This window comes from Xenorhabdus sp. Sc-CR9 (genome assembly GCF_963897815.1).
Lineage (GTDB): Bacteria > Pseudomonadota > Gammaproteobacteria > Enterobacterales > Enterobacteriaceae > Xenorhabdus.
In genome coordinates this window covers 1-86,662 of the sequence record NZ_CAWQTY010000011.1, presented here as the reverse complement: position 1 = coordinate 86,662, position 86,662 = coordinate 1, and the positions used below count along the sequence as shown (strand labels likewise).

64 protein-coding genes, 6 tRNA genes and 2 pseudogenes are annotated in these 86,662 nt (G+C 42.9%); 49 read left to right on the top strand and 23 right to left on the bottom strand.

The genetic code is table 11. From position 1 onward, the window contains the following. Positions 1-64 precede the first annotated feature (64 nt). The 7 genes from AACQ81_RS00795 to rtxH all read right to left on the bottom strand — a co-directional run bounded on the left by AACQ81_RS00795 (position 65) and on the right by rtxH (position 17,567). Positions 65-1,195 (bottom strand): alpha/beta fold hydrolase, encoded by a 1,131-nt coding sequence (locus AACQ81_RS00795; RefSeq protein ID WP_237385981.1) that lies wholly within the window; start codon positions 1,193-1,195, stop codon positions 65-67. A 962-nt stretch (positions 1,196-2,157) separates the two neighbouring features. Next, complete coding sequence (locus AACQ81_RS00790) at positions 2,158-2,490, bottom strand: hypothetical protein (protein ID WP_237385980.1); 333 nt, start codon at positions 2,488-2,490, stop codon at positions 2,158-2,160. A gap of 207 nt (positions 2,491-2,697) precedes the next feature. After that, positions 2,698-3,129 (bottom strand): hypothetical protein, encoded by a 432-nt coding sequence (locus AACQ81_RS00785; protein ID WP_237385979.1) that lies wholly within the window; start codon positions 3,127-3,129, stop codon positions 2,698-2,700. A gap of 21 nt (positions 3,130-3,150) precedes the next feature. Beyond that, positions 3,151-4,152 (bottom strand): hypothetical protein, encoded by a 1,002-nt coding sequence (locus AACQ81_RS00780; RefSeq protein ID WP_237385978.1) that lies wholly within the window; start codon positions 4,150-4,152, stop codon positions 3,151-3,153. 348 nt (positions 4,153-4,500) lie between these two features. After that, a complete protein-coding gene (rtxA, locus tag AACQ81_RS00775) occupies positions 4,501-16,665 on the bottom strand; it encodes an MARTX multifunctional-autoprocessing repeats-in-toxin holotoxin RtxA (protein WP_237385977.1) in 12,165 nt (4,054 codons plus the stop codon). 27 nt (positions 16,666-16,692) lie between these two features. Beyond that, positions 16,693-17,154 (bottom strand): RTX toxin-activating lysine-acyltransferase RtxC, encoded by a 462-nt coding sequence (gene rtxC / locus AACQ81_RS00770; RefSeq protein ID WP_237385976.1) that lies wholly within the window; start codon positions 17,152-17,154, stop codon positions 16,693-16,695. A 35-nt stretch (positions 17,155-17,189) separates the two neighbouring features. Then, the gene (gene rtxH / locus AACQ81_RS00765; protein WP_237385975.1) at positions 17,190-17,567 is read right to left on the bottom strand and encodes a protein RtxH; all 378 of its coding nucleotides are present in this window, start codon (positions 17,565-17,567) and stop codon (positions 17,190-17,192) included. A gap of 498 nt (positions 17,568-18,065) precedes the next feature. Here rtxH and AACQ81_RS00760 point away from each other — a divergent pair, with 498 nt between their 5' ends. The 7 genes from AACQ81_RS00760 to fur all read left to right on the top strand — a co-directional run bounded on the left by AACQ81_RS00760 (position 18,066) and on the right by fur (position 26,669). Beyond that, a complete protein-coding gene (locus AACQ81_RS00760; protein WP_237385974.1) occupies positions 18,066-20,123 on the top strand; it encodes a type I secretion system permease/ATPase in 2,058 nt (685 codons plus the stop codon). After that, positions 20,116-21,543: an HlyD family type I secretion periplasmic adaptor subunit gene (locus AACQ81_RS00755; protein ID WP_237385973.1), complete on the top strand. Its 1,428-nt coding sequence runs from the start codon at positions 20,116-20,118 to the stop codon at positions 21,541-21,543. The genes AACQ81_RS00760 and AACQ81_RS00755 overlap by 8 nt, the downstream gene beginning before the upstream one ends. Before the next feature lie 2 nt (positions 21,544-21,545). Then, positions 21,546-23,705, top strand: a complete 2,160-nt coding sequence (locus tag AACQ81_RS00750) for a type I secretion system permease/ATPase (protein WP_237385972.1) — start codon at positions 21,546-21,548, stop codon at positions 23,703-23,705. Between the two features lie 107 nt (positions 23,706-23,812). After that, entirely contained in the window at positions 23,813-24,835 is a 1,023-nt protein-coding gene (locus tag AACQ81_RS00745; protein ID WP_237385971.1) for a GlxA family transcriptional regulator, read from the top strand. 208 nt (positions 24,836-25,043) lie between these two features. Next, the gene (ybfE, locus tag AACQ81_RS00740) at positions 25,044-25,334 is read left to right on the top strand and encodes a LexA regulated protein (protein ID WP_237385970.1); all 291 of its coding nucleotides are present in this window, start codon (positions 25,044-25,046) and stop codon (positions 25,332-25,334) included. A 175-nt stretch (positions 25,335-25,509) separates the two neighbouring features. Then, entirely contained in the window at positions 25,510-26,043 is a 534-nt protein-coding gene (gene fldA / locus AACQ81_RS00735) for a flavodoxin FldA (protein WP_237385969.1), read from the top strand. A gap of 176 nt (positions 26,044-26,219) precedes the next feature. Beyond that, positions 26,220-26,669: a ferric iron uptake transcriptional regulator gene (gene fur / locus AACQ81_RS00730; protein WP_237385968.1), complete on the top strand. Its 450-nt coding sequence runs from the start codon at positions 26,220-26,222 to the stop codon at positions 26,667-26,669. Between the two features lie 107 nt (positions 26,670-26,776). Here fur and AACQ81_RS00725 read toward each other — a convergent pair whose 3' ends face one another. From AACQ81_RS00725 to AACQ81_RS00705, 5 genes are all read right to left on the bottom strand, one after another. Further along, positions 26,777-29,476, bottom strand: a complete 2,700-nt coding sequence (locus AACQ81_RS00725) for a beta-N-acetylhexosaminidase (protein ID WP_237385967.1) — start codon at positions 29,474-29,476, stop codon at positions 26,777-26,779. A gap of 210 nt (positions 29,477-29,686) precedes the next feature. After that, positions 29,687-31,354 (bottom strand): glutamine--tRNA ligase, encoded by a 1,668-nt coding sequence (gene glnS / locus AACQ81_RS00720; RefSeq protein ID WP_237385966.1) that lies wholly within the window; start codon positions 31,352-31,354, stop codon positions 29,687-29,689. Positions 31,355-31,504: 150 nt separating this feature from the next. Then, positions 31,505-32,734: a DegT/DnrJ/EryC1/StrS family aminotransferase gene (locus AACQ81_RS00715; protein WP_237385965.1), complete on the bottom strand. Its 1,230-nt coding sequence runs from the start codon at positions 32,732-32,734 to the stop codon at positions 31,505-31,507. 78 nt (positions 32,735-32,812) lie between these two features. Next, on the bottom strand, positions 32,813-33,577 hold the full coding sequence (locus AACQ81_RS00710) for a glycosyltransferase (protein ID WP_237385964.1): 765 nt from the start codon (positions 33,575-33,577) through the stop codon (positions 32,813-32,815). 49 nt (positions 33,578-33,626) lie between these two features. Continuing rightward, positions 33,627-34,484, bottom strand: a complete 858-nt coding sequence (locus tag AACQ81_RS00705) for a phytanoyl-CoA dioxygenase family protein (protein ID WP_237385963.1) — start codon at positions 34,482-34,484, stop codon at positions 33,627-33,629. A 569-nt stretch (positions 34,485-35,053) separates the two neighbouring features. Between AACQ81_RS00705 and AACQ81_RS00700 the strand changes: the two genes are divergently transcribed. The 13 genes from AACQ81_RS00700 to AACQ81_RS00640 all read left to right on the top strand — a co-directional run bounded on the left by AACQ81_RS00700 (position 35,054) and on the right by AACQ81_RS00640 (position 43,475). Continuing rightward, a complete protein-coding gene (locus tag AACQ81_RS00700; protein ID WP_237385962.1) occupies positions 35,054-36,355 on the top strand; it encodes a glycosyltransferase in 1,302 nt (433 codons plus the stop codon). 339 nt (positions 36,356-36,694) lie between these two features. After that, positions 36,695-38,209, top strand: coding sequence for an N-acetylglucosamine-specific PTS transporter subunit IIBC (gene nagE / locus AACQ81_RS00695; RefSeq protein ID WP_237385961.1), 1,515 nt, complete (start codon positions 36,695-36,697; stop codon positions 38,207-38,209). 377 nt (positions 38,210-38,586) lie between these two features. Continuing rightward, positions 38,587-39,420: a glucosamine-6-phosphate deaminase gene (gene nagB, locus AACQ81_RS00690; RefSeq protein ID WP_237385960.1), complete on the top strand. Its 834-nt coding sequence runs from the start codon at positions 38,587-38,589 to the stop codon at positions 39,418-39,420. 1 nt (position 39,421) lies between these two features. Then, on the top strand, positions 39,422-40,579 hold the full coding sequence (nagA, locus tag AACQ81_RS00685) for an N-acetylglucosamine-6-phosphate deacetylase (RefSeq protein ID WP_237385958.1): 1,158 nt from the start codon (positions 39,422-39,424) through the stop codon (positions 40,577-40,579). A 12-nt stretch (positions 40,580-40,591) separates the two neighbouring features. Next, on the top strand, positions 40,592-41,815 hold the full coding sequence (gene nagC, locus AACQ81_RS00680; RefSeq protein ID WP_237385957.1) for a DNA-binding transcriptional regulator NagC: 1,224 nt from the start codon (positions 40,592-40,594) through the stop codon (positions 41,813-41,815). A gap of 155 nt (positions 41,816-41,970) precedes the next feature. Then, positions 41,971-42,047: transfer RNA gene (locus AACQ81_RS00675), tRNA-Met, on the top strand. A 5-nt stretch (positions 42,048-42,052) separates the two neighbouring features. Beyond that, positions 42,053-42,137 (top strand) — tRNA-Leu (locus tag AACQ81_RS00670). A gap of 68 nt (positions 42,138-42,205) precedes the next feature. Next, positions 42,206-42,280: transfer RNA gene (locus tag AACQ81_RS00665), tRNA-Gln, on the top strand. An 86-nt stretch (positions 42,281-42,366) separates the two neighbouring features. Next, positions 42,367-42,441 (top strand) — tRNA-Gln (locus tag AACQ81_RS00660). 43 nt (positions 42,442-42,484) lie between these two features. Then, a tRNA-Met gene (locus tag AACQ81_RS00655) sits at positions 42,485-42,561 on the top strand. A 14-nt stretch (positions 42,562-42,575) separates the two neighbouring features. Next, positions 42,576-42,650 (top strand) — tRNA-Gln (locus tag AACQ81_RS00650). A 265-nt stretch (positions 42,651-42,915) separates the two neighbouring features. After that, on the top strand, positions 42,916-43,197 hold the full coding sequence (locus AACQ81_RS00645) for a CopG family ribbon-helix-helix protein (protein WP_237385956.1): 282 nt from the start codon (positions 42,916-42,918) through the stop codon (positions 43,195-43,197). Then, positions 43,185-43,475 (top strand): type II toxin-antitoxin system RelE/ParE family toxin, encoded by a 291-nt coding sequence (locus AACQ81_RS00640; protein WP_237385955.1) that lies wholly within the window; start codon positions 43,185-43,187, stop codon positions 43,473-43,475. The genes AACQ81_RS00645 and AACQ81_RS00640 overlap by 13 nt, the downstream gene beginning before the upstream one ends. Before the next feature lie 65 nt (positions 43,476-43,540). Here the strand turns inward: AACQ81_RS00640 and ubiF are convergent, their stop codons facing one another. Beyond that, entirely contained in the window at positions 43,541-44,728 is a 1,188-nt protein-coding gene (gene ubiF / locus AACQ81_RS00635; protein ID WP_237385954.1) for a 3-demethoxyubiquinol 3-hydroxylase, read from the bottom strand. A gap of 202 nt (positions 44,729-44,930) precedes the next feature. Here ubiF and miaB point away from each other — a divergent pair, with 202 nt between their 5' ends. From miaB to ybeD, 20 genes are all read left to right on the top strand, one after another. After that, complete coding sequence (gene miaB / locus AACQ81_RS00630; protein WP_237385953.1) at positions 44,931-46,352, top strand: tRNA (N6-isopentenyl adenosine(37)-C2)-methylthiotransferase MiaB; 1,422 nt, start codon at positions 44,931-44,933, stop codon at positions 46,350-46,352. A gap of 94 nt (positions 46,353-46,446) precedes the next feature. Further along, on the top strand, positions 46,447-47,424 hold the full coding sequence (locus AACQ81_RS00625; RefSeq protein WP_237385986.1) for a PhoH family protein: 978 nt from the start codon (positions 46,447-46,449) through the stop codon (positions 47,422-47,424). After that, positions 47,421-47,888 (top strand): rRNA maturation RNase YbeY, encoded by a 468-nt coding sequence (gene ybeY, locus AACQ81_RS00620; RefSeq protein WP_237385952.1) that lies wholly within the window; start codon positions 47,421-47,423, stop codon positions 47,886-47,888. The genes AACQ81_RS00625 and ybeY overlap by 4 nt, the downstream gene beginning before the upstream one ends. A 71-nt stretch (positions 47,889-47,959) precedes the next feature. Beyond that, positions 47,960-48,838, top strand: coding sequence for a CNNM family magnesium/cobalt transport protein CorC (gene corC / locus AACQ81_RS00615; protein ID WP_237385951.1), 879 nt, complete (start codon positions 47,960-47,962; stop codon positions 48,836-48,838). Between the two features lie 10 nt (positions 48,839-48,848). After that, the gene (gene lnt / locus AACQ81_RS00610) at positions 48,849-50,378 is read left to right on the top strand and encodes an apolipoprotein N-acyltransferase (protein WP_237385950.1); all 1,530 of its coding nucleotides are present in this window, start codon (positions 48,849-48,851) and stop codon (positions 50,376-50,378) included. Between the two features lie 481 nt (positions 50,379-50,859). After that, on the top strand, positions 50,860-51,747 hold the full coding sequence (locus tag AACQ81_RS00605; RefSeq protein WP_237385949.1) for a glutamate/aspartate ABC transporter substrate-binding protein: 888 nt from the start codon (positions 50,860-50,862) through the stop codon (positions 51,745-51,747). Positions 51,748-51,901: 154 nt separating this feature from the next. Further along, on the top strand, positions 51,902-52,642 hold the full coding sequence (locus AACQ81_RS00600) for an amino acid ABC transporter permease (RefSeq protein ID WP_237385948.1): 741 nt from the start codon (positions 51,902-51,904) through the stop codon (positions 52,640-52,642). 3 nt (positions 52,643-52,645) lie between these two features. Beyond that, entirely contained in the window at positions 52,646-53,320 is a 675-nt protein-coding gene (gltK, locus tag AACQ81_RS00595) for a glutamate/aspartate ABC transporter permease GltK (RefSeq protein WP_237385947.1), read from the top strand. Then, the gene (locus AACQ81_RS00590; protein WP_237385946.1) at positions 53,320-54,045 is read left to right on the top strand and encodes an amino acid ABC transporter ATP-binding protein; all 726 of its coding nucleotides are present in this window, start codon (positions 53,320-53,322) and stop codon (positions 54,043-54,045) included. The genes gltK and AACQ81_RS00590 overlap by 1 nt, the downstream gene beginning before the upstream one ends. Positions 54,046-54,245: 200 nt before the next feature. Then, positions 54,246-56,828 carry a leucine--tRNA ligase gene (gene leuS / locus AACQ81_RS00585; RefSeq protein WP_237385945.1) on the top strand — a complete coding sequence of 861 codons (2,583 nt, stop codon included), beginning with the start codon at positions 54,246-54,248 and terminating at the stop codon, positions 56,826-56,828. 57 nt (positions 56,829-56,885) lie between these two features. Further along, positions 56,886-57,431, top strand: a complete 546-nt coding sequence (lptE, locus tag AACQ81_RS00580) for an LPS assembly lipoprotein LptE (protein WP_237385985.1) — start codon at positions 56,886-56,888, stop codon at positions 57,429-57,431. Next, on the top strand, positions 57,428-58,459 hold the full coding sequence (gene holA / locus AACQ81_RS00575) for a DNA polymerase III subunit delta (protein ID WP_237385944.1): 1,032 nt from the start codon (positions 57,428-57,430) through the stop codon (positions 58,457-58,459). The genes lptE and holA overlap by 4 nt, the downstream gene beginning before the upstream one ends. Next, positions 58,452-59,207, top strand: a complete 756-nt coding sequence (nadD, locus tag AACQ81_RS00570; protein WP_237385943.1) for a nicotinate-nucleotide adenylyltransferase — start codon at positions 58,452-58,454, stop codon at positions 59,205-59,207. The genes holA and nadD overlap by 8 nt, the downstream gene beginning before the upstream one ends. Positions 59,208-59,302: 95 nt before the next feature. Then, on the top strand, positions 59,303-59,629 hold the full coding sequence (gene rsfS, locus AACQ81_RS00565) for a ribosome silencing factor (protein ID WP_237385942.1): 327 nt from the start codon (positions 59,303-59,305) through the stop codon (positions 59,627-59,629). Between the two features lie 2 nt (positions 59,630-59,631). Continuing rightward, entirely contained in the window at positions 59,632-60,102 is a 471-nt protein-coding gene (rlmH, locus tag AACQ81_RS00560; protein WP_237385941.1) for a 23S rRNA (pseudouridine(1915)-N(3))-methyltransferase RlmH, read from the top strand. A gap of 36 nt (positions 60,103-60,138) precedes the next feature. Beyond that, a complete protein-coding gene (mrdA, locus tag AACQ81_RS00555) occupies positions 60,139-62,037 on the top strand; it encodes a peptidoglycan DD-transpeptidase MrdA (RefSeq protein WP_237385940.1) in 1,899 nt (632 codons plus the stop codon). Between the two features lie 8 nt (positions 62,038-62,045). Next, positions 62,046-63,158, top strand: coding sequence for a peptidoglycan glycosyltransferase MrdB (gene mrdB / locus AACQ81_RS00550; RefSeq protein ID WP_237385939.1), 1,113 nt, complete (start codon positions 62,046-62,048; stop codon positions 63,156-63,158). Between the two features lie 12 nt (positions 63,159-63,170). Beyond that, complete coding sequence (gene rlpA / locus AACQ81_RS00545) at positions 63,171-64,172, top strand: endolytic peptidoglycan transglycosylase RlpA (protein WP_237385938.1); 1,002 nt, start codon at positions 63,171-63,173, stop codon at positions 64,170-64,172. A gap of 205 nt (positions 64,173-64,377) precedes the next feature. Further along, complete coding sequence (gene dacA, locus AACQ81_RS00540) at positions 64,378-65,586, top strand: D-alanyl-D-alanine carboxypeptidase DacA (RefSeq protein WP_237385937.1); 1,209 nt, start codon at positions 64,378-64,380, stop codon at positions 65,584-65,586. 108 nt (positions 65,587-65,694) lie between these two features. Continuing rightward, positions 65,695-65,958: a DUF493 family protein YbeD gene (gene ybeD / locus AACQ81_RS00535; protein WP_092550766.1), complete on the top strand. Its 264-nt coding sequence runs from the start codon at positions 65,695-65,697 to the stop codon at positions 65,956-65,958. 117 nt (positions 65,959-66,075) lie between these two features. Here the strand turns inward: ybeD and AACQ81_RS00530 are convergent, their stop codons facing one another. After that, positions 66,076-67,536, bottom strand: a complete 1,461-nt coding sequence (locus AACQ81_RS00530; protein ID WP_237385936.1) for a TrkH family potassium uptake protein — start codon at positions 67,534-67,536, stop codon at positions 66,076-66,078. Positions 67,537-67,704: 168 nt separating this feature from the next. Here AACQ81_RS00530 and lipB point away from each other — a divergent pair, with 168 nt between their 5' ends. Beyond that, complete coding sequence (gene lipB, locus AACQ81_RS00525) at positions 67,705-68,352, top strand: lipoyl(octanoyl) transferase LipB (RefSeq protein WP_237385984.1); 648 nt, start codon at positions 67,705-67,707, stop codon at positions 68,350-68,352. A 118-nt stretch (positions 68,353-68,470) separates the two neighbouring features. Further along, positions 68,471-69,436: a lipoyl synthase gene (gene lipA / locus AACQ81_RS00520; protein ID WP_237385935.1), complete on the top strand. Its 966-nt coding sequence runs from the start codon at positions 68,471-68,473 to the stop codon at positions 69,434-69,436. Positions 69,437-69,533: 97 nt separating this feature from the next. Here the strand turns inward: lipA and cspE are convergent, their stop codons facing one another. Continuing rightward, entirely contained in the window at positions 69,534-69,743 is a 210-nt protein-coding gene (cspE, locus tag AACQ81_RS00515; RefSeq protein WP_092550757.1) for a transcription antiterminator/RNA stability regulator CspE, read from the bottom strand. A gap of 187 nt (positions 69,744-69,930) precedes the next feature. Continuing rightward, positions 69,931-70,416 carry a methylated-DNA--[protein]-cysteine S-methyltransferase gene (locus tag AACQ81_RS00510; RefSeq protein ID WP_237385934.1) on the bottom strand — a complete coding sequence of 162 codons (486 nt, stop codon included), beginning with the start codon at positions 70,414-70,416 and terminating at the stop codon, positions 69,931-69,933. Positions 70,417-72,080: 1,664 nt separating this feature from the next. Between AACQ81_RS00510 and AACQ81_RS00505 the strand changes: the two genes are divergently transcribed. From AACQ81_RS00505 to emrB, 5 genes are all read left to right on the top strand, one after another. Beyond that, entirely contained in the window at positions 72,081-72,869 is a 789-nt protein-coding gene (locus AACQ81_RS00505; protein WP_237385933.1) for an AzlC family ABC transporter permease, read from the top strand. Positions 72,870-72,873: 4 nt separating this feature from the next. Further along, the gene (gene ygaH, locus AACQ81_RS00500; RefSeq protein ID WP_237385983.1) at positions 72,874-73,206 is read left to right on the top strand and encodes an L-valine transporter subunit YgaH; all 333 of its coding nucleotides are present in this window, start codon (positions 72,874-72,876) and stop codon (positions 73,204-73,206) included. A gap of 129 nt (positions 73,207-73,335) precedes the next feature. Beyond that, positions 73,336-73,851, top strand: coding sequence for a transcriptional repressor MprA (mprA, locus tag AACQ81_RS00495; RefSeq protein WP_237385932.1), 516 nt, complete (start codon positions 73,336-73,338; stop codon positions 73,849-73,851). A 237-nt stretch (positions 73,852-74,088) separates the two neighbouring features. Next, positions 74,089-75,276 carry a multidrug efflux MFS transporter periplasmic adaptor subunit EmrA gene (emrA, locus tag AACQ81_RS00490; protein ID WP_237385931.1) on the top strand — a complete coding sequence of 396 codons (1,188 nt, stop codon included), beginning with the start codon at positions 74,089-74,091 and terminating at the stop codon, positions 75,274-75,276. Positions 75,277-75,285: 9 nt separating this feature from the next. After that, entirely contained in the window at positions 75,286-76,827 is a 1,542-nt protein-coding gene (gene emrB, locus AACQ81_RS00485) for a multidrug efflux MFS transporter permease subunit EmrB (RefSeq protein WP_237385930.1), read from the top strand. 107 nt (positions 76,828-76,934) lie between these two features. On the opposite strand, the gene AACQ81_RS00480 is transcribed toward emrB, so the two are convergent. Together AACQ81_RS00480 and AACQ81_RS00475 are read right to left on the bottom strand one after the other, a co-directional pair. Then, a complete protein-coding gene (locus AACQ81_RS00480) occupies positions 76,935-79,343 on the bottom strand; it encodes a GNAT family N-acetyltransferase (protein ID WP_237385929.1) in 2,409 nt (802 codons plus the stop codon). Further along, positions 79,343-80,152, bottom strand: a pseudogene (locus AACQ81_RS00475) (SidA/IucD/PvdA family monooxygenase); the annotation flags it as partial. The pseudogene AACQ81_RS00475 and the gene AACQ81_RS00480, both read right to left, overlap by 1 nt. An 842-nt stretch (positions 80,153-80,994) precedes the next feature. Between AACQ81_RS00475 and AACQ81_RS00470 the strand changes: the two are divergent. Together AACQ81_RS00470 and AACQ81_RS00465 are read left to right on the top strand one after the other, a co-directional pair. Continuing rightward, positions 80,995-81,183 (top strand): type II toxin-antitoxin system HicA family toxin, encoded by a 189-nt coding sequence (locus AACQ81_RS00470; RefSeq protein WP_237385928.1) that lies wholly within the window; start codon positions 80,995-80,997, stop codon positions 81,181-81,183. A gap of 62 nt (positions 81,184-81,245) precedes the next feature. After that, on the top strand, positions 81,246-81,653 hold the full coding sequence (locus tag AACQ81_RS00465; protein ID WP_237385927.1) for a type II toxin-antitoxin system HicB family antitoxin: 408 nt from the start codon (positions 81,246-81,248) through the stop codon (positions 81,651-81,653). Positions 81,654-81,686: 33 nt separating this feature from the next. Here AACQ81_RS00465 and AACQ81_RS00460 read toward each other — a convergent pair whose 3' ends face one another. The 5 genes and pseudogenes from AACQ81_RS00460 to AACQ81_RS00440 form a co-directional block, all read right to left on the bottom strand. Further along, a complete protein-coding gene (locus AACQ81_RS00460; protein WP_237385926.1) occupies positions 81,687-83,324 on the bottom strand; it encodes a hypothetical protein in 1,638 nt (545 codons plus the stop codon). Beyond that, entirely contained in the window at positions 83,311-83,856 is a 546-nt protein-coding gene (locus tag AACQ81_RS00455; protein ID WP_237385925.1) for a baseplate complex protein, read from the bottom strand. Before AACQ81_RS00455 ends, AACQ81_RS00460 begins: the two co-directional genes overlap by 14 nt. Beyond that, the gene (locus AACQ81_RS00450) at positions 83,828-84,493 is read right to left on the bottom strand and encodes a hypothetical protein (RefSeq protein WP_443089523.1); all 666 of its coding nucleotides are present in this window, start codon (positions 84,491-84,493) and stop codon (positions 83,828-83,830) included. Before AACQ81_RS00450 ends, AACQ81_RS00455 begins: the two co-directional genes overlap by 29 nt. Positions 84,494-84,555: 62 nt before the next feature. Next, on the bottom strand, positions 84,556-85,197 hold the full coding sequence (locus AACQ81_RS00445; RefSeq protein WP_272902999.1) for a tail fiber assembly protein: 642 nt from the start codon (positions 85,195-85,197) through the stop codon (positions 84,556-84,558). Then, positions 85,197-86,662 (bottom strand): annotated as a pseudogene (locus AACQ81_RS00440) (hypothetical protein); the annotation flags it as partial. The gene AACQ81_RS00445 and the pseudogene AACQ81_RS00440, both read right to left, overlap by 1 nt.

The window sequence follows — 86,662 nt, the reverse complement described above, 5'->3', positions numbered from 1 at the left end:
ATTGGGTATATATGCCAATACAAATTATCAGCATATACCCAAAAACTAACATTTAAAAATATTGTTAATTTATATATTCAATATTATTTAAGTAATCTGTGTTTGTAAGATCTTTTCCATTGAAAAACCGAATAAGCAGATCAGCCAGCACATCTGGACGCTCTGCCATAACGAGATGATCCGATTTTTTGATTGTGGTAAACATTGCGTTTGGAAAAATAGATGCACAAGTTTTGATATTTTCAGCCGGTGTGATGATATCATATTCACCAGTTGTAAATAGAATGGGTTTATTAAAATTTTCAGCTCTTTTATATTTCTTCTGATTCATGAAACGTCTTTGGAGATGCTCATATCGCTCTCCTTGATGTAGAGTTGATTCCAGTAATGTTGTTTTTATAAGTCTGTATGTTGTATCTCTTCCCCATACATCTGAGCCGGGTTCAAGGCAGAGAATACTTGAAATAATTGTCTCTATAAACTCCTCATATTTTCCTTCATCTAAGAATTTCAACGCTGTATTTATTCTGCCTTGAATATGAGGGGGTTGGGTTAATGCAGTACCAATTAATACTGATTTATTAATTCTTTCTGGCCATCGATAATTAAACTCTAGGGCAGTAGCACCACCATATGAAATACCAATTAAATTTATAGTTTGCAAAGAAATAACATCTAAAATATGTTTGACACACTCGGCAAGAAATTCGAAACTTTCATCGTTTGGAATATCATCCGCTGAACCCGTTCCCGGTAAATTAACCATAATTATCGGGCCATCATCTTTGAGAAGGTATTCAAGATGCGGTAATGAATACATGTCTTGAAAGCCACCAGCGACAATTAATTTTGGTACTGCACTTGTTGTGCTGATATCACCAATTACACGAAAGGCATATTTTATTCCACGCCATTCAATTTCTCTCTTATCCTGAGGTGGAAGGCGATCAGTTGAGTCAATGAAGGCTGAAAGAGACTCAACATTTCTGAATCTGAGCACATCACTCCAATCTATTTTTTTGCCTAAATCTTGCTCAATGAAGATTTGTATCTCAACTAACGAGATAGAGTCCGCCCCAAGACTGAAGAAGTCATCCTTTACGTCCATTGATTCTACACGAAGAACTTCCTGACATATTCTCAATACTTCACTTTCTGTGTCATTTGGTTTGCGATTTTCTGATAACAATTTCATATCACTCTCCTACCATCATTTATGCCTTGAATTTTTCAGATCGCTGCTTTGTGACGGCTACCTGAGATTAATCAGACACATACCCGTCGCCTTTCAAGTTGCATCTTTGTTGGCTATACTCCCTTCCCGCCTCAGAGCAACTCGAAATCCATAGGGCATAGTTAGTTTTTGACTAAAATCGCCCCATAAGATCGATAAGGACCATTTTCGAGCTAAAAACAGATCAATGGTGATAATTACACAAGTTATTAGTTAATAAAATATGCCAGTACATACCTGAATGATACCGAAATAATTCTAAATTTTATTCAATTGCTCAGATCAACAGGCTATCGTCTGGGAAAATACCAACATATGTTTCAAACAGATAGTTATAATATTTTTCAAAAAACAACCAAATAAATTTTAAACAAACAACTAAGAAACACAAAATTAAATATTAATTAACTTATTTAACAAAAAACCAAAATATATTCATTCACAAATAAGCAATATAATTTCTTTTTGTTGTTGAATAAAGATTGATACTGATGTCCTAAAAATGCCAATAAAATTAGATTTAAATTATTTTCATTTCCAAATAAAAGATGTTTTTAAGGCGAAAAAACCTTATCCCACAAGTAATAAAAAATTTACTATTCAAAAAGTTATAAATATATTTGAGTCACAGATATAAAATTAAAATTAGCGGATATTTATAATTTTCGAAGTTGACTTAAGGGAATACCTGATCAAGAGCATAGATGAAAAATCCTTTTTCCATTGAAACCCTTGTTCATTACAAGCAATATTAGATGGAAAGTTTACAGCACGATGACAAAGCCGAAGCATAGATACCTATAAGGTAGATGATAAGAGCAGGCGATTGGATCGGGATGGGATTTCATTTTATTTATAATTTAAACTCTTTCTCTATCACCACAATAATCAGCGCATTCAGAATAGAATGCGCTATAAACAGATTATAATTTACCGTCGGCCTTCATTTGTACCATACTTTTCATTGTCTCAATATCCCTTTGGTTAATACTGTTAAACCAAAAATCATGAGTCGAAGGCATTCGGCTACTTTTTACAAATCTTTCAATAGAATAACATTCCTGCATATCTATCGAATCACCTCTGGATAATATTTCGTTCAATATCCTGGTGGTGATATCTCCGTTATCGGAATTTTCTCCGAGAGCACGACAAAGCTTGTCGTTGTTAAGTAATACAAGATGATCTGTTGGTACCCTTCCGACAGAACATCCGGCAATCGCAAACACAGATAGTAATAGTAATTTTCTTATCATTTAGAACTAACCGGTAAAAATAAAGCGACAGTATATCCGCGGACAAAGAAAAAAGACAGAATTCCAAGATGGAATAATAAGGCATATTCGCCAAAAGCAGTTGAACTGACACATAGCCATTTTCATCAGGACAGGAACTTACTTTGCAGACAACAAAACAGCCGCATTCCCGTATTACAGAGTAACGGTCACATCTTCTTATTTTATTTATTGCCTATCCTTATTCTTGTTTTTATACCATGAAATAAAAAGATTCAGTGTTCCGCCCCAGAAAATACCACCAAGAACACCACTGAATAAACCGAACAGCAGATTATAATGTAAGGAATGCAACAACGTTGGATCAGAGTTTAACATGGCCGTCATAATAAATTTGCCCACAAACGTAATCACAATCAATACCAATGTCAACGGAGTACCCGAACGGATAATCAATGTGCTACCCGCTTTTTCTTTTAACCGTGGCTGGGATTTCCAAAGCAGCCAACCAATAGTGATACCAATAACTAAACCGATTCCCATCATTACTAACGCTGAACCTGAAAAGTAAGTTTCGTAAAGGACGCCATGCACTCCCCAGACTAAGAGCACGGTAGGTAACAAGAAGAGACGATCTATGCGCATTTCACGATCAGACAAGGCTCGGATTCCCCTCAATCCTTATTTTATCTTAACCTGATTATTAACAATAAAATAACCCGCAAATTCAGTATAGCCCCCACGTTCACATTTGTTAGGATCATATATAATTTTTCCTTTATCATCTCTTTTTCTGGCTGTTCCTTGGCCTGGTTTATGCCCCCAAAATTGAGAATGCTTACTACCCCTACCTATGACCAACCGATAAAAATGATAATCCCAAAAAATATTGTCAAGAATGACACTGGAAGTGGAAGGAATACAATAAAGAGCAATAACATAATTCGGAGTATTTTCTTGAATTTTATACTCTTCCAACGGAATTAATCCATCAGCAATAACGGCATCTATCAGAGAATAGATGGTTCTTTTATGTGGTTTGCCAGAATACCGGCTAGGACTGGGGAAAGTTCCGGATGCATAATTACACGCGTAAGCATAGCAGTTATTATGCTCAATACGACCGGGGACATTCCAGAACATTTTACTGAATAACCCAGTTTGAATAGAATATGAAATATTAGTAATAGGATTAACGAAATTAATATCGAGATTTCCCTTACTTCCTACATCATGTAAAAATTTACGTCTTCCTACTATTATATGATTATCTTTATCTTCGATTAAGCCTTTAGAAAACCCCTCTGTATCTTTCTTAATAATTTCTGTTTCCTTAATATTATTTATCATCTTATTTAATTCATATTTCAGTAACTCATTTAAGTTCGAACTTTCAATCAATTCACAGGCAATATATTGACTTTCCCATAGATTTAACACATGCCCATCACATAGATAAAATGAATCAGGTATTCCATACTTAGCCGCTTCACCCACAGTTTCACCATCAAATTCAACAAGAACTCCAGAGAAACCTAGTTTATCTTTGTGATTTCCAACATTGATTCCTTTCATGAAACCTTGAAAAATATACAATAATCTTTTTGATTCTTCACTATGAGTATCATATCTCCATTGATAATTCTCTTCCCCTGAAAACATTAATATTGTAACGAAAATCATATATACCACCTATATTTTTCCGTCATAACCCGATAATTTATCTGTTTTTTCAGAATCACTACTCCTGTATAAATTTCTAATAACCATGAGTAGGCGATATTTTTTCTGGGCATCAAATTCATGAAGAACTAAACATCATTAAGCAACACGATACTTTTAAATTTAGTACAAATTCAAATATTTTTTTATAATTAATAATTTCATTAGTTAATTTTTTATTCCAAATGGATATTTGGACTTATCATGCGAATCCAAGCTCAATCAATTCAGAATTGCATAAAAAAATGGCTCACTATTGTGAGCCATTTTCATTAGTATAACTTATTTATAATTTTATATTTATGTTAATTAAACCAGTCTGGATTTCCCATTCGTTGTATCCGACCAAGCAGTCACGATTGTTGATTTCATCTGGCTATCAAGCGAGTCAATAAATCCACTGTCACCCATCTTAGGCGCAAACCCACTCATGGCCTGTACCAAAGAATCCACTGCATTAGCAGAAAGTGATGTATATTCACGCTCGCCCTGTATGTCTTTATCTCCCATTTGGGTGATGAGATCCGCACGGTTGCCATTGAAGTAATTGTTGAAGGTGACAGAACCCATTGCTTCAAACTGCCCCTGTGCGGAGGTATCTTTGATATCGCGGTGCGTCAACAGAACCAAATCATAACCACTGCGTTGGAACCACAGGTTTTGCCAATTGATATCGTTGAAAACAATCTTGTCGCCTTGCTTGATATCTTCAACCACATTATCAATCACATCACCGCTGACCACGAAGCTATTGACGCCCGAGCCACCCTTGAAGCGGTTTTGATATCCGCCCAGTACCAGCAAGTCATCACCGTCACCACCATTAAACTGACTGAACTTGGAAATTACATCCGCAATCAGATGGTCGTTACCTGTTCCACCGTTGATTACCGCGTGATATCCCATCAGTTTGATGGAGTTATTGCCCGAATTACCATCGATCCGGTTATAGTTGCCGAATACGGTGGCAAAGTCGTTACCTGCTCCCAAATCAGCCTGATTGTTGTTGCCAATGGTTACAACGTAATCCTGATCTTCTCCGGCATCAATGTGGTTAAAGTTGCCGGAAGCCACGATATAATCACGCCCCTTGCCGCCATCAATCATACCACCTTCACCAAAAGCAAAAACCTGATCATCGCCATCATCCATGCGGGCATAGTTAATGCGTCCGGCCAAGACCGCAACATCATTGCCTGCCCCACCAAACATCCTATTTTCGCGTCCCATCATCACGCCAACATCGTTGCCTTTACCCCCACCGAAGATATTTGAGGTTCCTACAGAATAGAAGACATCATCGCCACGGCCGCCCCAGAAGTTGTTGTTGTCTCCCAGATAGGCACCGAGATCTTTACCGTCACCACCCCAGTTGAAATTGTAGTTTCCGAGGGAGACGTTGATGTCACCATCACCTTGCAGATGACCGCTATTGCGCAGGAAATCGAACGTTTTATCCTGTATGTTCAGCAAATCAGCTGTCAGGTTCTCTTTCAGGTTAGTCACCAGAGATTTCATCTCCGTTTGCTTATTCTTACTGAATAGTGTTGCAAACAGATTTGGCAGGTTCAGAGAGTTAAATCCAAGAGCACGGTCTGCCTGTAATTCTTCGGTTGTCGATACAGGTTCATTTTTTTCATTGATGGAAACATGCTCTGATTGCTTTTCATCAGGTGCTTTTGCTTTCAGGCCGTGGCTTTCAACGAAAGATTCCAAGCCGTCCCTGCCCGTATTCACCTCTGCTATCAAGCCGTCGAGCAATTTGTTCGGATCGGTGAAAGCCTTCAGTTGATCCCCGCTGAATTCACCGATGATTTCCAGCATTTCACGCATAATGGCGATAGCCTCTTTACCCCCTATGGGCTGGCCTGAACGGGAAACAATGCCGCCCTCCGGGGTATAATCCACGCCGAAAATATCCGCCAGCGTCATATCAGCAGTGACACCCGCCAGGTTGTCCAGCAGTTTGTTTTTGATCTGACGTGGTATATCTGTCGGGCTAAAGGTAAATGTCGTTTTTGCCATGCCCGTGGAAGTGTATTCCTGCGTCATCAGACCGAACAGTGAACCTAAGTCGGTATCCAGAATCGACTGAATGTTGTCACCGAACATAAAGTTCCGGTTACCCGTCGTTACCTGAATATCAGCACCCTGCCCACCAACAGCAAAATTGAAGGCCCATTTTTCATTCGCCTTACGGAATTTATCCGCACGACTGATTTTACCCATGTCAGGGGTATTACCACTTCCTCCCAACCACTGGTTGTATTTCTTGTTTAGTGTGCTTTCAAGATCGCTCTTCAAGCCACGGCTGCTGCGTTCATTTTGCGAGTCGAGATCAGTCAGGGTTTTATAATCCACACTGCTGGTCAAATCGAGACCAGACAGATCACTGACATATTTCTTCGCGCTTTCCAATGTCCATTGCTGATTTTGGGCAGTCAGCCAATCCGGTGAATCATATGAACCGGCAATGTTCTGCAATACCCCGGAAATACGGGCAGCACCATCAAATGGATTCACCAACGGCGGTGTCGGAATAGATTTATCCAACATCACGATCAGATCGTTACTGCGTCCCAAGTTAAAGCTGATATTCCGGTTGCCTACAAACAATTGCGCGCCTTCCAATGCCTGATAACCCGCAATATTGACACTGTACTTGCTGTCACCGTCGCCGAAGTGAACCATTACGTTGTTGTCACCAAAGGCCAGAGACTTAAAGCCGCCTTTACCCTTTTTGATACCTATGTTGGAGGTTCCCCAGTTCACCACGGTAAATTCTCCATCACCAAGAACTACCTGAAGAAGGCCGGAATAGCTCAACTGACTGTCCGATTTTGATGAAGCCGCTGGGCTATTTTCATCGTTTCCATTGCGTTTCTTCGGTGCATGGAATGTCTCCACGTTATCCGCAATAGCACCCTGCGCTTTTGCATCAACTTCGGTGTGCCCCACGCGAGACAAGGTGATGTCATTCTCAGAGATACCACGGCGAACGCGTTCAGAGTGACTTTCGACTTCGCCCTTGTCATTCCATCCCAAGACGATTTTATTATCCGTGAGCTTGTGTACCCACTGATCCTGCGCATCTTTTGTATATTTGCGGCCAATGCTGTCTACTGCCACTTCACTGCTACGCGCCGATACAGTAGTACGGATACCTTGCTCACCTAATGCCGAGATAAAGCGACGGGCAAAACCATTGCGCTTGTCATCGCTAATCAAAGAGCAACCCACAAGGCTGATATGATCAGGCTTACCGGCCTGTTTGAAATCAGTACTGAACTGTTTCAGTTTCAGGGCCAGTTCATCCGCACTGTAGCCACTTATGCGTGTGTGGTTTTGTGTCGATTCCTCACGACCATGACCCACAATCTGCCAACGCAATTTACCGGACTGTAATTTATCAGGGTTGCCATACACCACACGATATTGACCATTTGCATCAAGCTGGACAATCACACTGGAATCAGGGTGCTTACCGGCCAGATTTGCAGCAGCTTTCGCCGCAACCGAATCATTTTCCGTCTGGATAATAATCTGACCGCTAAAGCGACTATCACCACTTTCAGGCTGTGGTTTGACCGTAATATTTTCCCAAGCGTCAACATCTTGGTTATTCACAACCCGGCTAACACCTTCTGGGGTATTGTCCTTAAGCGGGGCTTTCACTTCATCGGTTAGTGTCTTATTCTTACCCGATAACGCGGCTAACTCCTCCACAGGAGAGTAGTGTTGTTTTTTTGCTACCGTTTCAAGCTGCACTTCTTGTAATTTTTGCGCAAAATTAAATAATTCAGTTGGTGTCCAAACCCCAAATTTTGGCCTCCATGTATGCCCGATGACTTTATCGGCACCACCCGCTTTCAGAACACGGGCAACAATGCTTGAGCAGTTATCAGTCAGAAGCTGGTAACGAGCATCTGGATCTTGGCTGATTTTATGCCATTCCGCCTGCATTGCCGCCGCATCCAATCCAGCCAGATTGATACGGAAAACCTGTACCTGATCGGCTTCACGGGATTTGAAATTATAAATGTCATTTGATTCATGTTCTGAGAATGTACGGATAACTTTAGCAACGCGTTCTTCTATCTGTTCAGGAGAGGATTGTTGTTTCGCGGCTGTACGCAGTATTTCAGCAAGCTCTTCGCCTAATTCAAACACGTCAGCGCCGCCAGCCTCTATCCGTTGCACGAATGGTCGGGAAATATATTCCGGTATACCAGCAGATTGCAGTGAAGAAGTATCCCCAAGCATCGTTATGATCCTAACATCAGAGACATTCGCGAATTTTGCATCAACGCTTTTCTTGGCATCCTGGAATTCTTCAAACACTGTTGTCTTCGACTTGTATTTCTTCTTCTCCTTCTTCTTGTCTGTTTCATCATAAAATATGCCAAGTTCATCGCCACCTTCAGAAGCGTCATCCATTTCCAGTGAGATACTTGGGTTGGCTGGCAGGCTGAGGTCACGCCAACGAACCCTCACATCTGGATTATCCTTAGTGGACACATCAAAAATACGGCCAAGGTCGGTTGGTTTGTTACCTTTCGGCCACCAACTGATGTAATTTTGCTCGTTGAACTCACCCGCATCTTCTGCGTTGATCTGGATGCGCCCTTGCCCAATTTGCAGGGCAGCATGTCCCAATCGGCCATCATCGATCGGTTTCCAGACAAACAGTGTTGCACTGACCGGAGATAAATGTTGCTCAATCGCCTGATGTACTTTTCTCAAGCCTGAAACATCAATTCCCTTACCATCTTTCGCCAAATCACGGGTATTCAGGTTTGCGAAGACTGCATCAGTCACAGACTGACCATATTCGTTGGTCACGGCAGCTTTAATCTGCTCAACGGCTTTTTCTGCACTTTCCGCTTTTATGCCAGTTTGAATGTTGGATTTACCACGGGTAACAAAGTCCCCTTGCTCATCAATATAGAGATGTTTGGAATCTTTGAGGTTGGCGTTACCCAGGTTGTTGTAAAGCTCGCTGAAATTACCTTTACCTGCGCTTTTCCGTGTCGGTTCCGCCAATATCAGGGATTCTTCCACGCGCACATTGAGTTGTGATAACAAGTTTTTCAGCGCTGGAATACGTGCTGAGTCTGGATGACCCAACAGATAACCTTCAACTTGGTGACGTACGTGGATCAGTTTTTCTACTGCGTACAAGTCATAGTCTTTGCTGTTTTGCAGCGTATTTTCATAACTCTTGAGTGCATCCAGAACATTCCGGTAACTGTCACCCAGGATTTTACCCTTAATATAAGCCGCTTCTTGTAATTCAGCCGCAGATATCAGCTCAGCTTTCGGTTTATAGCTCCAGCTACCTTCTACTTTTTGCGCCACAATACGGGTACGCCCCTGATCGTGGGAAACAATGCGATCGTCCACCAGATGCAACGCTTCGGGTAGTTTGTCGTAATTGTCATAGTTGGCAAGGATAAAGCGTTCCATGGCTTTGATTTGAGCCGGTTCTTCGGAGTCTTCCACAATGATTTTTTTGAATGCTTTGCCGTTATTATTCAGCCACGGACAGACTTCAAAGCCTGAATAATCCTTTGATTTACGCACCAGCAAATTGCGCTCTTCACGCAGATCATAAAATGGCAATTCAGCCGCAGATATCGGCTCAGCTTTCGGTTTATAGCTCCAGCTACCCTCTACTTTTTTCGCCACAATATAGGCACGTCCCTGATCGTGGGCAACAATGTGATCGTCCACCAGATTCAATGCATCAGGTAGTTGATCGTAATTGTCATAGTTGGCAAGGATAAAGCGTTCAATGGGCTTGATTTGAGCCAATCCTTTGGGGCCTTCCACAATGATTTTTTTGAACGCATCGCCGTTATTACCCGGCCACGGACGGACTTCAAAAACTAAATCATCCTCTGATTTACGCACCAGCAAATTACGTTCTGTACGCAGGCTATAAAATGGCAATGCCTTATCCAGCAGGCGGTCAATCGCACTGGTTGTGATATTCAGATCAATCAATGTAGCCGGCTGATACTCACCAGGATTCAATTCCTCCAGTCTTTTCTGCTCGGCGAGACTGAATGAGTCAAAGCGCGCTTTAACAGAAACACCCGCGTCGGTCAGACGGCGGCCAATAGATTCCGGCGATACGCCCTGATATTCACTGGCTGGTTTATCCAGCAGGCGAATTTCTCCCACCAACCCTTCACGTTGCAATTGACGCAATACTGGCAGTTCAACATTCCAGAAGTAGTTGCCAAGACGAATACCACCTTCCGACATGACATACACATCATTACGTGCTCCAGTCGCATAGAGTGAACTCCAGAATCCAGTATTGCTATATGCGGAAGCCCTGACAACAGATAGCAAGTCATGTTTTTTAGCCGTATCGGACTGCATGCCCCAACTTATCAGTCTCCTGTTCAGTTCAAGGGCAAAAGTGTTACCTTTTATACTAGTATCGTAAACCACTTTCTTGCCGTCGGGATTTGATGAATCCAGAGCTTCACGGTAACCTTTGCGGTTTTTACCTGACCAGAACGACACAATACTTTTATCACCATACGCAGGTTCAAAACTATAACCGTAGCGCTCCAGCATTGAAATAAACTCAACACGCTTATTCCAGTCATAGTCAATCGTGGCATTGACGAACAATTCTGCCAACGAGGCAACCTGTTCTTTCGGTACACTGTTTTTATTTTTCGGATTGTTAATATATTCCTTAATATTATCAATCATCTCCTGCCTGACATCATTCGAAATGTCTGTATCAATGCGATCAAATCCCGGCACAGGGATATATTTATCGATTGCAATGCCGTTGTCTTTATTCCAGCTATGGCCTTTATCCAGCCAACGGTAGATATCTGCCACTTTCTGCGCTCTTGCTCTTACGCGGGAGGAAGAGTCCGTTTCTGACATATCGGTCGATTTTTGCTGAGCATGGATTTCGGCCAGTGCTTGCAGGCCACTGAGATCCAACCCTGAAATTTTCGGTGTGCTTCTGGCCCATTCTGTAGGTGCATCGTCTGTCTTATTGACAGGTTGGTTAACTGATGTTTCGGTATAAGCCGATGTCAGGATAGCTCCCACATCTTTAGCACCCGTACCTTTAGCGCGTATACCCGCGTTGATCTGTAAACGATTCAGAGCTGCTTTACCGCCGCTCAATTGATTTAGGCCTTCATCAATATATTGCAATTCCGTATTGAGTTCACTCTCTGCCTGAGCTCCCAATTCAATTTCGCCATTGATCTGGTTTTTTGATTTTTCCGCGTAGGTGGCCGAACCAGGCACGGTACCTGTTAATCCGCTACCTGAAGCCCCTGCCCGACTCGGCTTATAATTACTATCAAGTTTCGAACCCTGAGCATTCTTTTGCACCTGTACAACTTTATTGTCCGCCGCAGAAACTTCCTGCTGTCCGCGCAGTTCGGCTTTCTGGGCTGCTGTTTTACCGTCACGTTCTGCCTGTTCAGCCTGCTTCTTCCGGCTGAGGGCTTCCTGCTTTTTAACGTTAACGCGGGCTCGGGCTTCTGCAATATTCTTCTGAGCATTATGTTGATTCTGTTCGCCTTTAAGCTTACCTGCTTTTGATTTAGCGAGCGCATTCCGGATATCGCCCAAACGCTCTGAGGCTGTTTGCTGCGAGCGATCTAATTGTTGCTGTGCAGTCTTGTTGGCTTCATTCAATTGAATCTGGATATTTCCCAATAATCCATCTGCAAATTGGTCACGCCACTGTTTACCTGACTGATCTTCATCCGGTTTGTCATCATATGCCGCATAGCTATTCAATATTTCCAAACCTTTGGCTTTCGCCATCAGTTCATCTGTCATTGCCTGAGCTTCATCCTTGATCACATCACGTTGCGTCTGTCCGTTAGCGTTCAAAGCATCCAGATCGGTATTTTCCAGTTGTGCCTGTGTCTCAGAGATAGCCGTCAGTTGCTTATCTTTTTCTTGCTCCAGACGCTGGCGATCAGCTTCCGCCCGTGCTTTATCCTGCAACGCATTCTGTGCTGCTTTATCTTGTTGCACATGACCATCAATGCCACTGTCCGATAACTCAGGTTTTGCAACCACGTTATCCAGAATGTAACCAAAACCATCACTCTTGCCGGTACCTACAAACTCCAATCGGTTGCTGCCCGCCTGTGCCGTCAGAGTCAATGTGTGGGATTGCCATTTGGCTTCACCCGCGTAATTCGAGAACACGAGCTTCTTGTTCCATAGCACCCGCATACCATTATCATTGGAACTCTTGGTACGCCTTGCAAAGTCAAAGCTAAGCTTGATAGATTCGCCCGCAGTGAGATCATGGATATCCTGATAAATACTGGTATTATTCTGAACATCAAGCTCACTGACACGCTCACCATGCCCTTCAACACTGAGACCGTATGACTTAGCTGAATGGCTGGCTTCAATGCCGTTGGTGTGCTGCCATCCCTTGTCCCCTTGTTCAAAATCACCATTGATGATCAAGTTACGTGACTGATTTGGATTCAGGCGTTTTTCATTGCCGAGTGCATTCTCGATACTACCAATATCTGGGGCATCAACACCCGTCACAGAACCTTTCAGACTGCCCTTCAAATCAGAAGTGATTTCATCGATTTCTGTCAGTTTAAAACCATTCAGGGAAGAGATTTCTGGCAGGTTAATGGCACCACGTCCCATATGGGTTCCTGATGTGTTGGCTTCATCGCCATTCACCAGATAATTGATAGCCTGACTGCCTGCAACCCCCAGTAATGTCTGCTTTATGTTGTCAAATAGCGCACTCAGTTTAGCGCTCTGAGTATTGCTTTCCGCTACAGCAAGGCTATAGAAATCACCGTCACCCACCTTAATTACCGCGTTGTTGCGGGCATAAGAGGCGTGGACGTTTAAGCCGTCACCCACATGGATATTGGCATTGCCCTTGCCTTTCATGACAGAAACATTCAGGCCGTCACCCACGTGGGTATTGGTGTTGAATTTGCCCCAAGCCACGTTGACTGAAACACCATCACCCACTTTGGTATTGATATTCAGATCGCCATGAACAGCAACCACACTCAGGCCATTACCCACAGTTGTCGTGATGTTGCCTTTACCTTTAGCCACGGTGATCTGCATACCGTCGCCCACTTTGGTGACGATATTGCCCTTGCTCCACAATGCGTTAAAGCTGTCCCCGTTACCTATTTGGGTCACAATATTGGCTTCACCTTTGGCGAGAACCACATTGCGGCCATTACCCACTTTGGTGATCACGTTGGCCTCGCCCCAAGCGCCGGTGTAATCATCGCCATCGCCCACATGGGTCACGATATTGGCTTGCCCCTGCACAACGGTAATTTCCTGCCCATCACCAATTTTGGTAATGATATTGGCTTCGCCTTTGGCAAAGTTATAGCGATCGCCATTACCGACATGCGTCATGATGTTGGCTTTGCCCCAAGCCGCATTAACCCCCAATCCATCACCGACTTTGGTGATAATGTTGGCTTCGCCTTTTGCAAACCCGATTGTTGTGCCTACACCGATATGCGTCATGATGTTGCCGATTCTGGAAATCAGCAGGCCAACCATGGTTCCATTACCCACTTTGGTCAGAATGTTACCTTTGCCGGACAGTAAAGCTGCCGTTGTGCCATTACCCACATGGGTGACTACGTTGGCTTCAGATGCCGCCACAACGCCCAGAAGACCATTACCGACTTTGGTCACGATATTGGCTTTACCTAATGCCAACACTCCCGTCAGACCACCGCCCACATGAGTCATGATGTTGGCTTCACCTAACATGGCAGACAACGTTGTGCCATTGCCGACTTTGGTCATGAAGTTGGCATTGCCAACAAACAAGCCAATACTGGTTCCTTTACCAACATGAGTATAAATGTTGGCTTCCCCAATCATCAGCGCCGCTGTCAGATCGTTCCCGACTTTAGTCAGCACGTTTAAATTACCGAGCATGGCAGCAAAGGTGGAACCATGACCAATCTGGGTAAAGATATTGCCTTCGCCAATCATGGCTGACAACGCGTCGCCATTACCGACTTTAGTTGCAATATTGCCTTTGGCGATCATCAGGGCAACGCTGGTACCATCACCGATATGTGTGTACACGTTACCAACTGCCAGCATCAATGCCAGCGCATCACCATTACCGATTTTGGTGAAAATATTCCCTACACCACCCATCAGCGCCCAAGCATTTCCATCGCCCACATGGGTGAAAATATTACCAACTCCCACCATTGCAGCGATGGTTGTGCCATCACCCATTTTGGTAAAAATATTGCCGGCAGCGCCCATGACGCCCAATGTTTGCCCATCGCCCACGTGGGTCAGAACATTGCCAAGCCCAAGCATAATGCCTGTGGTATCACCGTGACCAATCTTGGACAGGATATTTGCGCCACCCAGCATAATGCCGGTTGTTGTGCCATTGCCAACATGTGTCAGTACGTTGGCACCACCGCCCATAATCGCTTGTACATTGCCCCGGCCTTTTTTAGTCAGAACATTGGCACCGCCCAGTGCAATGGCTTTCGTATCGGAAGTCTTATGATCGTTGTTGATATGGGTGATCACATTGGCGCCGCCCAACAGGGCTGATTCCAGATTGCCTTCCCCCACCTTGGTCAGCACGTTTGTGCCACCCACAAGAATTGAGGAGACATTGCCATTTCCCTTTTGGGTCAGAACATTGGCACCACCAACACCGAACCAGAATGCGTCACCATTACCAATTTGGGTATGGGTATTGAATCCCCCCCCCATTGCGATACGGCTGTTGCCATTGCCTTTGTGAATGGAGATATTGCCCATCGCCAACAGGTGAGCAAGGTAGCGGCCATCTCCCTCGCGAACCAGCACGTTTGCTGCACCACCCGCGTTGACGTCCATATCACCATACCGCGCCTGATGAAAAATGACGTTGGCAATACCTACACCATTAAAATTCAGGTTTCCTTCTGTACCTTTTTTGATGATGACGTTTGCACCACCAGCGCCGTTGAATTTTGTATTGCCAAACGCAGAACTATGTTCAATGATGTTGGCAATACCCGCACCATTAAAGTACACATTGCCGCGTGTTACGTTGGATTGAATAACGTTGCTGCCACCCGCCCCGTTAAAATGAACATCACCGGAACTTTCTTTATTGCCACCTTCCGCAGACCCAAATAAATCTGATTCTCTGTTTTCGTGCAGCTTGGCAACACGCGCAGAAGCAGAAAGAACCACATTGGTACTGTAATGAAGGTCACTCAGCGAATAGCTGCCGGTTCCCATAACGTGGTAGCCATTGCTGTCAGAAATAACTTCATTCGCCAGATTAGCCGTGTGATCCCCCTCCTTATACCAAGGACGTGCAAGGTATTGCAGCACGCCGGTCTTGGGATCGTTTCTCAGCTCAACCACAACGACTTTTGTATGTATGCCCAGTTTCTTAGCGTACACATAAGTATTCGGCCTACTATTGGATTTCACCGCTTGTACATCGACGGTTGTCCCATCCCTGTATATCGCATAGCCGCCCATTTTGGCATCTGACAACGTGATATCCGATGCTTTAACCAGGACACCATCGCCATAAGTTACCCAAGCATTCTCTGTTAGTTTTTTCTCAACAGCATGTTTCGTAACAGCTTGTTGACGTTCAACATTCAGATTTGACAGGGTAGGGACATCGTTATCTAAATCCAAAAAACCACCTTGACGAGAAATATCCTGGTTTTTTAGGTCATTAAGGTGGTTACCCTGTTTAACCCAAGAGGTGGTGTCATATTTTAATCGGCCTGTTTCCGGATCATTGCGAAGCTGGATTTTTTTGATTTCGGTATAATACTTAGTCGCAAATGCAAACAGGTAGGTGTTCGGCTCCCGTGCCGATTTAATACCGCTTACATGATGGTCGCGTTTAGCCAATGTATCTTTCAGGGTCGCGTCTCTCAGTATGATCTCTTCAGCTTTGGCGTATTCTAACCCTTTCCCACTGAAGTCATTGCCGGCTCCCTTGCGGATAATTTTGTTATAGCCACCGGCTCCCGTGAAATGGATATCGCCATGTGTAACATCAGAGTACAGGCTGTTAGAAAATCCCCCACCTTCAAACCGAATATCACCCTGTACGCCTTTGCGCACAATGTTGTTGTGTCCGGATACCCCTGTATAATGGATGTTACCGTTATCACCTGTGTGATTGATCTCCAACTCACCGGCAGCACCGGTAAATTCTACGGAGCCATTATGCGTTTTATTAACGAAGAGATACCCTGCGCCCCCCACAATCGTGTCATTTCCCCACGTTGTATTGACTGTTGCGCTAAGGCTGGCGATAACAATGTGATCATCCCCGCCATAAGCGTTAATAACTCCGCCCATGTAGAGATTGATAGCAGTTATGTCGTTTCCATCGTTATCATCTTCATATTTACCCGTAAAGAAGTATTCCGCACTACGGTTAGATGATTTCCCCATAAATAATCCTGGTGTTAGATAAAAAAATTAAACTGAGAACCACTGTACTTTGCGGATACAGCGGTCATTTTGAATATCCAGAATTCCCCTGACTGTGCAGGCTTTTTGTCCTTTCCATGCAGCAAAAACACGCCGACGAAGATCGCAGGCAATGCCACGCGCATGTCCGAAAGGGGCAATCATTTCTGGAAAAAAGATATGTTGGCCGGAACGCCAGTCTTCTAGTGATATTTCTCGCTCTCCGGCAAGAATTACGTCCCGACTACGGTCAGATAAAAAAGCCCAATTACAAAAAGCAACTGGGCGTTGATGTTCATCTTCGTAATAGCAAAACTGATTAAACTGTAACGAGGGTAAGATACGTTGTTGCCACTCGGCTACTAAATAGCGTCGATGCAGAGGGGAGTGTTGACAAAGCAACATCACCCCGCCAATTATTGCCTGCATTTCAGTTGTACTCAGTGTTGCTGATTGATGTGTGATCATCATAAGTTAGCAACTACCTGATAAGCGTTCTACTGATATTATTTTGATGTTTCAGAATTGCGGGTTACGCGTTTTTTAGGCTCAATGGTTTCTGCAACAGCAGGTTCTACCGCGACAGGCACCTCTCCTTCATTTATCTCAGAATTTAGTTCAGGCACAGGTAAAAAACCAGCGGCGATCAGCTTATTGATTTCAGCTTCCATTCTCGGATCTTCAAGCATATTTTTCACCATGGAAACCATATACATAAAACCGGACGCAGGCATGTGAATAACTTGTTTCAGTTGTAATTCCTGATCGCTTTCTGCCAGTGTACCATTGGCCATTCTATTAGGTTCTTGCCCAACAAAATAAAGAGAGAAAACCCCTTTATTGTAATTAACACTTGAAATAGTTTGTACGAATTTCTCAGACATATTATTATCCAATTAAATAAACATTAATATAATGTTAAAATTTAATATAATGTTAAAATTGCATTAAATTAAATTGATTAAATCATAAATGAACCCCATATTTATTATGGTTTCATTTATGATTTAACTTTATTGTTACAACTTCCTAAGCAGAATAAGCTAAATCAAAAAGCAAAATGGTAAGTAAAATATGCGCTGATAAATAAAATGATTTGCAGACTACTTTGACCGAAAATATATCCATTCACCTGATAAAATCAAGACATAAAGTGCAAAATGTCTGTTTAACCACTGCATTTTGTCCTAATAACCAACACCCATAGACTCCTTGATAGCAGATAATGTACTTTGCAGGATTTATTTAACTTATTTTATAAAAAAATGCCATAATATTTTCAGGTTATCTCCTTAACCGGAGATTCGATTGTTATTAAAAATAGATTTCCTTTAATGAATAAAACAGAAAGAAAAACAATATCATTAATTAAATTAATAATAATGATATCTAATAGAAACCATACTGACACACACAATAAAATCTTAAGTGATAATGATGATTATATTTCTGCCTTAAACAAAATACAAAAAGAATATCATATTAAAATTAAAAATAAATATTCTATAAATAAGAAGTTAGAAGCTATTTCACTACCTGCTATTTTATTCGGCAGTGATGGTCAGCCTTTCATTCTGGCAAAATATGATGAACAACGGGTATTGATTCAAAAACCTTACCAGGAAAAACCAGAGCTATTAGATAAAGCAGAATTTATCAATTTGTGGAGTGGCAGATGGATGAAAATAAAACAAAAAAGTAGCCAATTTAATATTCGTTGGTTTATTCCTGAATTTGTCAGACAAAAGAAAAACCTCACAGAGATACTCCTGTTTTCTTTCGTTCTCCAGATTCTGGCACTTATTTCTCCTCTGGTGGTGCAAGTGGTCATGGACAAGGTTCTCGTCCATCAGGCATTTTCTACACTGGATGTACTGATCTTTGGGCTGGTGGCTGCCGGGTTGATTGAAGTGATCCTTCAGGGGCTGCGCGAATACCAGTATGCCCACACCGCCAACCGGATTGATATAAAACTGGGACTGAAACTGGTTCAGCACCTGTTCGGCCTGCCATTACTGTTTTTCAAAACCCGTCAAGTAGGAGCAATTGTTACGCGGGTACGGGAACTGGAAACCGTTCGGGAGTTTTTAACCGGCTCCATGTTCACACTGTGTATCGATGTTTTGTTCATGTTTGTCTTTATCTATGTCATGAGCCTGCTGTCCGGTATGCTGACCCTGCTTTTCCTGCTGACCATACCTGCTTATGCTCTGCTTGCGTGGTGGGTTACCCCAAAAATCGAAAAGGCGGTGGAAAAACAGTTCACTCATTCAGCAATTAATACCTCTTTCCTGACCGAAACCGTCGCGGGTGCCGAGACGTTGAAAAGCCTTGCCGCTGAACCTCGCTTTATTCGTCGCTGGGATAGCCAGACTGAAAAGATGGTCAGCACCAGCTATGATGTACAGCAATGGGATAATCGCTCCGGTCATATTGTGATGATGTTACAAAAAGTCACCAGCGCCGTGATTATCTGGCTTGGCGCTTCAGAAGTTCTTTCCCTGCATATGACCATCGGTCAGCTGATTGCTTTCAATATGATGGTAAGCCATACCCAACAACCATTGTCCAAACTGGTGCAGCTCTGGGGGCAATTTATCCGTTCTCGCATCGCTATTGATAAGCTGGGGGATATGCTGAACCTGCCGACAGAACATCAGGCAGGAAATGAACAAGTTAAATTACAGGGAGCCATTTCACTCTCTGATATTGTCTTCCGCTATCAACCCGATTTACCCCCCACTATTCACCATTTCACGCTGAATATCCGGGCGGGTGAAACCGTGGGTATCGTGGGAACCTCCGGCTCGGGTAAAAGTACTCTTGCACGTTTGCTGCTGCGGCTTTATGCCCCGGAAAGTGGGAGCGTCATGTTGGATGGCATTCCTTTACAGAATCTCAATATTGAATCTATCCGGCAGCAGATCGGTATCGTGCTGCAAGAAAACTTTCTGTTCAATAAAACAGTCTATGAGAATTTATCACAATCATGTCCTGATGCCCCGTTGTCCGCAGTGATTGAGGCTGCAAAGCTCGCGGGTGCACACGATTTTATTCTCAAGCTGCCAATGGGCTATGACACGGTGATTGCTGAAGGTGGTCAGTCCTTATCAGGCGGTCAGCGGCAACGTCTGGCCATTGCCAGGACGCTGCTCTCAGATCCAAAAATCCTGATCCTTGATGAAGCCACCAGCGCGCTGGATGACGAATCACAGGCCGTTATTCAATCCAATATGGCAGATATTTCCCAGGGCCGGACAGTTATCACCATTGCACACCGACTCTCCACGGTACGTCAATGTGACCGGATTATTGTATTGCACCAAGGCCAAATCACTGAACAAGGCAGCCATGAACAACTTCTGCAACAGGGCAAGCACTACCGGAAACTTTGGCAATTACAACAAGAATTAAAGCAAGAGGAGCCTTCCCATGCTTAAAGCGATTTTTACGCTTAAGGCGGTTTTCACACTTAAGGCTATTTCCACACTTAAGGCCATTTCCATGTCTAAGGTTATGTTACGCAAAGGAATGGAAAGGTTACGTGCGCCTTCCCCCGATTATGATTTTTTGCCGACGCATTTGGCGTTATCACAACGTCCGCCTTCCCCGTTCGCCCGTTATACAGCGATAACCCTGAGTATTGGAGTTATGGGCGCCCTGCTCTGGGCCTGTCTGGGGAAATTAGACGTACAGGCCACCGCAACCGGACAACTGATTGCCTCTGGCCGTTCCCAAATCATTCAGGCTTATGAACAGAGTCGCATTATTGCCATTCATGTGGGAAATGGGCAGCACATTGAGAAAGGTGCGCCGTTGATTACACTCCACACACTGGGGGTTAATCAGGATATTGCCCGTCTGATCGAACAACGTGATTATCTGACAGAAGAAGAGATTCGCTATCAGGCCCTGCTCGGAAAACATGATCCCAAATCCCTGCCACTTTTCCAGCAACAACCTGAGGGCAGACAGGCAAAGATCCTAAAGCATTATCAACACGAAAAACAGGAATTCGATTCAAGCATCACCAATATCTACGCAGAAATGGAGATCAATGTCACTTCTCAGAAAGCGCGGGATAGCGATATTCGGTCATTGAACAATCTGCGCGAAAACATCAGCCAGCGTTTACAGGCGCGAAAAACCTTGAGCCAAAAGCAGGTCATCAGCAAGGTGGAATATCTGGAACAAGAGAAGGAATTTCTGGAAACAGAAAGGCTGATCGCCCAGCAAAAATCGGATCTGAGTGTTCTAATCACTCAATACAAAAGTCTGGAAGAACGTTTAAAAAGAGTAAAAGTACAAAAAGAGCGGGAATGGTTTGAAAAACGAAAACAGGCCGAAATGCAATTGGCTGTACTGAAACAGGAAATGTCCAAAGTACAGGAGCGGGAAGAACTGGAGATTGTACGTTCTCCTGTAACCGGCACAGTCCAGCAATTGAGTGTCCATACTCTCGGTGCAGTTCTACAGCCTGCCCAGAATTTGATGGTGATTGTGCCGGATGATCATGTCCAGCTTGCTGAAGTCCAGATCCTGAACAAAGATGTTGGTTTTGTCCGCCCCGGGCAACCTGTTACGGTCAAAGTCGATGCTTTCCCTTATACCCGCTATGGCACAATTGAAGGGGAGTTATTGAGCATTTCACGGGATTCCACCACGCATGAGCAATTGGGACTGGTTTTCCCTGCCCAAATCAGCCTCAGGCAGAACAATATTATGGTGGATGGAAAACCAGTCGAAATCACGGCAGGTATGTCCATCATTGCGGAAATCAAAACGGATCAGCGGCGAGTTATTGATTATCTGCTCAGCCCGATTCAGGAATATCAATCTGAAGCATTGAGGGAGAAATAATCATGACTGACAATTTTTCCTTTACCAGTGGCGCGGATTCCACTCTGCAAAATCATGCTTTGGAGTGCATTGCCTATTTGGGGAAACAATTTCACAAAGTGGCTTCTGTCGAACAAATACACCATGTGTTGGGGCTGGATTCCCTGATGCTGACAGATCCGCAACTACGTGAAGCCGCTGATTCGCTCGGACTACACAGCAAATTTGATCGCCTGACTCCCGCAACTGCTGCCACAATACCTTTACCTGCATTAATTGAGTTGGAACAGCGCTGGTGGATATTATCAGAAATCCATTCTGACGGATTTACTGTGTTTGATCCCACTACCGGAAAACAAGAAATACATCACTTACCCAAAAAGCATAAAGCGCTAAGTGAACCCAAAGAACTGAGCGAATATAAAATACTGCTGGTGGCAGATAAGTCCCTGACCAAGCAACAGGTCAAATTCGGCATGAGCTGGTTTTATCCTTCCATTTTCAGGCAAAAAAACCAATTGCGGGATATTTTCCTGTTTGCCATTGTGTTGCAGCTTTTCGCACTGGCATCACCTTTGCTGTTTGAAAACGTTATTGATAAGGTACTGGTCGGGCGGAGTATCTCTAGTCTGCATGTCCTCGGCATGGCGATGTTGTCACTGGCATTGGCTGAACCCTTATACAGCTTCCTTCGCAACACCGTGTTTGGGCATATGGCCAGCCAAGTCAATTCGGAGCTTTCCGGCAGGCTTTACCGCCATTTAGTGGGATTACCTCTGCCCTATTTCAAGCAACGTCAGACAGGGCAAATTATCTCCCGCGTCCGGGAAATGACACAGATCCGTCAGTTCTTGACTGGCTCTACGCTTATGCTGCTGCTTGATCTGATTTTCATCATTCTGTTTCTGGGAGTCATGTTTCATTACTCCTCCCTGCTGACATGGATCGTGATAAGTTCTCTGGCGCTCTATTTCCTGCTCTGGATCACCATCGGGCCAATCATTCGGCGAAAGGTAGAAAAAGAGTATGAATCTGATGCCAATGCCGTTAGTTTCCTGACCGAAGCCATTACAGGCATCGAAACCATCAAAACTACCGCAACGGAAAAACGCTTTTTGTACCAATGGAAAAAAGTGTTGAGTCAACAGTTGATCCAACGTTTTTCCGCCCAGAAAAGCGGACTGGTAGCAGGACAAGGAATCAGTCTGATCCAGAAAGTTGCTGCGGCACTGCTTTTGTGGTGGGGTGTAAGAGGTGTGCTTGATGGTGATTTGTCTCCGGGTGAATTGATTGCTTTCAATATGCTGGCGGGGCACGTTACCCAGCCGATCCTGCGGTTAGCTCAGGTCTGGCAAGATTTTCAGCATACGCTGATCTCCCTGCGACGGGTCGGCGATATTCTTGATGAACCTATGGAACACAGTAAGCAAGGGCTGGCATCGGCACCCGAACTGGCAGGCCAGATTGAATTCAGAAATATTCGCTTCCGCTATCATACTGATACACCTGAAGTTCTGGCGAACCTGTCACTGGCAATTGAGGCCGGAGGATTTATCGGCATTACAGGGCCGTCAGGTTCAGGCAAAAGTACTCTGACCCGATTATTACAGCGCCTATATGTGCCACAACATGGTCAGGTTTTGGTGGATGGAATGGATTTGGCGATTGCTGATCCTGTATCGCTGCGACGCAACATGAGTGTTGTCTTACAGGAAAGCATTCTATTTTCCGGCAGCATCGCGGACAATATTCGCTTATGCAAACCCAATGCCAGTGATGAAGAAGTCTATCATGCAGCTGCCTTAGCAGGGGCGACTGATTTCATCAGTACATTTCCCCATAAGTTCGCCCACCCTGTTGGTGAAAAAGGGAATAACCTTTCTGGCGGGCAACGCCAACGTATCGCACTGGCAAGGGCATTGCTGAGTAACCCAAAGATCCTGATCCTTGATGAAGCCACTTCTGCACTGGATTATGAATCTGAAGCCGCCATCATGAGCAATATGGATGAAATATGCCGAAACCGAACAGTGATCAGTATTGCCCATCGGCTGAATACCATTCGCCATGCCAATAAAATTTTCGTTTTGGATCAGGGAAAAATTGTTGAATCAGATTCACACGATGCCCTTGTGCAGCAAGACGGTTTATACGCTCAACTTTGGCATCAGCAGACTAAGTGATTATCAAGACGGAAAATTCATTGGAGACATAAGGCTTATTTCCCCTTAGAATTAATTTCATTATGAAATTAATATAACAAAATGTTCTTAAGGAAGAGAATATCAATATGAAACAAGTCACTATCACTGCATTGGTTTTTTCTCACACATCTGTTACATCGGTTGCCATGCCGATTGAAATACTGACCATTGCCGCCAACACCATTGGCGGCGCTATTCCCCATGTCAACATTATTTCCCCTGCAAGCCCACAAATAAATGACACCAATGGTCTATTTATGGTGGCTGATTATACTTCCTTCCGTAATGATACCGACAGTTCTCCCCACCGTATTCTTTACCCCCCCCTTCCCAATTCTCTCCACTTAAAGGATCTGAAACCCGATATCATTCTGATCGGTTCATTGGGTTTTCCTGAATGGGAACCACGGCATTGTTCAAAGGAAATCATGGAATGGCTCAGGACTATGGATGAAAAACACATTCCCATCGTTTCAATATGTTCAGGCACTTTCATGCTGGCAAAAGCAGGATTATTGCAGGCAAGTGCAACCATTCACCCTCATTTTGCCTCTGAATTCAAAACGTTATTTCCTCATATTCCGCTTTATAGTGATAAAAAGGTCATTCGTGACAATCACCGTTTTTGTATCTCGAACGCTTACGGCGGTGGCAGTTGTATGTTGAATATTGTGGAGTTAATTTATGGACAATATGCCAGAGATCAATGTGCAAAATTTCTGTTAGGTGAAAATGACAGCGAATTATCGTCAGATTCCGTCAATTTTACGCCATATCGCCAACATGACGATGTATTGATCCACAAACTGCAAGACTGGATGCATGCTTTTCCTTCTGAAATTTTATCCGTCACTGATTTAGCCAATAAGATCCATCTTTGTGAGCGGCAAATGAAACGCCGCTTCAAAATCGCCACAGGAAAAACACCAATCCAGTATATCCAGCAGATCCGTTTGTCACAGGCAAAACGCTGGCTGGAAAAATCCCAAAAAACCATTGAAGAGATCAGCCATGAAGTGGGTTATGAAGATACCCGTTATTTCAGGGAATTATTTAAACGTTACAATGGGCTGACACCAAAAGAGTATCGCCAGAAATATCACCATTAAGTTTTTTTCTGCCAACTAATTTTGCACTTTGCAAATAATTATCAACACTAATAAATGATTTGATTTTCTTACCCGCATGATACAAAGAATGCTTACATCATAAATGTTGATTCTAACAATCTCCCCCATCAACCAGTAGCGACACGCGTCCAGCTAAGGTATTATTGCCCGCTATATTATTGGTACACGCCCTTTATCAATTGAATTTATGGCAAAAGAACAAACTGATCGCACCACACTGGATTTGTTCGCAGATGAACGCAGGCCAGGGCGACCTAAAACAAATCCGCTGTCCAGAGATGAGCAGCTTAGGATCAATAAACGTAATCAGTTGCGACGGGATAAAGTCAAAGGACTGCGTCGAGTAGAACTCAAGCTCAACGAAGATGCTGTCTATGCACTGAATCATCTGGCAAAGCAGCGCAATATTAGTCGCAGTGAGCTGATTGAACAGATGCTGTTAGCTCAACTGGCAGAAAAAAATCACCTTGCCGATTAACTGATTTTACTCAACAGCAATGAAACGCTATCACCACACAAATCTGACAGATTTGTCATGGATGTTTGGTCAAAATAACGCTTTTCATTTTATTAAAACTAACATTTTTCCTGCTGATTTCAGCGCAATGTGCATAGGCTTAATGCACATATAAAACAAGAGGTTAACCCATTTTATGGCAATAATAGGTATATTCTTCGGCAGCGATACAGGCAACACAGAGAACATCGCCAAGATGATCCAAGAAAAATTGGGCGGTGCTGATGTTGCTGAAGTCCGCGATATTGCCAAAAGCAGCAAAGAAGACATTGAATCCTTTGATATTCTGCTGCTTGGCATCCCAACTTGGTATTATGGTGAAGCTCAATGTGATTGGGATGATTTTTTCCCGACATTGGAAGAGATCAACTTTGAAGGAAAACTTGTTGCTCTGTTCGGCTGTGGTGATCAGGAAGATTATGCAGAGTATTTCTGTGATGCTATGGGCACCATTCGCGATATTATTGAGCCTAATGGCGCCATTATCGTAGGCCACTGGCCGACCGAAGGATATCACTTTGAAGCCTCTAAAGGCATGGCCGATGACAATCACTTTATCGGTCTGGCCATTGATGAAGATCGTCAGCCAGAATTGACTGATGAACGAGTTGAAGCTTGGGTGCAGAAAATCAAGACCGAAATGAGTCTATCAGAGATTTTGGGGGCATAAGTTTCCCTTTCCCGCAGGATTATTCTTGCATAATGTGTCATGATATCAGGTCTGGCATGGTTTTCATTTTGAATATCCATGCCTATAATCAGCAACGTGAAACAGAATTATGATTCCCTCACGATACACCCAAGTATCATAATTTCACTTAACTCAAGTTACAGGACTGAATCCGCATGACCGACAACAATAAAGCATTGAAAAATGCTGGACTTAAAGTAACACTTCCACGACTAAAAATTCTGGAAGTGCTACAGGACCCAGAATGCCATCATGTCAGTGCGGAGGATCTCTACAAAAAACTGATTGATATCGGTGAAGAGATTGGCCTCGCCACTGTCTATCGCGTGTTGAACCAGTTCGATGATGCCGGCATTGTCACTCGCCACAATTTTGAAGGTGGTAAATCGGTTTTTGAACTCACTCAGCAACATCACCATGACCATCTGATTTGCCTTGATTGCGGTAAAGTCATTGAATTTAATGACGAGTTTATCGAAGAACGTCAGAAAATCATCGCTGACCGTTATAAAATTAAGCTTTCAAACCATAGCCTTTATTTATACGGTCACTGTGCTGCTGGTGATTGTCGCAAAGATAGCGCTCTGCATGATGAAAATTCATAAAAAGTAAATGTAATAGAGAAGTAATGATGTAATTTGCTTTTGGTATTTCATTTAGTTTGAATAGCAATTGCCGATTAGCTAAGCTAATCGGCAGTTCGCTTTATGCGTTAAAATTTTACTTCTTCTATCCGGCTAAAACGTTTCCCATCGGTACTGACTGAGCGAATTTTCACATTATCAGTGACATAAGGGCGCTGCCTGTCATCGTAAACCTGCCATGTTTTGCCATCATCCAATGAATATTGGATAACAACACCCGGAAATGCAATATTGGCTTCGAAGACTCCCCCAACAATTCTGCCACCCGGCACAGGCAAACGGTACGAAACATTGGCCTTATCCAATTTAGCCAGTTCATTCTGCCCTATCAGATTGGCAAAACGTACCCAGTCATGATGAAACTCAGCCATATCGACATAACGCGTTATTCTGCCTTTAAATTCTCTTCCCTGCTGATAATCCAACTCCCAACCCGCTCGATGCCATGCCCGTTCCGCCAACGGCAGTAAACGCGGATAAATCATATATTCCATCTGTTCATCCGTTCGTACTGTTTCACTCCACAATTGCCCTGACATTCCATAAGCACCCTGCCAGCGTTTATTGCTGTGGGCATTGAAGTTATTGCCGTCGCGATCTACCGATGTTTCTGCATTTTGTGGCAGGTTATTCGGAGCAAAGCTGAAAATTTTCTCCTCATCATTAAACCGAGTTGCCCAATAGTAACCACGCTCTTTCGGATTAACTTCATATGGCATATCGACATAGACATAATCAGGATTGGAAACAACGACCCGATAACCTTTATTTGCCCAGTCATTCACCGAATCATAGCCCCCCCAGTAGAGGGTATCCCAGAAGTTTACCGCAACATGTTTAGTGGCGAAGTCTTTGGCTGATTTGGCGTGCTTCAAGCCGTCCTGCCATGCCTGCATTGTGTCAATACCGTGAGTATTGACGATCTTACTGACTTCAATGGCAAAGTAGCTGGCGAGTTCATCAACATCTTTAATCACACCCTTCGCTATCATCTTCTGGCAAGCCTTGGATTTAGCCCACGGTTTGTCTTCGATTTTTTTGTTAATAATCCCTTTTCCCGGCACAATTGGACCGTCTTTATCCTGATACCCTGCGCCCAAACGAATATTTTTTGCTTCATCCCCACCAAAGTGCCATGTATTTAACGGCAATCCGGCTTCTTTATGCATGGCAACAATTTCGCTTATTACCTTATCGATAAATTTCTTGGAGGAATCCATGCACGGATTAAGGTAACTCCGGCGATCGTAAAACTGTACGGATGTGGTGTTTGAGGTATCGGTCGGATCAAGCAAACGATATTCACTGGCTTCTTGTTCTTTACCCTGTGCCATTAACCTCTTATAACGCGCTTCCATTGATACAACAGCGGCACGGGCATGAGCCGGAATATCAATTTCCGGGATCACTTCTATCTGGCGAGCTTTAGCGTAGTTCAGAATATCAATGTAATCCTGACGACTGAAATAACCACTGCCCATGTTATTGTTATTCGGCCCAGATCCCAATTGTGGCAATACGCATTTAGTCTCGCTTAAATCATGGCAGCGCTGGCTACCAACTTCTGTCAGTTCCGGTAAACCGGGAATTTCCAGACGCCAACCTTCATCATCACTCAAGTGGAAATGGAATTTGTTCAACTTGTAGTTAGCCATTTGATCGAGCAGACGCAAAACGGCTTTTTTGCTGTGAAAATTGCGCCCTACATCAAGGAACACTCCACGGTATTCAAATCTCGGCGCATCTTTTGCCCTCAATGTGGCTATTTTAGGTGTGCCGTTGGCGGGCAATAAGGAAAACAGGGATTGCAGACCATAAAAGACACCAGATTGATCAAATGCAACTATCTGTGCTCCTTTGGTTGTGATGTCCAACGAATAAGCGCCCTTTATTCGCCAGTTACCGGTGAATTTGTTTGCATTAATTTGAGTCGCAATATGATAGCCGTTATCCGCTAATGGAATATTATGGGATTTGAAACGTTCTCTGATCACCTGAATAGATTTATCACCCACCCCGCCCAATTCTAATTTCACACCCCGGGATAAATCGACATCCTGAGAATGAATGGAAAGTTCTCTCGGTGTGGGAATAATCTGTCCACGCAGTTTACCCTCGCTCGCTTTTACCACCGATTGGTTTTTCGCAAAACGATTTTCAGGTGTCATCAGAGTATTATGATCTTCCGTGATACGTTTCCACAACTCACCTTCCAGATCAGATAAATATTGACTGATGTCTTCTGTATCAGTATTCGCCAGTATCTTAGGGACGGCATCGCCGGAAGTCGCATACCAGCGAGGCATAAAATCTGTACTGTAAATTTGCCAATACTCTCCGATTATTGGCAGGACAATCTTTTCATTCGCGTTGATGCCATTGAATTTCTCTGACGGCTCCAATTTATGTAAATCCCCCGTAATATGGGTGATTTTGTATTGGTCATTATCGAGTTTCAGGATCTGGCGAATGCTGTGAAAATAGATCGCCCAATCAGCAGAATGGATCGCTTGATTACCATTAATCAAGGTGATATTAACCCGATTACAAGCAGCCGAATCCGCACCAAGTATGGCGCAATCTGTGCCATGTGATCCGGCCTGATTATCAATGATTTTAAAATTAACTTTTAACTGGCTCAGTGAATCCACTATTTGTTGTGGTGACATCCGTAGTGATGCTGAGGATGACATTTCCGCATGAGAACTTCCAATAAATCCAACTACCGTGATGAGTGCTGCCAAAGTACGTAATTTAACGGTTTTCATAAATTACCTCGTCCGAATTTATTATTCTTTTCATTGGGTAAATATTGTACAAACCTGAACAGGCAATAACCCTAAACAATATGTGACTATAAGGCAACTTTTAATCTTAACTGGACGAGTTAATTTTCATTACAATGCTTTTAAACATAAAAAAAAGCGTGGAAATAATCACGCTTTTTTAGTGTCACAGGCGAGTTAACCTGAGCTGTATTATCCCTGTGAGATTTTTGCCCAAGTATCACGCAGACCAACCGTGCGGTTAAACACCAGACGATCAGCACTTGAGAGACGGCTATCAGCACAGAAGTAACCTTCACGCTCAAACTGGTAGGTTTTTTCCGGCAATGCGCTTGCCAAACCAGGCTCCACAAAGCCCTTACGGATCACCAGCGATTCTGAATTGATAGTAGACAGGAAGTCATCTTCCGCACCCGGGTTTGGTACGCTGAACAAGCGGTCATACAGATAAAATTCCGCTGGTATACCATGTGAAGAGCTTACCCAATGAATAACTCCCTTGACTTTACGACCATCAGCCGGATCTTTATTCAGGGTCTGTTCATCATATCGGCAATAAATAGTTGTAATGTTGCCTTCTGCATCTTTTTCAACACGCTCAGCCTGAATCACATACGCATTACGCAGACGCACTTCTTTCCCCAGCACCAGACGCTTATATTGACGGTTTGCTTCTTCACGGAAATCCGCACGGTCAATATAAAGTTCGCGGCTGAATGGAACTTCACGGCTACCCATTTCCGGTTTGTTCGGATGGTTAGGCATCGTCAGGATCACCTCACCTTCCGGCATGTTCTCAATCACCAGTTTAACGGGGTCAAGAACCGCCATCGCGCGCGGTGCATTTTCATTCAGGTCATCACGGATACAAGATTCCAATGAAGCCATTTCAACATTGTTATCCTGCTTCGTTACACCAATGCGGCGGCAGAATTCACGGATAGATGCAGCAGTATAGCCACGGCGACGCAAACCAGAGATGGTTGGCATACGCGGATCATCCCAACCATCAACAATGTTTTCTGTCACCAATTGGTTCAGTTTACGCTTCGACATCACCGCATATTCCAGATTCAGGCGAGAAAACTCGTACTGGCGCGGATGGCAATCGATCGTGATGTTATCCAATACCCAGTCATACAGACGACGGTTATCTTGGAATTCCAGTGTACAAATGGAATGGGTGATCTCTTCCAGTGCATCAGAAATACAGTGCGTGAAATCGTACATCGGGTAGATACACCATTTATTGCCCGATTGATGGTGCTCTGCAAATTTAATGCGATAGATTACCGGATCGCGCATCACGATGAACGGAGATGCCATATCGATTTTGGCTCGCAGACACGCTTTACCTTCTCCGAATTCACCAGCTCGCATTTTTTCAAATAGGGCGAAATTTTCTTCCACACTACGATCACGATACGGGCTGTTTTTACCCGGTTGTTTCAAAGTCCCACGATATTCACGGATTTCGTCGGCGCTCAATTCATCGACATACGCCAGTCCTTTGTTGATTAACTCAATAGCGTATTGATACAGAGTATCGAAATAGTCAGAAGAGTAACGAATATTGCCGCTCCACTGGAAACCCAGCCACTGAACATCAGTTTTAATCGACTCAACGTACTCGATATCTTCTTTAACCGGGTTTGTATCATCAAAACGTAGGTTGCATTGTCCCTGATAGTCTTGAGCGATGCCGAAATTCAGGCAGATCGACTTAGCATGACCGATATGCAGATAACCGTTGGGTTCAGGTGGGAAACGGGTATGTACGGATGTATGTTTACCCGTTGCCAGATCTTCGTCAATAATCTGACGAATAAAGTTTGTCGGACGGGCATCTGCCTCACTCATCGTTTTTTCCTCAATGCAAAAAGCGCTTTAACATAATCCTCTATAATCCAATAAGCTGAACCGATAAACAATACTTTGTTCGTGGGAAATGGCGGAATGGTGAAAGTTAATGTGTAAAAGCGGGAAGCCAAAACCCTTCCCGCTACAAAATCAACCAACTCGGTGACTGTTCAATACAGTAATCAATTGCTCCGCACAATAAACAATATGTTCTTCACTCCAGCTAGGATGCAAATACAGGCTGATTGTTCTGGGCAATAAAGAACGTGCTGTTTCGCACACTACTTCACAGTAATTGACCGATTCCGGTGAGGTGTATTCTGTAGAATGGAAAGGGAAATTCGATGAACCAAAACCACGCAATTCCCGGAATACTTTTTCTCCATAAGCTTCCGGCCACTGGATCTTAAACGCAGGAACACCTATCTTTTTCAAGTCACTCAGAATAACTTCAGCCGTACAATCTAATTTGCTCAGATCAAAAATTATCGGGTATAACCAGTAAGCATTGCATCTGTCCTCAGAATTTAAAGGCAAACTATCAATCAAATCAATATCGGCTAATTTTTCATCGTAAATCTTGGCATATTGCTGACGATTTTTCATATTCCAATCATCAAATCGTTCCAGTTCATTAATCCCGATGATCGATTGAATTTCAGTCATGCGATAGTTATAACCAATACGGTTATGTACATGCCATGAAACCTCTTCCAAAGCGAGAAGATCGAACTTTTTCCTTACATCAAAGCCATGATCGCGATAGGCACGGCATTCCCAACCAATTTCCGTATTATTGGTGACAACCATGCCCCCTTCTCCGCCTGTCGTAAAATGTTTTGACTGACAAAAGCTAAAAGTTCCAACATCACCGATTGTACCGATTGATTGTCCTTTATATTTTCCACCCAAACATTGCGCACTATCTTCTATCACTTTGAGATTATGTTTGCGTGCGATAGCCATAATAGGATCCATATCACATACCACGCCATAAAGGTGGACAACAATGATCGCTTTAGTGCGAGAAGTAATCAGCGACTCGATTTTGTCAGGATCAATAGTGTGCTCTTCTGTCGTATCACAAAAAACAGGAATGGCTCCACATTGTAAAACTGCAAAAGAGGTGGCAATAAAAGTATAAGAAGGGACTATCACCTCATCGCCCGGGCCAATATTTAATGCACCAACTGCAATATTCACGGCAGAAGTTCCTGAGTTACAGGAAATTGCCATTTCTGCACCAATCCAACTGGCAAATTTATTTTCAAATTCCATGCCTTTCTTTCCAGTCCAATAATTAACTTGTCCAGACAAAAGTGGAGCTTGAATATCTTTAAGCGTTTTTTCTGCAAAGCAAGGCCAGTGAGGGAAATTCATAATAATGTTCCTTAAAGTTTTTATGATGGATTTTTATTCAGCACTTTATTATTTAATGCTTTTTATTTAAAAACAAAGTCAGATAATCTTTGGATCATTAATAATCCAATATATTTTTATGGAAAATACTTCAAAAATCATCACACCATAATTACGTAACGTTTTCATTAAATTCCAGTTTTCTCTTGTATCTTCCCAAACAACAGGAAGCTGATGTAAAGTTTTAGTCAGTCTTTTTGTCAGATAAATAACTTCAGCATCAAAGGCATATCCCTTTATTTTTTGTTTAGAAAATATTTCTTTTGCCAATTCGGATTTCATCATTTTGAATGGGCATTGTGAATCAGATACTTTGCATCTTAATAACAGGTTAACTATCTTTAAAAAACATTTACTTGTTATTTTTCGATAAATATTCGCTTTAGATTTATTCTTTGAAAAACGTTCTCCAATTACCAAATCAATATTAGATTTTTCAATTTTTTGGTATGCGTTAAAAAAATCATGTTCTCTTATCGGGAAATCAATATCTGTATAGAAAACATATTTCCCCTTTGCCAAATCAACACCTCGCCGAATACTATAGCCCTTGCCATAATTTCCACAATTAGAAACAACCAAAATATCTGGATACTGTTTCTTTATTTTTAAAATATCTGAATCATGAAAACTATTTTTATTTGAATCATTAACAATAATTATTTGCACTTTTAATACGTTTTGAATCTGTCTGATTCTCTGTATTGTTTTTTCAATAACTGAATAACATTCATGATATCTGGGAAGAATAATTGAAACATCAATATTATTCTCTACGTAATATATCATTTTCTCTCCATCCATTATGCCCTTTTCACCATTAAAAAAACCTCAATTATAGGAAATAAAAAACTTATCGTGCATACCCTAATAGCCGCCTACCTAGTTCTGTTAGTTTAATATAAGAGGTATTTTGTTGTTCGGCTTTCTTTCTTGGAAAAGATTTACCTGTGATAGATGTTGTCGGTAATCCTTGTTTATATGCCAAAATACGTTCTCTAATTTTCTGCTCCGACAATTCAATACGGGGAAAATAGCAAAAATATTGAGCCAATCTTGGTTTTCCAGACGTATTCGGCCTATTACCATGAGGTAATGCGCCATGAAAAATAACATAATCTCCCGCCTTCAACGGAATGGATTCTATTTTCATTCCTGTTGTATCAGGAAACCGGCTATTATAGCCTTTGGGTTGTTTTGCTAACCATTCATCAATGATTTTATGAAAGCCAGGAACACACTGAAACCCGCCAGAAGTACCATCATCATCCGTCAAACTCAGTAAACCTTGTATTTTCGTTTCTAATGGCCGCATTGATACATCAATATCCCAATGAATAAACCCTTTATATTCCCAACTATCGGTAATAGGTGGATTCATATTTACCCGGTCAATACTTACTAAAAGATCCTTTGTGCCAAATATTTTCTCATATACCGAATAAATCTCCTGATTCTGGCGATTATCCCATAAAGTTTGATGATGATAGAAAGGAATACGCCCCATTTCATCTATTCCTGATCGAGAGCGTATTGCTGTATCATAAAAATCACTGTTTTTTTCTTTATTCATTTCCAGAAAATTAAATATTGTATCTACTGTCTTATTTGCCATCTCCTTGCTAATCGCAGACTCAATAATGATATATCCATTTTCATTCCAATCTTTCAAATACTGTTCCATTTTGTCAACAAAAAACACCTGAGACATTTTACTTTACTGCCTATATAAGATTAATTTCAATGAAAAAAATTATTAAATAATAAGTAAGATTATCAATAAAATTACGTCAAATCGACTTAAATTAAATTACCTTAATCCAAATCAAATTCAACTAAAAAATTTAAGATCCAAATAAAATCCAAAACAAATAATGCACTGAACAATATAAATTAAACAATCTAAAGGATTATTAAAAATAATAATTATTATATAATGTGATGATAACATATGAAAACCATTTAAAATAAATTAATAACAAAATTAAATATACCTTTAATATAAAAAATAATTTAATTTCATCCGTTACATAAGTATATCTAAAAAACAATTCCATGGTTTCATTATGAGTAGTGTCAATGAATTGATTTAATGAAAAAGACTATTATTGCTATCAGTCTACTTTAACCTCAGAAAATAAAAGCCTATTTCATTCGGCTCTTAGCAAATTATCGCTTGATATTTATGCTTTTCAGCATATCTGCGTAACCGGGAGTTTTGCCTTTACTATTATCACTGCCCAATATCAAAATAACTATAGATATCAGATGAGTATACAAATGAAACATCAATTGTCAGATAATGAAAAAATGACTATCGCGATAGTCATTAATGAGAAATATATATCAAACCACTATGCAGATGGTTTTAAAGTAGGAGCAACATCATTCACTATAAAAATAGCTGATTTCTTCATAGATAAGCAGTTATTTGCTGGATTTATACTCTATAAAAGAGATGAGTCTCTATTAGTTCCTAAAATTAATCAGTTAGAAAAAAATGGCATAAAGTATGTTAAATTATTTTTCAATTTCTCTATGAATCCAGAAGATATCAAAGATGCCTTAGATCAATGCCTATCACTTCTCGCCCAAGGTGATATGCAAAAGAAATCAAATATTTTTTCTTATTATCAAACAGATACTCTTATTCCTTATCACCCAGAAAATATACCCTGTGGGGTAACGCATCATGGGCCTTTTGTCGAGGACTTCCAAAATAATTATTCCCAAGATGAATCTTACCTAGCATTTGAGAATAAAGAAAAGGCCGTTCATCTTTATAAACAACAAGCTTTAGGAATTAATACTTTAGTCAATCAAGACTGTTTTATTATACAACATTCAACTCTTCAGGGTAATTATTTATTGAGCAAAGGCGTTCGCCGAGAAAAAATAAAACAGATAAGTCCACCTATGTTTTCTAGCAAAAATAAAAAATTTAGTATATTACATCAAGATATCAATGAATTCATAAAAATAAAAAAAGAGGAAATTTTATTATTCACCGCGGTTGCCCGATTGGATTATTTTAAAAACATAGAGTTATTAATTAATGCCTCTCTTAGCTTATTGGAAAAGAGTATCCCGGTAAAAATATTAATTTTAGGTGATGATAAGAAATATAGTAGCAGAAGAAATGCTCTGTATTCTATGATCCCTATAGAATACAGGAAATGCTTTTTGATTTTACATAAGCTACCCCAATCAGACTTATTAGGTATATTTAATGCAATCAAAAAAAAGGCTATTTTTGTATGCTCATCCCGCTATGAAACTTTAGGTATTACTCCCTTAGAAGCTGCATTAAATGGCATCTACTCAATCGTTCCAAACCTAGATGTAGTAGAGGCTTCAACTTATTTTTCATCGAAAGATAAGTTTGAGTATGACATAGCATCACTGGTAGAAAAAATAATCTCTGTATATGTGAAAAAGTCATTTACATCCAATACACAACAACAACTTCTCAATACTTTGCTGTCACAAAGTATCTTTGAACAAAGCATGAATAAAATTTATGATGAAATTTCAATGCATTATCTCATTAAAATTCCCGACCACGCCAAACATCCCTTATAATCACAATCATAAATAATTACATCAAGCGAGCACAGAAATGTGCTCATATCAAATTTCACTCCGTAAAATTTACAAAAAAGATAAAATTCGAAATTAAATTTCGATATATTTTAATTAAATAAATTAAAACCCTAAAATTTAAATATATACATTTTAATTCAAGCGGATAAAAAGAAATTATCTCGTGATTTTTCTGCTTACTTCCTCATTTTTCACTAATATCGTTACAATGATCACAATTACTTATTTACCTGTGGCTTTTCATTATTTTTCAATTAAAAATAAGTCATGATGATAATGAAAAGTCTCCAATAATATTTACTACAATAGGTGAGCGCCATGGGTATATTTAGTTACTTGCAGCGATTGGGGAAAGCTCTTATGCTTCCAATCGCTTCACTTCCGGTAGCCGCGTTACTATTGCGGCTTGGTCAACCCGATGTATTCAATATTGCTTTTATTGCCAGTGCGGGTGGCGGAATTTTTGAAAATTTGCCTTTATTATTCGCATTGGGTATTTCTGTCGGTCTGGCGAAAGACAATGGTGGAGCGGCTGCACTCGCTGGTGTTGTAGGTTTTTTTATTCTAACAAAAGCAACTGCGGTTATTGATCCTAAAATCAATATGTCATTTTTCGCGGGTATTATTGCCGGTATCGTTGCCGGGCATTGTTATAACCGCTTTTCTGAAACTCAATTGCCGGAGTTTTTGGCATTTTTTGCCGGCAAACGCTTAGTTCCCATTATAACCGGTATTATTTGTCTTTTTCTTGCATGGATTTGCGGGCATATCTGGCCATATATACAACATGGCATTGATAATTTTAGTCTTTTGGTATCAAAAAGCGGGATGGCAGGATGGTTTACTTATGGTGTTCTTAACCGTGCGCTTATTCCATTTGGCCTTCATTATATCTTGCACTCCGTTTTCTGGTTCAGTTTAGGCGACTGTTTGAAAATTACTTACGATCTGGCTGGATCGATACACAATATTTGTTTGGCTCCAGATGTAGTAAGTTCACTCACTATTGGAGCAACCGTACCCGGAATAGAAGGTTCAAGCATCACACAGATAGCGAGTGAACTCGCCCGGGGTGATCTCAACCGCTTCTTTGCCGGTGACCCTAAAGCGGGTGTTTATATGGCATGGGCCTATCTAATCTTTATGGGTGGTTTACCTGGCGCAGCTTTAGCGATGTATTTAGCCGCTCCGAAAGAACGCCGTCCTCAGATTGGTGGCATGCTGTTTTCCGTCGCCTTAACATCATTCCTTACAGGGATCACTGAACCCATAGAGTTTTCATTCCTGTTCTTGGCTCCGGTTCTCTATGTTTTACATGCGGTGCTTTCAGGCATCAGTATGGTAATCACTAACTCTTTGGGCGTTTTACACGGATTCGGCTTCTCTGCCGGATTCATCGATTTTGGATTAAACTGGGGACTGGCAACAAAGCCATGGATACTCGTCCCTCTTATCGCCTTATTCTTCATTATCTATTTTGCCTCTTTTACCTTAATGATCCGGATTTTCAATCTCAATACATTAGGCAGGGAAGAAGAAAATACTGATAAAGCAACCTCTGCATCTCAAGATAAAGAAGCTATCACACATTACATCAAAGCCCTCGGCGGTGCCCAGAATATTCGTACTGTCGATGCTTGCATCACCCGGCTCCGCTTAACGGTGAAAGATAATACTCAGTTAGATGAAGCTCAATTAAAGAAATTAGGTGCTAAAGGAGTCTTAAAAATAGGTAAACAGAGTATTCAGGTCATTCTTGGCCCACAAGCTGAAAACATCGCAGAACAGGTCAAAATCCAGCTAAAATCAAGCAACGCAAACAAAATTGAATAATATTCTATCTGCTACTCCAAAAAGGAACGTAATCACGTTCCTTTCTCCTTTACTAAAATCACGTCATTAAATTGCATTTAAAAAAGTAAAATAAAAACATAAGACTTTTTTTTCAAAATAAAAAAACAGGCTTTTAAATCTCATTAAGAAACCATATCAAGTGCTTCAATAGCTAAACGGCTAGCTACCCAACTCAACTTATTTTATCATATGAAATATCTTTATCCCATTGAAATGGGACACGGCCTGACACAGAACAGGTATGATGTGCGTTTTTACCCTACAGCTATCGCACATGACATCGATATCTCGAATATCGCGTATATCGTGCATAGCCCTCATAATTAAATTAATGAATAAATTTTTAAGAGGTAATCATGAGGCTTATTCCCCTAACTACGGCAAGTGATGTTGGTCGATGGTCTGCTCACTATATCGCATCTAAAATCAATGAATTTAATCCAACGGCAGAGCGCCCTTTCGTACTGGGGCTACCCACGGGCAGTACACCACTGGCTACCTATAGGGAATTGATTTCTCTGTACCAGACTGGAAAAGTGAGCTTCAAGAACGTTGTGACTTTTAATATGGATGAATACATCGGCCTGCCGGAAGATCACCCTCAAAGCTACCACTCATTTATGCACCAAAATTTCTTTAGTCATATTGATATTCCAAAAGAAAATATCAATTTGTTAAACGGAAATACGACAGATATTGATGTTGAATGCCAGCGTTATGAAAATAAGATCAAAGCATATGGCAAAATCCATTTATTCATGGGCGGTGTAGGTAATGATGGGCATATTGCCTTTAATGAACCTGCATCTTCTCTTTCTTCGCGCACACGCATCAAAACCCTGACTATTGAAACTCGAACAGCAAATTCCCGTTTCTTTAATAATGACGTAAAACAAGTTCCCAAATATGCTTTGACCGTTGGCGTAGGAACCCTGATGGATGCCGAAGAAATTATGATTCTGGCAACCGGAATGAATAAAGCACAAGCTCTGCAAGCCGCAATAGAAGGGCATATCAACCATATGTGGACTATCAGTTGTCTCCAAATGCATCCCAAATCACTTATTGTCTGTGATGAACCAGCAACAATGGAATTGAAGGTGAAAACAGTTAAGTATTTCAGGCAGTTAGAATCTGACACTATCAATGAATTCGCCAGCCAGAACTTATTTCAGGAGTTAATAAACTAATATGTACGCCTTAACCAACGGTATTATCTATACCGGATATGACAGGCTTGATAATCATGCGGTTATCATTGCGGATGGTTTGATTAAGCAGGTTTGTCCGGTCGATGAGTTGCCAAAAAAGATTGAGAAGCGCAATTTACATGACGCGAACCTCGCTCCTGGATTTATTGATCTGCAAGTCAACGGTTGTGGTGGTGTCCAGTTTAATGAACGGTTGGAAGATATTTCAGAAGACACTCTGCATATCATGCAGAAAACTAACCAGCGCTACGGGTGTACCAGTTTCCTGCCTACCCTGATTACCGGTCCCGATGAATTAATGATAAAAGCCATCGATGTGATGCGCTCCTATTTGAAAAACAACCCCAATCAGGCCTTAGGGCTACATCTGGAAGGGCCTTATATTAACCCCGTTAAAAAAGGGACTCACAATCCGGCATATATCCGTAAACCTACACCAGAAATGATGAATTACCTGTGTCTTAATGCGGATGTTATTACTAAGATCACTCTTGCCCCTGAAATGGTGGAAGACAAGTATATTCAGCAATTAGTCGAAGCAGGCATTGTTGTTTCTGCGGGTCATTCCAATGCCACTTATGAAGAAGCACGCCATGGTTTCCAAAACGGCATTACTTTTTCTACCCACTTGTATAATGCAATGCCTGCAATTTCAGGCCGTCAGCCCGGTCTAATCAGTGCCATTTATGACTCATCAGAAATCTATGCCGGCATTATCTGTGATGGAATGCATGTATCATGGCCAAATATCCGTAATTCCAAGAAATTGAAAAATGAAAAACTGATTTTGGTAACGGATGCTATCGTCCCTGCCGGACTCGCTTCTGACGCAATGGAGCAATTTACCTTTGCCAACAAAACAATATATTATCGAAATGGTTTATGTGTCGACGAAAATGGAACGCTAAGTGGCTCATCAATCACAATGATTGGTAGCATCAAAAATAGTGTTGAACACGTTGGTATTGCTTTAGATGAAACGTTGCGGATGGCGACGCTGTACCCTGCCCGAGCTATCGGTGTTGATAAACATTTTGGCACGATTGAATCTGGCAAGGTAGCGAATCTGACCGTATTTACTCACGATTTCAAAATCTGCAAGACCATTGTTAACGGAAATGAAGTCAAACTATCGTGAGTATAAAAACTGATGGGTAATGAGAATACACAGAAGCAAATCGGTAATATTGATCTGGTTAAACAACTAAATGGAGCTGTGGTCTATCGATTGATTGATCAGCATGGCCCCATATCACGCATTCAAATTGCAGAAGAAAGCCAGCTTGCTCCCGCCAGTGTAACCAAAATTACTCGTCAGCTATTGGAACGTGGCCTGATTAAAGAAGTTGAGCACCAAGCTTCCACCGGAGGAAGGCGTGCTATCTCTATTGTGACTGAAAGCAGACATTTCCATACTATTGGGATTAGGCTCGGGCGCCATGATGCCACTTTAGCGCTATTCGATATGAGCGGTAAAACGCTGACGGAAGAGCGCTACGCTATACTGGAAAATACGCAGCAGGAAGTCGAAAAGCGGATTATTTCCGCCATTGAGAGTTTCATTGACCAAAATCAGCGTCGGATTCGGGAGTTGATCGCAATTTCAGTGATTATCCCCGGTCTGGTTGACCCCGATGAAGGCATTATCCGCTATATGCCACATATCAAAGTGGATAACTGGCCTCTGGTTTATAATCTCAAAAATCACTTCAAGACCTTCTGTTTTATTGGTCATGACATTCGTAGCCTGGCATTAGCAGAAAATTATTTTGGAGCAACCCGCGATTGTGAGGACTCCATTCTAGTACGCATCCATCGCGGAACTGGTGCCGGTGTTATCGTTAATAACAATATCCTGCTCAACAAACGCGGCAATTTGGGCGAAATAGGCCATATTCAAATCGAGCCTCTGGGTGAACGCTGCCATTGCGGTAATTTTGGCTGTCTGGAAACTATCGTATCTAACTCAGCGATAGAGACCAGAGTACAGCATCAGTTACGTCAGGGCTTTCCAAGCCAGCTCACTTTGAATAATTGCAATATTCATGCGATCTGCCTCGCAGCCAATGCAGGTGATCCTCTGGCAACCGAAATTATCCGGCAAGCAGGACACTATCTTGGCAAGGCTATCTCGATAACGATTAACTTATTTAATCCCCAGAAAGTGGTTATTGCTGGCGAAATAGCGGAAGCCAAGCAGGTTTTGCTTCCTGCTATTCAGAACTGCATCAATAAACAAGTGTTAAAAGCATTTCGTGAAGAGCTGCCAGTTGTCGTTTCTGAGCTAAATCACTGCTCTGCAATTGGAGCATTCGCACTTACGAAACGCGCCATGCTTAATGGTGTACTGTTGCAACATCTACTTGGAGGATAATTTCAACCAATTATGTCGGCTTTGTCGGCAAAGTGATTACAAGACAAACAAACAAACGATTTAGTGCATATTTCTTTAAAAAAGCAGTTGACGCATCTGTCTGATATACGCATAATGCGCCCCGCACCGCCGATGAAGGCAAAGCGAAAAAAGATGGCTACGTAGCTCAGCTGGTTAGAGCACAGCACTCATAATGCTGGGGTCACAGGTTCGATTCCCGTCGTAGCCACCATCTTTGCGGGAGTGGCGAAATTGGTAGACGCACCAGATTTAGGTTCTGGCGCCGCAAGGTGTGCGAGTTCAAGTCTCGCCTCCCGCACCATTTTCTTTATCGGGTTGTACTTAGAATTTACATTCGTAACGTTTTAAGTTTTAGTATGTTGTTTCAGGTGGGGTATCGCCAAGCGGTAAGGCACCAGGTTTTGATCCTGGCATACCCTGGTTCGAATCCAGGTACCCCAGCCATTCTTAAATGAAACAGTTGATTAAAACAATATGTTCCTGAATTAAAAGTCTAAGCATAACAAAGGTTGTAGTGATGACCACTCAGGTGGGGTATCGCCAAGCGGTAAGGCACCAGGTTTTGATCCTGGCATGCCCTGGTTCGAATCCAGGTACCCCAGCCATATCACCGAAGGTTATCACAAAATCTACAATTAAGTTGTAAATGGCTACGTAGCTCAGCTGGTTAGAGCACAGCACTCATAATGCTGGGGTCACAGGTTCGATTCCCGTCGTAGCCACCATTTACAAATTAAGTTGGGGTATCGCCAAGCGGTAAGGCACCGGATTCTGATTCCGGCATTCCCAGGTTCGAATCCTGGTACCCCAGCCATATTTTTCAATGTGTTACTTAACACATTGAAAAGAAGGCCACCTCAAAAGGTGGTTTTTTGTTTTTCTGCCAGCAAAAATTTGCTCTCGTTCAATCTCTTCTTTATTCATCAATCACTCCCGCTTATAACACATTCACTAAAAATACATATAGTTAAATTCATATCAAAAAAATAGTGCCTATAAATAATCAAAATTTAGGTGGATAAAAAATATACTGAATAGTAGTATTTAGTCATACTAAGTATTACCTTTTGAGAGGAACCATGACTACAAAAACCGTGTCAGTCAAATTAGACTCTATACTTCAAGAAAGAGTTAAATCACTAGCAAAAGCCCACCACCGTTCTGCTCACTGGTTGATGAAAGAAGCCATTTCACAATACGTTGAACGAGAAGAAAAACGCGAACGTGTTAAACAAGAAGCCTATTCCTCTTGGGCAGAATATCAAAAAACAGGGCTGCATGTTACCTTCGAAGAAGCAGATGAATGGTTGGCCGCATTGGAAAAAGGTAAAGATACTGAGGCGCCTGAATGCCATCAATAATCTGGTTAAGATCCGCACTACATGATGTTGAACGCATTCATCGGTTTTGGAAACAACGTGATACTGCAATTGCCTCACGGGCTGTTTCTGTTATTCGTCAAGGAGTAAAACTACTTCTCAAACATCCTCAATCAGGCAGGCCTGCTGAAGGTTTCGAGTCAGAATATTGTGAGTTATTAATAGATTTTGGTGACAGTGGATTTATGATTTTATACCGTTATGATGGTAAACAAGTTTCTATTATAAATGTAAAGCACCAACGAGAATTAGGCTATTGATAAGTTCATTACATTCTCCTGATATAAAAGATAAGTTTTTATCTCATATCAGGAGGAAACTTCAATCACAATCCCAATGCATATTTCAGTGCGCGATTTTTTATTGAACCTGAATGTTGAGCCGCCATCAATGCTAAATTACGCATTGTTTTCAATCCCGGTAAATTACTGCTGAATGTAGTATGAAAGAGATCCATTCCCGCTTGCATCACCAAATTATCCGGCATCCTGCGACGTTGGTAACGCATCAAAACTGCCAATGAATCCCACTCTTCCAGCACTTCCTTAGCCTTAGTCAGTTCCTTAAGCAAAACATCAACGTCCCGATATCCCAAATTCACTCCCTGCCCTGCCAGTGGATTAATGGTATGAGCCGCATCACCCAATAAGACCAATCCTTCTTGAACATAATGGCTGGCATGATGACGGGCCAGAGGAAATGAACCTGCTGCAATTGGTGTGACTTTACCCAAACGGCTGGGAAATGCCTGAAAAACTTCTAACTCAAGCTGTGCCATTGTCATTGATTGCAATTGGCGAATACGGGCTGGAGAATCGTACCAAACCAATGAAGCCCATTGATCAAACATTGGCAAAAAAGCTCTGGGACCAGAAGGAAAAAACTGCTGCCATGTTATATCTTGTTGAGGTTGCCCAGTTTTGACGGTTATCAGCATACATGACTGACGATATTGCCATCCCCTGCTGCCAATGCCTGCGAATTGGCGAACCTGAGAACGGGCACCATCGGCACCAATAATCAGACGAGTACCAATTTCCGTTCCATCTGCCAATGCCACCAGCCATGATTTAGTTTCATGCTGGCGCTGCATCGATTTCAGGGTGGTGGGACAAAACAATGTCAGGTTTGGATAACGCTCAAACTCCTGCCACAATGCCAGTTGCAAGATCCGGTTTTCCACCATGTAGCCCAATTCTGGCAACCCTAGGTTCTTAGCCTCAAAAATAACATTGGAATCATTTTGTTCCCACGTTTCCAGCTTCCGATAAGGAGCACTGCGAATGTTCAATACATTTTCCCATGCCCCCACTTGCTTCAATAAGTCCACGGAAGTACAGCTAATTGCAGATACACGAATATCAGGCTCACTGTCGACAATATAAGGTTCCGGTGGCTGATGTTCTAATAATGCAACTCGCCACCCTTCCTGCGCTAATCCCAATGCAGTTGCGGCGCCAATCATGCCCGCCCCCACGACAACGATATCGAATTTTTGTTGTGGATTATTCATATTCATCACGTTATTAACTTATTGATTAAAGCAGTGTACCGGAATTTTCCCTTTCCGGCTGTGAATATCCGATGTTACAGTCTGGTCACTGGTATCTCAAATGACTACAATAGCCAACAAAATTATGCTAAATACACTATGTGCAACACATTGCGCTTTTCAGTGTTGAAGCATCATTCCACTGGAAACACCGGAACATAAAATGTCGAAACTATATATTAAAACCTGGGGCTGTCAGATGAACGAATACGATTCATCCAAGATGGCCGACCTACTGGAAACCACTCACGGTTATCAGTTAACCGATGTCGCCGAAGAAGCAGATATCTTACTCCTGAATACTTGTTCAATCCGTGAAAAGGCGCAGGAAAAAGTCTTTCACCAGCTTGGTCGCTGGAAAGGTCTGAAAGACAAAAATCCTGAAGTCATTATAGGTGTTGGTGGCTGCGTAGCCTCTCAGGAAGGGGATTTTATTCGTCAGCGCGCACCTAGCGTCGATATTATCTTTGGGCCGCAAACCCTGCACCGTCTGCCTGAAATGATTAATCATGTTAAAGGCACTCGCAGCCCCGTTGTTGATATCAGCTTCCCGGAAATTGAAAAATTTGACCGTCTGCCGGAGCCTCGTGCTGAAGGCCCGAGCGCATTCGTCTCCATCATGGAAGGCTGCAATAAATACTGCACATTCTGTGTTGTTCCTTACACGCGCGGGGAAGAAGTCAGCCGCCCTTGTGATGATATCCTGTTTGAAATTGCCCAGCTTGCGGCACAAGGAGTACGTGAAGTTAACTTACTCGGTCAAAACGTAAATGCCTACCGAGGTGCGACGTTTGATGGTGATATCTGCACATTTGCAGAACTGCTGCGTTTGGTTGCAGCCATTGATGGTATCGACCGTGTCCGTTTCACCACCAGCCATCCGATTGAGTTTACTGACGACATCATCTCTGTTTATGAAGATACGCCGGAATTGGTAAGTTACCTGCATTTACCGGTCCAGAGTGGTTCTGACCGCATTCTGACGTTGATGAAGCGTGCCCATACTGCGCTGGAATACAAAGGCATCATTCGCCGTCTGCGCAAGGCTCGTCCTGATATTTTCATCAGTTCTGACTTCATCATCGGTTTCCCGGGAGAAACACAGGATGATTTCGAAAAAACTATGAAGCTGATTGCTGACGTTAATTTCGACATGAGTTTCAGCTTTATCTACTCAGCACGTCCGGGAACACCTGCCGCTGATTTGCCGGATGATGTAAGTGAAGAAGAGAAAAAACAGCGCTTATACTTGTTACAACAACGTATTAATCAACAAGCCATGAGCTTCAGCCGCGCAATGCACGGCAGCACACAGCGTATTCTGGTTGAAGGGCCATCCCGTAAAAATATCATGGAACTTTCTGGTCGTACTGAAAATAACCGTGTGGTTAATTTTGAAGGTACACCTGACATGATTGGCAAATTCGTTGATGTCGAAATTGTTGATGTATACGCCAACTCTCTGCGTGGTCAAGTCATTCGAACTGAAGATGAAATGGATCTACGTGTTCACGAATCCCCTGAATCAGTCATTGCCCGTACTCGTAAGGAAGATGAACTCGGCGTCGGCCTTTACCAGCCTTAATAGCCCCTAATTATAGAGATAATCAGTGACACAAATAAACCCACAAACAACAACACAAGAAATCTTTCTGGAACCCTTAGACAATCAACGTTTGATGAGTCTGTGCGGACCGCTTGATGATAACCTGAAACAAATTGAGCGTCGTTTGGGTATCGAAATTAACCGTCGTGACAATCGTTTCAAACTGGTAGGTAAGCCTTTGTGCGTTAGTGCGGCAACCGAAATTCTGCGTCACCTTTATGTCGAAACCGCTCCTGTGCGTGGCGTAATACCTGATCTTGAGCCTGAACAAGTTCATTTGGCTATCACCGAAAGCCGCATATTGGAGCAAGTAGCAGAAAGCGTGTCTGAATATGGCAAGGCCGTGAATATCAAAACCAAACGGGGGGTTATTAAACCCCGTACTCCCAATCAGGCGCAGTATATTTCCAACATCCTGACTCATGATATTACGTTCGGAGTCGGACCTGCGGGAACAGGGAAAACCTATCTGGCAGTTGCTGCTGCGGTTGATGCACTGGAACGTCAGGAAATACGCCGTATTTTGCTGACACGTCCTGCGGTTGAAGCCGGTGAAAAATTGGGTTTCTTGCCGGGAGATCTGAGCCAGAAAGTCGATCCTTATCTACGCCCGCTTTATGATGCACTGTTCGAAATGCTGGGATTTGAAAAAGTTGAGAAACTGATCGAAAGAAATGTTATTGAAGTAGCTCCACTGGCTTATATGCGTGGACGCACCCTGAATGATGCCTTTATTATTCTCGACGAAAGCCAGAATACCACCATCGAACAGATGAAAATGTTCCTGACACGTATTGGCTTTAATTCTAAAGCTGTCATTACGGGGGACGTCACTCAGATTGACTTGCCAAGGGGGCAAAAATCAGGCTTAAGCCACGCAGTGGAAGTTTTGTCTGATGTTGATGAACTAAGCTTTAACTTCTTACATAGCGAAGATGTTGTCCGCCATCCGGTAGTTGCAAAAGTTGTTATCGCTTATGAAATATGGGAAGCAGCAGAGCAGAAGCGTAAACAAAAGCTAAACGAAAAGCGCGGACAGGAAGCACAATGAGTTCAGTCATATTAGATTTGCAAATTGCATGTGAAAATCCAGAAGGGCTTCCTGAAGACGCCCTGTTCCAGCGCTGGCTGGAAGGTGTTTTGCCTCAATTTCAGGCGGAAAGTGAAGTCACAATCCGTTTGGTTGATGAAGCAGAAAGCCACGATTTAAACCTCACTTATCGTGGGAAAGATAAACCAACCAATGTGTTATCCTTCCCATTTGAAGCACCACCTGAAGTTGAATTGCCATTACTGGGTGATTTAATTATCTGCCGGCAGGTTGTTGAAAAAGAGGCAGAAGAGCAACAAAAAACTGTCGAAGAACACTGGGCACATATGGTCGTTCACGGCAGTCTCCATCTTCTGGGGTATGATCATATCGAAGATGATGAAGCAGAGGAAATGGAGTCTCTGGAAACAGAAATTCTAAAAATAATGGGTTATCCTGATCCTTATCTGACGGAAAAAGAATAACCATTGACAGCATTTTTATGTTAAATATTACAATCCACGATTTTATTAATGGGAACTTTCATTAAAACTCCATGAGCGACGACCATCCTTCAAGTAACGATAGCCCTGGCCCTAAGAAAGGCTTCTTTGCGCTTCTTAATCAGCTTTTTCACGGTGAACCGAAAAACCGTGATGATTTGGTTGAACTGATTCGTGATTCTGAACAGAATGACCTGATCGATCCTGACACCCGAGAAATGCTCGAAGGAGTAATGGATATTGCTGACCAACGCGTGCGTGACATTATGATCCCACGCTCACAGATCGTTACCTTAAAAAGCAATCAATCTCTGGACGAATGTCTGGATGTTATTATTGATTCGGCACACTCACGCTTTCCTGTGATCAGCGAAGATAAAGATCACATCGAAGGTATATTAATGGCGAAAGATCTGCTGCCGTTTATGCGTACGAATGCAGAACCTTTCAGCATTGATAAAGTACTTCGTCAGGCTGTTGTAGTGCCGGAGAGTAAACGTGTTGACCGTCTACTAAAAGAATTCCGTTCTCAACGCTATCATATGGCGATTGTGATTGATGAATTTGGCGGTGTTTCCGGCTTGGTCACAATCGAGGATATCCTTGAACTGATTGTGGGTGAAATAGAAGACGAATACGATGATGATGATGATAACGATATTCGTGCTCTAAGCCGCCATTCCTATTCAGTGCGGGCATTAACTCAAATTGAGGATTTCAACGACGTTTTCGCAACCAATTTCAGCGATGAAGAGGTTGATACTATTGGAGGGTTAGTTATGCAGGCATTTGGTCATCTGCCTTCCCGTGGAGAATCCATCACCATCAATGGCTATCTTTTCAAAGTAGCAATGTCTGATAGCCGTAAAATCATTCAGGTTCATGTAAAAATACCGGATGATGCTGAAGTTCCTAGCATTGACAAACAATAATAGGATCTAGATGAACAAAGCCTCATTACTGAGTTGCCAGCGGCTACGTGTTGTGCTGGCACTTTTATTCGGAGCCAGTGGAACGCTGGCTTTTTCACCTTTTGATTTCTGGCCTGCTGCACTTATTTCTCTTTTTGGCCTGCAAATCCTTACATTAAACAGAACTACCCGTCAGGCTTTCTTTATTGGCTTGTGCTGGGGGCTTGGTTTATTTGGCAGTGGAGCAAACTGGGTTTATGTCAGCATCGCCAACTTTGGTGGAATGCCGACAGCCATTAATATCTTTTTGGTGATCCTGCTATCGGCTTATCTTGCCCTTTATCCCGCCTTATTTTCGGGTATTCTGAATCGGTTTTTTCCGGCTTCCAGCGGCATCAGGCTTATTATTGCCAGCCCGGCAATATGGCAGTTAACAGAATTCTTACGTGGTTGGGTATTAACTGGATTTCCGTGGTTACAGTTCGGATACAGCCAGATTGACGGTCCAATGAAAGCTGTTGCCCCTATTCTGGGTGTGGAAGGCATTACTTTCATACTTATGATGATAAGTGGGCTGCTGGTTTTTGCTGTCGTTCACAAAAAGCTATCATCAGCCGTCATTGCCACTATCCTATTGCTGTTACCATGGCCAATGAGAGACTATCAGTGGTATACCCTACAACCGGAAAAAACCACCGATATCGCTCTGATTCAAGGCAATATTCCCCAGGAAATAAAATGGGACCCCGCTGTACTTGAAAAAACGCTAGATATTTATCTAGATAATAGCCGTCCTTTTATTGGCAAAGCACCTATCATCATCTGGCCGGAATCAGCGATTCCTGATTACGAATACAACCAGAAAGATTTCCTCATCAAATTGGATACCTTACTGAGACAGCACAATACCAGCCTGATTACTGGTGTTGTTGATGCCCGAGCAACTCTGGAAGGCTATAAATTCTATAACAGCATTATTGTATTAGGGGATAAAACTCCTTACCAATACCCAGCTTCTACCCGTTACGACAAACATCATCTTGTACCGTTTGGCGAGTTTGTTCCGCTGGAATCAATATTGCGTCCATTAGCCCCTTTATTCAATTTGCCGATGTCCTCCTTTAGCCGTGGTGATTATATTCAACCCCAGCTTTCTGTTGCCGGACATAATATTACTGCGGCTATTTGCTATGAAATTATTTTGGGTGAACAAGTTCGTGATAACTTCAAGCCTGACACAGAATTTCTACTGACTGTTTCTAATGACGCCTGGTTCGGACGCTCCATTGGCCCATGGCAACACTTCCAAATGGCCAGAATGCGTTCTCTTGAACTAGGTCGTCCCCTGCTAAGAGGAACGAATAACGGTGTTACAGCGGTAGTCAATCCAGATGGCTCCATTCAAGCTGAAATTCCACAATTTACCCGGCAGGTCTTGGAAGCCAAAGTCACTCCCGCCACAGGCGTAACGCCTTATTTCCGTATTGGTAATGGGCCAATATGGGGAACTACGGTACTGTTTCTCATCTTTGCTTTTATAAAAAAACGCCGCAAAACTTAATTTTCTCTATTGGCCTTAGCGAATATCTCTAAAAGAAATCAGAGCATTAATAATATGCTCTGATTTTATATGCTTTTTATGTAATTCAAACAGAAAAAAACCACAGGTAATTTCAACAAATCCCCCTCTAAAGATTATATTTAAATTCCGTAAAATATAAAAAAACAGGATATAAAATCTAAAAAACAAACAAAATGAAAATAAAAAACCAAATGGAACAAACTGTGAACAAGATTCAATATTATTCGATTTTTACTATGCATAAGTTAAATTGTTTCTTTATAGTGCGAAGTGTGTCGCGAAACAGAAACATTATAGTTTCAAAAAAACAACATTATGAATTACTTTTTTACAGTATATAAACAAAGCAATTTAGAAAAACGTTCCTACTAAATAGTTTTATGCATAAACGTAGAAACACAAATATCTGTAAGAAAACCCGATTTCGTAAAAAAATCATTAAATTATAAAGGAGCTGTATATGCGTAATTTGATGTTAACTATAATGTTGCTTAGCGCGGTAGGAGCTGCCCATGCTGAGGAGTTAACTGGAACACTGAAAAAAATTAAAGGTAATGGCGTTATCGTTGTTGGGCACAGAGAATCTTCCGTTCCATTTTCTTACTACGATAACCAGCAAAATGTCGTTGGTTACTCTCAAGATTATTCCAACTTGATTGTCGATGCCGTGAAGAAAAAACTGGATATGCCTAACCTGCAAATCAAACTGATCCCCATTACTTCCCAGAATCGCATCCCTCTGCTGCAAAATGGTACATTTGATTTTGAATGCGGTTCTACTACCAATAACCTTGAAAGACAAAAACAAGCGGCATTCTCCAATACAATTTTTTCCGTTGGTACTCGCCTGTTGACCAACAAAGATCCAGGTGTTAAAGGGTTTGACGATCTGGCCGGAAAAAATGTCGTTGTAACTTCTGGCACCACTTCTGAAATTCTGCTGAATAAACTCAATGATGAAAAGAAGATGAAAATGCGCATCATCAGTGCAAAAGATCATGGTGATTCATTCCGTACACTAGAATCAGGCCGTGCTGTCGCGTTTATGATGGATGATGCGCTACTCGCGGGCGAACGTGCAAAAGCGAAAAAACCGGATCAGTGGATCATTGTCGGCAAACCACAATCAGAAGAAGCCTATGGTTGTATGCTGCGTAAAAATGATCCTCAATTTAAAAAGCTGATGGATGATGTCATTGCGAAAGTACAAATCTCCGGTGAAGCAGAAAAAATGTTTAATCGCTGGTTCAAAGAACCGATTCCACCCAAAAATCTGAACATGAACTTCTCCATGACTGATGAAATGAAGACGTTGTTTAAGTCTCCAAGTGATAAGGCATTGAATTAACGAACGAACTGAGAGATCCCGATTTTATTGGCGTGACGGGTATGAGGTAGCCGTTCCCTACCTCATTTTTTTAGCTCATTTTTTGACTCAATAAATTACAACGAATGGATCGTTTTTAGGCGTTACAGCTAATCCCACTTCAGGGAGCACGGTTATGTCTGTTGATTGGAATTGGGGCATCTTCTTACAAGCTGCCCCCTTTGGTAATACCACCTATCTAGGGTGGCTTATTTCTGGATTGCAGGTAACGATTACTCTTTCTATCTGTGCCTGGATCATTGCATTTATTGTCGGATCACTATTCGGTATCCTCCGCACTGTCCCGAATAAATTCCTTTCCGGGATTGGAACCTGTTATGTTGAATTATTTCGCAACGTTCCTCTGATCGTCCAGTTTTTTACGTGGTATCTGGTAGTACCCGAATTTCTTCCCCAAAATTTGAGTAATTGGTTCAAAATGGAATTAGATCCCAATATTCAATTTTTTATTTCTTCTGTCATTTGTCTAGGATTATTTACGGCCGCTCGTGTATGTGAGCAGGTTCGAGCCGCAATTCAGTCTCTGCCAAGAGGTCAACGGGCCGCAGGACTGGCAGTGGGTTTGACTTTGCCACAAACCTACCGTTATGTTCTGTTGCCAAACGCCTATCGAGTGATCATTCCCCCAATGACTTCGGAAATGCTCAATCTGGTAAAAAACTCTGCCATTGCTTCTACAATCGGGCTAGTTGATATGGCAGCCCAGGCTGGTAAGTTACTGGACTATTCCGCTCATGCCTATGAGTCATTTACAGCGATCACACTGGCTTACGTAGGTATCAACCTCGTTATCATGCTGCTCATGAGTATACTTGAGAAAAAAGTGCGTTTACCGGGCAATATGGGGGGACGATAAAAAATGTATCAGTTTGACTGGAGTTCAATTATTCCCAGCCTGCCCTTTCTCCTCAATGGGTTGGTGATCACACTTAAAATCACCGGAATAGCGGTTATTGTTGGTATTCTCTGGGGAACTATTCTGGCGATGATGCGTCTCTCACCCATCAAAGCTCTAAGCTGGTTTGCTGCCCTGTATGTTAACCTTTTCCGTTCAATTCCGTTGGTGATGGTACTGTTATGGTTTTATCTGATTGTGCCTAACTTATTACAAAATGTTCTAGGCATATCGCCGAAAAACGATATTCGTTTGATTTCTGCAATGGTAGCTTTCTCGCTCTTTGAAGCCGCTTATTATTCAGAGATTATTCGGGCGGGTATTCAGAGCATTTCCCGTGGGCAATCTTCTGCGGCGCTGGCACTGGGGATGACACATCTGCAAAATATGCGTCTGGTTATTCTGCCGCAAGCATTCCGAGCGATGACCCCATTACTATTAACGCAAGGTATTGTATTGTTTCAAGATACCTCTCTAGTATATGTGCTGAGTCTGGCGGATTTTTTCCGTACAGCAACGAATATTGGTGAACGAGACGGTACTCAGGTTGAAATGGTTCTGTTTGCCGGATTTGTTTATTTTGTGATTAGTTTTGCCGCTTCCATGCTGGTTAACTATTTAAAGAAAAGGACTGTGTGATGATTTCCCTGAAAAATGTATCCAAATGGTATGGCCAATTTCAGGTTCTGACTGATTGTTCGACTGAGGTCAAAAAAGGCGAAGTAGTTGTGGTCTGTGGACCTTCTGGTTCAGGTAAATCCACACTAATAAAAACGGTCAATGGCCTTGAACCTGTCCAGCAGGGTGAAATTCTGGTAAACGGCACGAAAGTCAATGACAATAGTACTAATTTGGCACAATTGCGTTCCAAAGTAGGAATGGTATTCCAACACTTTGAATTGTTCCCCCATCTGTCCATTATTGACAATCTGACACTGGCCCAGATCAAAGTGTTAAAACGCAATAAGAAAGCCGCTACCGAAAAAGCCTTAAAACTGTTGGAGCGAGTTGGATTATCCAGCCATGCCGATAAATTCCCAGCACAACTCTCCGGTGGTCAACAACAACGGGTTGCCATCGCTCGTGCACTCTGCATGGACCCTATCTCCATGTTGTTTGATGAGCCGACTTCCGCACTCGATCCTGAAATGATCAATGAAGTGCTGGATGTCATGGTTGAGCTGGCAAATGAAGGCATGACCATGATGGTCGTAACCCATGAAATGGGATTTGCCAAAAAAGTGGCACACCGTGTTATTTTCATGGATGAAGGCAAAATTGTCGAAGACAGCAAGAAAGAAGATTTCTTCGCTAACCCTAAATCAGAACGCGCCCGTGATTTTCTGGCGAAAATTTTGCACTGATCTTTCCCTGTCGGCGGATGGCAACAGCTACCGCCGATTTTAAATTTCCCCTCAAAAATAAGTAATTTTCAGCATTCCTCCTTTAACAAGAGTTGTTGCACCTATCCCTTATCAGCTATGCTATGCGATCTTGGATTCCATAAATAAACAATGCTCGCTAAAGGCGTAGCTTTACTACTCACCATAGGATTATCGGTGCCATGCAAGAACAATATCGTCCAGAAGACATAGAGCAACAAGTCCAGCTTCATTGGCAAGAGAAGCAAACATTCAAAGTGACAGAAGACAATGACAAAGAAAAATATTATTGCCTGTCCATGCTACCTTATCCTTCTGGCCGACTACACATGGGCCATGTTCGTAATTACACCATTGGTGATGTGATTTCCCGCTATCAGCGCATGCTGGGCAAAAACGTGCTACAACCTATCGGTTGGGATGCATTCGGCCTGCCGGCAGAAGGTGCTGCGATCAAGAATAATACCGCACCGGCTCCATGGACTTACTCCAATATTGAGTACATGAAAAACCAGTTGAAAACCCTGGGGTTTGGCTATGATTGGGATCGTGAAATCACGACCTGTACACCAGAATACTATCGCTGGGAACAGTGGTTCTTCACAAAATTGTACGAAAAAGGTTTGGTATACAAAAAAACGTCTGCGGTTAACTGGTGCCCGCATGATATGACTGTTCTGGCAAATGAGCAGGTGATTGACGGCTGCTGCTGGCGTTGTGATAGTCAGGTTGAGCGTAAAGAGATCCCACAGTGGTTCATCAAGATCACTGCCTACGCAGAGGAGCTGCTGAACGATCTGGATAAGCTGGAAGATTGGCCTGAACAGGTCAAAACCATGCAGCGTAACTGGATTGGCCGTTCCGAAGGTGTTGAAATCACTTTTGATGTTGCTGACAGCCAAGAAAAACTCACTGTTTACACTACCCGTCCAGATACATTCATGGGTGCGACCTATGTTGCCGTCGCTGCGGGCCATCCTCTCGCTAAACAAGCCTCTGAAAATAACTCAGAACTGACTGAGTTCATCAATGAATGCCGCAATACCAAAGTTACTGAAGCTGATATGGCAACAATGGAGAAAAAAGGCATGCCAACAGGCATGTTTGCTATCCATCCATTGACTAACGAAAAAATTGCTATCTGGGTTGCTAACTTTGTTCTGATGGAATACGGAACCGGTGCTGTTATGGCTGTTCCTGCCCATGATCAGCGCGACTGGGAATTTGCTACCAAGTATAATCTGCCAATGAAAGCCGTTATTCTGGACAACGAAGGCAACCTGCCAGATATTCAGGATGCAGCAGCGACAGACAAGAATGCTCTGATTAATTCTTTAGAATTCAGCGGATTGAGCAACGAAGACGGCTTCAATGCTATCGCGGACAAACTGGTTTCTATGGGTGTTGGTCAACGCAAAATCAATTATCGCCTGCGTGACTGGGGTGTTTCTCGCCAACGTTACTGGGGTGCACCAATTCCGATGGCAACACTGGAAGATGGCACTGTTGTTCCTGTCCCAGAAGATCAACTGCCAGTGATCCTGCCAGAAGATGTTGTGATGAATGGTATCACCAGCCCAATCAAGGCTGACCCAGAATGGGCAAAAACAGTCATCAATAACCAACCTGCACTGCGTGAAACGGATACCTTTGATACCTTCATGGAATCTTCATGGTATTACGCACGCTATACCTGCCCAGGTTATGATAAAGGTATGCTGGATCCGGCTGCAGCTAACTACTGGCTGCCAGTAGATCAATACATCGGCGGGATTGAACACGCCATTATGCACCTGATGTATTTCCGTTTCTTCCACAAGCTGATGCGCGATTCCGGTATGGTCAATTCCGATGAACCGGCCAAACACCTGCTGTGTCAAGGTATGGTTCTGGCTGATGCCTTCTACTACACAGGTAACAGTGGAGAAAAAGTCTGGGTATCCCCCGCTGACACCATTATTGAGCGTGATGAGAAAGGTCGTATCGTAAAAGCGACAGATAAAGAAGGCCATGAACTGGTTTGCACCGGCATGAGCAAAATGTCGAAGTCCAAAAATAACGGTATCGACCCGCAGGTTATGGTTGATAAATACGGTGCTGATACCGTTCGTCTGTTCATGATGTTTGCTGCTCCACCAGAATTGACGCTGGAATGGCAGGAATCTGGCGTAGAAGGAGCTAACCGCTTCCTGAAGCGCGTTTGGCGTCTGGTTCATGAGCACAGCAACAAAGGGGCAACCCAGCCGCTGGATACCAGCAACCTGACCACTGAGCAGAAAGATCTGCGTCGTGATCTGCACAAAACCATTGCAAAAGTTACCGATGACATTGGTCGCCGCCAGGCATTCAATACCGCCGTTGCTGCGATCATGGAATTAATGAATAAATTGACGCGTGCACCACAGGAAACTGAGCAAGATCGGGCGCTAATGCAAGAAGCATTGACCGCAGTTGTGCGCATGCTTTCACCAATCACTCCACACGCTTGTTTCGTAATGTGGAAAGCGCTGGGCAACGAAAACGATATTGATATTGCACAATGGCCACAATCAGATGAACAAGCCATGATAGACGATATTAAACTGGTAATCGTCCAGATTAACGGTAAAGTTCGTGGTCGTATTACTGTACCAGCAGATGCAACAAAAGAGTTCGTTCAAGAAATGGCGACACAGGAATATAGCGTGACGAAATATCTTGAAGGCGTCAGCATTCGTAAAGTCATTTATGTTCCAGGTAAATTACTGAATCTGGTCGTTGGCTGATAACAGGAGACCATGTTTGTGCTGAAAAATTTAGTAAAAAGCGTGGTGGAAAATAATCTGCGGCTTCGTATTCTTACGTTGTTGCTCGGGTTGGCGGTGCTGGTCACCGCTGGCTGCGGTTTCCACCTTCGTGGTACAACACAAGTACCAAAAGAGCTTCAAACATTACAGTTAAGTACCAGTGATCCATACGGGCCTCTGGCACGGGCAGTGCGCCAGCAACTTCGTTTGAATGATGTCAGAATCATTGACCATGGAGATGCTTCAATACCTATCTTGAAACTTTTAAGCTCTAATGAACATAAAGAGACTGTTTCAATCTTTCAGGATGGTAAATCGGCTGAACGTTTGTTAGTGTTGAATGTTGATGCTCAAATTCTGATGCCGGATGGCAGCATCTATCCATTACAGGCGAGAGTTGATCGTTCTTTCTTTGATAACCCATTGGAAGCACTGGCAAAAGATGCTGAAAATGAACTGGTTCAGCAGGAAATGCGCGAACAGGCAGCCCATCAGCTTATGCGTCAATTGTTGAGCGTTCATAGTGCAGAACTCCTGAAAGCCAAAGAAAAACAGAAAATGGCGGCTACACAGAAGCCATGATCCGACTGTATCCTGAACAACTCCTTTCGCAGCTCAATGAAGGGCTGCGAAATAGCTACCTGCTATGGGGTAACGAGCCGTTGCTATTGCAGGAAAGTCAGGACAGCATCCGCAGAGTGGCTGAACAACATGGTTTTATGGAACATTTTACTTTCTCATTGGATAACCATACCGATTGGGATGAAATCTTCAGCTTATGTCAGTCACTCAGCTTATTTGCCAGCCGTCAGTCTCTTACTCTGCTACTTCCGGAAAATGGCCCTAATGCCGCAATGGCAGAACGGCTGACCAAGCTTACGGAATTGCTGCATACAGATATCCTGCTGATACTACGTGGATATAAACTCACCAAAGCACAGGAAAATAGCCCGTGGTTTAAGTCTATCGGGCAAAATGGTGTATACATCAGTTGCCTGACACCAGAACAAAATCGTCTGCCTCAATGGGTATCGCAACGAGCCAAAAGCATGGGACTGGCACTGGAGGAGGAAGCCAACCAACTATTGTGCTATTGCTATGAAGGGAATTTATTAGCGCTGGCTCAAGCACTGGAACGTCTTTCCCTACTCTACCCCGATAATCGGTTGACCCTGCACCGCGTTGAAGAGGCAGTCAATGATGCGGCCCATTTTTCACCCTATCATTGGGTCGATGCCTTATTGGCAAACAAAATCAAACGGGCATGGCATATACTGAAACAACTGCGACAGGAAGATACAGAGAGTGTCATTCTGATCCGTACTATACAGCGGGAACTAATGTTGCTGCTGGTAATTAAACGTCAAAGCAGAACCGTCCCCCTGAGAACATTGCTTGATCAACACAAAGTGTGGCAAAACCGTCGGCCATTACTGACAGCCGCATTACAGCGTCTATCGCAACAAGATCTGCAATCTGCCATACATTTATTGACCCAGATGGAACTGCGCGTCAAACAGGATTATAGCCAATCCATTTGGGCTGACCTGGAAACGCTTTCCATGCTGTTATGCGGAAAACCATTACCAGAGAGCTTTTTGAATGCTTGATTCTATTGATTCGCAAAATATTGATTCACAACATATCGATTCACAAGGCATCGGGCATCAGCACGCTGTTTTTAAAAAGACTCATTCAATACCCCATACGGATTCCCCGGTTATTCAAGCTCTATTTGGCGGTACATTCGATCCCATCCATTATGGTCATTTACGTCCTGTAAAGGCATTGGCAAAACAAGTCGGACTCAAACAGGTTATTTTATTGCCTAATCATGTTCCGCCACATCGTCCTCAGCCAGAGGCGACACCACAGCAAAGGCTGGAAATGGTTCGTTTGGCTGTGCAAGACAATCCTCTTTTTACTGTAGATGCCCGCGAACTGGAGCGTCAAACCCCCTCTTACACGATAGAAACATTGAAATCCTTTCGTCAGGAAGTCGGTGAACAACGCCCATTGGCATTCATCATTGGGCAGGATTCATTACAAACTATCCACACATGGTATAAATGGGAAGAGCTACTCGATATCTGTCATTTACTGGTCTGTTCCCGTCCGGGTTATCAACGCCAGCTTTCAACCGCAGACATGCAAAAATGGCTTGAAAGGCATCAAATTGAAACTCCATCTCCATTGAGCCAAAAACCAAATGGTTATATTTATTTGGCTGCTACTCCATTATTAAACATCTCGGCAACTGATATTCGTCAACGCCACCAGCAAGGGTTAAGCTGTGATGACCTGCTTCCTTCAGAGATACAAAATTATATCGATTCACAAGGGCTATACATACAATAACAAAATCATGCGTTGATTTGCCGCTAAGTTGCTTACTTTTACAGATATTGGCATGTTATTATGCTGTGTTACTCAACCAATTTTATGAAATAAAGGTGATCCTTTTGCAAGGCACAGAACTACAACAATTTGTTATTGATAAACTTGAAGATTCCAAAGCACAGGATATTGTTTCTATAGACGTTCGTGGAAAATCCAGTATTACTGACTGCATGGTTATCTGTACCGGAACATCAAGCCGCCATCTGATGTCTGTGGCAGATAATCTGGTTGATGATTGCCGCCAAGCTGGAATCATGCCCCTGGGTGTTGAAGGGCAAGGCATTTCAGACTGGATAGTTGTCGATCTTGGCGAGATCATAGTGCATGTGATGCAAGAAGACAGCCGTCGCATGTACGAATTGGAAAAACTCTGGAGCTGAGTTTGAAGTTACAACTGGTCGCTGTAGGAACAAAAATGCCGGACTGGGTTCAGACCGGCTTTATGGATTATCTGAATCGTTTTCCTAAGGATATACCTTTTGAACTGATTGAAATTCCGGCGGGAAAACGGGGCAAAAATGCTGACATCAAACGCATTCTGGAAAAAGAAGGTGAACAAATGCTGACCGCTGTCGGTAAAGGCAACCGTATTGTGACACTGGATATTCCCGGCTCTCGTTGGGATACCCCACAATTGGCGCAACAACTTGAGCGCTGGAAGCTGGATGGCAGGAATGTCAGCTTGCTGATTGGCGGCCCTGAAGGTTTGGCTCCTGCCTGTAAAGCAGCAGCGGAACAAAGCTGGTCACTATCTCCTCTGACCATGCCACATCCTCTTGTTCGGGTTCTGGTTGCAGAGAGCCTCTATCGAGCTTGGAGCATAACAACTAACCACCCTTATCACCGGGAATAAATTGAGTAATCTATCACCGTGAATTCTGGCAATGGGATGAAGAATAAACGAACCCCTTTTCGAGATCATTCGGCTGAATCAGCCCTGTTTATACGCCGCGCACTCGTGGCGTTCATTGGTATGATTATTTTAATAGGGATACTGGTCGCCAATCTCTATAATCTCCAGATTACTCGCCACGAAGATTACCAAACCCGATCAAATGGGAACCGCATTAAGCTCGTTCCCATCGCTCCAAGCCGGGGTATTATTTATGACCGCAATGGCATACCACTGGCAGCAAACCGAACTATTTACCAATTGGAAATTGTACCTCAAAAAGTTTCCGATCTTGATAAGACATTAGAGGAATTGCGTTCTGTCATCGGGCTGACTGATGAAGATATCGAAACATTCAGAAAAGAGCGCCAACGCGCACGTCGGTTTACCTCTATTCCTCTGAAAACGCCTCTGACTCAGGTTCAAGTTGCCCGGTTTTCAGTCAACCAATATCGCTTTCCGGGACTCGAAATCAAGGGATACCAGCGGCGTTATTATCCGTATGGTTCAGCCCTGACCCATGTCATCGGCTATGTCGCCAAAATAAATGATAAAGACGTAGAACGACTCGACAAAGAAGATCTTTTGCCAGATTACGCGGCTACCCATGATATCGGGAAACTGGGTATTGAGCGTTATTATGAGTCCACACTGCATGGCAAACCGGGTTATGAAGAAGTGGAGGTCAATAACCGTGGCAGAGTCATTCGTCAGTTGCATGAACAACCTCCACAAGCCGGTAAAGATATTTACCTATCAATCGATTTAGAGCTACAAGCCTATATTGAAGAGATATTGACAACCAGTCGGGCGGGTGTTGTTGTTACCGATCCCCGGACAGGGGACGTTTTAGCCATGGTATCCAACCCAAGCTATGATCCGAATCTATTTGTTGATGGTATTTCCAGCAAGGACTATAAGTCCCTGCTTAACGATCCCAACCGCCCATTGATTAACCGGGCAACACAAGGGGCTTATCCGCCCGCGTCCACAGTGAAACCTTTTATTGCCGTTGCAGCCCTTAGCAGTGATGTCATCACAAAGAATACGACGATAAATGATCCCGGCTGGTGGCAACTACCGGGATCAGAAAAACGTTACCGCGACTGGAAGCGTTGGGGGCATGGCAAACTGAATGTACATAAATCAATTGTCGAATCTTCGGATACTTTTTTCTATCAGGTTGCCTATGATATGGGTATCGATAGGATGTCCGAGTGGATGTCAAAATTCGGTTATGGCCAATTTACAGGCATTGATTTGAAAGAAGAAAGCCCAGGCAATATGCCAACTCGTGAATGGAAGCTCAAGCGCTATAAAAAACCGTGGTATCAAGGTGATACCATTTCTGTTGGTATCGGTCAGGGATACTGGACAGCGACACCTATGCAGATGGTAAAAGCCCTGATGACGCTGATCAATGATGGGGAGGTCAAAACACCGCATTTCTTGATGAACACACGCGTAAATGGCGAAATGCAACCTTACCAACCACCGGTCAGTGTACCAATTGGAGATATTCACTCTGGATACTGGGAAATGGCCAAAGATGGCATGTATGGTGTTGCCAATGCCCCGAATGGCACTGCCCGCAGATCCTTTGCTGGCACACCTTACAAAGCGGCAGTTAAGTCAGGTACTGCCCAAGTTTTCAGTTATGAAACCTATAATGCAAGCAAACTTGCTGAACACCTGCGTGACCATAAGCTGATGATAGCCTTTGCACCCTATGACAACCCGACAGTTGCTATCTCTATCATTCTGGAAAACAGCGGCTCTGGGCCACCTGTCGGTACTATAGTGCGTCAAATCCTGGATCATATTTTACTCAGGGATAAGAATACCACCTCTTCTGCCGCAACAAGAAAACAGGCGACCAGAACACAAGCTAATTGAGCAAAGCCATGACAGACTCTGAAAACAAGGTTCCTTTCTGGACCCGCATACATATAGATATTCCATTATTACTATTTGTCCTGGCATTACTGGTCTACAGCCTTTTTATTATGTGGAGCGCCAGTGGACAGGATGTCGACATGATGGAACGTAAAGTCGGGCAAGTTCTCATAGGCCTCATAGTCATGCTCTTTATGGCACAAATCCCTCCGCGCATATACGAGAATTGGGCACCTTATCTCTATATTGGGTGTGTAATATTGCTCATTCTGGTTGATGTTTTCGGCCAAATAAGTAAAGGGGCACAACGTTGGTTAGATCTCGGTATTGTGCGTTTCCAACCATCAGAAATTGCTAAAATTGCCGTTCCTTTGATGGTTGCGCGTTTTATGAACCGAGATCTCTGCCCTCCTTCATTGAAAAATACTGGCATTGCATTGGTTTTGATCTTTGTCCCTACTCTGCTGGTAGCAGCACAACCCGATTTGGGGACATCCATCCTGATTGCCGCCTCTGGGTTATTCATTCTGTTTCTGGCAGGAATGAACTGGAAGCTAATCGGTATCGCTGTTCTACTGCTTGCCTGCTTCATTCCAATACTGTGGTTTTTTCTGATGCACGACTATCAGCGTGCCCGCGTTATGATGCTGCTTGATCCCGAAAGTGATCCATTAGGCAAAGGCTACCATATCATTCAGTCTAAAATTGCTATTGGTTCAGGTGGATTATTTGGGAAAGGTTGGCTGCAAGGCACACAATCACAATTGGAATTCCTGCCTGAAAGACATACAGACTTCATTTTTGCTGTTCTATCTGAGGAGCTGGGGATGATAGGTGTTCTTGTTTTGCTCGGACTCTATATGCTGATCATTATGCGTGGCCTGGTTATTGCTGCTAAGGCACAGAATACTTTCGGCCGAGTGATAGTCGGAGGGTTAATACTGATTTTATTTGTCTATGTCTTCGTAAATATCGGCATGGTAAGCGGCATCCTGCCCGTGGTTGGTGTTCCCTTGCCGCTGATTAGTTATGGAGGCTCTGCATTAATTGTCCTAATGGCGGGGTTTGGCATTATTATGTCGATACATACGCATCGTAAGTTATTGTCCAAAAGTTTATGAGGAAAAAGTGTCATGCGTCAACAATGGCTTATATTTAGCATCGTAGCGGTACTGATATCAGGCTGTACAATAACAGGTAATAATCGGGCACCTTCTCTGCCCCCTGTCCCGACTCGTGATGTCTTGGGAGCTGAGCCTCAATATGAGCCTTATCATCCAAGCGCCAATCAGGATTATCAACGGGATGGACAAACATATCGCATCGTGCAAGATCTTGCTCACTTTACCCAAACTGGTTATGCCAGTTGGTTCGGGGAAGAAGCCAATGGCAAACTGACAGCTATTGGTGAACAAGCCAACCCTTATTCGCTGACGGCATCTCATCCAACACTGCCTATTCCAAGTTATGTACGTATTACTAATTTAAGCAACGGACGCATGATGATTGTCAGGATCAATGATAGAGGTCCTTACAATAAATCGGGTAAAATCATTGAATTATCACGTTCAGCGGCAGAACGCTTGAATTTAATGCCACAAAGCAGAGTAAAGCTGGATGGTATTCAGGTCGCTCCAGATAACTCACTATCTGGCTTGGGAACAGAAGGCTCAACAATCGTCAAACAGAGTTATGCTTTGCCTGACCGCCCCGTTATTAGTTCTCAGCCATCAAATAAACCATCCGCGACAGGCAATGCCCCTGAACAAAATACCCTGGAGCAACCGGCTACCGGACAAAATCTATCTGGAAATACCGTAGAGCAGCCCGTTACTTCACCTCTTGCGACAACATTACCTGATTCAAGTACGTCATCTACATCAACTCCAAGTACCCCAAGTTCAATATTAACGGGCAATTATATGGTACAGGTAGGTGCGGTCAGCGTTGAACAAAAAGCCAAAGAGTGGCAACAATCGTTGAGCCAACGTTTTAGTGTACAAGGCCGCATTATTCAATTTGGCAATATTTATCGCGTCCAACTAGGACCATTCAATAGCCGACAAAAAGCTTTGGAGCTACAAAAGCAATTAACCGATCAGATGCATCAATCCTCTTTTATTATTGTGCCCTGATTTGCTATAGCAAAGATGAATAGCATCATTGCCTGCTGATATTGAATTCTCTTATTCCTATCAGCAGGTAGATAAAATCGTTGTGTTTGGGTCAAGCAGTGTAAACCTTCAACTCACTGAATTTTGTTTAATGTCAGCCTTTTTTTCATTTGTTATTATGTAGCTTATTATTAATCCTTTTCTCACGGATGTTATCTAATCAATCATGAAATACATAGTTACCTCCCGCTTTATTAAAAGTGCCACCTTAGGCATCGCTCTGGCTACCAGCGTTTCTACGTTCGCCAACACGGATGATAATTTCAAAACCATGATCCCCGGTGTTCCCGAACTGGATTCAGAAGCCTATATTCTGATTGATTACAACTCAGGAAAGGTATTAGCTGAAAAAAATGCGGATGTTCGCCGTGATCCAGCCAGTCTAACCAAAATGATGACCAGCTATGTGATAGGTCAAGCCATTAAATCAGGAAAAATCGGTCCGAATGACATCGTTACTGTCGGCAAGGACGCTTGGGCAACAGGTAATCCGATATTTAAAGGCTCTTCCTTAATGTTCTTAAAGCCTGGTGATCAGGTGTCTGTTGCCATGCTTTCCCGTGGTATTAACCTGCAATCCGGCAATGATGCCTGTGTTGCGATGGCTGATTACGTAGCAGGCAGCCAAGACGCGTTCGTTAGTTTAATGAACAAATACGTACAGAGCCTGGGGCTGCAAAACACACACTTTCAAACCGTGCATGGTTTGGATGCTGCCGGTCAGCATAGTTCTGCCCGTGATATGGCACTGATTGGACAGGCTCTGATCCGCGATGTGCCGGATGAATATGCCATCTACAAAGAGAAAGAATTTACTTATAACAATATTCGTCAACCCAACCGTAATGGCTTGTTATGGGATAAGAGCCTGAATGTCGACGGAATTAAAACAGGCCACACTAATGGCGCAGGGTATAACCTTGTTTCCTCTGCGACTGAAGGCAACATGCGCCTGATTTCTGCCGTAATGGGCAGTCCAACCTTTAAAGGCCGCGAGACTGACAGTAAAAAATTGCTGACTTGGGGTTTCCGTTTCTTCGAAACTGTTTCACCGCTGCAAGTAGGTAAAGAATTTGCCTCAGAACCAATTTGGTTTGGGGATACTGATAAAGTCCAGTTGGGCGTTGATAAAAATGTTTACTTGACGATCCCTCGTGGCCGTTTGAAAGATCTGAAAGCCAGCTATGTATTAAACAATACTGAACTGCATGCTCCACTTGCTAAAAATCAAGTTGTTGGCACCATCAACTTCCAGCTCGATGGCAAAACGATTGAGCAACGTCCATTAGTCGTGATGCAAGAAGTGAAAGAAGGTGGCTTCTTCAGCCGCATGATCGACTATATCAGACTGATGTTCCATCATTGGTTTGGTTAATTTCTTGAAAATCAAGCATTGAGCCTTATATTAGTTACACATTGTTAGAAAATTATCATGCCACGGTGAATTAACCATTCAGCTGTGGCAAATACATGAGGAACGCCCATGAAAACAAAATTAAACGAACTGCTTGAGTTCCCGTGCTCATTCACTTACAAAGTAATGGGCTTAGCTCAACCTGAGCTGGTGGATCAAGTTATTGAAGTGGTTCAGCGCCATGCACCGGGCGATTACTCTCCAATCGTGAAACCAAGCAGCAAAGGCAATTACCACTCCGTTTCCATTACCATCAACGCGACTCATATTGAGCAGGTTGAGATATTGTATGAAGAATTAGGGGCGTTAGAACTGGTACGCGTTGTACTGTAATTATAGCTATGATTAACGCTGATTTTTAGTCAGCGTTTTATTAGTGATTAATTCAGGTAACTAATATAGATGGACAGTCAAATATGGATACATCATATTCAACTATCTGTTATCAGGTTAAAAGCGCCAGAATGCTTTCGAGCACAGGATCAGGATTGGATAGATCTCCAACCTTCCCAATAACATTGCCGCACACATCATCCATTTTGCTACCGCATCAAGGTTACCAAAACCTTGTGCTGTAGCCCCATATCCTATCCCCATGTTATTGATACAAGCTGCAACAGTGGCAAATGAAGTTACCAAATCATAGCCAAGCAAATTCAATGCCCAGATAAAGAAACAACTAAAAAAGACATAAAGGAAGAAAAAGCCCCAGACAGAGCGCAACACCCTATCCTGAACCACAGATTTACCAATTTTAATCGTTGAAATGGAATTCGGATGAATGAGTTGATTAATTTCGCTGAAACTCTGTTTTGCCAGAATCATAAAACGAAGCGCTTTGATGCCACCACAAGTAGAACCCACACAGCCACCAAAAAAACTGACCGCCAGCAGCAGCAGGATAGTATGAGGAGGCCACTGGGCATAATCAGAGGTTGCCAAACCGTTATCAGTCATCATAGAGCTGGTCATGAAAAAACCGTGAACAAAGGCATCTTTCACGTCATACATTCCTGAACGGTATAATTCCAACCAGATAATGCCAACTATTATTGCAAGTACCAACAAGAAAAATTGCAATTCTGCATTCTTTAATAACGGTTTAAAGCTCCTGCGCGTCAGAGCAACAAAATAAAGGGTAAAATTGACGGCTGACAGTATCGAAAAAATACCGCCCACCATTTCAATGGCCGCACTGTCATAATAACCAAGGCTTTCATTGCGGGTTGAAAATCCTCCCAACGAAACAGTTGAAATTCCGTGACAGATGGCATCAAACCACGACATGCCCGCAGCCCAGAAGCTGGCCGAACACAGGCCTCCCAGCAACAGATAAACAACCCACAGGCTTTTAGCACTGTCAGCAAGACGTGGGGTTAAGCGCTCCTCTTTAAAAGGGCCGGGCATTTCTGATTGATACAGTTTGACCCCACCAATACCCAGTAATGGCAAGATAGCAACGGCAAGAACGATCACTCCCAATCCACCGATAAAATTAAGCTGGGCACGATAATAGAGAATGGAATTAGGCAACGCAGAGACATCATTCAGTACCGTTGCCCCTGTAGTAGTAATACCTGATATTCCCTCAAACATTGCGTCGACCAGATTGATATTCAGACTTTTGTCGAGAACAAAAGGTAACGCACTGAGTAACGAAAACAGCAGCCAAAATAACACGATGATAAGAAATCCATCTTGCGTACTGGGCTGTGCTTTAGTTTTGCGGGTTAAATACCAACCTCCACCTCCAACAACTAACCCTATGATAAATGTTTCAAAAAAAGCAAAGACGCTTTTTTCTTTATAAAATAGAGCCACAAAAATAGGCAGCAACATTGAGAAACTGTATAGAAGCACCAGAAAGCTGCAAAGATACCCAACAATCAGGAATTGGTTTTTTTTGACCATCTGTAACTCAAACAGAGATTAAAGGGAAATCGTCAAGATATATAACCATAATAATATAAAATAAAAATATATTCGTCTAATTAACAATATTATTGAATTGAAGCATTCTCAAACTGGTGGGAATCATCTTAGGGCGTTATACTGGCGGACAATTTTTGTTAACAAATGATGAAGTTCCAATTGCAACATAACACCGTTATTTTACGCCAGTTAGGTATTCAGCCTTACGAGCCAGTTTCTGATGCCATGCATCAGTTCACCGAGCAGCGTACTGCGGAAACACCTGATGAAATCTGGCTTGTCCAACACGAAAAAGTGTTTACGCAAGGTCAGGCTGGTAAAACCGAGCATGTACTTGCAGCAGGTGACATTCCCGTTATCCAATCGGACAGGGGTGGTCAAGTCACCTATCATGGCCCCGGACAGCAGGTCATGTATGTTTTGATTGATTTGAAACGGTCAAAAATTGGGGTTCGCCAGTTGGTAACTACAATTGAGAATACCGTGATCGAAACTCTGGCTCATTTTGGCGTGGAAGCATATGCCCGCCCCGATGCTCCCGGAGTTTATGTCTCAGGTAACAAAATATGTTCGCTTGGGTTGCGTATCCGCAAAGGGTGCTCTTTCCATGGTCTGGCACTAAATATTGCAATGGACTTGCAGCCGTTTTTACGTATTAATCCATGTGGTTATGCGGGCATGCAAATGATCCAACTCAGTGACTTCGTCACCGGAGTGACCATTGAAGATGTACAACCCGTTCTGGTGGAAAAATTCTGTCAGATCTTGGGATTCCAACTCATCGATGAAAGATGATATAATTTTTTAACATTTTTCAAAAAAATTTGAATGGATTTATTGCCCCAATGTTTCTGTGATGAGCATCGGGCAGTAAGTCACAATCTGAAGAATATAACTGGAACCGGCAACGATTATGAGTAAACCAATTCAGATGGAACGCGGTGTCAAATACCGCGACGCAGACAAGATGGCTTTGATCCCTGTGAAGACAGTCACCACAGAACGCGAAGCACTCTTGCGTAAACCTGAGTGGATGAAAATCAAACTTCCTGCAGACTCCAGCCGCATTCAGGGCATTAAAGCTGCAATGCGCAAAAATGGGTTGCATTCCGTCTGTGAAGAAGCCTCTTGCCCTAACCTTGCTGAGTGTTTTAACCACGGAACCGCCACCTTTATGATCCTTGGTGCCATCTGTACCCGTCGCTGTCCATTCTGCGACGTAGCACATGGCCGTCCGAATGCACCTGATGCCAATGAACCCATCAAGCTTGCGCAGACCATTCAGGATATGGGGCTGCGTTATGTCGTTATCACTTCTGTTGACCGTGATGACCTGCGTGATGGCGGTGCACAGCATTTTGCTGACTGTATCGCTGCTATTCGTGAAAAAAATCCATCAATTAAGATCGAAACTCTGGTGCCGGATTTCCGTGGCCGCATGGATCGTGCGCTGGAAATTCTGACTGCTACACCTCCTGATGTGTTTAATCACAATCTAGAGAACGTACCACGGGTTTATCGTCAAGTTCGTCCAGGTGCTAACTACGATTGGTCATTGAAACTGCTGGAGAAATTCAAGGAAGTTCACCCAGATATCCCAACCAAATCCGGCTTGATGGTGGGATTGGGCGAGACTAACGAAGAGATTTTAGAAGTCATGCGTGATTTGCGCCGCCATGGCGTTACTATGCTGACACTTGGTCAATACTTGCAACCAAGCCGCCATCATCTACCAGTTCAGCGTTATGTTAGCCCAGATGAATTTGAAGAAATGAAAGAAGCCGCGCTAGAGATGGGCTTTACCCATGCCGCATGTGGCCCATTTGTCCGCTCTTCCTATCATGCTGACTTGCAGGCTAAAGGCGTAGAAGTTAAATAATCTGTCGCACCACCGTCATAATGAATATTATGTTCGCTGTATTTATACGAAAAAAACCCGTCTTCTATGACGGGTTTTAAAAATACGTGATTCGAAATTAGATTGCGACAACGTTCGCAGCTGATGGACCTTTTTCACCCTCAGTAATTTCAAACTCTACTTTTTGGCCTTCAGCCAACGTTTTGAATCCGTCAGCTTTAATGGCGGAAAAGTGAACAAAAACATCTTTACTACCATCTTCCGGAGTGATAAAACCGAATCCTTTGGATTCATTAAACCACTTAACATTACCTTTAATTTTTGACATCAAACTTACCTTTAATAAAAAAAGACACAAACTTAGCGTCACGTACAGTACAACAAATAATTTAGTTCACTGTCTGCAACATAGATCACGAAATAATAACAAAATGTAAAAAACGAAAATCTCGCTTAATCACACTGATTGATTTTATACACCAATAGTGATTTCACAAATAAATTAGCGTTTTATTTTAATTTTGTTTACTTTTCGCTTTCTTGCCCTTTTCATGTTCCAGCAACCATCCTTTGATGTCCAGCCCGCCAGTATAGCCAACTAATTTACCATCATGGCCAATCACTCTATGGCAAGGCACAATCAATGAAATGGGATTACGAGAATTTGCCATACCAACCGCACGACAATAATTTACCGACCCCAGCGTTAATGCTAATTGTTTATAACTCCACATTTCACCATAAGGGATGGTGCAGAGCTGCTGCCAAACACGTTTTTGGAATTCAGTTCCCTGCATGCTTAAAGGAACTGTAAATGTCAGCCTCTTTCCTTTGAAATATTCCTGTAACTCTTTTACACACTGTTTCGTAATCGTGTTTTTAGATTCCGATTCTTTCTTTTCATTAACAAAATAAATACTGGTTACTCCTTCATCATCCGCAGTGATATGTACATAAGGCTTAGGAAATCCTTCTGGAGTATTTAGGTAATGATGGTACATAAACTGCCTCCATTTAATTTATTGTTAAAAATTTCTGTACTAGCCTAGATCTCTCTTTCATCAGTTTGCAATGATGAATTCGGTTACACATCTGACAATTTGATAAAGAAACCATACCGCCCTCTGATAATTAAAATTATGGCTCTGCCAATAAGATATGACACCTTATTTTTAATACCGCTCATTTAAAAAATGTAAAAATACCATATGTAGACAAAAAAACACCAATAAAAACCATATATAGCGTTTATTACATAAAATAATTATCTCGATATAATACACAAATGTTAGTTTTTATTATTATTAAGCTTCTATACCACTAAGAATTTTTACCAGATCTGTGATTATTTATGGCAAACACAATGATATGTATCCAATAGATTTCGAATTTCAGGGTATCTCTATGTGTATAACCTCCCTAATAATCGAGTGACTAGAATTAGAATCATCAGTCTGAAAGATAAAAGGTATACACTACTGGCAATTAATCAATGACATGAAAAGAAACCAGTTATCGTTGTTAATCATCGAATTTCATAGTAAGCAGTGATAAAAACCACCCATAAATGATGGCAAACTCTATCTTTTGTCATTATTATTAGTATTTCCCATGCTCCTTAATATAAAAAAACTTTATTTATATTAAGGAACATAGTAAAGTCCATTCATTGTTCTAAAAATAGATTTAAAAAATAAAACAACAAATAAAAATAAATTTTTAGTTTCTTAACTTTCAATAATGATTAATTAAAATAAAAATAATTTAACTGGTCATTTCAACATTACATAACAATAAATGCTGTCATTCAGAAACCAATGAAACTTAATTTTCATTTACTTTCAACCAATTAAGATAAAATAATGAGAGTTAATCTACGCCTCCTCAGAAAAATACAAAATAATAATAAAATATTGTTTTTTCAGAAACCATCCTTAAAGTTAAAATTTTCATAAAATACTTTCTTATAATTCTGATTATTAAAAAATAACTTTCTTATTTCTACCAGTTGCGATTATTTTAAAAATAAAGGTGTTCTTTGGTATTCAAAGATATCAATTTGAACATTGAAGAAAAAGATCTTTTTACTCATAGAATTATCTGATGCAGGTAAACCTACCCCAGAATTTCATTGGATCGTGTTATATGCCCAATGGATTCAGAGTTGCCTCAAGGTGGCAAGAAAGTGAATTCCCAGTCACATAGATAACGATGTGACCGGGATGAACGAGTGCAATCAACAAAGATACAACTTGAAAAACAACAGGCATAGAAGCCAACAGGAGTTACTTTACAACCAACATGACAGATGTAACCGACAACCTTAACGGAAACACAACATTAAAATTAACAATATCAAATTCCCACTAAAAAAATAGTACATAAAATCATCATAAATTCAGCCGACCCTGCAAAAAAACGGCCTACTAAGACAAGTGAACCATTTTTCTGTCTAACGATTTGTAAATTGTACTCTTTTTCGCCAATTACACGAATGCATAAAGATATTAATAAAATTTCACAACTTCCTGTAAAATCCCTTCACAATCCACTAAACCCATTGTTCTAAATAATATTAATTAAATAATTTTGACATTTAATATTTTCACTTTCATCATATTTTGTTAATGTTGTTTTACCTGTTAACAAAAAAACAAAATTTCCCATGCAAACACCAGATAGATCAGTGCCCGATATACCCATATCTGATACATCAATACCTGAGTCCCCCCTACCATATAAGGATAAGGCCTCTTCATTTAAAGAAGGTATTTTTGACAGTCTCCCTATCGCCATTGGCTATATTCCTATCTCTTTTGCATTTGGTCTCAGCGCGGTCAAACTGGGCTTTACTCCCTTAGAAGCCATATTTTTCTCATGCATCATTTATGCAGGAGCCAGCCAGTTTGTTATCACCGCCTTACTTAGCGCAGGAATGTCATTGTGGGTTTCTGCCTTGACCGTGATGGCAATGGATATTCGCCATATCTTGTATGGCCCTGCGTTGCGTTATCGCATTAAGCAAACATTATCGGAAAAGAAAACCATGATTTGGGCTTTTGGCCTGACTGATGAGGTATTTGCCGCAGCGACGACGAAACTGATTAAAGACCAGCGTAGCTGGAGTGAAAACTGGATGGTCGCCATTTCGGTATGTTCTTGGCTATCTTGGGTATTAGGTACTGTAGCAGGGACAGTACTGGGCAACGGTTATCTGGATTCATATCCTGCCGTTGAAGCGGCCATGGCTTTTATGCTTCCAGCTCTATTTTTAAGTTTTTTATTAGCCTCTTTCAAAAAACAAAATAGCTATTGCGTTACCGCTGCTTTATCGGGCGCATTGATGGGAATTACCTTTTTCTCAATCCCAATTGCCATTCTTACAGGAATTATGAGCGGCTGTTTAGCAGCACTTCTGCAAACTAAGAGCACGCCATTAAATAACAGAACATAACATGATTGATAATAAGATACTTTTTATCGGCCTTATTGTAGGCGCTGCGAACTTTTTGTTCCGCTACCTGCCATTACGTTTGGGAGCTAATCGTTCATCAGCCGGAACAGCGGGAAAAATGGGAGTCATACTCGATAGCATTGGTATCGCATCGATTTGTTCACTACTCATCATTTCAAGCATTCCTGATGTAATGAAAGAGCACCATAAATTTTTCCCAACGCTAATCGGATGCATGGCTATCTGTTTTTTCTTTTATAAAACCCGAAGCATCATCATTTCCACACTATCTGGTGCTATTGTTTTTGGAATAATATTCAAGGTATTTATGAATTAGGTATCAATATCAAAAGAAATATGATGATAATAAATAACTACAATTGCTAAATTTAACTTTTAATATAGTATTTGTATGGTTTTTAACAGAAGTTACTTTACCGGTTGAAACTAATAAGGTATCTAAACAATGGAAAGTTCATTCACTCCCACAGAAGAGTTACTTAATTGCCGTGTAGCACAGCAAAAAAGTTTTCCCTATCAAGAAATATTGCTCACTCGCTTATCGATGCATGTCCAGAGTAAAATTCTGGAAAATCGCAATAACATGCTGAAATTGCAAGGAATCAATGAAACCTTGTTTATGGCTCTGATGATTCTGGATACCAAAGAAAGTCGTAGCATTCAGCCATCAGAACTTAGCGCTGCATTGGGTTCCTCCCGTACAAATGCAACTCGTATTGCTGATGAATTAGAAAAGCAGGGCTGGATAGAAAGAAAAGAGAGCCATAACGATCGCCGTTGTCTCCATCTTCATCTGACAGAAAAAGGTTCAAGTTTCTTGAATGGTTTGCTTCCGCCTCAACATGATTGCCTGATTAAACTTTGGTCTGCGCTTGATCAAGAGGAGAAAAAACAGTTAGAGAAATTGATGCGTAAAATATTGAATCAATTAGATAGCATTGGGGATTGTTTGAGTAAGTGATTCTCTCTGCCCCGAACAGATTTGAATCAATGAAATACGCTATGGCAAGATGATTTAAAAAAGCTTTTCCGTTAGCCAATATCATCTGATAATTCATATGGCTAACTATTATCTTCAGATAATATTCAAATCCATATCGTTCGTTTTCCAGTAGTGTGACAACACACTACTGGAAACACTTTTGTCCCATAATTACCACATAGTAATTTAAGCTAAGAGCAAAAATGGAGATTCTCTATGAGTATTGATGAGAAAACGCAACTCCCATCGGGCCTAAAATTCCCAAATAAAAAACGACAACGCCGCAATATCACCATATTAATGACGTTATTCCTCCTTATCTCAATCACAATTTATGCTGTTTACTGGTTTCTCTTTTCGCGCCATCACCAAGAGACAGACAATGCCTATGTGGCAGGTAATCAGGTACAGATCATGTCGCAAATTGCAGGAAGTGTTACTACCGTCAATTTTGACAATACTGATTTTGTCAAAAGCGGTCAGGCTCTGGTACAACTTGATCCCCGTGACTCCGAATTAGCCTTGAAAAAAGCTGAAAATGAGTTAGCTAATACGGTTCGAACCACTCATCAGTACATGACTGACAGTAAAAAATATCAAGCGACTATTGAGCTAAAAAAAATTGCGCTCAGGAAAGCCCAAAATGATCTCAAGCGGAGGGAGTTTCTGGGGATCAGAGATTTAATCGGCAAAGAAGAGTTACAGCATATTCGGGAAACTGTCGCCACTGCTCAGGCAGATTTAGATATCGCTGTTGCCCAATACAAAAGCAATCAAGCCATTATTTTGGATACCCCTCTGGAAAAGCAACCTGCCATAGAAAAAGCAGCTTCTGGCGTTCGTGATGCCTGGCTCACCTTACAGAGAACCAAAATTGTCAGCCCTGTTGATGGTTATGTTGCACGCCGTAGCGTTCAAGTCGGATCCCGCATCAATTCAGGAACACCATTGATGTCTATCGTACCTACCAATAACATGTGGATTGAGGCTAACTTCAAAGAAACTCAGCTTGCAAACATGCGGATCGGGCAGCCCGTCAAAGTCACCAGCGACTTTTATGGTAGTGATGTTATTTACACAGGCAAGGTCATAGGTATTGATATGGGAACCGGCAGCGCTTTTTCTCTATTACCGGCACAAAATGCCAGTGGCAACTGGATCAAAGTTGTCCAGCGTCTGCCTGTCCGTATTGAGCTTGTTTCTGAACAACTAAAACAACATCCTCTGCGAATTGGCTTATCAACAAAAGTCACAGTGGATACAGAAAATACCAATGGACTGACTCTGGCGACCACTGAGCGTCAACACCCTGCATATCACACCAATGCTCTGACGGTAGATATGACTCCTGTTAACAAAATAGTTACTGACATTATTAATAGTAACTCAGGAAATAACATTTAAGGGGGCATCATGGTAAAAAGAGAACCTCTTACTGGCGCGAAACTGGCTCTTCTGACTATTTCGCTTTCAATGGCAACTTTCATGCTTGTTCTCGACTCTACCATTGCCAACGTCGCCATACCGACGATTGCAGGTAATTTAGGTGCCTCTAACTCGCAGGGAACTTGGCTCATTACCTCCTTTGGTGTCGCAAACGCAATTTCCATTCCCATCACGGGTTGGTTGGCTAAACGTATTGGTGAAGTGAAGTTGTTCCTCTGGTCTACTGCACTTTTTACTCTTTCATCTTGGTTATGTGGTATTTCCAACAGCCTTGGCATGCTAATCTTCTTTCGTGTTATTCAGGGAATAGCCGCAGGCCCCGTACTGCCCCTGTGCCAAAGTTTGCTGTTAAATAACTATCCGCCTGCTAAACGAAATATGGCACTGGCGCTTTGGTCTATGATGATTGTTGTTGCCCCCATATGCGGACCGATCCTTGGAGGATATATCAGTGATAACTACCATTGGGGCTGGATTTTTTTCATTAACATTCCCCTTGGTATCGCTATTATCTTTGTTGTAATGCAGCTATTGCGTGACCGGGAAACGCGAACAGAAATTAATCCGATCGATATTGTGGGATTATTTTTGTTAGTGGTTGGCATAGGCTGTCTACAAATTATGCTCGACCAAGGCAAAGAACTCGATTGGTTCAACTCTACTGAGATCATCGTCCTTACAATCATTGCCATTCTCGCACTAGTACTTCTTATTGTCTGGGAGTTAACGGACGATCATCCAATTATCGATCTATCACTCTTTAAAGAGCGTAATTTTTGTATCGGCACGTTAAGTATTAGCCTCGCATTTATGTTGTATTTTGGTACGATTGTCTTATTACCGCAGTTATTACAAGAAGTTTTTGGCTATACAGCAACTTGGGCTGGTTTTGCTGCCGCACCTATAGGATTGATACCATTACTGTTTGCTCCAATTATCGGTAAATTTGGGCATAAAATAGATATGCGCTATCTCGTGACATTCAGTTTCATCATTTATACTGCCTGTTTCTATTGGCGGGCATATACATTCGAGTCAGGCATGGATTTTACCGCTGTAGCATGGCCTCAATTCGTTCAGGGGTTTGCTATGGCGTGCTTCTTTATGCCACTGACAACCATTACATTGTCAGGGTTATCACCAGAAAGAATGGCTTCTGCATCTAGCCTGTCAAATTTTATCCGTATATTGTCAGGTTCAATAGGAACATCCATTACAACCACAACGTGGACACACCGTGAATCTATCCACCATTCCAATTTTTCAGAGTACGTCAATCCATATAATCCTAATTATCAGCAGATTCATTACCAACTGACTCAGTTAGGTATGAATGACCAGCAGATCTCCGCTTATCTGGCAAAACAGATCACTCATCAAGGATTAATTATTTCAGCCAATGAAATTTTTTGGCTTTCTGCGGGTGTCTTCCTGATTTTGACTTTATTGGTTTGGATGGCAAAGCCACCATTTTCTACCAGCGGCAAAGATCAAGGAGGAGCACATTAAGTCCATTGGATATAACCGCATCAACGGGAGCCAATGCTCCCGTCATAAAGATAAAAAACCTCACTTCAGTCAGCGAGGTTTTGAATATTTCAGACAAAGAATTCCAATTAAATAGTATTCGCAGAGTAATTAGTAAACACCACGATTGGGTTAAGCAAATCATCCGCAAATTTTAAGCTTTGGGCAGGATCAGATAAATCGAGCATCTGTCTATTATTAGCAATTTGCAGGCGGTTCAAGCAACAGCGTTTAATTTTTGGTGTAAATAATTCATAACGCTCAAACTGTTGGCTATACTCTGAATGCTGGGATTGATAACTCAAAATACAATCTGCCACGGCTTGCCAAAATTGTTCCTGCGCATATCCTGCCTGTTCATCAAGAATTGCCGCCATATAACGAAAGACACCATCAAATACATCGGATAAAATCGTCAATGTTTTCATCTGTTCCGGCATATTAACTTTCACTCGACTGGCTTTTTCTGGCAGTTCCGCGTCAGGGTTCATGACCAGAATTTCTTCTGCCAAATCTTTCATAAAGATGTATTGTGGGACATGGTTTTCCAGCACCATGATGATGTTTTCTCCATGTGGCATAAACATCAGATCGTAAGCATACAGGCAATGCAGCAATGGCACAAAATAGCAATTCAGGTAGCGGTATATCCATTCTTCAACTTGCAACCCTGATGCCGATATCAAAACAGGTAAAAACGCTTTTCCATGTTGATCATGGTGCAATAACGCCGCCATCGTCATGAGCTTTTGGTTAGGCTCAATCAATTGCAATGGATTTTCCCTCCACAATGCCGCCATCATTTTCTTATAAGGGCTATCCTCCTGAATCGCCTGTTCATAATAACTGTTTCTGAACCCCATGCTGGCAACTTCCCGTAAGATCCGGAAACCACAACCTTGCAAAACTTTATCCCCTTGCACCAAATCAAACAGCCAATCGTTGATACCGGGCGTTGTCGCCATATAATAAGGTGATAAACCTCGCATAAATCCCATATTAAGGATAGAGAGAGACACTTTTACATAATAACGTTGAGGATGGCTGCGATTAAACAGGGTTCGTATTGACTGCTGCGCCTGATAAATATCAGTTCCCTTACCCAAATACACCAACTTCCGGCGGGCAAGGTCGTGAGCAAAGACGGAAGGTAATTTATTTTGCCATTGCCATGGGTGGAAAGGCATCAACAAATACTCTTCAGGATTCAGCCCCAAAAAAATGAGTTGATGATTAAACTTATCAATCTCAGATCGCCCTAACTCCTGCTCCAACAGTTGTTGGTAACTAAGTTGTTCAATACAGGCAAAATGGGCTTTACTCTTATGGGCAGCCAACCATACCAAACGCATGTCGGAAGCAGATTCTGGACTAAAATCTTGGAAATCTTCTGCATCAAAGCCGATACGCCCATTGTTGGCCACAAAAATGGGATGCCCTTCCATCATTTCCGCTTCAATAGTCTGAAAATCGGCATTGATCAGCTCTTCCACATTAATACCATTGCGGTGATACTTAAACGCACTGCTATGTAGTGTGCTGGTCAGTTCTTCCAGATAAGTCGGCATCACGCTATCACTGATGCCCAGCTGCTTTTTAAATTCAATGACAAAAGTAATGAGATCTGGTTCAACCCAATCCCCGGCCTGTATTTTCCGCAATGAATCAGCATCAATCAACCAGTGATCCAATGCCAGCCTACGCGCCCGAAAATAGTAGTTAACTGAATATTCATGATTATCCAAACAATAACAGTGATAACCGTCTTGATCAGTTTTTTCCGTCAATTGTTCTGGGAACAGTAAACACTCGTGGGAGAATTCTGAAATGGCTTTCCGCAAGTGAAGACGATTGACTTTCTGCCAAATAACCGGGTGTAAATGACTGACAAAGGCATGATTCTGGTTGGTCAGTCTCGATAATAGATTTGTTTGCAATGCCATTCGGTGCTGTTCCCTTGTGCAAAATGCCAGCCCAGCGGTTTTATGTGGTAGCTGTACCGTTCTTTCATAAACAAAACCCGCCCGTAAGTTGAGACGATGAATTTTTTCATTCCGAATGTCCGGCTCAACTACGATTCGATTAATCGCAGGATTGCTGAAGACAAAAGCAAGTACCGTCTGAAAAATACTCCATGTGAACTGTCTTATTTTCCGATCTGACGGAGCAACCAGAATATGTATCCCCATATCATCAGGACGGGCTGGATAATATTTCCCTATCAGATCAGTTTGTGCACAATAACATTCCAACAGAAAAGCAGGTTGCCCTTGATATACTCCGATGAAAACCGAAGCAGGCTGACGGATGAGTAAATCTCGATAAAAATCGCCCACTTGCTGCTTAGTCTGCCCTTGCATTCCCCAATAACAGGCATAGTCCCGATTAATCCAATCAGTAATAATTGCAATATCGTCTGTCAAAACCAGCGGACGTAAGGAGAATCGGCCTAACTCAGGAAACGTTTTTTCAAATGATACAGTGGCAACAATAGACATCAGATAACCTCTTCACTAACCACACCAAATTGTTGGAATGCAATACTTTTCTCTATCACATAATGTTCAGTTCCCGTGATTTCCTGAATAAGATTGGAATTACGATAACTCGCCATTCCCAGATCAGGTGTCACAAAACCATGGGTATGCAGTTCGACATTCTGTACGAAGATTTCATTGTTATGGTCAATGCTGTAATTGCGTTGGACGTCATAGCGCCCCTGTTTATCCCAGCGAATAAGATGTTGTATACCTTCGATAAAACCGGGAGGTTGATACTGATAACCCGTAGCAAGCACTACACCTTCCGTTATCAGAGAAAACTCGGCCTCCTGCTCTTGCTGGTATAAATCCAGTACCAGTTTCTCTGTTTCATCTGGCTCTGTTGCCACATGGCGTACTTGCTGCAATTCGCTATTGGTATATAACGCAGCATCCAGTTTCCCACTCAGTCGCTTGATGTACATCAAATCGAAGATTTCATTGATGAGTGAACTATTAATGCCTTTATAAAGTGATTTTTGTCTACGATTCAGTGCCTCACGTTTGTTTTCCGGCAAACTATAGAAATAATCCACATATTCAGGTGACGTCATTTCCAATGTCAGTTTGGTATATTCGAGAGGGAAGAAGCGCGGGGAACGTGTCACCCAATTAAGCTGGTAACCGTAGGCATCAATATCCTCAAGCAGATCGTAAAAAATTTCCGCTGCACTTTGCCCGCTTCCCAATACAGTAATGGATTTCTTCTGTTGTAGGATGGTTTTATTTTTTAAATAACTCCCTGATGTCACCATCTTCTCAGTAAAACTTATTCTTTATTAAATAGAAAGTTACGATAAACATCATTGATAAATTAATTTAAAAATCAATATGTTACGCTAATATAGCGTAATTTCTTTTTGTTTTATTTATAATCAATGGCGACAAAGTGGCGACAGCCATTCCCCTATTTTTGTTTAACCTAAGAGCTTCGTTAATATCCTTAACGAAGGATTAGATAAAATAGCACCAACTCTATTAAAGATAATGAAGATGTTTACCAAAAAAAGGAATATCAAAATTGAAGCAATAAATTTCAGTTTCTCGTTCCCTTCAAGGCCGCATAAATCCTGAATTCTTTAACATGATGTGGTTTTGTCTTTTGATCCATTCACTCCCGTAAAATAGAATTTTCCCTTTAATATCAATGCACTGATATTTTCCCCGTGATCCAATCTTGATCCAAAAACTGTAATCCCCTGAAAATCTTTTCACTTATTTCATTTTGGTTTTTTCCCCATATCGCCAGTGCTGGCGCAGTCTGGCTGTGTGCTTTGTAGAATTTTAAAACTGAAATATTTTTTTGATCCAAAACGTGCAGGCGGGTGCGGTGTAGTCCGTTTTACGTCGGGTTTACTTTTATTTCGTGGGAATTGTGCCGCGTGAGCACGATGCAGGGACGCGATCCAAATTAACCACGCGCGTGAGTTAGCTCGATTGATAATGGTACTGTGTGCGTCTGATTGCGTTTTATGACGGGTAACGAACTTGAAGAATAAAAGAGCGAATAATATTGCCATTAAAAATAATAGGTATAATACCTATAAAAATATTGACCTATCGATCTTTTGTAGGTATTATACCCACACACTAACAAAGTGGAGGGTTGATGAGCAGTGCAGAGTTAATAAAACGCCTAATGGCTGACGGATGGATAAAAGCGAGACAAGACGGTAGTCATGTGACGTTAACCAAGCCGGGAGTCATGAAGATAATCACCGTACCTCATCCCAGAAAGGATGCTTCAAAAGGGATTATCCGGCAGGCACAAAATATTTCAGGATTGAAATTGCTGTAACACAAGGAGCGGTCTGACCGCTCCTTCTCTGCGCTACTCATCATAAAACAACGAGGTATATTATGATTTATCCACTCTTTATCTTTAAAACAGAAGATGGGTTTGACGGTTACTTTCCCGATGTTGAAGGCTGTTTTTTCGCTGGCAATACCTTGGAAGAAGCTATCCGTGATGCTGAAAAAGCTTTCGGACAGTACATGGAAGTTTTGACTGAGCAGGGCGGGTATGTCCCCGCACCTAAAGACCCATCAGATTATATCAGTGATTCTCGCTTATCTGAGGATGGCGGGGTAATTGCGCTTATTGAGTTAGAGCCAGCTAAATATGAATCAAAGGCGGTTAAATTTAATTTAACCATGCCTGGCAACCTATTAACCGCGATAGATCGCTACATTGAGAAAAATGGACACTATAAAAACCGTTCTGCTTTCCTCGCTGAATTAGCCAGAAAAGAAATGGTTCATCCCTAATAGACTAGGGCAGGAAACTGCCCTGACTCCAAATTAGCCAATCACTGGCGAATACTTCTGTTTCAGCCCATCGGATTTATGCGCTGTGTTGCGTATCGCGCTGGCGTTCTCCGGGGTGCCTGTGTTGTGATGGGTATGGGCGGCGGTCAGTTCAGCCAGTTCTCTGACTACATCCAGCGTGTCTAACATCAGGGTCATCACGTTAAGTTGCTGGCTGCCCACCCAGACCACGGGCGCGACAATCTCTTGCTTGGCTCCGGCGATGCTCTGGCGAAGCAGGCCGATTTTTTCTATCAGCTTCTGGCCGACGTCGATATTCGCGTCTTTTCCCACACTGGCGACCAGATTGGAGGAGGTCGCCACGCTGTAATCCCCATCAGCGATGTGCTGGACAGCGCCCGCCAGTAAGGCAGATGTGCCCAAGACGGTAACTTTATCCGTGGCCTGTATGGTGGTTTCCCGTGCCACTACGGTGCGCTTTTCTGTATCAGCCTTAACTTCGCGGTGCAGGGACGATTCATTAATGGTCTGGTCTGTCTGCCGGATCCAACTGCCCTCCTGCGTCACGCGCTGCGACACTTCCGCCCGCTGCTGCTGCAACTGCTCACCCGGCTTGATATCGGGCAGGGTGTTGCCCTGGCTCAGGGTCTGGCGGATAAAGGGCTTGTCCGGGCGGCCGCCCTCGAACGCAATTTCTACCATTGTGCCGATGGGCGGATACTGGAACATGCCCGATTCACCACCCGCCATTGGCAACGGCAGCGGAACTGCGCGATAAACCGGAGCGGCAGCGTCTTTGCCGTTATCATCCAGCAATTGCACATCAACCGCATAGCGCGGGCGGAACGGATCGGAAATATCGCCGCTGGCCGTGTTTTCGGTGTGCGCCTCAATACGGGCAAATTTGGGCAAGTGCAGTCCGGCCGATAATTCAGGGTAAGCAGCATCCATCTGACGCTGGGCGGGGGTTTTGTTCTCCTGCTGGCCTTTGGGCAACCATGTGATGGCCATGTTTTCATTGGTCAGGTTGACCTTGTTCAGCCGCTGCTGATTAACCACAAAACCCGGGCGCAATGACTGGATCATAGGAATCGTCATCGTATTCCCCGCCGACTGGCTCTGGCTGAATTCATTGGGGATTTCGACGGGCTTTCCGGCAAACATCGCCTGTGCCCAACTGCCCAGATACACCGAACCATCCGGCAATTGTTGCCAGATATAATCTTCAATGGCGAAGACCTGCCCCAAGTTCGCCAGCAACTGATAGCCTGTGCCGTTATGGGTGTAGTGCGGGATCGGTTTATCGGTATAGGGTGCCTGCGGCAAGATAAAGGTCAGCCCGCTGTGCTCCTGCAACCAGTCCACAATCTGACGCAAAGTCGGATGCTGGAACGAGCACGGCCAAGGGCGGTCAAACACCCCGACCAGCTCACGCACAAATAAGCGCTGGTAACCGTTCTGGGCAGGCTGCGACCGCTCCACATAGCCCGTAAACCAGCGCAGCACCAAATCGGTGTAACCCACATCCAGCCGGACAAGTTTTCTGGTGTAATCGGTGGCTGTCTCGGCCGTGATAAAGCCCCGGCCACAGGATGACAGTTCCAGCATCAGATTGGCGTCAACCAGATGCACTTCATCCCCGGAGAGATAAAGTCGGTTAGTCGGTTTCATTGACTGCCCCTATTTTGTCATTAATCGGTTTCAGCACCTTTCGTTCAAACCAGCTTAACTGTTCCGGCTCTTCCTTGGCGGTACTGCCACCCTGCCCGGTCTGCTTTTTGGCCGGAATATTGCCAGCCGCACGGGCATCGCGTTTCTCCGACACCGATAAATGTTCCCGTAAGGTAAAAGTCACCTGCCATGCCTGCTTGCCGTCCACCTTGCTGGCGTCAATCGTACCCGTGAACGTGCCAATGCGAAAATTGATGGCCTGTGCGGTCAGGTTGGCGACCCGGTAGCGTTTCAACTGACCATTTTCTTTGGCTTCCGCCAGTGCAAACAGGCGCGAGAAAGTTTTCTGTTCGGTAAAGGGAATAATCCCCGTGATGCGCAACTCTTTCGGCTTAATGCCCTGTTCCGCCACTGCGGTGCTGGACGACTGCCCGCTCTGGTCTTGATCCTGAAACATGACAGAGGGGGTCACGGTCAGGCTTTTTAACGGGATGGCCTCGCCATCAAGGGCGAGGGTGATAATCTGGCTCATGGTTTAGCATCCTTTCTAATGAACTTAGGTCGTCCCCGACAAACAGGGTTGCCAGTGTATACACGGCGTCCGGTTCCGGTATTTCCTTGCGCATCTTCTCGGCCAACAGTGCGCCGTAGCCTGTTCCGCGAAATGCCCAGACGGAGGCGGTTTTACCCATTGCCCCACTCAGGGCATCACTGACTTGCTGCAAGGCGTTTTGTCTGGCGGTGGTAAATCCGCTTAACTGTGCTTTTAGTCCTGCAAGGCTGCTGCCCGCGCTGGCCTGTGCCTTGGCCTGTTCAATCAATTGGGCATTGGTGGCCAAGCGGCTACTTGCCGTTGACAATGGCTGCGGCAATGGCAACCCGCCGCCCTGTTTGCCCGGCAGTTGCATTTTGCTGATGCTCAGGCGTTCGGCGGTTTTTGCCATGCGCGTGACTTGGGAAAAGACCGGCAACGGCAACACGGAAGAAAATTGCGTTAGGTGTTGCATAAATTCAGCGTGGGTCTTGGCACTGACCATCAGCACAAGGGCATTCAGGTGACCTGCACCCATGAGTTTATTTGACAGGTAATGAACGGCGTTGGCCGGGCTTAAGTAACTGCCACTGTCGGCCTGCTGCCCGACCCCGTAGAGAAACGGGTGTACGGGCACGATGCTGGCCGACAGCCCCGACAGCGCCGGGGACAATTGCAGGGTTTTACGCTGCCAGTGCATTATTCGGGTTGCTCCGGCCAGTTAATATCAGGCACATCGGTACAATCAATCCGATTGAGCAACACCCGATATTTACGCCATGCGGTTAATGCGGTTTTCTCCTCGTCGGTGGCGATATCCAAATTGACGGCATCCTGACAGATATCAATTTTTTCTCTGGCAACCTTCAGCAATTGCCGTTTTTGAGATTCTGCAATGACAATATGCTGCTCTTTAGACATTGGCGGATTGATATGTGCTTCGACCTCTTTTGCGGTCATTTTTTTCATGCTTTTTAATTTTTCGCGAATGTCGAAAAACACCGGACGAATGGCGTCATATTCCTCTTTCAATGGCTGATATTTTGACTCGGCATGATTGAAGGCCTCTAAGGCGTTATTGTGTCGGGCTGTAGCTGCATCGACTAACTGATACCGTTTATCCATCTCACCCTCTGGTAGCCCGTTTTCAGCCGCTTGGTTTAATTGAACGGTTAATTCGTTCAGTTCTGATAATGCCTGCTGTAATTGTGTCTCAGCGTCAATAAAGGCAGGTTCTTTCTCAGAAATGAATAATGCTAACTCCCCGATCCTTTCAACGGTTGCAAGGTGTTCATCATCATATCCCCAGACTTCGTTATTTTTATTTTTGTAATAATTCATTAGATTAACTCCAGCCATTTAATCAATTTTCCCTCTCCTGATGAGATGCGGGCGCTATAGGATGACCCCGGAGGGACTATCATGAGAACAGACGAAGAGACAGCATTTCCCCTGTAATTAAACGTCCCCGGATTTTCAATGCCATTGACACTCGCACCCACTGAGCAGCCTTCATCCGACGAGGAGGCAGTCACAATAAAAGACAGGGCTTTTTCTGACAGGTTTGTGTATGTCGAGCCTAAAGAGCGCGATCTCGTCACATCACGCCAGGATTGATTAATCCCCATGAGCCTATCGGTAACCGCTTTCTGGCTCATGACGTGTGTTGCCGATGAGCCAGTGGCGTAAATAACTGACGATTTATCCAGCTTCACACTGAGACTGGATGATAATGATGAGTTTGTTACGTAGTCTGTGATATCCAGCCAGTCATTCCACGCCCCAGCCCACGCCTTACGCGTTCTGATGAACATTTTGTTTTCGTATGCACTGAAAGCCAGTAATGTCGGCCAGACGTTGTTGCCTATCTGCACGACTTTTATTGCGCCGTCGACCGGAGGGGCGTCAGCGGGGATGGGCAAACTTCCGCGGATCGCAACCCCAAAACCGTTCATCAGTTGTTCAGATATAAGCGTTGAACCATTCAATTCTTTCGGTTCAATATTGGCTTTGAATCTTAATTTGTTGCCGACACTTTCGTTGGTTGCATAATTTCCGGCAGCTTGCTTACCTGCAAGGGCATCAGTGACTGCTTTCTGACTCATGACCAGTGAAGAATTCTGGCCTGTGCGCGGTGCAATAGCAGCCTTATCCAACTTCCCGTTCACAGTGGCATTCGTCGCATAATCCCCTTTAGGTTGTTTCCCATCCAAGCCATTTTTCAATGCCTGTTGTGTGGCATAGTCCCCTTTCGGTTGCTTTTCATCCAGACCACTTTTTAATGCCTGCTGAGTAGCATAATCCTGTTTCACCTTGCCCATCTCTTGCTTCATAGTGGCAATATCACGGTCACTCAGTGTTCCTTTGCTACGCAAATCAGTGACATTTCCGTTGCTATCAATACTGGCGATGGAAAAGACATAATGCAGATAACCCGCCGCATCAACAGAGTTTTTAAGGTCATTTGCGGCGGTAATTTTCACCACGGTTTTCCACTGGCTCACCAGATTGCCCTGATAGCTAAAATCGGCATACACGCGAGTATTTCGCATCGCATTCAGTGTCTGATCAAATTCCAGCACACCACGCAGTCCGCCCACGTAAGCCAGCCCCTTTTTCACCAGATACTTTTCACCCTGACGCACCACCGCAAAACCATCATCAAAAAACGCCGCTTCTCCGTAGCTGTCGGTATTAATCAGGCGCTGCATGTCATCCATGCCCGACAAACGCGCGGTAAAGTCAATCTGCCATGTTTCCGCGGTTGTGGTGATGGCGGTTTCTTTCGCGGCACCGTCAAATTCCA

What these genes read in the sequence shown, in the direction of transcription:
- AACQ81_RS00460 (WP_237385926.1), bottom strand. Translation starts at nt 83,324, where the DNA reads ATGAAACCGACTAACCGACTTTATCTCTCCGGGGATGAAGTGCATCTG.
- rtxC (WP_237385976.1), bottom strand. Translation starts at nt 17,154, where the DNA reads ATGATGATCACACATCAATCAGCAACACTGAGTACAACTGAAATGCAG.
- gltK (WP_237385947.1), top strand. Translation starts at nt 52,646, where the DNA reads ATGTATCAGTTTGACTGGAGTTCAATTATTCCCAGCCTGCCCTTTCTC.
- mprA (WP_237385932.1), top strand. Translation starts at nt 73,336, where the DNA reads ATGGAAAGTTCATTCACTCCCACAGAAGAGTTACTTAATTGCCGTGTA.
- corC (WP_237385951.1), top strand. Translation starts at nt 47,960, where the DNA reads ATGAGCGACGACCATCCTTCAAGTAACGATAGCCCTGGCCCTAAGAAA.
- AACQ81_RS00755 (WP_237385973.1), top strand. Translation starts at nt 20,116, where the DNA reads ATGCTTAAAGCGATTTTTACGCTTAAGGCGGTTTTCACACTTAAGGCT.
- AACQ81_RS00795 (WP_237385981.1), bottom strand. Translation starts at nt 1,195, where the DNA reads ATGAAATTGTTATCAGAAAATCGCAAACCAAATGACACAGAAAGTGAA.
- fur (WP_237385968.1), top strand. Translation starts at nt 26,220, where the DNA reads ATGACCGACAACAATAAAGCATTGAAAAATGCTGGACTTAAAGTAACA.
- AACQ81_RS00645 (WP_237385956.1), top strand. Translation starts at nt 42,916, where the DNA reads ATGACTACAAAAACCGTGTCAGTCAAATTAGACTCTATACTTCAAGAA.
- AACQ81_RS00745 (WP_237385971.1), top strand. Translation starts at nt 23,813, where the DNA reads ATGAAACAAGTCACTATCACTGCATTGGTTTTTTCTCACACATCTGTT.
- nagB (WP_237385960.1), top strand. Translation starts at nt 38,587, where the DNA reads ATGAGGCTTATTCCCCTAACTACGGCAAGTGATGTTGGTCGATGGTCT.
- leuS (WP_237385945.1), top strand. Translation starts at nt 54,246, where the DNA reads ATGCAAGAACAATATCGTCCAGAAGACATAGAGCAACAAGTCCAGCTT.
- rtxA (WP_237385977.1), bottom strand. Translation starts at nt 16,665, where the DNA reads ATGGGGAAATCATCTAACCGTAGTGCGGAATACTTCTTTACGGGTAAA.
- AACQ81_RS00715 (WP_237385965.1), bottom strand. Translation starts at nt 32,734, where the DNA reads ATGAATTTCCCTCACTGGCCTTGCTTTGCAGAAAAAACGCTTAAAGAT.
- AACQ81_RS00640 (WP_237385955.1), top strand. Translation starts at nt 43,185, where the DNA reads ATGCCATCAATAATCTGGTTAAGATCCGCACTACATGATGTTGAACGC.
- miaB (WP_237385953.1), top strand. Translation starts at nt 44,931, where the DNA reads ATGTCGAAACTATATATTAAAACCTGGGGCTGTCAGATGAACGAATAC.
- AACQ81_RS00605 (WP_237385949.1), top strand. Translation starts at nt 50,860, where the DNA reads ATGCGTAATTTGATGTTAACTATAATGTTGCTTAGCGCGGTAGGAGCT.
- rlpA (WP_237385938.1), top strand. Translation starts at nt 63,171, where the DNA reads ATGCGTCAACAATGGCTTATATTTAGCATCGTAGCGGTACTGATATCA.
- lipA (WP_237385935.1), top strand. Translation starts at nt 68,471, where the DNA reads ATGAGTAAACCAATTCAGATGGAACGCGGTGTCAAATACCGCGACGCA.
- nagA (WP_237385958.1), top strand. Translation starts at nt 39,422, where the DNA reads ATGTACGCCTTAACCAACGGTATTATCTATACCGGATATGACAGGCTT.
- AACQ81_RS00470 (WP_237385928.1), top strand. Translation starts at nt 80,995, where the DNA reads ATGAGCAGTGCAGAGTTAATAAAACGCCTAATGGCTGACGGATGGATA.
- AACQ81_RS00510 (WP_237385934.1), bottom strand. Translation starts at nt 70,416, where the DNA reads ATGTACCATCATTACCTAAATACTCCAGAAGGATTTCCTAAGCCTTAT.
- glnS (WP_237385966.1), bottom strand. Translation starts at nt 31,354, where the DNA reads ATGAGTGAGGCAGATGCCCGTCCGACAAACTTTATTCGTCAGATTATT.
- AACQ81_RS00600 (WP_237385948.1), top strand. Translation starts at nt 51,902, where the DNA reads ATGTCTGTTGATTGGAATTGGGGCATCTTCTTACAAGCTGCCCCCTTT.
- AACQ81_RS00455 (WP_237385925.1), bottom strand. Translation starts at nt 83,856, where the DNA reads ATGAGCCAGATTATCACCCTCGCCCTTGATGGCGAGGCCATCCCGTTA.
- holA (WP_237385944.1), top strand. Translation starts at nt 57,428, where the DNA reads ATGATCCGACTGTATCCTGAACAACTCCTTTCGCAGCTCAATGAAGGG.
- cspE (WP_092550757.1), bottom strand. Translation starts at nt 69,743, where the DNA reads ATGTCAAAAATTAAAGGTAATGTTAAGTGGTTTAATGAATCCAAAGGA.
- rtxH (WP_237385975.1), bottom strand. Translation starts at nt 17,567, where the DNA reads ATGTCTGAGAAATTCGTACAAACTATTTCAAGTGTTAATTACAATAAA.
- dacA (WP_237385937.1), top strand. Translation starts at nt 64,378, where the DNA reads ATGAAATACATAGTTACCTCCCGCTTTATTAAAAGTGCCACCTTAGGC.
- fldA (WP_237385969.1), top strand. Translation starts at nt 25,510, where the DNA reads ATGGCAATAATAGGTATATTCTTCGGCAGCGATACAGGCAACACAGAG.
- AACQ81_RS00780 (WP_237385978.1), bottom strand. Translation starts at nt 4,152, where the DNA reads ATGATTTTCGTTACAATATTAATGTTTTCAGGGGAAGAGAATTATCAA.
- AACQ81_RS00700 (WP_237385962.1), top strand. Translation starts at nt 35,054, where the DNA reads ATGAAACATCAATTGTCAGATAATGAAAAAATGACTATCGCGATAGTC.
- AACQ81_RS00625 (WP_237385986.1), top strand. Translation starts at nt 46,447, where the DNA reads ATGAGTCTGTGCGGACCGCTTGATGATAACCTGAAACAAATTGAGCGT.
- AACQ81_RS00790 (WP_237385980.1), bottom strand. Translation starts at nt 2,490, where the DNA reads ATGATAAGAAAATTACTATTACTATCTGTGTTTGCGATTGCCGGATGT.
- nagC (WP_237385957.1), top strand. Translation starts at nt 40,592, where the DNA reads ATGGGTAATGAGAATACACAGAAGCAAATCGGTAATATTGATCTGGTT.
- ubiF (WP_237385954.1), bottom strand. Translation starts at nt 44,728, where the DNA reads ATGAATAATCCACAACAAAAATTCGATATCGTTGTCGTGGGGGCGGGC.
- AACQ81_RS00505 (WP_237385933.1), top strand. Translation starts at nt 72,081, where the DNA reads ATGCAAACACCAGATAGATCAGTGCCCGATATACCCATATCTGATACA.
- AACQ81_RS00465 (WP_237385927.1), top strand. Translation starts at nt 81,246, where the DNA reads ATGATTTATCCACTCTTTATCTTTAAAACAGAAGATGGGTTTGACGGT.
- ybeY (WP_237385952.1), top strand. Translation starts at nt 47,421, where the DNA reads ATGAGTTCAGTCATATTAGATTTGCAAATTGCATGTGAAAATCCAGAA.
- lipB (WP_237385984.1), top strand. Translation starts at nt 67,705, where the DNA reads ATGAAGTTCCAATTGCAACATAACACCGTTATTTTACGCCAGTTAGGT.
- AACQ81_RS00760 (WP_237385974.1), top strand. Translation starts at nt 18,066, where the DNA reads ATGATATCTAATAGAAACCATACTGACACACACAATAAAATCTTAAGT.
- AACQ81_RS00480 (WP_237385929.1), bottom strand. Translation starts at nt 79,343, where the DNA reads ATGTCTATTGTTGCCACTGTATCATTTGAAAAAACGTTTCCTGAGTTA.
- ybeD (WP_092550766.1), top strand. Translation starts at nt 65,695, where the DNA reads ATGAAAACAAAATTAAACGAACTGCTTGAGTTCCCGTGCTCATTCACT.
- mrdB (WP_237385939.1), top strand. Translation starts at nt 62,046, where the DNA reads ATGACAGACTCTGAAAACAAGGTTCCTTTCTGGACCCGCATACATATA.
- emrB (WP_237385930.1), top strand. Translation starts at nt 75,286, where the DNA reads ATGGTAAAAAGAGAACCTCTTACTGGCGCGAAACTGGCTCTTCTGACT.
- AACQ81_RS00445 (WP_272902999.1), bottom strand. Translation starts at nt 85,197, where the DNA reads ATGAATTATTACAAAAATAAAAATAACGAAGTCTGGGGATATGATGAT.
- ybfE (WP_237385970.1), top strand. Translation starts at nt 25,044, where the DNA reads ATGGCAAAAGAACAAACTGATCGCACCACACTGGATTTGTTCGCAGAT.
- AACQ81_RS00725 (WP_237385967.1), bottom strand. Translation starts at nt 29,476, where the DNA reads ATGAAAACCGTTAAATTACGTACTTTGGCAGCACTCATCACGGTAGTT.
- lnt (WP_237385950.1), top strand. Translation starts at nt 48,849, where the DNA reads ATGAACAAAGCCTCATTACTGAGTTGCCAGCGGCTACGTGTTGTGCTG.
- nagE (WP_237385961.1), top strand. Translation starts at nt 36,695, where the DNA reads ATGGGTATATTTAGTTACTTGCAGCGATTGGGGAAAGCTCTTATGCTT.
- AACQ81_RS00750 (WP_237385972.1), top strand. Translation starts at nt 21,546, where the DNA reads ATGACTGACAATTTTTCCTTTACCAGTGGCGCGGATTCCACTCTGCAA.
- AACQ81_RS00710 (WP_237385964.1), bottom strand. Translation starts at nt 33,577, where the DNA reads ATGGATGGAGAGAAAATGATATATTACGTAGAGAATAATATTGATGTT.
- mrdA (WP_237385940.1), top strand. Translation starts at nt 60,139, where the DNA reads ATGAAGAATAAACGAACCCCTTTTCGAGATCATTCGGCTGAATCAGCC.
- AACQ81_RS00590 (WP_237385946.1), top strand. Translation starts at nt 53,320, where the DNA reads ATGATTTCCCTGAAAAATGTATCCAAATGGTATGGCCAATTTCAGGTT.
- AACQ81_RS00705 (WP_237385963.1), bottom strand. Translation starts at nt 34,484, where the DNA reads ATGTCTCAGGTGTTTTTTGTTGACAAAATGGAACAGTATTTGAAAGAT.
- emrA (WP_237385931.1), top strand. Translation starts at nt 74,089, where the DNA reads ATGAGTATTGATGAGAAAACGCAACTCCCATCGGGCCTAAAATTCCCA.
- AACQ81_RS00530 (WP_237385936.1), bottom strand. Translation starts at nt 67,536, where the DNA reads ATGGTCAAAAAAAACCAATTCCTGATTGTTGGGTATCTTTGCAGCTTT.
- nadD (WP_237385943.1), top strand. Translation starts at nt 58,452, where the DNA reads ATGCTTGATTCTATTGATTCGCAAAATATTGATTCACAACATATCGAT.